General features: G+C 50.1%; 110 protein-coding genes, 7 tRNA genes, 1 other RNA gene and 6 pseudogenes (2 of these 124 running past the window's edge). 56 read left to right on the top strand and 68 right to left on the bottom strand.

Translation table 11 applies throughout. The features are described from left to right. From QUE34_RS14295 to QUE34_RS14335, 9 genes and pseudogenes are all read left to right on the top strand, one after another. On the top strand, nt 1-126 hold the end of the coding sequence (locus QUE34_RS14295; RefSeq protein ID WP_000610656.1) for a DUF551 domain-containing protein. 255 nt of this gene lie to the left of the window's left edge; the window shows 126 of its 381 coding nt (coding positions 256-381); its start codon lies off the left edge, out of view; it ends in the stop codon at nt 124-126. After that, a pseudogene (locus QUE34_RS14300) lies at nt 126-409 on the top strand (DUF4752 family protein). The gene QUE34_RS14295 and the pseudogene QUE34_RS14300 overlap by 1 nt, the downstream one beginning before the upstream one ends. Nucleotides 410-764: 355 nt before the next feature. Beyond that, nucleotides 765-1,031: pseudogene (locus QUE34_RS14305) on the top strand (antA/AntB antirepressor family protein); the annotation flags it as partial. Nucleotides 1,032-1,298: 267 nt separating this feature from the next. Then, nucleotides 1,299-1,928 (top strand): phage antirepressor Ant, encoded by a 630-nt coding sequence (locus QUE34_RS14310; protein WP_000211520.1) that lies wholly within the window; start codon nt 1,299-1,301, stop codon nt 1,926-1,928. Nucleotides 1,929-1,983: 55 nt separating this feature from the next. Beyond that, complete coding sequence (locus QUE34_RS14315; RefSeq protein WP_000809302.1) at nt 1,984-2,415, top strand: hypothetical protein; 432 nt, start codon at nt 1,984-1,986, stop codon at nt 2,413-2,415. Next, nucleotides 2,412-3,038 (top strand): MT-A70 family methyltransferase, encoded by a 627-nt coding sequence (locus QUE34_RS14320; protein ID WP_000163444.1) that lies wholly within the window; start codon nt 2,412-2,414, stop codon nt 3,036-3,038. The genes QUE34_RS14315 and QUE34_RS14320 overlap by 4 nt, the downstream gene beginning before the upstream one ends. Then, nucleotides 2,998-3,210: a DUF1382 family protein gene (locus tag QUE34_RS14325; protein ID WP_001291843.1), complete on the top strand. Its 213-nt coding sequence runs from the start codon at nt 2,998-3,000 to the stop codon at nt 3,208-3,210. The genes QUE34_RS14320 and QUE34_RS14325 overlap by 41 nt, the downstream gene beginning before the upstream one ends. A 35-nt stretch (nt 3,211-3,245) precedes the next feature. After that, on the top strand, nt 3,246-3,617 hold the full coding sequence (locus QUE34_RS14330; protein WP_001441720.1) for a DUF1627 domain-containing protein: 372 nt from the start codon (nt 3,246-3,248) through the stop codon (nt 3,615-3,617). Between the two features lie 78 nt (nt 3,618-3,695). Continuing rightward, on the top strand, nt 3,696-3,878 hold the full coding sequence (locus QUE34_RS14335; RefSeq protein WP_000453637.1) for a helix-turn-helix transcriptional regulator: 183 nt from the start codon (nt 3,696-3,698) through the stop codon (nt 3,876-3,878). Here QUE34_RS14335 and QUE34_RS14340 read toward each other — a convergent pair. Next, the gene (locus QUE34_RS14340) at nt 3,862-5,031 is read right to left on the bottom strand and encodes a tyrosine-type recombinase/integrase (RefSeq protein ID WP_001218308.1); all 1,170 of its coding nucleotides are present in this window, start codon (nt 5,029-5,031) and stop codon (nt 3,862-3,864) included. The genes QUE34_RS14335 and QUE34_RS14340 overlap by 17 nt on opposite strands. 195 nt (nt 5,032-5,226) lie before the next feature. Here QUE34_RS14340 and QUE34_RS14345 point away from each other — a divergent pair. Together QUE34_RS14345 and intS are read left to right on the top strand one after the other, a co-directional pair. Further along, nucleotides 5,227-5,301, top strand: a tRNA-Arg gene (locus QUE34_RS14345). A gap of 161 nt (nt 5,302-5,462) precedes the next feature. Continuing rightward, a pseudogene (gene intS / locus QUE34_RS14350) lies at nt 5,463-5,942 on the top strand (prophage integrase IntS); the annotation flags it as partial. A gap of 8 nt (nt 5,943-5,950) precedes the next feature. Here the strand turns inward: intS and QUE34_RS14355 are convergent. Further along, a protein-coding gene (locus QUE34_RS14355; RefSeq protein WP_103253411.1) for an IS3 family transposase occupies nt 5,951-7,119 on the bottom strand; the annotation gives its coding sequence in 2 pieces (ribosomal slippage) (nt 5,951-6,870 and nt 6,870-7,119; 1,170 coding nt in all). Between the two features lie 73 nt (nt 7,120-7,192). Here QUE34_RS14355 and QUE34_RS14360 point away from each other — a divergent pair. Next, nucleotides 7,193-7,489 (top strand): annotated as a pseudogene (locus QUE34_RS14360) (dATP/dGTP pyrophosphohydrolase domain-containing protein); the annotation flags it as partial. A 201-nt stretch (nt 7,490-7,690) separates the two neighbouring features. Here QUE34_RS14360 and QUE34_RS14365 read toward each other — a convergent pair. Next, nucleotides 7,691-8,575, bottom strand: coding sequence for a LysR family transcriptional regulator (locus QUE34_RS14365; protein WP_001374979.1), 885 nt, complete (start codon nt 8,573-8,575; stop codon nt 7,691-7,693). Between the two features lie 103 nt (nt 8,576-8,678). Between QUE34_RS14365 and QUE34_RS14370 the strand changes: the two genes are divergently transcribed. The 5 genes from QUE34_RS14370 (at nt 8,679) to QUE34_RS28615 (ending at nt 10,588) form a co-directional block, all read left to right on the top strand. Beyond that, entirely contained in the window at nt 8,679-9,137 is a 459-nt protein-coding gene (locus QUE34_RS14370; RefSeq protein WP_103253410.1) for a multidrug/biocide efflux PACE transporter, read from the top strand. A 142-nt stretch (nt 9,138-9,279) separates the two neighbouring features. Next, a complete protein-coding gene (locus QUE34_RS14375) occupies nt 9,280-9,447 on the top strand; it encodes a hypothetical protein (protein WP_000545725.1) in 168 nt (55 codons plus the stop codon). A 27-nt stretch (nt 9,448-9,474) separates the two neighbouring features. Beyond that, entirely contained in the window at nt 9,475-9,819 is a 345-nt protein-coding gene (locus QUE34_RS14380) for a hypothetical protein (RefSeq protein ID WP_001281200.1), read from the top strand. Nucleotides 9,820-9,943: 124 nt separating this feature from the next. Continuing rightward, the gene (torI, locus tag QUE34_RS14385) at nt 9,944-10,144 is read left to right on the top strand and encodes a response regulator inhibitor TorI (RefSeq protein ID WP_001163428.1); all 201 of its coding nucleotides are present in this window, start codon (nt 9,944-9,946) and stop codon (nt 10,142-10,144) included. 339 nt (nt 10,145-10,483) lie between these two features. Beyond that, nucleotides 10,484-10,588 carry a DUF4942 domain-containing protein gene (locus QUE34_RS28615; RefSeq protein WP_462828759.1) on the top strand — a complete coding sequence of 35 codons (105 nt, stop codon included), beginning with the start codon at nt 10,484-10,486 and terminating at the stop codon, nt 10,586-10,588. Between the two features lie 79 nt (nt 10,589-10,667). On the opposite strand, the gene cscB is transcribed toward QUE34_RS28615, so the two are convergent. Further along, on the bottom strand, nt 10,668-11,915 hold the full coding sequence (gene cscB / locus QUE34_RS14395) for a sucrose MFS transporter (protein ID WP_001197033.1): 1,248 nt from the start codon (nt 11,913-11,915) through the stop codon (nt 10,668-10,670). 71 nt (nt 11,916-11,986) lie between these two features. Further along, complete coding sequence (cscK, locus tag QUE34_RS14400; protein ID WP_001274873.1) at nt 11,987-12,901, bottom strand: fructokinase; 915 nt, start codon at nt 12,899-12,901, stop codon at nt 11,987-11,989. A gap of 215 nt (nt 12,902-13,116) precedes the next feature. Between cscK and cscA the strand changes: the two genes are divergently transcribed. Continuing rightward, a complete protein-coding gene (cscA, locus tag QUE34_RS14405; protein ID WP_032303472.1) occupies nt 13,117-14,550 on the top strand; it encodes a sucrose hydrolase in 1,434 nt (477 codons plus the stop codon). Between the two features lie 7 nt (nt 14,551-14,557). Here the strand turns inward: cscA and cscR are convergent, their stop codons facing one another. Then, nucleotides 14,558-15,553, bottom strand: coding sequence for a sucrose operon repressor CscR (gene cscR, locus QUE34_RS14410; RefSeq protein ID WP_032303473.1), 996 nt, complete (start codon nt 15,551-15,553; stop codon nt 14,558-14,560). A 256-nt stretch (nt 15,554-15,809) separates the two neighbouring features. Between cscR and QUE34_RS14415 the strand changes: the two are divergent. Both QUE34_RS14415 and dsdA read left to right on the top strand, forming a co-directional pair. After that, nucleotides 15,810-16,028, top strand: a pseudogene (locus tag QUE34_RS14415) (GntT/GntP/DsdX family permease); the annotation flags it as partial. Next, nucleotides 16,010-17,338 (top strand): D-serine ammonia-lyase, encoded by a 1,329-nt coding sequence (dsdA, locus tag QUE34_RS14420; RefSeq protein WP_032303475.1) that lies wholly within the window; start codon nt 16,010-16,012, stop codon nt 17,336-17,338. The pseudogene QUE34_RS14415 and the gene dsdA, both read left to right, overlap by 19 nt. Nucleotides 17,339-17,466: 128 nt before the next feature. On the opposite strand, the gene emrY is transcribed toward dsdA, so the two are convergent. Both emrY and emrK read right to left on the bottom strand, forming a co-directional pair. After that, nucleotides 17,467-19,005 (bottom strand): multidrug efflux MFS transporter permease subunit EmrY, encoded by a 1,539-nt coding sequence (gene emrY / locus QUE34_RS14425; protein WP_032184768.1) that lies wholly within the window; start codon nt 19,003-19,005, stop codon nt 17,467-17,469. Further along, on the bottom strand, nt 19,005-20,168 hold the full coding sequence (gene emrK, locus QUE34_RS14430) for a multidrug efflux MFS transporter periplasmic adaptor subunit EmrK (protein WP_000435154.1): 1,164 nt from the start codon (nt 20,166-20,168) through the stop codon (nt 19,005-19,007). Before emrK ends, emrY begins: the two co-directional genes overlap by 1 nt. Nucleotides 20,169-20,583: 415 nt before the next feature. Here emrK and evgA point away from each other — a divergent pair, with 415 nt between their 5' ends. Together evgA and evgS are read left to right on the top strand one after the other, a co-directional pair. Further along, on the top strand, nt 20,584-21,198 hold the full coding sequence (evgA, locus tag QUE34_RS14435) for an acid-sensing system DNA-binding response regulator EvgA (RefSeq protein WP_033885026.1): 615 nt from the start codon (nt 20,584-20,586) through the stop codon (nt 21,196-21,198). 4 nt (nt 21,199-21,202) lie between these two features. After that, nucleotides 21,203-24,796, top strand: a complete 3,594-nt coding sequence (gene evgS, locus QUE34_RS14440; protein ID WP_072000977.1) for an acid-sensing system histidine kinase EvgS — start codon at nt 21,203-21,205, stop codon at nt 24,794-24,796. Between the two features lie 55 nt (nt 24,797-24,851). On the opposite strand, the gene yfdE is transcribed toward evgS, so the two are convergent. The 5 genes from yfdE to QUE34_RS14465 all read right to left on the bottom strand — a co-directional run bounded on the left by yfdE (nt 24,852) and on the right by QUE34_RS14465 (nt 31,228). Then, entirely contained in the window at nt 24,852-25,997 is a 1,146-nt protein-coding gene (gene yfdE / locus QUE34_RS14445) for a CoA:oxalate CoA-transferase (RefSeq protein ID WP_032303476.1), read from the bottom strand. 73 nt (nt 25,998-26,070) lie between these two features. After that, on the bottom strand, nt 26,071-27,015 hold the full coding sequence (gene yfdV, locus QUE34_RS14450; RefSeq protein WP_000955028.1) for a transporter YfdV: 945 nt from the start codon (nt 27,013-27,015) through the stop codon (nt 26,071-26,073). Nucleotides 27,016-27,083: 68 nt separating this feature from the next. Beyond that, nucleotides 27,084-28,778, bottom strand: a complete 1,695-nt coding sequence (gene oxc / locus QUE34_RS14455) for an oxalyl-CoA decarboxylase (RefSeq protein ID WP_032303477.1) — start codon at nt 28,776-28,778, stop codon at nt 27,084-27,086. Between the two features lie 53 nt (nt 28,779-28,831). Beyond that, the gene (frc, locus tag QUE34_RS14460; RefSeq protein ID WP_000106772.1) at nt 28,832-30,082 is read right to left on the bottom strand and encodes a formyl-CoA transferase; all 1,251 of its coding nucleotides are present in this window, start codon (nt 30,080-30,082) and stop codon (nt 28,832-28,834) included. A 513-nt stretch (nt 30,083-30,595) separates the two neighbouring features. After that, a complete protein-coding gene (locus QUE34_RS14465; RefSeq protein ID WP_032303478.1) occupies nt 30,596-31,228 on the bottom strand; it encodes a YfdX family protein in 633 nt (210 codons plus the stop codon). A gap of 294 nt (nt 31,229-31,522) precedes the next feature. Between QUE34_RS14465 and ypdI the strand changes: the two genes are divergently transcribed. Then, nucleotides 31,523-31,798: a colanic acid biosynthesis lipoprotein YpdI gene (ypdI, locus tag QUE34_RS14470; RefSeq protein ID WP_032303479.1), complete on the top strand. Its 276-nt coding sequence runs from the start codon at nt 31,523-31,525 to the stop codon at nt 31,796-31,798. 76 nt (nt 31,799-31,874) lie between these two features. Here the strand turns inward: ypdI and QUE34_RS14475 are convergent, their stop codons facing one another. Beyond that, entirely contained in the window at nt 31,875-32,117 is a 243-nt protein-coding gene (locus QUE34_RS14475) for a YfdY family protein (RefSeq protein ID WP_000639883.1), read from the bottom strand. A 353-nt stretch (nt 32,118-32,470) separates the two neighbouring features. Here QUE34_RS14475 and lpxP point away from each other — a divergent pair, with 353 nt between their 5' ends. Together lpxP and ypdK are read left to right on the top strand one after the other, a co-directional pair. After that, complete coding sequence (gene lpxP / locus QUE34_RS14480; RefSeq protein ID WP_032303480.1) at nt 32,471-33,391, top strand: kdo(2)-lipid IV(A) palmitoleoyltransferase; 921 nt, start codon at nt 32,471-32,473, stop codon at nt 33,389-33,391. Nucleotides 33,392-33,745: 354 nt separating this feature from the next. Then, complete coding sequence (ypdK, locus tag QUE34_RS14485) at nt 33,746-33,817, top strand: membrane protein YpdK (protein ID WP_010723117.1); 72 nt, start codon at nt 33,746-33,748, stop codon at nt 33,815-33,817. Nucleotides 33,818-33,881: 64 nt separating this feature from the next. Here the strand turns inward: ypdK and alaC are convergent, their stop codons facing one another. Then, nucleotides 33,882-35,120, bottom strand: a complete 1,239-nt coding sequence (alaC, locus tag QUE34_RS14490; protein ID WP_000785914.1) for an alanine transaminase — start codon at nt 35,118-35,120, stop codon at nt 33,882-33,884. A gap of 376 nt (nt 35,121-35,496) precedes the next feature. Here alaC and ypdA point away from each other — a divergent pair, with 376 nt between their 5' ends. Genes ypdA through QUE34_RS14505 form a run of 3 tightly spaced genes read left to right on the top strand, consistent with a single transcriptional unit; the run spans nt 35,497 to nt 38,812 of the window. Next, nucleotides 35,497-37,194: a two-component system sensor histidine kinase YpdA gene (gene ypdA / locus QUE34_RS14495; RefSeq protein WP_000544359.1), complete on the top strand. Its 1,698-nt coding sequence runs from the start codon at nt 35,497-35,499 to the stop codon at nt 37,192-37,194. A 14-nt stretch (nt 37,195-37,208) separates the two neighbouring features. Continuing rightward, on the top strand, nt 37,209-37,943 hold the full coding sequence (gene ypdB / locus QUE34_RS14500; protein WP_047645922.1) for a two-component system response regulator YpdB: 735 nt from the start codon (nt 37,209-37,211) through the stop codon (nt 37,941-37,943). Between the two features lie 11 nt (nt 37,944-37,954). Beyond that, the gene (locus QUE34_RS14505) at nt 37,955-38,812 is read left to right on the top strand and encodes an AraC family transcriptional regulator (RefSeq protein WP_103253407.1); all 858 of its coding nucleotides are present in this window, start codon (nt 37,955-37,957) and stop codon (nt 38,810-38,812) included. 2 nt (nt 38,813-38,814) lie between these two features. Here QUE34_RS14505 and ptsP read toward each other — a convergent pair whose 3' ends face one another. The 6 genes from ptsP to glk form a co-directional block, all read right to left on the bottom strand. Continuing rightward, nucleotides 38,815-41,310, bottom strand: coding sequence for a phosphoenolpyruvate--protein phosphotransferase (gene ptsP, locus QUE34_RS14510; protein WP_032303484.1), 2,496 nt, complete (start codon nt 41,308-41,310; stop codon nt 38,815-38,817). 24 nt (nt 41,311-41,334) lie between these two features. Then, nucleotides 41,335-42,372: an aminopeptidase gene (ypdE, locus tag QUE34_RS14515; protein WP_000365996.1), complete on the bottom strand. Its 1,038-nt coding sequence runs from the start codon at nt 42,370-42,372 to the stop codon at nt 41,335-41,337. Next, nucleotides 42,372-43,457 carry an aminopeptidase gene (gene ypdF, locus QUE34_RS14520; RefSeq protein WP_000173271.1) on the bottom strand — a complete coding sequence of 362 codons (1,086 nt, stop codon included), beginning with the start codon at nt 43,455-43,457 and terminating at the stop codon, nt 42,372-42,374. The genes ypdE and ypdF overlap by 1 nt, the downstream gene beginning before the upstream one ends. A gap of 14 nt (nt 43,458-43,471) precedes the next feature. Continuing rightward, nucleotides 43,472-44,719: a PTS fructose transporter subunit IIC gene (locus QUE34_RS14525; protein ID WP_032184775.1), complete on the bottom strand. Its 1,248-nt coding sequence runs from the start codon at nt 44,717-44,719 to the stop codon at nt 43,472-43,474. Nucleotides 44,720-44,740: 21 nt separating this feature from the next. Beyond that, nucleotides 44,741-45,067, bottom strand: a complete 327-nt coding sequence (locus QUE34_RS14530) for a PTS fructose transporter subunit IIB (protein ID WP_000038455.1) — start codon at nt 45,065-45,067, stop codon at nt 44,741-44,743. A gap of 218 nt (nt 45,068-45,285) precedes the next feature. Further along, complete coding sequence (gene glk / locus QUE34_RS14535; protein WP_000170346.1) at nt 45,286-46,251, bottom strand: glucokinase; 966 nt, start codon at nt 46,249-46,251, stop codon at nt 45,286-45,288. Nucleotides 46,252-46,454: 203 nt separating this feature from the next. Here glk and QUE34_RS14540 point away from each other — a divergent pair, with 203 nt between their 5' ends. Further along, nucleotides 46,455-47,711 (top strand): ion channel protein, encoded by a 1,257-nt coding sequence (locus QUE34_RS14540; protein ID WP_032303487.1) that lies wholly within the window; start codon nt 46,455-46,457, stop codon nt 47,709-47,711. Between the two features lie 114 nt (nt 47,712-47,825). After that, a complete protein-coding gene (gene ypeC, locus QUE34_RS14545; RefSeq protein ID WP_000490072.1) occupies nt 47,826-48,152 on the top strand; it encodes a DUF2502 domain-containing protein YpeC in 327 nt (108 codons plus the stop codon). Between the two features lie 141 nt (nt 48,153-48,293). On the opposite strand, the gene QUE34_RS14550 is transcribed toward ypeC, so the two are convergent. Both QUE34_RS14550 and QUE34_RS28620 read right to left on the bottom strand, forming a co-directional pair. Beyond that, nucleotides 48,294-49,532, bottom strand: coding sequence for an Nramp family divalent metal transporter (locus QUE34_RS14550; RefSeq protein ID WP_047645924.1), 1,239 nt, complete (start codon nt 49,530-49,532; stop codon nt 48,294-48,296). Beyond that, nucleotides 49,525-49,569, bottom strand: a complete 45-nt coding sequence (locus QUE34_RS28620) for a hypothetical protein (RefSeq protein ID WP_418517219.1) — start codon at nt 49,567-49,569, stop codon at nt 49,525-49,527. The genes QUE34_RS14550 and QUE34_RS28620 overlap by 8 nt, the downstream gene beginning before the upstream one ends. A gap of 298 nt (nt 49,570-49,867) precedes the next feature. Here QUE34_RS28620 and nupC point away from each other — a divergent pair, with 298 nt between their 5' ends. Beyond that, nucleotides 49,868-51,070, top strand: coding sequence for a nucleoside permease NupC (nupC, locus tag QUE34_RS14555; protein WP_001317971.1), 1,203 nt, complete (start codon nt 49,868-49,870; stop codon nt 51,068-51,070). A gap of 142 nt (nt 51,071-51,212) precedes the next feature. Here the strand turns inward: nupC and QUE34_RS14560 are convergent, their stop codons facing one another. From QUE34_RS14560 to QUE34_RS14570, 3 genes are all read right to left on the bottom strand, one after another. Then, on the bottom strand, nt 51,213-53,402 hold the full coding sequence (locus QUE34_RS14560; protein WP_286338844.1) for a bifunctional diguanylate cyclase/phosphodiesterase: 2,190 nt from the start codon (nt 53,400-53,402) through the stop codon (nt 51,213-51,215). Nucleotides 53,403-53,609: 207 nt separating this feature from the next. Further along, nucleotides 53,610-53,685, bottom strand: a tRNA-Ala gene (locus tag QUE34_RS14565). A 39-nt stretch (nt 53,686-53,724) separates the two neighbouring features. After that, nucleotides 53,725-53,800, bottom strand: a tRNA-Ala gene (locus tag QUE34_RS14570). A gap of 220 nt (nt 53,801-54,020) precedes the next feature. Here QUE34_RS14570 and QUE34_RS14575 point away from each other — a divergent pair. Continuing rightward, a complete protein-coding gene (locus QUE34_RS14575; protein ID WP_000472021.1) occupies nt 54,021-54,380 on the top strand; it encodes a YfeC-like transcriptional regulator in 360 nt (119 codons plus the stop codon). A 1-nt stretch (nt 54,381) separates the two neighbouring features. Then, nucleotides 54,382-54,774 carry a MerR family transcriptional regulator gene (locus QUE34_RS14580; protein ID WP_000826498.1) on the top strand — a complete coding sequence of 131 codons (393 nt, stop codon included), beginning with the start codon at nt 54,382-54,384 and terminating at the stop codon, nt 54,772-54,774. A gap of 50 nt (nt 54,775-54,824) precedes the next feature. Here QUE34_RS14580 and gltX read toward each other — a convergent pair whose 3' ends face one another. Further along, entirely contained in the window at nt 54,825-56,240 is a 1,416-nt protein-coding gene (gene gltX / locus QUE34_RS14585) for a glutamate--tRNA ligase (RefSeq protein ID WP_000695643.1), read from the bottom strand. A 258-nt stretch (nt 56,241-56,498) separates the two neighbouring features. Between gltX and QUE34_RS14590 the strand changes: the two genes are divergently transcribed. The 5 genes from QUE34_RS14590 (at nt 56,499) to QUE34_RS14610 (ending at nt 57,052) form a co-directional block, all read left to right on the top strand. Then, a tRNA-Val gene (locus QUE34_RS14590) sits at nt 56,499-56,574 on the top strand. 44 nt (nt 56,575-56,618) lie between these two features. Then, nucleotides 56,619-56,694: transfer RNA gene (locus tag QUE34_RS14595), tRNA-Val, on the top strand. A 46-nt stretch (nt 56,695-56,740) separates the two neighbouring features. Further along, nucleotides 56,741-56,816, top strand: a tRNA-Val gene (locus QUE34_RS14600). Between the two features lie 4 nt (nt 56,817-56,820). Further along, a tRNA-Lys gene (locus QUE34_RS14605) sits at nt 56,821-56,896 on the top strand. Between the two features lie 30 nt (nt 56,897-56,926). Beyond that, nucleotides 56,927-57,052, top strand: a non-coding RNA gene (locus tag QUE34_RS14610) — RtT sRNA. 110 nt (nt 57,053-57,162) lie between these two features. Here QUE34_RS14610 and xapR read toward each other — a convergent pair. From xapR to xapA, 4 genes are read right to left on the bottom strand one after another with little or no spacing between them, the layout of a single operon-like run. Further along, nucleotides 57,163-58,047, bottom strand: coding sequence for a DNA-binding transcriptional regulator XapR (xapR, locus tag QUE34_RS14615; RefSeq protein WP_105268370.1), 885 nt, complete (start codon nt 58,045-58,047; stop codon nt 57,163-57,165). A gap of 40 nt (nt 58,048-58,087) precedes the next feature. Further along, nucleotides 58,088-58,246, bottom strand: coding sequence for a DUF1427 family protein (locus QUE34_RS14620; protein ID WP_000651752.1), 159 nt, complete (start codon nt 58,244-58,246; stop codon nt 58,088-58,090). Between the two features lie 52 nt (nt 58,247-58,298). Then, nucleotides 58,299-59,555 carry a xanthosine/proton symporter XapB gene (xapB, locus tag QUE34_RS14625; RefSeq protein ID WP_000020390.1) on the bottom strand — a complete coding sequence of 419 codons (1,257 nt, stop codon included), beginning with the start codon at nt 59,553-59,555 and terminating at the stop codon, nt 58,299-58,301. A gap of 60 nt (nt 59,556-59,615) precedes the next feature. Further along, nucleotides 59,616-60,449 carry a xanthosine phosphorylase gene (gene xapA / locus QUE34_RS14630; protein WP_032303492.1) on the bottom strand — a complete coding sequence of 278 codons (834 nt, stop codon included), beginning with the start codon at nt 60,447-60,449 and terminating at the stop codon, nt 59,616-59,618. 248 nt (nt 60,450-60,697) lie between these two features. On the opposite strand from xapA, the gene QUE34_RS14635 reads away from it, so the two are divergent. Further along, nucleotides 60,698-61,462: a nucleoside-specific channel-forming Tsx family protein gene (locus QUE34_RS14635; protein WP_047645728.1), complete on the top strand. Its 765-nt coding sequence runs from the start codon at nt 60,698-60,700 to the stop codon at nt 61,460-61,462. Between the two features lie 38 nt (nt 61,463-61,500). On the opposite strand, the gene QUE34_RS14640 is transcribed toward QUE34_RS14635, so the two are convergent. After that, the gene (locus tag QUE34_RS14640; protein ID WP_047645727.1) at nt 61,501-62,427 is read right to left on the bottom strand and encodes a LysR family transcriptional regulator; all 927 of its coding nucleotides are present in this window, start codon (nt 62,425-62,427) and stop codon (nt 61,501-61,503) included. 89 nt (nt 62,428-62,516) lie between these two features. Here QUE34_RS14640 and QUE34_RS14645 point away from each other — a divergent pair, with 89 nt between their 5' ends. Further along, nucleotides 62,517-63,515, top strand: coding sequence for a bile acid:sodium symporter family protein (locus tag QUE34_RS14645; protein WP_000765612.1), 999 nt, complete (start codon nt 62,517-62,519; stop codon nt 63,513-63,515). Here QUE34_RS14645 and QUE34_RS14650 read toward each other — a convergent pair. The 3 genes from QUE34_RS14650 to zipA all read right to left on the bottom strand — a co-directional run bounded on the left by QUE34_RS14650 (nt 63,512) and on the right by zipA (nt 66,816). Then, nucleotides 63,512-63,730 carry a DUF3820 family protein gene (locus QUE34_RS14650; RefSeq protein ID WP_000410201.1) on the bottom strand — a complete coding sequence of 73 codons (219 nt, stop codon included), beginning with the start codon at nt 63,728-63,730 and terminating at the stop codon, nt 63,512-63,514. The genes QUE34_RS14645 and QUE34_RS14650 overlap by 4 nt on opposite strands. Before the next feature lies 1 nt (nt 63,731). Continuing rightward, nucleotides 63,732-65,747: an NAD-dependent DNA ligase LigA gene (gene ligA, locus QUE34_RS14655; RefSeq protein ID WP_000443686.1), complete on the bottom strand. Its 2,016-nt coding sequence runs from the start codon at nt 65,745-65,747 to the stop codon at nt 63,732-63,734. Nucleotides 65,748-65,817: 70 nt separating this feature from the next. After that, a complete protein-coding gene (zipA, locus tag QUE34_RS14660) occupies nt 65,818-66,816 on the bottom strand; it encodes a cell division protein ZipA (RefSeq protein WP_001305210.1) in 999 nt (332 codons plus the stop codon). A 229-nt stretch (nt 66,817-67,045) separates the two neighbouring features. Between zipA and cysZ the strand changes: the two genes are divergently transcribed. The 5 genes from cysZ (at nt 67,046) to crr (ending at nt 71,926) form a co-directional block, all read left to right on the top strand. Beyond that, the gene (gene cysZ, locus QUE34_RS14665) at nt 67,046-67,807 is read left to right on the top strand and encodes a sulfate transporter CysZ (RefSeq protein ID WP_000254839.1); all 762 of its coding nucleotides are present in this window, start codon (nt 67,046-67,048) and stop codon (nt 67,805-67,807) included. 184 nt (nt 67,808-67,991) lie between these two features. Continuing rightward, the gene (gene cysK / locus QUE34_RS14670; protein WP_000034402.1) at nt 67,992-68,963 is read left to right on the top strand and encodes a cysteine synthase A; all 972 of its coding nucleotides are present in this window, start codon (nt 67,992-67,994) and stop codon (nt 68,961-68,963) included. 383 nt (nt 68,964-69,346) lie between these two features. Beyond that, a complete protein-coding gene (gene ptsH, locus QUE34_RS14675; RefSeq protein WP_000487600.1) occupies nt 69,347-69,604 on the top strand; it encodes a phosphocarrier protein Hpr in 258 nt (85 codons plus the stop codon). Between the two features lie 44 nt (nt 69,605-69,648). Beyond that, nucleotides 69,649-71,376, top strand: coding sequence for a phosphoenolpyruvate-protein phosphotransferase PtsI (gene ptsI / locus QUE34_RS14680; protein ID WP_000623136.1), 1,728 nt, complete (start codon nt 69,649-69,651; stop codon nt 71,374-71,376). 40 nt (nt 71,377-71,416) lie between these two features. Beyond that, nucleotides 71,417-71,926, top strand: coding sequence for a PTS glucose transporter subunit IIA (crr, locus tag QUE34_RS14685; RefSeq protein ID WP_000522247.1), 510 nt, complete (start codon nt 71,417-71,419; stop codon nt 71,924-71,926). A gap of 42 nt (nt 71,927-71,968) precedes the next feature. Here crr and pdxK read toward each other — a convergent pair whose 3' ends face one another. Then, on the bottom strand, nt 71,969-72,820 hold the full coding sequence (pdxK, locus tag QUE34_RS14690; protein ID WP_032303495.1) for a pyridoxine/pyridoxal/pyridoxamine kinase: 852 nt from the start codon (nt 72,818-72,820) through the stop codon (nt 71,969-71,971). 104 nt (nt 72,821-72,924) lie between these two features. On the opposite strand from pdxK, the gene QUE34_RS14695 reads away from it, so the two are divergent. Further along, entirely contained in the window at nt 72,925-73,299 is a 375-nt protein-coding gene (locus tag QUE34_RS14695; protein ID WP_000719944.1) for a YfeK family protein, read from the top strand. Nucleotides 73,300-73,331: 32 nt separating this feature from the next. Then, nucleotides 73,332-74,066: a WGR domain-containing protein gene (locus tag QUE34_RS14700; RefSeq protein WP_000710497.1), complete on the top strand. Its 735-nt coding sequence runs from the start codon at nt 73,332-73,334 to the stop codon at nt 74,064-74,066. A 204-nt stretch (nt 74,067-74,270) separates the two neighbouring features. Here the strand turns inward: QUE34_RS14700 and cysM are convergent, their stop codons facing one another. From cysM to murR, 7 genes are all read right to left on the bottom strand, one after another. Continuing rightward, nucleotides 74,271-75,182 carry a cysteine synthase B gene (gene cysM, locus QUE34_RS14705; protein WP_000105471.1) on the bottom strand — a complete coding sequence of 304 codons (912 nt, stop codon included), beginning with the start codon at nt 75,180-75,182 and terminating at the stop codon, nt 74,271-74,273. Between the two features lie 134 nt (nt 75,183-75,316). Next, nucleotides 75,317-76,414, bottom strand: a complete 1,098-nt coding sequence (cysA, locus tag QUE34_RS14710) for a sulfate/thiosulfate ABC transporter ATP-binding protein CysA (protein ID WP_000021028.1) — start codon at nt 76,412-76,414, stop codon at nt 75,317-75,319. Beyond that, a complete protein-coding gene (gene cysW, locus QUE34_RS14715; protein ID WP_032303497.1) occupies nt 76,404-77,279 on the bottom strand; it encodes a sulfate/thiosulfate ABC transporter permease CysW in 876 nt (291 codons plus the stop codon). Before cysW ends, cysA begins: the two co-directional genes overlap by 11 nt. After that, nucleotides 77,279-78,112, bottom strand: a complete 834-nt coding sequence (cysT, locus tag QUE34_RS14720; protein ID WP_000458406.1) for a sulfate/thiosulfate ABC transporter permease CysT — start codon at nt 78,110-78,112, stop codon at nt 77,279-77,281. The genes cysW and cysT overlap by 1 nt, the downstream gene beginning before the upstream one ends. Then, nucleotides 78,112-79,128, bottom strand: coding sequence for a thiosulfate/sulfate ABC transporter substrate-binding protein CysP (gene cysP, locus QUE34_RS14725; protein ID WP_000290253.1), 1,017 nt, complete (start codon nt 79,126-79,128; stop codon nt 78,112-78,114). The genes cysT and cysP overlap by 1 nt, the downstream gene beginning before the upstream one ends. A 303-nt stretch (nt 79,129-79,431) precedes the next feature. Further along, nucleotides 79,432-80,223, bottom strand: coding sequence for an SDR family oxidoreductase UcpA (ucpA, locus tag QUE34_RS14730; RefSeq protein ID WP_032303498.1), 792 nt, complete (start codon nt 80,221-80,223; stop codon nt 79,432-79,434). A gap of 128 nt (nt 80,224-80,351) precedes the next feature. Beyond that, a complete protein-coding gene (gene murR, locus QUE34_RS14735) occupies nt 80,352-81,209 on the bottom strand; it encodes an HTH-type transcriptional regulator MurR (RefSeq protein WP_000966432.1) in 858 nt (285 codons plus the stop codon). Between the two features lie 163 nt (nt 81,210-81,372). Here murR and murQ point away from each other — a divergent pair, with 163 nt between their 5' ends. The 3 genes and pseudogenes from murQ to pbp4b all read left to right on the top strand — a co-directional run bounded on the left by murQ (nt 81,373) and on the right by pbp4b (nt 85,000). Next, on the top strand, nt 81,373-82,269 hold the full coding sequence (gene murQ, locus QUE34_RS14740; RefSeq protein WP_032303499.1) for an N-acetylmuramic acid 6-phosphate etherase: 897 nt from the start codon (nt 81,373-81,375) through the stop codon (nt 82,267-82,269). A gap of 3 nt (nt 82,270-82,272) precedes the next feature. Further along, nucleotides 82,273-83,696: pseudogene (gene murP, locus QUE34_RS14745) on the top strand (PTS N-acetylmuramic acid transporter subunit IIBC). Nucleotides 83,697-83,698: 2 nt separating this feature from the next. Continuing rightward, the gene (gene pbp4b / locus QUE34_RS14750) at nt 83,699-85,000 is read left to right on the top strand and encodes a penicillin binding protein PBP4B (protein WP_032303502.1); all 1,302 of its coding nucleotides are present in this window, start codon (nt 83,699-83,701) and stop codon (nt 84,998-85,000) included. A 57-nt stretch (nt 85,001-85,057) separates the two neighbouring features. On the opposite strand, the gene yfeX is transcribed toward pbp4b, so the two are convergent. The 4 genes from yfeX to QUE34_RS14770 form a co-directional block, all read right to left on the bottom strand. Beyond that, nucleotides 85,058-85,957 (bottom strand): porphyrinogen peroxidase, encoded by a 900-nt coding sequence (gene yfeX, locus QUE34_RS14755; protein ID WP_000084590.1) that lies wholly within the window; start codon nt 85,955-85,957, stop codon nt 85,058-85,060. A gap of 95 nt (nt 85,958-86,052) precedes the next feature. Then, the gene (locus QUE34_RS14760) at nt 86,053-86,628 is read right to left on the bottom strand and encodes an RpoE-regulated lipoprotein (protein WP_000838945.1); all 576 of its coding nucleotides are present in this window, start codon (nt 86,626-86,628) and stop codon (nt 86,053-86,055) included. A gap of 60 nt (nt 86,629-86,688) precedes the next feature. Continuing rightward, on the bottom strand, nt 86,689-87,138 hold the full coding sequence (locus tag QUE34_RS14765) for a DUF2919 domain-containing protein (protein ID WP_001296281.1): 450 nt from the start codon (nt 87,136-87,138) through the stop codon (nt 86,689-86,691). Further along, nucleotides 87,125-87,550, bottom strand: a complete 426-nt coding sequence (locus QUE34_RS14770; protein ID WP_000406000.1) for a GNAT family acetyltransferase — start codon at nt 87,548-87,550, stop codon at nt 87,125-87,127. The genes QUE34_RS14765 and QUE34_RS14770 overlap by 14 nt, the downstream gene beginning before the upstream one ends. 213 nt (nt 87,551-87,763) lie before the next feature. On the opposite strand from QUE34_RS14770, the gene amiA reads away from it, so the two are divergent. The 4 genes from amiA (at nt 87,764) to QUE34_RS14790 (ending at nt 91,295) form a co-directional block, all read left to right on the top strand. Next, nucleotides 87,764-88,633 carry an N-acetylmuramoyl-L-alanine amidase AmiA gene (gene amiA / locus QUE34_RS14775; protein ID WP_000102905.1) on the top strand — a complete coding sequence of 290 codons (870 nt, stop codon included), beginning with the start codon at nt 87,764-87,766 and terminating at the stop codon, nt 88,631-88,633. Nucleotides 88,634-88,636: 3 nt separating this feature from the next. Further along, a complete protein-coding gene (gene hemF / locus QUE34_RS14780; RefSeq protein ID WP_032303503.1) occupies nt 88,637-89,536 on the top strand; it encodes an oxygen-dependent coproporphyrinogen oxidase in 900 nt (299 codons plus the stop codon). Nucleotides 89,537-89,674: 138 nt separating this feature from the next. Beyond that, complete coding sequence (locus QUE34_RS14785; protein ID WP_032303504.1) at nt 89,675-90,937, top strand: DUF1963 domain-containing protein; 1,263 nt, start codon at nt 89,675-89,677, stop codon at nt 90,935-90,937. A 40-nt stretch (nt 90,938-90,977) separates the two neighbouring features. After that, nucleotides 90,978-91,295 (top strand): hypothetical protein, encoded by a 318-nt coding sequence (locus QUE34_RS14790; protein WP_032184838.1) that lies wholly within the window; start codon nt 90,978-90,980, stop codon nt 91,293-91,295. Between the two features lie 76 nt (nt 91,296-91,371). On the opposite strand, the gene eutR is transcribed toward QUE34_RS14790, so the two are convergent. From eutR to maeB, 18 genes are all read right to left on the bottom strand, one after another. Continuing rightward, entirely contained in the window at nt 91,372-92,424 is a 1,053-nt protein-coding gene (eutR, locus tag QUE34_RS14795) for an HTH-type transcriptional regulator EutR (RefSeq protein ID WP_032303505.1), read from the bottom strand. Nucleotides 92,425-92,469: 45 nt separating this feature from the next. Next, nucleotides 92,470-92,970, bottom strand: a complete 501-nt coding sequence (gene eutK / locus QUE34_RS14800) for an ethanolamine utilization microcompartment protein EutK (protein ID WP_105268367.1) — start codon at nt 92,968-92,970, stop codon at nt 92,470-92,472. A gap of 12 nt (nt 92,971-92,982) precedes the next feature. Then, nucleotides 92,983-93,642, bottom strand: coding sequence for an ethanolamine utilization microcompartment protein EutL (gene eutL / locus QUE34_RS14805; protein ID WP_001111034.1), 660 nt, complete (start codon nt 93,640-93,642; stop codon nt 92,983-92,985). Nucleotides 93,643-93,651: 9 nt separating this feature from the next. Then, nucleotides 93,652-94,539 carry an ethanolamine ammonia-lyase subunit beta gene (gene eutC / locus QUE34_RS14810; RefSeq protein ID WP_032303506.1) on the bottom strand — a complete coding sequence of 296 codons (888 nt, stop codon included), beginning with the start codon at nt 94,537-94,539 and terminating at the stop codon, nt 93,652-93,654. A 20-nt stretch (nt 94,540-94,559) separates the two neighbouring features. Next, complete coding sequence (gene eutB, locus QUE34_RS14815) at nt 94,560-95,921, bottom strand: ethanolamine ammonia-lyase subunit alpha (protein WP_032303507.1); 1,362 nt, start codon at nt 95,919-95,921, stop codon at nt 94,560-94,562. 11 nt (nt 95,922-95,932) lie between these two features. Further along, nucleotides 95,933-97,336 (bottom strand): ethanolamine ammonia-lyase reactivating factor EutA, encoded by a 1,404-nt coding sequence (gene eutA / locus QUE34_RS14820; RefSeq protein ID WP_103253405.1) that lies wholly within the window; start codon nt 97,334-97,336, stop codon nt 95,933-95,935. Continuing rightward, nucleotides 97,333-98,559: an ethanolamine utilization protein EutH gene (gene eutH / locus QUE34_RS14825; protein WP_000512386.1), complete on the bottom strand. Its 1,227-nt coding sequence runs from the start codon at nt 98,557-98,559 to the stop codon at nt 97,333-97,335. The genes eutA and eutH overlap by 4 nt, the downstream gene beginning before the upstream one ends. A gap of 116 nt (nt 98,560-98,675) precedes the next feature. Beyond that, entirely contained in the window at nt 98,676-99,863 is a 1,188-nt protein-coding gene (gene eutG, locus QUE34_RS14830) for an ethanolamine utilization ethanol dehydrogenase EutG (protein WP_105268365.1), read from the bottom strand. Next, entirely contained in the window at nt 99,853-100,689 is an 837-nt protein-coding gene (eutJ, locus tag QUE34_RS14835; protein WP_032303510.1) for an ethanolamine utilization protein EutJ, read from the bottom strand. The genes eutG and eutJ overlap by 11 nt, the downstream gene beginning before the upstream one ends. Before the next feature lie 10 nt (nt 100,690-100,699). Continuing rightward, nucleotides 100,700-102,103, bottom strand: a complete 1,404-nt coding sequence (locus QUE34_RS14840) for an aldehyde dehydrogenase family protein (protein ID WP_032303511.1) — start codon at nt 102,101-102,103, stop codon at nt 100,700-100,702. 11 nt (nt 102,104-102,114) lie between these two features. Continuing rightward, nucleotides 102,115-102,402: an ethanolamine utilization microcompartment protein EutN gene (gene eutN, locus QUE34_RS14845; protein ID WP_000762196.1), complete on the bottom strand. Its 288-nt coding sequence runs from the start codon at nt 102,400-102,402 to the stop codon at nt 102,115-102,117. A gap of 105 nt (nt 102,403-102,507) precedes the next feature. Next, nucleotides 102,508-102,801: an ethanolamine utilization microcompartment protein EutM gene (gene eutM, locus QUE34_RS14850; protein WP_000387713.1), complete on the bottom strand. Its 294-nt coding sequence runs from the start codon at nt 102,799-102,801 to the stop codon at nt 102,508-102,510. Between the two features lie 38 nt (nt 102,802-102,839). After that, the gene (gene pta / locus QUE34_RS14855; protein ID WP_000582996.1) at nt 102,840-103,856 is read right to left on the bottom strand and encodes a phosphate acetyltransferase; all 1,017 of its coding nucleotides are present in this window, start codon (nt 103,854-103,856) and stop codon (nt 102,840-102,842) included. Continuing rightward, nucleotides 103,853-104,656 carry an ethanolamine utilization cob(I)yrinic acid a,c-diamide adenosyltransferase EutT gene (gene eutT / locus QUE34_RS14860; protein ID WP_032303513.1) on the bottom strand — a complete coding sequence of 268 codons (804 nt, stop codon included), beginning with the start codon at nt 104,654-104,656 and terminating at the stop codon, nt 103,853-103,855. The genes pta and eutT overlap by 4 nt, the downstream gene beginning before the upstream one ends. Then, nucleotides 104,653-105,354 carry an ethanolamine utilization acetate kinase EutQ gene (eutQ, locus tag QUE34_RS14865; protein WP_105268364.1) on the bottom strand — a complete coding sequence of 234 codons (702 nt, stop codon included), beginning with the start codon at nt 105,352-105,354 and terminating at the stop codon, nt 104,653-104,655. The genes eutT and eutQ overlap by 4 nt, the downstream gene beginning before the upstream one ends. Then, complete coding sequence (gene eutP, locus QUE34_RS14870) at nt 105,329-105,808, bottom strand: ethanolamine utilization acetate kinase EutP (RefSeq protein ID WP_032184851.1); 480 nt, start codon at nt 105,806-105,808, stop codon at nt 105,329-105,331. Before eutP ends, eutQ begins: the two co-directional genes overlap by 26 nt. A gap of 12 nt (nt 105,809-105,820) precedes the next feature. Next, nucleotides 105,821-106,156, bottom strand: coding sequence for an ethanolamine utilization microcompartment protein EutS (gene eutS, locus QUE34_RS14875; RefSeq protein WP_000356956.1), 336 nt, complete (start codon nt 106,154-106,156; stop codon nt 105,821-105,823). A 291-nt stretch (nt 106,157-106,447) separates the two neighbouring features. Continuing rightward, nucleotides 106,448-108,727 (bottom strand): NADP-dependent oxaloacetate-decarboxylating malate dehydrogenase, encoded by a 2,280-nt coding sequence (maeB, locus tag QUE34_RS14880; RefSeq protein WP_000342645.1) that lies wholly within the window; start codon nt 108,725-108,727, stop codon nt 106,448-106,450. 288 nt (nt 108,728-109,015) lie between these two features. Between maeB and tal the strand changes: the two genes are divergently transcribed. Beyond that, nucleotides 109,016-109,966: a transaldolase gene (gene tal, locus QUE34_RS14885; RefSeq protein ID WP_001003725.1), complete on the top strand. Its 951-nt coding sequence runs from the start codon at nt 109,016-109,018 to the stop codon at nt 109,964-109,966. 19 nt (nt 109,967-109,985) lie between these two features. After that, nucleotides 109,986-111,989, top strand: coding sequence for a transketolase (gene tkt, locus QUE34_RS14890; protein WP_032184853.1), 2,004 nt, complete (start codon nt 109,986-109,988; stop codon nt 111,987-111,989). A gap of 128 nt (nt 111,990-112,117) precedes the next feature. Here tkt and QUE34_RS14895 read toward each other — a convergent pair whose 3' ends face one another. The 3 genes from QUE34_RS14895 to aegA form a co-directional block, all read right to left on the bottom strand. Next, nucleotides 112,118-113,161 carry a DUF1176 domain-containing protein gene (locus QUE34_RS14895; RefSeq protein WP_032303516.1) on the bottom strand — a complete coding sequence of 348 codons (1,044 nt, stop codon included), beginning with the start codon at nt 113,159-113,161 and terminating at the stop codon, nt 112,118-112,120. Nucleotides 113,162-113,286: 125 nt separating this feature from the next. Continuing rightward, nucleotides 113,287-113,862, bottom strand: a complete 576-nt coding sequence (gene nudK / locus QUE34_RS14900) for a GDP-mannose pyrophosphatase NudK (RefSeq protein WP_032303517.1) — start codon at nt 113,860-113,862, stop codon at nt 113,287-113,289. A 67-nt stretch (nt 113,863-113,929) separates the two neighbouring features. Then, nucleotides 113,930-115,343, bottom strand: partial view of a formate-dependent uric acid utilization protein AegA gene (aegA, locus tag QUE34_RS14905; RefSeq protein ID WP_032303518.1) — the 3' portion only. It continues 566 nt past the right edge of the window; the window shows 1,414 of its 1,980 coding nt (coding positions 567-1,980); its start codon lies off the right edge, out of view; its stop codon occupies nt 113,930-113,932.

Raw genomic sequence — 115,343 nt, forward strand, 5'->3', positions numbered from 1 at the left:
TATACCGGAAGCACCTTTCGGCGTGGGCAGATAACGGTTGCGCCTGGTAATGGTATTGATGGTAATGGTATTGAACAGGCCACACACTGGATGCCGCTACCAGAACCGCCGCAGGAGGTTAATTGATGGACTCCTTCGCGAAATATACGATTATTGACTGGATTGCCTTCCTTCAGGTTTTGCTCATCTGGTTTATATGGCTTACAGGAGTGGACAGTGGATTGTCAGTGTAGCCTGTAGCAAGGGATGGCGTTGGTGGAACCGAAAGAATAAAAAAGCGCTGGCCTTGGATTCGTTTTACGAAGCATTCAATCTTAACAGCCTTCAGCCTGGTTCTATCATTGTAGTCACCACTCAAAGCGACATGACGATACAAATTCACAAGCCAAAGGAGGAAGGTCGTGGCTAACCTGCAACTTGCCGTCAAAGGTGAATACTTCGCAGATAGTTTCCCCCAAATCTGGGGAAAAGCCCGAATGGCGCGGCTTACAGCAAGATAAGGCCTACATGATTTGACAAATCCGCCAGAGCTATCGCATACTGACCGCACTAGAACTTCAAAGCGGTCATCCGCACCCGATAGCTTTGCGGCTTTTTTATGCCTGCAATTTGGCATAGTCACATCCGTACAAAGGTCGGGTGGAGAGGCGTAATACAATACCCGCAAGGGGAATATGCCCGGAGCATCTTTGAAGGCTCTAGTTGACACCCGATCACCAGCCACTAACTGGTGATTGCTAACTAAAACTTCAAAGGAGGTCATCATGACCAGTCAACTCATCCCCGTATTCAACGGCACTATCGACAACGAAACAATTCTTCTAGTTAACGCTCGTGAGCTACACTCTTTTCTTGGTGTGGGCAGAATGTTCGCGCACTGGGTTAAAGAGCGCATTGCTGAATATGGATTCGTTGAAAATCAAGATTTTGTTATTGCTTGCCAAAATTGGCAAGCAAAAGGTAGAGGCGGTCACAACCGCAAGGAATACCACCTCACCCTCGACACAGCCAAAGAGCTTGCGATGGTTGACGACTGCGTCCAATACTGACTATACTCCGCGCCGAGGCCTCGAAAACCTCCCAAAAGCGGATTAAACCAACCCCGTCAGTGTTGGATTTTTTATGCCTGTTATTCAGTGATAGCACAGTGTGCGGTCACATCCCCGATCAATGTCGGGAGGGCGACGAATACAACACCCGCAAGGGGAATAAGTCCGCGGTATCTTTTGGGCCGTTTCGAGCCTCCCGGCACCACATTTTGTGGTGGCATTTCTCGAAAAAAGCCAAAGGAGGTCATCATGACCACTCAACTCATCCCTGTGTTTGAAGGTACAATCTCAAATGAACCTACGCTTCTGGTGAACGCGCGTGATTTGCATGGATTTTTAGAGGTAGGTAAAGATTTTTCTAACTGGATACGGGCCAGGCTAAACGAGTATGGATTCGTAGAAAATTTAGACTACATTCTATTTTCGCCAAATTTGGCGAAAACTCCAGGCCGCCGCCGCAAGGATTACCACCTCACCCTCGACACAGCCAAAGAACTGGCGATGGTTGAGCGTAACGAAAAAGGCCGCCAGATCCGCCGATACTTCATCGAGTGCGAAAAGAAACTTCGCCAGAGCCTTTTACCTGCACCAATGAACATCAACTACCCTCTATCGTGGTTTTCAGAGCACCACCCCTACTCCATGATGAGCTATGTTGATCGAAAAACTCTTAACCTGGACGTTTCTGTGCTCTTCGACATGCCAAGCCCAACTATGCGCATCCTCAATGAGCTACACAGCAAAGGCTATAACGTTGACGCCGCTGTCGCCGAATTTAACGCCTTCAAGCATCTGACGGAAGAAATGCGCCGCACGCTACAGGATATTTCAAGATTGTCAGATCGAAATTCCCGAAAAGGCTTCTCGTTAAGCCTGTAACTTCCCCTACCATCCCCGACATCCCGTCGGGGTTTTCATATCTGGAGACAAAAATTTGAAACAGATCGCTTTCTACAGGCGTTCTGGAAGGCCCGGTGCCTTCCGTGGGTTAAAAGAACGCGTCACTTGGATGATTCAGTCTCGTGGTCGTCCTGTTACTGGCAGTGAAATAGCAGAGAAATTTGGTGTTTCACTTTGCGAGTTCAACAAGGTAGCTCGCGGCCTGACAAAGGGCAGTAAGGTTGTGAAAATAAAGGCTTCAGAACCATTCACCACAGACACCGGAATCGTTGATCGCTTTTTCTCCCTCGAATCAAATCCTCGTCGTGACACACCTCGCTCACGCAATGCCGTTCCTCCATTCAGTCGCAGAAGCCGTGAACACGCAGCAAAAAACTGTCGCGAGGAATACGTGCAAAAGGCCGAACGCCGTCGCCGACTGATTAAAGCAGGACTTTACATTGATGAGTTTGAAAACGCGCTATGACGAAAAAATACACCCTCATTTACGCAGATCCCCCCTGGACATTCCGCGACAAAGCAACCGATGGTCAACGCGGTGCAAGTTTTAAATATCCGGTCATGAGTCTTCTGGATATCTGCCGCCTCCCGGTGTGGGAACTGGCAGCCGATAATTGCCTGTTGGCTATGTGGTGGGTGCCTACACAACCACTTGAAGCATTGAAGGTTGTAGAAGCGTGGGGCTTTCGTCTGGTGACGATGAAAGGATTAACCTGGAACAAATGCGGGAAAAGACAGACCGACAAGCTGGTCATGGGTATGGGTAGCACCACTCGCGCTAACAGCGAAGACTGCCTTTTTGCAGTGAAAGGAAATCTGCCTGAACGCATTAACGCCGGAATAATCCAGTCATTCACTGCACCGCGCCTTGATCACTCCCGCAAGCCGGATATGGCGCGAGAAAAACTTGTGCAACTTCTTGGCGATGTTCCCCGGATAGAACTGTTCGCCCGTCACACCTCGCATGGATTTGATGTCTGGGGTAACCAATGCGGAACACCATCCATTGAGATGGTTCCGGGTATTGTTAAATTTCTGGAGAAAACCAATGAGCGAAAAAACGACGTTGACAAAGGCATCACCAGTTGAATTAAGGCAGTGTCTGGAAATCGCAAATCAACTTGCCAGAAGTGGAATACGATTTGTTCCAATCCCGATTACAGCAGATGCAGAACTTCATCTGTTTGGTGAAATTCTTTCCCGAAAGCTGGATGAACTGGAAAAGCTGGTAGAAGAAGCTGACACCTCACCAACCGTATAACAGCCCCACCGACATTAAAATATCAGGAGAAAAAAATGAACGCAGTGCTCACAGAATTGAACAAATTAGGAAAAGCATCAGCCGAAAGTATTTCTAAAGGTCTCAATATTGATTTGAATGACGTTATTGACACTCTATGGAAGTTAAAAAACCAGGGGGTAGTAACTGTAAAAAATGGCATCTGGCAGGCAGTTGCAAGGGAAGTGGACAAAAAACCAAATATCGCCTCAGTGCAGCCAGTGCAGCCAGTGCAGCCAGTGCAGCACAACATTATAGGCGACCTGCTACGTAAATCACGGAAAGAAGCGCGCCGCGCCGGGCGGAAACAGAAACGATGGGAGGGTGCATGTAAGGCGTTGCAAGAACTGAATAAATACCGTGACTTGATCAACGAATTGTCAGAGTGAACGTAGCGGGAATCCACGTCCTTTAGGGCGTGGATGATATCAGGCTGTTGAAATACATGTAGAAAAGGAGCGCATACTATGGAAGTCAACTTAATGACCGAAAAAGAGGTTTCTGATTTGTTACAAAAAAGGCGCACAGCTTTGTATAATTTGCGAAAAAAACACGGATTCCCGGAACCAGTACTTACTCATCCGGCGCGATATAGTCGTCAGGCCGTTGAACAATGGCTTAAAGCCGGAGGAATTAACCGAGCTGTTTAGCGTGCCAGAAAATTTTATCAGCATACAACTCATACGCATCTTTCTGTTCCGACAACCAGTCGTGTTTATTATACACGGCCATAACTCCCCCAAGTTCATGCCCCAGCATTTTTTCAGTGACGTGGGGCATAATTCCTTCCCCAGATAAATTCGTTACCAGAGAACGCCTAAAATCATGCGTTCTCCATTCAGGAATATCAATTTTCTCCCTTAACTTTTTCATGTACAAATTAGCCGACGAACGATCAATAGGTTTATCTATTTCCTGCCCGGGGAATAGCACATCAAAACCCGCATTAAGCAATCTCTCGATATAAGGTTTAACCTGAGTGAATACCGGACGCCGGATAATATTCCCCATTTTTGAATGCTCTTTTGGGGTTGTCCAGACCAAATCTTCCATGTTGAACTCACTGGCTGTCGCGAGACGTAGCTCAGAAAGTCTGGCCCCCCATAGCAATAGCAATTGATGTAACACCTTGTTGGAAGTAACTACTTTTGAGTTCTCCAGCGCCAGCCAAATTTTTGCCAGTTCCGTATAGGTAAGTACACGACTCCCTACATCTGGTTTTTTCCCAATATTCTTAACACTAAGCTTGAGTAATTCGCATGATGGGATTAACTGGCGGCTGATACACCAGTTAATAACTGAACGCAGTTGTAACAACAAAACACGAGCCTTTTTCTTGTTGAGGCTTTCTTGTTTGTCAAAGAAACGAGCCCATGCCGATACTGGGATACTGGCAACTGGCGAGCCTTCAAACTGTGTGTACATAGTGTTGTACACGACGGATCTGTAAAGCGTCTGTGTATTGGGTTTCAGATCAGTAACATACTTATCCCACCACTGATCCAGGCATTCTTTTAATGTCAGTTCGCCGTCACTGGGCGCAAAATAATTTTTAGGGTTAACTCCCTTCATGTACAATGCGCGCATCTCACCGACGATAACACGCGCGTCCTTCAGTGAAGTAGACGGATAGCGCCCGACAGTAAGACGTACTGGCTTACCATTCCAGCGATAACGGTACTGAAACGTGATAGTTCCTGCTGGAGTAATCCGCACACTTAACCCGTCACCATCGGTGATTTCAGCAGGGCCAGAGTAGGGTTTTCCGTAGAGGCCTCGTAGTTTGGTGTCGCTCAGTGCCAATGCTTTATATCCTGTACACAAGTTTATAATGTATTCTGTACTCAATATGTACGCATTAGCAAGTGAACAAAACACTTTTCAACGCAAAAGAAGATAATCAACCATGAACAAAAACAAACTTACACCTTGATTTTAAAACCATAAAGACGGTATTATCAGTCATATGGTGAACAACCAAAATCAATACGCAACAATGTCCTCTTAGTTAAATGGATATAACGAGCCCCTCCTAAGGGCTAATTGCAGGTTCGATTCCTGCAGGGGACACCATTTATCAGTTCGCCACCATCCGTACCAGTCCGCAAAATCCCCTGAATATCAAGCCTTCCGTGGATTCGCAGTTCGTCATAGTTCGCGTCTGAACGTTGACAGCCGCACTCTATGATGGGTAAAAAGTGGGTAAAATAATTTTACCCACCGGATTTTTACCCATGCTCACCGTTAAACAGATTGAAGCGGCAAAGCCGAAAGAGAAACCATACCGACTTGTTGATGGTAATGGTCTGTACCTTTATGTCCCTGTATCCGGAAAAAAGGTCTGGCAGCTTCGCTACAAGATTGACGGTAAGGAGAAAATCCTGACCGTCGGAAAATATCCGCTTATGACTTTGCAGGAGGCAAGGGATAAAGCATGGACTGCGAGGAAAGACATCTCGGTTGGCATCGATCCGGTAAAAGCGAAAAAGGCTTCGTCTAACAACAATTCCTTTAGTGCGATTTACAAGGAATGGTACGAGCACAAGAAGCAAGTCTGGTCAGTAGGATATGCAACTGAACTTGCAAAAATGTTTGATAACGACATTTTACCTATCATCGGCGGTCTTGAGATTCAGGATATTGAGCCGATGCAACTGCTGGAAGTAATCCGCAGATTTGAAGATCGCGGTGCAATGGAGCGAGCCAACAAAGCCTGTAGTGGTCAACAAAAACTGGCCACCGCTTTAGAGTTTTTCCAGTATCGGTTTTCCGATTCATTTGGTGGCAACCCACCGTTATATTCGTGCGGCCTGAGCGCGTTGTAATACCCAACGATATAGTCCGTTATTTCATGGGCAGCATCGCTGAAGTTCATGTAACCCGTCACCGGTATCCACTCGTTTTTCAGACTCCTGAAGAAGCGCTCCATCGGGCTGATATCCCAGCAATTTCCTCGTCGACTCAGACTCTGTTTGATCTGGTAACGCCACAGTAACTGCCGGAACTGCCTGCTTGTATAGTGGCTGCCCTGATCGCTGTGGAACATTACCCCGGCTGGTTTACTGCGGATTTCCCAGGCCATTTTCAGCGCTTTGATGGTCAGTCTGCTGTCCGGAGAGAACGACATTGCCCAACCTACCGGTTTCCTTGCAAACAGGTCGAGAACAACGGCAAGGTATGCCCAACGTTTCCCCGTCCAGATGTACGTCACGTCGCCGCACCATACCTGATTTGGCTCTGTCACTGCGAACTGCCGCCCAAGGTGATTCGGGATAGTGACATGTTCACGACCACCTCGTTTATAACGGTGCGCAGGCTGCTGGCAACTGACCAGTCCCAGTTCTTTCATGAGCCTGCCGGCAAGCCAGCGCCCCATTCTGAAGCCTCTCAGGGTTGCCATTGTGGCGATGCTTCTTGCCCCGGCAGAACCATGGCTGATGTTATGCAACTCAAGTACCTGACTGCGTAATACAGCCCGTCTGCCGTCTGGTTTTTCAGGACGGTTTTTCCAGTATCTGTAGCTGCTGCGATGAACCCCGAACACATGGCAGAGTGTGACCACAGGATAATGCGCTCTGAGTTTCCCGATTATCGAGAACTGTTCAGGGAGTCTGACATCAAGAGCGCGGTAGCCTTTTTTAATATTTCATTCTCCATTTCAATGCGTTGTAGCTTTTTCCTCAGCTCACGTATTTCGATTTGTTCTGGTGTTATCGGAGAGGCTTTTGGTGTTTTGCCCTGACGCTCATCACGCAGTTGTTTGACCCATCTTGTCATTGTGGAAAGGCCGATATCCATAGCTTTGGCGGCATCTGCCACCGTGTAGTTCTGGTCAACAACCAGTTGAGCGGATTCGCGTTTAAACTCTGCGCTGAAATTTCTTTTTTTCATTGGAGCACCTGTGTTGTTCTGAGGTGAGCATATCACCTCTGTTCAGGTGGCCAAATTCAGTGTGCCACTACAGGAAGATAAATTGAAGATCAACATGGAGCGCCAGTGGCCTGAACCAAAAGATGGTGAGCCTCGCTTGCACATTAAAGAACGCGGCAACTCTCCGGTAACTCCGGGTGGTTGGATAAGCTGTAGTGAGCGAATGCCCGCTCAAGATGATTGGATTTTAATTTATTCAAAGCACGGTGAGTATATGGCAGGACAGGTGCAAGGGGAATACGTGGAGTTGAGCGACGGCACTTTATCGTGGTTAGGGAACGCCTTGTTCTGGATACCACTACCAGAACCGCCGCAGGAGGTGAATCAATGAGCTGGCCTGAAGCATTCGCAACGGTAGGAATTGCAATGGCGGTAGCACTGGTTTTGTATTCAATTTGTCGCTGGGGATAACGATGATGCTCATGCGGAAATCATCAAAAAAATGGAACTGCTAACATGATTTAGGTGGGAGCCTGGAAGATGGCTCCACATATCAACATAGATTATTTCAGGATTCCATATTTTAACTAATCTAAGTTCGACTATTTGGGGCATTGATATGCTGTAAATGATGCTTAAGCCAATTTCCAGCCGCGCCTGGTGGCGATTTTTTATTCCAAAGCAGATCGATAGAAATTGCCTTTGGCCAGCCAGGTACGTCGAGCTGAACCAGCGGTTTTTCTGTTGCAAACTCCTCAACCAGAGCACAGGGCAGAGAGCACCAGCCAAATCCCTGTACGGCCATACTGAGTAACAACAAATAGTTAGGTGCAGACCAAACCGGTCCACGGGCAATCATCTCCCGGTTATCGATATAAGTATTAAGACGAAGTTCTCGCCATGAATGAAGTTGTTCCCGCTGGATTGTTTTTTCTGCAGACAGTGGATGTGACGCCGAAACATAAATGCCCATCCACGCTTGCATCGGTAAACGGGTTGAGCCAATATCGGTGGGGTAGTGTTCCCGAGACTCAATTAAGCCGATCTGCGCTCGTTCTTTTTGCAAAAGATCGATGACATCGACATCCTCACCAATTAAAACCTCTAACTCAGTATGTGGAAACTGACTATCAAACTGCACCATGATGTCTTCTAATAAGTCAGGGTGTAGGGTATCGGAAAGCACAAACGTCAGACGAGCTTCAGTCTCTCCGGCAAGCGAAACCGCCACCTCCTCAAGACGTTCACTGGCTGACAAAATCGCATGAACGTAACTCAATACTTTCTTTCCTTCCTCTGTCAGCACAGGTTCTCGCGAAGAGCGATCGAATAATGATATACCAAGATCGACCTCAAGATTGGCAATTGACGTACTGACTGCGGACTGACTTTTGCGTAATCTTCGTGCCGCAGCAGAAAAGGAGCCACAGGAAACCGCTTCAACAAATGTACTTAACGCTTCAAGTGAGTAACGCATAATCTATCAATTTTTTCGATGGTATCTATCTTTTATATATCACATAAATCGATAAAAATCTCACAACTCCATAACGCGGTCGAAACTGTAAGAAAGGTAAGTTATGCAACATAATGCGATTCAACACAGATCGTTACTTGAGCGTATTTTTCACGCTATTTGCTTTGAAGGAATTGCCACTGCGATTCTGGCCCCCACCACAGCATGGTTAATGCAGCGAACTATACTCGAAATGGGCGGGATGACTATCTTGTTGGCTTCAACTGCAATGATCTGGAATATCATCTATAACATGCTATTTGATCGCTACTGGCCTGCTCATCAGGTAAAACGAACTGCAAAAGTTCGTGCATTCCATGCTTTGGGCTTTGAAAGTGGATTTATCGCGATCGGCGTCATTATGGTGTCCTGGATTCTGAGCGTCAGTCTGTTACAGGCTTTTACACTAGAGATAGGATTCTTCCTTTTCTTTCTACCATATACCATGTTCTACAATTGGGCCTATGACAGCTTACGTTTACGTGTTGTGAAACAGCATCAACAACGTATGCTTGCCAGATAATGTTTTCCCAGGGGAGTAATGAGAATCGCGCAATAATTTTCGATATCCATACTGTACCCCCACCGACTTAACATCCCCGCCCTCGCGGGGATTTCTTTTATCTGAACTCGCTACGGCGAGTTTTGTTTTATGGAGATGATAAATGCACTTCCGAGTCACAGGAGAATGGAATGGAGAGCCATTCAACAGGGTTATCGAAGCAGAGAACATCAACGACTGCTATGACCACTGGATAATATGGGCGCAGATAGCACATGCAGACATAACCAATATTCGAATTGAAGAACTGAAAGAACACCAAGCCGCCTGATGGCGGTTTTTTTATTGGAGACAAGAAATGTCAGATTTGGCTATGAAGGTTTTGAAATGGCAATCGACTGGCGATGTTGGCATCAGTAGCGCAACTCTTGCCTCAATCGCATGTGGACTGAAAAAGAATATCTATGGTCATAGCTTCGGTGCTCCACATGACGCAGCCGATTTCCGACGATGCGTTGCGCTTGTCGAGCAGATTCCAGAAATCAGGGATTCATTCGACAAGGTTGCAAAGCGCGTTCCGGCATTCAAAGGCATCCTCAACGAATGGGATTCTCTCGTTGCTCTGTTGAAGTCTGAAATGAAGATACACGGAAACAAAGCACCAGAGACTTACAGAAGAATTAGCGAGTTACGCAAGGACTAACCACAGCCTCACACTCGATGAGGCCCGTTCATTTCTCAAGATATCCAGACCTACCATTGCCGCATCAATGCGGTTTTTTATTGCCTGATTTGCAGGTTCGATTCCCTATTCGGAGATAGCACTCATGCAACACGAACTACAACCTGATTCACTGGTTGATTTGAAATTCATCATGGCCGATACTGGCTTCGGTAAAACCTTCATCTATGACCGGATTAAGTCCGGCGACCTACCAAAAGCCAAAGTTATCCACGGGCGAGCAAGATGGTTATATCGTGACCATTGTGAATTCAAAAATAAGCTCTTAAGCCGCGCCAATGGGTAAAATAGCGGGTAAAATATTTCTCACATCTAAAAAACACCATTCCAATCAATCCCCTGCCGCCTCAAGTAGATGTCTGCAGGGGACACCATTTATCCTTCCAACGAAATCTACCTTCCCCGCGTAAAAGTTGGGTTTGGCAGCACACTTGCCCTAAATCTACTCATTTTCCCTGCAACAGGTTGAAATCTCAGCACTGTGCGGCGATGACTAAACAGCCCCGGGCCTGGCAATGTAATCATCACACAGAATCCTGATCGCGAAATCTGGCTTGACTCGATACTTCACTCCGCAATGCATTCCTTGATGGATTAGCAGGCCCGTGATACACGGGACAGGTCGCTGAATTACGACAATTTCCTGGAAATCAGCGAACCGCGTATCATGAGTACATTTGAGCGACTGTTCCAGAACATGAATGAGGCGTTTGGATTAGGCGATTATTAGCCGCGCTAAGCATTTGGGTATTATTATTTTCCGGTTGAGGGATATAGAGCTATCGACAACAACCGGAAAGAGTTTACGTCTATATTGCAGAAGGTACAGGCGTTTCCATCACCATTTGCTCACGTTTTTTACTCAGGAAGAAAATGCCAAATAACAACATCAGGCAGACAATACCCGAAATTACGAAGAAAACCGTCTGGTAACCTGCATGGTCAAAAAGTATTCCAGTCGGCGTTGAAAGCAACACAATCCCCAACGAACTGGCAATTTGAAAACCAATCAGAAAGATCGTCGACGACAGGCGCTTATCAAAGTTTGCCACGCTGTATTTGAAGACGGAAATGACACACAGTGGAACCTCAATGGCATGTAACAGCTTCACTAATGAAATAATCCAGGGATTAACGAACAGTGCGCAGGAAAGAATACGCAACGCCATAATCACAACACCGATAAGTAATGCATTTTTTGGCCCTACCCGATTAACAAAGAAAGGAATAATGGCCATGCACAGCGCTTCGAGTACAACCTGGAATGAGTTGAGATAACCATACAGGCGCGTTCCTACATCGTGTGATTCGAATAAACCTGCATAAAAAACAGGAAAGAGCTGTTGATCAAAAATGTTATAGAAAGACCACGTCCCCACAATAAATATGACGAAAATCCAGAAGTTTCGATCCTTGAAAACTGCAATAAAATCCTCTTTTTTTACCCCTCCCGCATCTGCCGCTACGCACTGCTGATCCTGATATTTAAAACGCATGTTGATCATCATAAATACAGCGCCAAATAGCGAAACCAACCAGAAGTTGATATGGGGACTGATACTGAAAAATATGCCAGCAAAGAACGCGCCAATCGCATAGCCAAAAGATCCCCAGGCGCGCGCTGTTCCATATTCGAAATGAAAATTTCGTGCCATTTTTTCGGTGAAGCTATCAAGCAGACCGCAGCCCGCCAGATACCCCAAGCCAAAAAAGAGCGCCCCCAAAATTAGACCTACAGAAAAATTGCTTTGCAGTAACGGTTCATAAACGTAAATCATAAACGGTCCGGTCAAGACCAGGATGAAACTCATACACCAGATAAGCGGTTTCTTCAGACCGAGTTTATCCTGGACGATGCCGTAGACCATCATAAATAGAATACTGGTAAACTGGTTGACCGAATAAAGTGTACCTAATTCCGTCCCAGTCAACCCTAGATGTCCTTTCAGCCAAATAGCGTATAACGACCACCACAGCGACCAGGAAATAAAAAAGAGAAATGAGTAACTGGATGCAAAACGATAGTACACATTTCTGAATGGTATATTCAGTGCCATAATTACCTGCCTGTCGTTAAAATATTCACGTCCTATTCAGAGACAAGAACGGCCTCGCCGTTTATTTCTCACTATTCCAGATCTTGTCGACATGGCAGCGCTGTCATTGCCCCTTTCGCCGTTACTGCAAGCGCTCCGCAACGTTGAGCGAGATCGATAATTCGTCGCATTTCTCTCTCATCGGTCTCTAATCCCGTAGAGGAAAGACCTGTGAGTAACCCGGCAACGAACGCATCTCCCGCCCCCGTGCTATCGACACAATTCACAGACATTCCAGCAAAATGGTGAACTTGTCCTCGATAACAGACCACCACCCCTTCTGCACCTTTAGTCACCAACAGCATGGCGATCTCATACTCTTTTGCCAGAGCACATATATCCCGATCGTTCTGTGTTTTTCCGCTGATAAGTCGCCATTCTTCTTCCGAGAGCTTGACGACATCCGCCAGTTGTAGCGCCTGTCGCAAACACAAGCGGAGCAAATGCTCGTCTTGCCACAGATCTTCACGAATATTGGGATCGAAGCTGACAAAACCTCCGGCATGCCGGATCGCCGTCATCGCAGTAAATGCGCTGGTACGCGAAGGTTCAGCAGACAACGCAATAGAACAGAGATGTAACCATTCGCCATGTCGCCAGAAGGGCAAGTCAGTCGTCTCTAAAAAAAGATCGGCACCAGGGCGGACCATAAACGTAAATGAACGTTCCCCCTGATCGTTCAGATCGACAAGCACCGTGGATGTTCGGTGCCATTCATCCTGCTTCAGATACGTGATATCGACTCCCTCAGTTAGCAGCGTTCTTTGCATTAACGCGCCAAAAGGATCATCACCCACCCGGCCTATAAACCCACTTATTCCGCCTAATCTGGCGATTCCCACCGCAACGTTAGCTGGCGCGCCGCCAGGACAAGGCAGTAGGCGCCCGTCTGATTCAGGCAAGAGATCGACAACCGCATCCCCTAAAACCCATACTTTGGCTGACATTTTTTTCCCTCAAATTCATCTGACTTACGCATAGTGATAAACCTCTTTTTCGCAAAATCGTCATGGATTTACTAAAACATGCACATTCGATCACAAAACGTCATAGTTAACGTTAACATTTGTGATATTAATCACATTTATAAAGATAAGGGGCTTTATTTTTATAAAAGTTAACGTTAACAATTCACCAAATTTGCTTAACCAGGATGATTAAAATGACGCAATCTCGATTGCATGCGGCGCAAAACGCACTAGCAAAACTTCACGAGCGCCGGGGGAATACTTTTTATCCCCATTTTCACCTCGCGCCTCCAGCCGGGTGGATGAACGATCCAAACGGCCTGATCTGGTTTAACAATCGTTATCACGCGTTTTATCAGCATCACCCGATGAGCGAACACTGGGGGCCAATGCACTGGGGACATGCCACCAGCGACGATATGATCCACTGGCAGCACGAGCCTATTGCGCTAGCGCCAGGAGACGAGAATGACAAAGACGGGTGTTTTTCAGGTAGTGCTGTTGATGACAATGGTGTCCTCTCACTTATCTACACCGGCCACGTCTGGCTCGATGGTGCAGGTAATGACGATGCAATTCGTGAAGTACAATGTCTGGCTACCAGCCGGGATGGTATTCATTTCGAGAAACAAGGTGTGATCCTCACTCCACCAGAAGGAATCATGCACTTCCGCGATCCTAAAGTGTGGCGTGAAGCCGACACCTGGTGGATGGTAGTCGGGGCGAAAGACCCAGGCAACACGGGACAGATCCTGCTTTATCGCGGCAGTTCATTGCGTGAATGGACTTTCGATCGCGTACTGGCCCACGCTGATGCGGGTGAAAGCTATATGTGGGAATGTCCGGACTTTTTCAGCCTTGGCGATCAACATTATCTGATGTTTTCCCCGCAGGGAATGAATGCCGAGGGATACAATTATCGAAATCGCTTTCAAAGTGGTGTAATACCCGGAATATGGTCGCCAGGACGACTTTTTGCACAATCCGGGCATTTTACTGAACTTGATAATGGGCATGACTTTTATGCACCACAAAGCTTTTTAGCGAAGGATGGTCGGCGTATTGTTATCGGCTGGATGGATATGTGGGAATCGCCAATGCCCTCAAAACGTGAAGGCTGGGCAGGCTGCATGACGCTGGCGCGCGAGCTATCAGAGAGCAATGGCAAACTCCTACAAAGCCCGGTACACGAAGCTGAGTCGTTACGCCAGCAGCATCAATCAATCTCTCCCCACACAATCAGCAACAAATATGTTTTGCAGGAAAACGCGCAAGCGGTTGAGATTCAGTTGCACTGGGCTCTGAAGAACAGCGATGCCGAACATTACGGATTACAGCTCGGCACGGGAATGCGGCTGTATATTGATAACCAATCTGAGCGACTTGTTTTGTGGCGGTATTACCCACACGAGAATTTAGATGGTTACCGTAGTATTCCCCTCCCGCAGCGTGACACGCTCGCCCTAAGGATATTTATCGATACATCATCCGTGGAAGTATTTATTAACGACGGGGAAGCAGTGATGAGTAGCCGAATCTATCCGCAGCCAGAAGAACGGGAACTGTCGCTCTATGCCGCCCACGGAGTGGCCGTGCTGAAACATGGAGCACTCTGGCAACTGGGGTAACATAATATCAGGTGGAACAACGGATCAACAGCGGGCAAGGGATCTGCGTTACCCTTCCCCCTTCACGACCTTCAATAATATGCAATGCAGCTTCCCGCCCGATAATGTCATGTGGAAGCTGAATTGTGGTCAGCGGCGGTAAAAACAGATGCCCGACGCCAACCAGATTATCAAAGCCCATTACGGCGACATCCTGCGGGATACGTACCCCCTTCGCCAGAAGAACCTGATAAGCCACAAAGGCTGCGCGATCGTTACCACAAATCAGAACATCAAAATCTGGTTTTCCAGACGGGAAGTGGGCATTGAGTATACTTGCGAGATCGGTGTAGTGATCATCACCTATGACCATGTGAAATTGTTTCACCTCAGCCAGATCTCGTCCAGCATCACGCCAGGCCTGCTCAAATCCCTGCCGACGATACCCTGTTGCCAACGCACCTTCCGGTAGCCAGAAGCATAACGGTTGACGATAGCCTGCCGCGAGCAAATGCTGTGTTGCTTCATATTGGGCAGTGTAATCATCAGGGATATAACTGGGTAACGCTGGGTCATCCGCCACACAGTTCGCCAATACAATATTTTCACCATGCAGAGACTCAGGCAGCGTGATATGCCTCAGTCCCATTGTAGAATAGATAATGCCATCCGGACGGAGGGCAAGCAGCTGACGTGCCGCGCGGGCAGCGTCATCTTCAGAAAAAATATTGATTAAAAAACTATTCCAGCCAAACTCGCTGGCGGTTTGTTCAATGGCAAGCAGAATATCAACAGAGAAAGGAGTGGTAGCAGTATCCTGCGCCAGCACGGCGAGAGTCGACGGCTTACGTCCCTGAGCGCGCATCTTACGAGCGGAAAGATCAGGAACATAATTCAGGGTTTGGATTGCCTGCAATACGCGGTCACGCGTTGCAGGACGCACAGATTCTGCATTATGCATCACCCGGGAGACAGTCATCATCGACACTCCCGCCAGGCGTGCGACATCCTTTAATGAAGCCATACCCAAGCCGTTTGCCGTAAAACGGGCACTGTAGCAGAAACAGACGTCACTGGCGAGATCCAGCGATATTCTTAACGTCCTATCACCCGACACGACAATACAGTAAAAAATAACAAGAATTCCCGGACAATTGTAACCAATTCCGCCTCTGTTCTCGCCAACGAGTCACCATGCAGACAAGTAGGTAAAACATGCCGACTGGCATCACCCACCCGGAGAAAAAATATAAATATGGATCATTGTGCTGTGGCTGTAACCAGACATCAGCCCGGAAATTATTGCGATTGGCTGCACGATCGTTACGGACTCGTTTTTCTGGCTGATGAAACAATTTTGCGGCGCTACGCTCAGTGAAACATATAAATACTATACGACAGCGACATTTATCGCTTCAGTCGTCGCTCTGGCGGGCACATTCCTGCTGTCATTTATCATCGAAGCGCAAAGAGACATACTATGGAAAACGCTAAAATGAACTCGCTCATCGCCCAGTATCCGTTGGTAAAGGATCTGGTTGCTCTTAAAGAAACCACCTGGTTCAATCCTGGCACGACCTCATTGGCTGAAGGTTTACCTTATGTTGGCCTGACCGAACAGGATGTTCAGGACGCCCATGCGCGCTTATCTCGTTTTGCCCCCTATCTGGCAAAAGCATTTCCTGAAACGGCTGCCTCTGGAGGGATTATTGAATCAGAACTGGTTGCCATTCCGGCTATGCAAAAACGGCTGGAAAAGGAATATCAGCAACCGATCAGCGGGCAACTGTTACTGAAAAAAGATAGCCATTTGCCTATTTCCGGCTCCATAAAAGCACGCGGCGGGATTTATGAAGTCCTGGCACATGCAGAAAAACTGGCTCTGGAAGCAGGGTTGCTGACGCTTGAAGATGACTACAGCAAACTGCTTTCTCCGGAGTTTAAACAGTTCTTTAGCCAATACAGCATTGCTGTGGGCTCAACCGGAAATCTGGGGTTATCAATCGGCATTATGAGCGCCCGCATTGGCTTTAAGGTGACAGTGCATATGTCTGCTGATGCCCGAGCATGGAAAAAAGAGAAACTGCGCAGCCATGGCGTTACGGTCGTGGAATATGAGCAAGATTATGGGGTTGCCGTCGAGGAAGGACGTAAAGCAGCGCAGTCTGACCCGAACTGTTTCTTTATTGATGACGAGAATTCCCGCACGTTGTTCCTTGGGTATTCCGTCGCAGGCCAGCGTCTTAAAGCGCAATTTGCCAAGCAAGGTCGTATCGTCGATGCTGGTAACCCTCTGTTTGTCTATCTGCCGTGTGGCGTTGGCGGTGGTCCTGGTGGCGTCGCATTCGGTCTTAAACTGGCGTTTGGCGATCATGTTCACTGCTTTTTTGCCGAACCCACGCACTCCCCTTGTATGCTGTTAGGCGTCCATACTGGATTACACGATCAGATTTCTGTTCAGGATATTGGTATCGACAACCTTACCGCAGCGGATGGCCTTGCTGTTGGTCGCGCATCAGGCTTTGTCGGGCGGGCAATGGAGCGTCTGCTGGATGGCTTCTATACCCTTAGCGATCAAACCATGTATGACATGCTTGGCTGGCTGGCGCAGGAAGAAGACATTCGTCTTGAGCCTTCAGCACTGGCGGGTATGGCCGGGCCTCAGCGCGTGTGCGCATCAGTAATTTACCAACAGATGCAAGGTTTCAGCACAGAACAACTGCGTAATGCCACTCATCTGGTGTGGGCGACAGGAGGTGGAATGGTGCCGGAAGAAGAGATGAAGCAATATCTGGCTAAAGGCCGTTAATAACGTTTCACCGCAGCATCGCCATCCTTTCCCTGGGTGAGCGATGCTGCCTGATAATATCCATATAAAATGATGGTACAGGTTCAAAATTCCGCGGACTTGCCTGCTCTAGCCTCCTCTTTTTACCATCACCCAACACCTTTCGCTGTAAACGGCGGTTTCGCAAACCAAACCAATACCGTAAGTAAGATAAAAGCAATAGCCGCCATACGGAAAATCTCATTTGCAGAAATTGAAAGTGACTGCTGAGTTATTTCATTATTAATTTCATTAAGAACCCCTGAAAGCGAACCATAGTATTTATCCATAATTTGTGATGATGAATTAAACACGGGGTTAAATTGATCGATGGTTGCTGTCAACTGACTATGGTGTAACGATTCGCGTCGTCCCCACAACGTCATTGTCAACGACGTACCAACTGATCCTGACAGGGTACGAAAAAAATTACTCATACTCGAGGCATTGGCAAATTTATTATCTGGCAACCCTGAAAACGAAATCGTTGTTAAGGGTAAAAAGAAACAGGCAACGGCGAATCCCTGGAAAAACTGTGGCAAAATGATGCCTGTGAAATCAATCGTTGGCATAAATGTCACAGAACGCCAGTAATAGCAAACCGCATACATCAAAAAACTAAATGTAACCAATGCACGCATATCAATTTTGTTGCCATAACGTCCTATTAAAGGCGATATTAATAGTGGCATTATGCCGATTGGCGCATAGGCAAGCCCGGCCCATATCGCATTATACCCCATAGTTTCCTGCAGCAACTGCGGCATAAGTACAATCGCCCCAGAGTAAAATAAATATGCGCATGTGATACACACAATACCAATGGTGAAATTACGCGACGTGAATAAACTGAGGTCAAGAATCGGGTTCTCTGAGGTCGACTCCCAAATGACTAGAGAGATCAGAGAAATAACTGACACTATTGTTAATATTATGATTGTACTCGAGTTAAACCAATCCAGATCGCGCCCTTTATCAAGCATAATTTGCAAGCCACCAACACCGAGCACTAACAGGGTCAACCCTGGTAAATTCATTTTGACCGGTGAAGTTTCAGTTTCTCTTCCTTTAAGTAAAGTTAAACATAATGTCAGGACGATAATCCCCATAGGGACATTGATTAAAAATATCCATCCCCAACTAAAGTTATCACAAATATAGCCACCCAATATCGGCCCACAAATCGGAGCGATAATTACGGTCATTGACCATAACGCCAAAGCAAATGTTCTTTTTTCTGGCGGATAATTCCTTAATAATAAACTCTGTGACAATGGAATTAACGGCCCCGCCATTAATCCCTGGACGACTCTAAAAAATATAAGAACATCAAGATTAGTCGAAAGACTACACATTAATGAAGACAGCGAAAAGAAGGTTACTGATAGTAAAAATAACCTTAATTCGCCTATTCTTTGTGCCAGCCTGCCGGTAACAGGGATCGCAATGGCATTTGCTACGCCAAACGATGTGATAACCCATGTGCCTTCGTCCGTTGATGCTCCGAGAAAGCCAGATATTGTGGGTATTGCGACGTTAGAAATAGTGGAGTCCAACATTTGCATAAACGTCGCTAATGACAATGCAATAGTGACGCACCATAACGTCCCACCGGTTAATGGTGCCGGAGTTGATTTAGTGATTGCCATTAAAGTTGTCCATTATGAGAAATAATGTTGTTAATCTCTTTTTCTATCGGACTGGTATCGATAACTAAGGCCTTACTGGTGTAAGCAGGCATTGACGTCACGGATGAAGCCAGATCAGGCATATCGGCAATGTCTTCGTTCCTGGTATCAATGGTTGCAGTCATCGATAAACCAATGCGCAAGGGATGTTCCATGAGTTCTTTTGGATCCAGAGACACCTCAACCGGTACACGCTGAACGATTTTGATCCAGTTCCCTGTCGCATTTTGTGCAGGTAATAAGGAGAACGCATTGCCGGTTCCCATATTGATCCCTGTCACCCGACCATGAAACACAACATTTTCACCATAAAGATCGCTGATTATATTAACCGATTGACCAATCCGTACATCCGTGAGTTGTGTTTCTTTAAAGTTGGCATTAACCCACATTTGACGTGCCGGTACGACAGCCATTAACGATTGTCCAGGACTCACTGTTTCGCCGACCTGAACACTTCTCTGGGCAATATAACCGGTAACCGGACTCTTAATATCCGTACGTTTAAGCGCCAACCAGGCTTCTTTGGTTGCATCCGCAGCTTCAACAACTTGTGGCTGGCGATTTAATGGTGTGTTCATTACTAAGGCTTTGTTCGCTTTATAAGCCTGAATAGCTGCATTCAATGCCGCTTTGCTACTTATTAACGTATCTTTGGTGTGCTCCAGCGTTTCTTTTGAAATAACCCCCTGCTTTGCTAGCGGCACACGACGATTATAATCTTCTAAAGATTGTTGATACTGGATACGTGCTGAAGCGACTTCGGCACTGTATTGTTTATCCTGTAAGTATAGTTTATTCGTTTGTCGCACAATATTTGCCAGATTATTTTTAGCTTTATTGAGTGCAATCGTAGCATCAGTTTTATCCAGTGAAACTAAAATGTCACCCTGTCGAACAAAGTTCGTATCTTTATGATTAACGACAGTGACACTGCCTGAGACTTGTGCAGAAATTGGATCAGCATTCCCCGTAACATAGGCGTCATCTGTACTAATCATGTCTTCTAATTCCAGTGACCAATAGGCATAGGCTCCTGAAAACGCAATAAATAAAACCACTGCTAATAAAGCAAAATATTTTCTTCTGTCAGAATGTTTTTTATTTGAATTAATCTGTTCCACTATTATCTCTCATTTCGCATAGATGAAATTTATGAATTGAATGAAAAGAGTATTCATTCTTCATATCAAACACAGTGCATGTGTTACACATTATCCCAGGAACGTTGGAGGCCTAATTTAAAGGAGTTGCAGAAGATACAACAGAGGACTAAACCGTGACTTTTGCAATACAATTCTTACGCCTGTAGGATTAATAAGAAGCCTTATAGTACTCATTTGAAACTATAAGTTAGCGGTATTATCCCTGATTTTATTGTTGACATTTCATTTATGCCGACTATTTATATGGTATACTTGTTGAATTATCTTAAAGGAAGCTCAAATTTTCTTATTTTGATTGAGAAAATGAGATGATGCCTTATGTCTGTATTACTACAGGGAGAAGGGAGATGCTTCATTGCAAAGGGAATAATCTATGAACGCAATAATTATTGATGACCATCCTCTTGCTATCGCAGCAATTCGTAATTTATTGTTCAAAAACGATATTGAAATCTTAGCGGAGTTGACTGAAGGGGGAAGTGCCGTTCAGCGGGTGGAAACACTTAAACCTGATATCGTCATCATTGATGTCGATATCCCCGGAGTTAACGGTATCCAGGTGTTAGAAACGCTGAGGAAGCGCCAATATAGCGGAATTATTATTATCGTCTCCGCTAAAAATGACCATTTTTACGGGAAACATTGTGCTGATGCAGGCGCTAATGGATTCGTGAGTAAAAAAGAAGGCATGAACAATATCATTGCGGCTATTGAAGCTGCAAAAAATGGCTACTGCTATTTCCCTTTCTCTCTCAACCGGTTTGTTGGAAGTTTAACGTCCGACCAGCAAAAACTCGACTCCTTATCGAAACAAGAAATTAGTGTCATGAGGTATATTCTTGATGGCAAGGACAATAATGACATTGCGGAAAAAATGTTCATCAGCAACAAAACTGTCAGCACGTATAAAAGTCGCCTGATGGAAAAATTAGAATGTAAATCACTGATGGATCTTTACACATTCGCGCAACGTAACAAAATCGGCTAATCACATGAAGTTTTTACCCTATTTTTTTCTTCTCTGTTGTGGTCTTTGGTCGACCATAAGTTTCGCAGACGAAGATTACATCGAATATCGTGGCATCAGTAGTAACAACCGTGTCACGCTTGATCCACTACGTCTGAGCAACAAGGAATTACGTTGGTTAGCGAGCAAAAAAAATCTTGTGATTGCAGTACACAAGTCCCAAACGGCTACGTTGTTGCATACCGATTCGCAGCAACGGGTTCGTGGTATTAATGCTGATTATTTAAATCTTTTAAAAAGAGCGTTAAATATCAAATTAACACTCCGGGAATACGCAGATCATCAAAAAGCAATGGACGCGCTTGCAGAAGGTGAAGTCGATATAGTGTTATCACATTTAGTTACTTCGCCGCCTCTTAATAATGACATTGCTGCAACCAAACCATTGATAATTACCTTTCCGGCGCTGGTAACCACCCTTCACGACTCAATGCGACCGCTTACCTCACCAAAACCAGTAAATATTGCTCGGGTAGCAAATTACCCCCCAGACAAGGTAATTCATCAATCATTTCCAAAAGCAACAATTATCTCTTTTACAAATTTATATCAGGCATTAGCATCCGTTTCTACCGGACATAATGATTACTTTATTGGTAGTAACATCATTACCAGCAGTATGATTTCCCGCTATTTCACTCACTCCTTAAATGTAGTGAAATATTATAACTCGCCGCGTCAATATAATTTTTTCTTGACCAGAAAAGAATCCGTCATTCTTAATGAAGTACTCAATCGGTTTGTTGATGCTTTAACAAATGAAGTTCGCTATGAAGTATCACAAAATTGGCTTGATACAGGAAACCTGGCCTTTCTGAACAAACCATTAGAACTCACTGAACATGAAAAACAGTGGATTAAGCAACATCCCGATTTAAAGGTGCTGGAAAATCCTTACTCCCCTCCCTATTCTATGACTGATGAAAATGGCTCGGTTCGGGGCGTTATGGGGGATATTCTTAATATTATTACATTGCAAACAGGTTTAAGATTTTCTCCGATCACCGTTTCACACAATATCCATGCCGGAACACAGCTTAATCCCGATGGATGGGATATCTTACCTGGCGCTATTTATAGTGAAGATCGAGAAAATAATGTTTTATTTGCTGAAGCATTCATAACAACGCCTTACGTTTTCGTCATGCAAAAAGCGCCTGATAGTGAACAAACTTTAAAAAAAGGAATGAAAGTTGCCATTCCATATTATTATGAGCTTCATTCGCAATTGAAAGAGATGTATCCGGAGGTTGAGTGGATACAAGTCGATAATGCTAGCGCTGCATTTCACAAGGTTAAGGAAGGTGAACTTGATGCCCTGGTCGCGACACAGCTAAATTCGCGTTACATGATCGACCATTACTATCCTAATGAGCTTTATCATTTTCTTATTCCCGGCGTTGAGAATGCATCGCTTTCGTTCGCTTTTCCTCGCGGAGAACCAGAACTTAAGGATATTATTAATAAAGCATTGAATGCAATTCCCCCAAGCGAAGTTCTGCGCCTGACGGAAAAATGGATCAAAATGCCCAATGTGACCATTGACACATGGGACCTCTATAGTGAGCAATTTTACATTGTTACGACTTTATCCGTTTTATTAGTTGGCAGTAGCCTTTTATGGGGATTCTACCTGTTACGCTCAGTTCGTCGTCGTAAGGTAATTCAGGGTGATTTAGAAAACCAAATATCATTCCGGAAAGCACTCTCGGATTCCTTACCGAATCCAACTTATGTTGTAAACTGGCAAGGTAATGTCATTAGTCACAATAGTGCATTTGAACATTATTTCACTGCTGATTACTACAAAAATGCAATGTTACCATTAGAAAACAGTGACTCCCCCTTTAAAGATGTTTTTTCTAATGTGCATGAAGTCACAGCAGAAACAAAAGAAAACAGAACAATATATAGCCAAGTTTTTGAAATTAATAATGGTACTGAAAAAAGATGCATTAATCATTGGCATACATTATGCAATTTACCTGCAAGTGACAATGCAGTATATATTTGTGGTTGGCAAGATATTACCGAGACGCGTGATTTAATTCATGCACTCGAAGTAGAAAGAAATAAAGCGATCAATGCAACTGTCGCAAAAAGCCAGTTCCTGGCAACAATGAGTCACGAAATAAGAACACCAATAAGCTCCATTATGGGCTTCCTGGAACTTCTGTCGGGTTCAGGTCTTAGCAAGGAGCAACGTGTGGAGGCGATTTCACTTGCTTACGCCACCGGACAGTCGCTCCTCGGCTTAATTGGTGAAATCCTTGATGTCGACAAAATTGAGTCGGGTAACTATCAACTTCAACCACAATGGGTCGATATCCCTACTTTAGTCCAGAACACTTGTCATTCTTTCGGTGCGATTGCTGCAAGCAAATCCATCGCATTAAATTGCAGCAGTACGCTTCCTGAACGCTACCTGGTTAAAATCGACCCTCAAGCATTTAAGCAGGTGCTGTCTAATTTACTGAGTAATGCCCTTAAATTTACCACCGAGGGGGCAGTAAAAATTACGACTTCCCTGGTTCATATTGATGACAACCACGCTGTTATCAAAATGACGATTATGGACACCGGAAGCGGATTATCGCAGGAAGAACAACAACAACTGTTTAAACGCTATAGCCAAACAACAGCAGGTCGTCAGCAAACAGGTTCTGGTTTAGGCTTAATGATCTGCAAAGAATTAATTAAAAACATGCAGGGCGATTTGTCATTAGAAAGTCATCCCGGCATAGGAACGACATTTACGATCACAATCCCGGTAGAAATTACCCAACAAGTGGCGACTGTCGAGGCAAAAGCAGAACAACCTATGACACTCCCTGAAAAGTTGAGCATATTAATCGCGGATGATCATCCGACCAACAGACTATTACTCAAACGCCAGCTAAACCTATTAGGATATGATGTTGATGAAGCCTCTGATGGTGTACAGGCGCTACACAAAGTCAGTATGCAGCATTATGATCTGCTTATTACTGACGTTAATATGCCGAATATGGATGGTTTTGAGTTGACTCGCAAACTCCGTGAGCAAAATTCTTCCTTACCCATCTGGGGGCTTACAGCCAACGCACAGGCTAACGAACGTGAAAAAGGGTTAAATTGCGGCATGAACTTATGTTTGTTCAAACCGTTAACCCTGGATGTACTGAAAACACATTTAAGTCAGTTACACCAGGTTGCACATATTGCACCTCAGTATCGCCACCTTGATATCGAGGCCCTGAAAAATAATACGGCGAACGATCTACAACTGATGCAGGAGATTCTCATGACTTTCCAGCATGAAACGCATAAAGATCTACCCGCTGCGTTTCATGCGTTAGAAGCTGGCGATAACAGAACTTTCCATCAGTGTATTCATCGCATCCACGGTGCGGCTAACATCCTGAATTTGCAAAAGTTGATTAATCTTAGCCACCAGTTAGAAATAACGCCAGTTTCAGATGACAGCAAGCCTGAAATTCTTAAGTTGCTGAACTCTGTTAAAGAACACATTGCAGAGTTAGACCAGGAGATTGCGGTTTTCTGTCAACAAAATGACTAAATAGCGGCTCCCACAATGTTCAAATGTGGGAGCTATTTACCAGCACATCTAACATTTACGATGAGAATTCCTGGCGAATTTGTTCCCCATGCTGGTCGAGCGTTGCCGCTCCCGGCATAACATGCGGGTCCGCGCAGCCGCTGATTTTTATCGGATTACCCGGCATCATTATTCCCCCGGCTTCAATCAACATATTTCTCGCCTGAGTTTGTGGCAAATTAATGGCCTCAGCCACACTTAATAACGGCGCTACGGGTACACCAACTTCATGTATTCTGGCTAACCAAACTTCAGCTGCCTGCGTTTTTAACGTCCGCTCAATATATTGTTTAAGAATAGCTTGATTTTGTACACGTAAAATATTGCTGTTAAATCGGGGATCATCAACAAGTTCCGTCAGATCCAGTGCCTGGCATAACGCAGAAAAAAGCTTGTCATTACCACAACAAATAGTAATTGGTTTATCCTGAGTATCGAAAACATCAAAAGGAGCCATGTAGGGATGGCGATTTCCCAGACGTTGTGGTGACTTCCCAGTCGCGATATATGCCATCAGTCCATGCTCCAGAAAACTCAGAGTGGCATCAAACATCGCGATATCGACATGCGCCCCTCGCTGGCTCTTTTCGCGGCCATAAAGCGCACTCACGATTCCACTGAATAAATAGACACCGCCACAGAGATCTGCAAGAGAGGTGCCAACACGCACTGGCGGAGCATCAGGATATCCCGTTTCCATCATTATTCCACTCATTGCCTGAATAATGGTATCGTAGGCCGGAGCATCTTTTAGCGGACCGGTATGTCCGAAACCTGACGATGAAGCATAGATGAGACGTGGGTTGATTTCTTGTAGCGTTTCCCACGAAAACCCCATTTTTTCCATTGTACCTGGGCGGAAATTCTCGGCTAATACATCAGCTTGTTTAAGCATATTTATAAATATACTTTTATCGTGGTCATTCTTTAAATCAAGAACCACGCTCTCTTTGCCATGATTAATAAAACTGTAATAGAGTGACTGCCCATCCACATAGGGACCAAATGTGCGGGTATCATCACCATGACCCGGCGGCTCAACTTTAATGACCCTTGCGCCCATATTACAAAGGAGTTGAGTTCCGAAAGGCCCATTAAGGACATGAGTCATATCAATAACTAATAACCCTTCAAATGGGCCTTTGCTTTCAGTATTTGTCATTTGCTTATGCCTTGAAAAAAAGCCGAAGGTGAAAAGACTCTTCGGCATTTATGAAAATTAATAACATGATTAATTATGAAACCAGTCGACTGACATAAATCCACAAGGGAGCCGTGACGACAAAACCCAGCACGCTAACAGCCAATGACGCTGTACCAGTGCGGGTGTAGACATTAAACCGGCTGGCAATAATGATTCCGGAGAATGCCGGCGGTAATGCGCCTGCCAGTACCATCATCTGCAGATGTTCGCTGTTCAAATGACATGCCATACCAACGAGAAGCAGTGCCAGTGGCATCAGAATCAGCTTCAGGAAGGTGTTATAAGCAATTTCAGCACTGAACTCGAATTTATGTGCAGCCAGAGTCAAACCCGCAGCGAATACCGCTACCCCTGAGTTGGCCTTCGCAATCAGATTAAAGGTTGGATCCCATGCTGCCGGAATTTTTACCCCAACCAACACCAGGATCGTTGCCAGAACAGGTGCCCATACGACTGGCTCCTTTGCCGCAGAGATTAACGCGCTCAGATTGCTATTCTTCTTACCATCCGCTCCTGAGGAGGGATTCAGCAAATACAGACCAATAGGAATAGTAATTGCGTTAACAATAATAGAAATAATTGCTACCACTAAACCTGTTGATACGGAATCACCATAAATAGGGTCGAGAACTGCAAACCCCAGGAATCCAATGGTAGGTGAACCTGCAATTAATGCACATACTGCTGCTTCTGCATGGGTACGTTTAAAAAATTTGTAGCAACCAAACCAGGAGAAAAAGAAACATCCGACAATAACCACAAGTGATACAAGGGTCAGGCGAGTGTCCGCAAAAATCATTTCCCTGTTTGCCCGGGTAATAGAAACAAATAGGGCCGCAGGAAGAGCGTAATTTAATACCAGTTTATTAAATGCCCGGGCTTGATCTTCTGAAAAAGTTTCTCGTCTGCCGCTAAAATAACCCAACAGCATGATTACGATAATAGGCAATAAATCGCCAATAAAAAATGTTAGCATAATAGTATTTCCGATAAGGGTCCCCTCACCATCGATAATGAGTTGGCAAGAGGAGACGATGTCAGTATTTAATTACCAGCGACTTGTTTTGGGTTAAGTTTGGTAATATGGCCACTTTCAGTTCCTGCTGCTGGGTCGATGACCACATTAATAATGGTCGGTTTGCGCGACTGAATACCGGTGGTTAAAGCATCACGAAGTTCATCTGTCGTGGTGACGTTATATCCAACGCCACGAAATGCATCCATTAATTTGTCATACCTTGCATGGTGCAATAGATCTGTTGGTGATGGTGCACCAGCGCCACTGAGATCAACACCGTCTCCTCTGTAGATGCCGCCATTATTAAAAATAACGATTGTCACCGGCAGGTTATATCGACAAATCGTTTCAATCTCCATCCCACTGAAACCAAAAGCACTATCACCTTCAATGGCAACAACTGGGGAACCAGAGGTTACACTCGCGCCGATAGCATAACCCATACCGATGCCCATAACCCCCCAGGTGCCACAATCCAGACGACGACGTGGTTTATACATATCAATAATATTTCGTGCATTATCCAGGGTATTTGCCCCTTCATTAACTAAATAAATATCCTGGTTCTCGCGCAATACATCGCGCACCGCACTCAATGCATTAAAGTAATTTAATGGTTGGGTATCTGTACTTAACTTTTCATGCATTTTTTGCGCATTTTGCTGCTTGTGGATATTTAAAATATCGCGCCACACCAGTGGAGTCGTAAATGTGTTTTGTTTCAGTTCTGCCAGCATACCTTGCATACTGGATGCAATATCGCCAACGACTGGCACAGTAATGGGTCGATTGCTGTCAATTTCCTGCGGTTCTATATCCAGTTGAATAAACTGTGTATCTGCCGCCCATCCTTTTTTACCGTGCGCCAGTAACCAATTCAGTCGCGCCCCAACAAGCATGACAACATCAGCATTTGCCAGCGCAAACGAACGCGCAGCCGCCGCAGAAAGTGGATGCGTATCTTCCAGGATCCCTTTCGCCATAGACATTGGCAGGAATGGAATCTGGGTACTTTCAATAAACTCACGAAGCTGCTCATCAGCTTGTGAATACGCCGCGCCTTTACCAAGGATAATTAATGGCCGTTCTGCTTTTGCTAACAGCGAAATTGCACTAGTGACTGACTTCGGGCATGGCAATAACGCTGGCGATGGGTTTTCAACTTTAACAATAGTGGCTAATGCTTCGTCTTTTTCCATCGTCGCAGCCAGGACATTTGCTGGCAAATCAAGATAAACACCACCAGGGCGACCCGAAACGGAGACCCGGATAGCGCGTGCCAACGCAATGCCAAGATCCTGCGGCTGGTTAACGCGGAATGCCGCTTTGGCATAGGGTTTTGCCGCATTCATTTGGTCCAGCTCTTCATAATCACCTTGCTGGAGATCAACGATCGCGCGATCGCTGGAGCCGCTGATCATGATCATCGGAAAACCATTTACTGTTGCGTTGGCCAATGCAGTCAAACCATTGAGGAATCCTGGCGCAGAAACGGTCAGGCAGATCCCTGGCTTTTGGGTAAGAAAACCGCTTGCCGCAGCCGCATAGCCTGCAGATTGCTCATGACGAAAACCAATATAACGAATGCCTTCCGCCTGGGCATGGCGCGCCATATCCGTCACAGGAATACCTACAACACCATAAATAGTGTCAATATTATTCTGTTTTAATGCTTCAACGATGATATGCATACCATCTGTCATTTGAAGTTGATCTGACATGATTAATAACCTCGAAATTTTTATAAATTGGGAGCCAGAAGCCCCCGTTAATATCAGATGGCGTGGTTTTGCTTCATTGCAGCAATTTCATCGTCGCTATAACCCAGCTCCTGCAATACAGCAGCGGTATGTTCACCTAATAGCGGCGCAGCTTTAATATCCGGCGTAAAGGCAGAGAATTTCATTGGACAACCAACTGTCAGATATTTTCCACGCAACGGTTGCTCTACTTCGACAACACTGCCACTTTGGCGCAAAGAGGGATCGAGTGAAATTTCTTTCATACTTAAAACCGGTGCACAAGGAATATCAAACTGAGTCAAATAGGCCACCGCTTCATGTTTATCAATAGTGACAGTGTATTTTTCGATTTCAGCAAAAATATCGAAAATATGTGGCTGTCGGGCATGAGCTGTACTGTATGCCGGATCGGTAATCCATTCTGGTTTGCCGATAGCTTTACAGGTGTTTTCCCAGTTTTGCTCCTGAATAGTGAAATAAATATAGGCGTTAGGATCGGTTTCCCAGCCTTTACATTTCAGGATCCAGCCAGGCTGACCGCCACCACCCGCATTACCACCGCGTGGTACTGCGTCGCCAAATGTGCCATTCGGATACTGCGGGTATTCTTCCAGATAACCCAGCTTATCGAGGCGCTGCTGGTCACGTAATTTCACGCGGCAAAGGTTCAACACGGCATCCTGCATTGACATGGTAACTCGTTGCCCACGCCCCGTTTTTTCGCGATGCAGCAAAGCAGCAAGTAAACCGATCAGCAAATGCATTCCGGTGTTGCTGTCACCCAACGCTGCAGCGCTTACCAGCGGCGGGCCGTCCCAAAAACCCGTAGTGGATGCCGCGCCACCCGCTGCCTGAGCAACGTTTTCATAGGCTTTTACATTCACATAAGGTGAACACTCATCAAACCCTTTGATCGAACCAAAAATCAGACGTGGGTTGATTTCCTGAATATGCTCCCAGGTGAAGCCCATGTGATCAATAGCCCCTGGATGAAAGTTCTCGACCAAGATATCAGCTTCGCGGATCAGCTTTTCCATTACCTCTTTGCCTTCCGCTGTTTTGGTATTTAATTCAATAGAACGTTTGTTGCTGTTAAGCATGGTGAAGTAAAGCGCATCGATATCAGGAATATCTCGCAGCTGGCGACGCGTTACGTCACCAACGCCGGGACGTTCAATTTTAATGACGTCAGCGCCAAACCACGCCAGCATCTGAGTACAAGATGGGCCAGATTGCACACCGGTGAAATCGAGAACTTTAATTCCTTGAAGTGGAGTTGACATAGCAATACCTATTAGTTAATTAAATATATGTTAATTTAGCGTTTACTTAAGGCATAACGCCCTCTATAAATAATCCGCAAAATATCGTCGTAGCTGCACTCGATATTTTTAAATTCCTGTATCAAGTGCGGAAAATCATTTCATCGCCACTTCCAATTCCTTTTTGCATGGTAAGTAGTGAGGACGAAAAGAAGAATATGATAAATATTGGTTTGCGGTAATCAGAGAGAGCCGCGACATTTGTGATGTTATTCTTACAACTGTAAGAAGCGATTGTGATTTACAGTTAGGGAAATGATTACGATTTTTAAATCGTACCATAAAACATAACATAAACAATGATTTCGTGATGACACGGGATTATTGATGTTTACTTTGAGGAATAGAAAATTCGTGTTAATAGAACCGCGAGCGCCAAATAATTTTATGACCACAATCGGTCGTATTGTGGTCATAAAAAATTGTCGCCAGGAGGGAGTAAAATCTTTTACTTCAATATGCTGCCTGTCAGCATTAGTTCACAAACAGTGCTTCGCTATCGACGATGATTCCATCTTCCGCACCTTTAAGCGCCAGGTTTGCCTCGTAGTATTGCTTTTTATCAAGCAGTTTCTGCGCATCAGCAAGTGCATTACGAGTCTGTTTAAGCGGCATCAGATATTGGTTTTCCATTACACCAACACCGGCCAGGCGAAGCTCTTCCATTGCGCCCTTTTTATCCCCTTTCGCCATTTTTTCGTTGGCAATTTTTATCGCGGCTTCTTTTTCGGGTGTCGCTACATAACTCTCAGAAATTCCGACAGATGCATTAATGACAATATATTGGTCATCATTGACATTGGTCTTTTTACCTGGCTTAGCGAACTTTGCCCATTCAGTACTGTCATCTGACAGCAAAGCGGAAGCTTCATTGGTCAGTTCTTTTGCCTTTTCCGGATCGCCATGAAACAGAGCCAGGCGCGCTACCTGCACGTCACGCATCGCATATAAACCCTGTTCAGAGATACGCTCTGCTGCTACCGTTTTCTGGGTTTGCTGAACTTGCTGAGTTTGCTGTTGTGCTGCTACCGGTGCATTATCAGCAGCCCATACAGTTGAAGATGCCAGAACTGCTGTGACCATCGTAGCCATAATTAAACGTTTCATACTTACCTCATTCTTTAACAGTTTTAGAAAACGCCGCCATCATATTGGGTGAGCATGAAATGAGAAATCAGAGAGCAACGGTCATTTTGAAAGGGTTATCTTACAGTTGTAGTTATTATCGCAAGAAGTATTTAGTCTTACAATTGTAGGAATATGCTTCCTGTCGCAGAGAACTATTCTTATATACCACAAAGAGATGTCATTTATTATATCGATGTAAATACTGATTAATTAAATGTAAATACAGCCATAACATCGTAGGTTCTCAGTGAGCCATTCTCAGGATAACTTTCTATGAAAGTAAACTTAATGCTTTTTAGCTTATTTTTATTGGTCTCTATTATGGCATGCAATGTTTTTGCATTTTCCATTTCTGGTGGTGGAAGTGAGACGAGCTATAAAGGGACAGAAAAAACGTCAGTGATGACGACAACTCATTCTACAAAACTTCAACCATCACAGGCGATTTTGTTTAAGATGAGAGAAGATGCGCCACCATTAAATCTCACAGAAGACATCACGCCCCCTTTTCCGACAAAGGCGAATTATCTTATTCATCCTGTGCGATAGCGTCTGTCACATGGCAGGTGAACAATCATATCTGTTGATGATGTGAGCACCTGCCCAAATGATCCATCCTGAACTACTACCGCCTGCCATACCCCACCATAAAGCGAATCATCAAGCCACAAGCCGGGGCAAGAAACATAAATATCCCCGTCACTAGTTCATTACCGCCAGTTAACCACATGGTGAAGTAGTAAATGAGTGCAGCGAGGATCACCATGCCGAAGAAAGAAGAGACCGCCGAGACCACGTTCAGTACCTGACCGATGTATCCGCTTACGCAGACAATACACAGGGCGAGAAACATCCATAAATAAATCATAGCTCAACCTCCTGCCGCGCTAAAAAACCTGTAACTTCAGTCACTTTAATAGTAAGACAATCCTTAACCTCTGGCAATTTTTGCTAAGTATTAATGAAAACAGCACGTTAAATGCAAGACTGTAATGTGCGAAAAAAATATTTACTTTGCACGATAAATAATCAGTAGCTGAAAGCAGTCAGCCAGTGATAAAGTAAAAGCACCGCATTCATGCTCCTCGTGGTTATGTCCTGACTAGTCTTTACACTCTTTACAGGAACCATTGTCGTACATGATGGCCCAACCAATTGAGTGTACCGCTGTCGACATGGAATCTTCTGCGATACAACAATTCGTATCTACAGAAGGTAACTATGTTTCCAAAATGCAAATTTTCCCGCGAGTTTCTACATCCTCGCTACTGGCTCACATGGTTTGGGCTTGGTGTACTCTGGCTTTGGGTACAGCTTCCTTACCCTGTTCTCTGTTTTCTCGGCACGCGTATCGGCACGATGGCGCGACCATTCCTGAAACGTCGTGAATCTATCGCCCGTAAGAACCTGGAACTTTGTTTCCCACAGCATTCTGCTGAAGAGCGCGAGAAGATGATTGCCGAAAACTTTCGTTCACTCGGCATGGCGCTGGTAGAAACCGGCATGGCATGGTTCTGGCCCGACAGTCGCGTACGTAAATGGTTTGATGTTGAAGGGCTGGATAACCTCAAACGCGCACAACTGCAAAATCGTGGCGTGATGGTTGTCGGCGTCCATTTTATGTCGCTGGAATTGGGCGGCCGCGTGATGGGACTATGTCAGCCAATGATGGCCACCTATCGTCCGCATAATAATCAGCTGATGGAATGGGTGCAGACCCGTGGTCGCATGCGCTCTAACAAAGCGATGATCGGCAGAAATAATCTGCGCGGTATTGTCGGTGCGCTGAAGAAAGGTGAAGCCGTATGGTTTGCTCCCGATCAGGATTATGGTCGTAAAGGCAGCTCCTTCGCACCGTTCTTTGCGGTAGAAAATGTTGCCACAACCAATGGCACCTATGTCCTCTCTCGTCTCTCTGGCGCAGCCATGTTGACCGTAACGATGGTCAGAAAAGCGGATTACAGCGGATATCGGTTGTTCATCACCCCTGAAATGGAAGGCTACCCGGCAGATGAAAATCAAGCCGCTGCCTATATGAACAAGATTATCGAGAAAGAGATTATGCGCGCACCTGAGCAGTACCTCTGGATCCACCGTCGCTTTAAAACGCGCCCGGTGGGAGAATCGTCGTTATACATTTAACAAATTGCTCTTACTCTTTCCCTCCTCAAATCAGCCATAATAACCTCATGTTTTTTATGGCTTTTTTCTTAAGGTTTTTTCCTTCGCTGAATCTCTAATTATTACCGTCAGAAATTAAACTGTCGCCGATATGAGACACCTGTAAGTTACTAAAAGTAAATAAGAAAATGCCTCTTGTCTCGTTTCAGTTTTAGGCGTACATTAGCGCCGTCTGGAGCAGTTTAGCTCAGAATTCTGGGGTGATGCCCACGGTAAAATACGGACTTTCAATGTCGTTTTGCCCGGTGTCAACTCACTGTATCAGGTGTAATGAAGTCATTCAGGCGTAACAGTAATTACGCGGAGAGATGTAAAGTGAAATATTTCTTTATGGGCATTTCTTTTATGGTCATCGTTTGGGCCGGTACTTTTGCCCTGATGATCTAAAAGCAAACTGTGCAATGAAAAACAGGAGCCATCTGGCTCCTGTTTGCATTTCTGGCGATGGTGTTTATTCCGCGTTTTCGTGAATATGTTTGCTGCTGGCGGGTAGTAAACCGTCGGCACGGAACATCGCTTTAATTCCACGAATCGCCTGGCGAATACGATCGCGGTTTTCAATCAGCGCAAAGCGAACATGGGTGTCGCCGTAGTCGCCAAAGCCAATCCCTGGAGAGACACAGACCTTCGCTTCGTTAAGCAGTTTCTTGGCAAATTCCAGTGAGCCCATGGCCGCATATGGTTCCGGGATTTTCGCCCAGACATACATCGAAGCCTTCGGCATTTCGACCATCCAGCCCGCTTCATGCAGCCCTTTAACCAGTACATCACGGCGGCGTTTGTACTGTTCGGCAATGTCGCGAACGCACTGTTGATCGCCCTCCAGTGCCGCAATCGCCGCCACCTGCAACGGCGTAAAGGTGCCGTAATCGTGATAGCTTTTAATACGTGCCAACGCGCTGACCAGCGTTTTGTTACCGACCATAAAGCCGATACGCCAGCCCGCCATGTTGTAGCTTTTCGACAGCGTAAAGAACTCGACCGCCACATCGCGTGCACCTGGCACCTGCATGATTGACGGCGCTTTCCAGCCATCGTAGACGATATCGGCATAGGCCAGGTCATGGACCACCAGCACATCGTAGCGTTTCGCCAGCGCTACAACCTTCTCAAAGAATTCCAGTTCCACGCATTGCGCGGTTGGGTTCGAGGGAAAGCCGAGGATCATCATCTTCGGTTTCGGATAACTTTCGCGAATGGCGCGTTCCAGTTCGTTGAAGAAATCGACACCGTCCACCAGCGGCACTGAGCGTACCTGCGCCCCGGCAATCACCGCGCCGTAAATATGAATCGGGTAGCTTGGATTAGGCACCAGTACAGTGTCACCGTGATCCAGCGTCGCCAGCATCAGATGCGCCAGCCCCTCTTTCGAGCCAATGGTGACGATAGCCTCTGATTCCGGGTCGATCTCGACGTCGTAACGATCCTGATACCAGCGGGAAATGGCGCGACGTAACCGCGGAATACCACGCGAGGTGGAATAACCATGCGTGTCCGGTCGCTGGGCCACCGTACATAATTTTTCGACGATATGCGGCGGGGTCGCACCGTCCGGGTTACCCATACTGAAATCGATAATATCTTCGCCGCGCCGACGCGCAGCCATTTTCAGTTCAGCGGTAATGTTAAAAACGTAGGGTGGGAGACGATCAATACGCGTAAAGCGACGTTCAGGGCGAGTGTCAGCCATAATTTCCTCAGATTAACGTGAGCGCCCGGACCGTCCGAGCGACGCTGCCACGATGGTGGCTGTTTTGAAAATAGCCTGATTAATTTCTGTCTGTCCAGCGTTTTAGAACATTTTTGTTAATAGCCTTAAATGAGGAACTCCGCTTTAAAAACAGGAAATTTATCTACGCTAACAAGAAAATTACCACCCAATCTATTAACATTATAATTTCAATAAATTTACCAAACAGATATGCATTATCAAGAGATGCATTGCTAATACACCATTTAACTTTCAATCCCCTTTTAAAGTTGTGGTCTTTCCTCAAAAACGGCCTGCTGGTCATCGGCCTTCAGGTTACCTATCATAGAGGTTTAATCCTTATTCAGAGTCACCCGTGCACGAAATATTCAATATGCTGCTGGCGGTCTTCGATCGGGCAGCGTTAATGCTTATCTGCCTGTTCTTTCTCATCCGTATCCGCCTGTTTCGCGAACTGTTGCACAAGTCGGCGCACTCCCCAAAAGAGCTGCTCGCCGTTACCGCCATTTTCTCGCTGTTCGCCCTGTTCAGCACCTGGTCCGGCGTGCCCGTAGAAGGCTCGCTGGTTAATGTGCGCATTATCGCGGTGATGTCAGGCGGAATTCTATTTGGCCCGTGGGTAGGCATCATTACCGGTGTGATTGCGGGTATTCACCGTTATTTAATTGACATCGGCGGCGTGACGGCAATTCCGTGCTTTATCACCAGTATTCTCGCGGGTTGCATATCAGGCTGGATCAACCTGAAAATCCCCAAAGCACAGCGCTGGCGCGTCGGTATTCTCGGTGGCATGTTATGTGAAACGTTGACGATGATTCTGGTGATTGTCTGGGCGCCCACCACTGCACTGGGGATTGATATCGTCTCCAAAATCGGGATTCCGATGATCCTCGGCAGCGTTTGTATCGGCTTTATTGTGTTGCTGGTACAAAGCGTTGAGGGCGAAAAAGAGGCCAGCGCCGCGCGGCAGGCCAAGTTGGCGCTGGATATCGCCAACAAAACGCTGCCGCTGTTTCGCCATGTCAATAGCGAGTCATTACGCAAAGTTTGTGAAATTATCCGCGATGATATTCACGCCGATGCGGTAGCGATTACCAACACCGATCATGTGCTGGCCTATGTTGGCGTAGGTGAACACAACTATCAGAATGGCGATGACTTCATTAGCCCAACAACGCGTCAGGCAATGAATTACGGAAAAATCATTATTAAAAATAATGATGAAGCCCACCGCACGCCAGAGATTCATTCGATGCTGGTGATCCCATTGTGGGAGAAAGGCGTGGTGACAGGAACACTGAAAATTTACTACTGCCACGCGCATCAGATCACCTCGTCATTACAGGAAATGGCTGTCGGTCTGTCGCAAATCATCTCCACCCAACTGGAGGTTTCACGCGCCGAGCAGCTACGTGAAATGGCAAATAAGGCAGAGCTTCGCGCTCTGCAAAGCAAAATTAATCCCCATTTCCTGTTTAATGCTCTGAATGCTATCTCATCGTCGATCCGTCTGAATCCGGATACCGCTCGCCAGTTAATCTTTAATCTGTCGCGTTATCTACGCTATAACATTGAATTAAAAGACGATGAGCAAATCGATATCAAAAAAGAGCTGTATCAAATTAAAGACTATATTGCCATTGAGCAGGCCCGCTTTGGCGACAAGCTGACGGTTATCTATGATATTGATGAAGAGGTCAATTGCTGCATTCCCAGCCTGCTGATCCAGCCGTTGGTGGAAAACGCCATTGTCCACGGTATTCAGCCTTGCAAAGGTAAAGGCGTTGTCACCATCAGCGTTGCAGAGTGCGGTAATCGGGTACGCATTGCGGTGCGAGATACCGGGCACGGCATCGATCCAAAAGTCATTGAGCGGGTCGAAGCGAACGAAATGCCGGGCAATAAAATTGGCCTGCTGAATGTCCATCATCGCGTGAAGTTATTGTATGGCGAGGGGCTGCATATCCGCCGCCTGGAACCAGGAACGGAAATTGCGTTTTACATTCCTAACCAACGCACCCCTGTCGCCTCACAGGCTACGTTATTGCTTTGAGCCGGAGTGATATTGTGAAAGTCATCATTGTTGAAGACGAATTCCTGGCACAACAGGAACTGAGCTGGCTGATTAAAGAGCACAGCCAGATGGAGATTGTCGGCACCTTTGACGATGGTCTGGACGTGTTGAAGTTTTTGCAGCATAACCGCGTCGACGCCATTTTTCTGGATATCAATATTCCGTCGCTGGATGGCGTGTTGCTGGCGCAAAACATCAGCCAGTTTGCTCATAAACCGTTTATTGTATTTATCACCGCCTGGAAAGAACATGCGGTAGAAGCGTTTGAACTGGAGGCGTTTGACTACATTCTCAAACCGTATCAGGAATCACGCATTACAGGAATGCTGCAAAAGCTGGAAGCGGCCTGGCAACAACAGCAGACCAGCAGTACGCCTGCCACGACGGTAATGCGTGAGAATGACACCATTAATCTGGTGAAAGATGAGCGCATCATCGTCACGCCAATTAACGATATCTATTACGCCGAAGCGCACGAGAAAATGACCTTTGTCTATACGCGGCGTGAATCCTACGTAATGCCGATGAACATTACCGAGTTTTGCAGCAAGCTGCCGCCGTCACATTTTTTCCGCTGCCATCGCTCATTTTGTGTCAATCTGAACAAAATCCGCGAAATCGAACCGTGGTTTAATAACACCTACATTCTGCGACTGAAAGATCTGGATTTTGAAGTACCGGTCAGCCGTAGCAAAGTAAAAGAATTCAGGCAGTTAATGCATCTGTAATCGGGATTTTCATGAAAGCAACAGGCTTGCCCGCCGATCAACAATTTTTCGCCGATCTGTTCAGCGGCCTGGTGCTTAACCCGCAACTACTGGGGCGCGTCTGGTTTGCCAGCCAGCCTGCCTCATTGCCGGTGGGCAGTTTATGTATTGATTTTCCCCGTCTGGATATCGTGCTACGCGGCGAATACGGCAACCTGCTGGAAGCAAAGCAGCAGCGTATGGTGGAAGGAGAAATGCTGTTTATTCCAGCGCGCGCGGCTAATTTACCGGTCAACAACAAACCGGTAATGCTGTTAAGCCTGGTATTCGCGCCGACCTGGCTTGGGTTATCGTTTTACGATAGCCGCACCACGTCGTTGTTGCATCCTGCTCGCCAGATCCAACTTCCCAGCCTGCAACGCGGCGAAGGTGAAGCAATGCTTACTGCCCTCACCCATCTTAGCCGTTCGCCGCTGGAGCAGAATATCATTCAGCCGCTGGTGTTAAGTTTGCTGCATCTTTGCCGCAACGTGGTGAATATGCCGCCGGGTAATTCGCAGCCGCGCGGCGATTTTCTCTATCACAGCATTTGTAACTGGGTTCAGGATAATTATGCCCAGCCGCTCACCCGTGAGAACGTGGCGCAGTTTTTTAATATCACGCCCAATCATCTGTCAAAACTGTTTGCGCAGCATGGAACAATGCGTTTTATCGAATATGTGCGTTGGGTGCGAATGGCGAAGGCGAGGATGATTTTGCAGAAATATCATCTGTCGATTCATGAAGTGGCGCAGCGTTGCGGCTTTCCGGACAGCGACTATTTTTGTCGCGTCTTCCGGCGTCAGTTTGGCCTGACGCCGGGAGAGTACAGCGCCCGTTTTCAGGGCTAACGTCAGAAGGTTAATTCCGTTTCCAGCAGCGTCAGGATGCTTTGTGCATCTTGCGCGGCAAACAACGACTGGCGGAAGTTTTTATTCACCAGTTTACGCGCCAGCTGCGAGAAGACTTTCACATGATTCATCCCTTCGTTAGCGCCCAGCGTCAGCATAATCACCAGTTCGACTTCGCCCATTTCTGACTGCCAGTCAACCGGTTTCACCAGCCGGGCAATGCTGATACTGGAATGACGGATCCACTGAGATTTGGTGTGCGGGATCGCCACGCCAAAACCAACGCCAGTAGTAACAATCTCTTCCCGCTGCCAGACATCTTCTTCCAGCTCAAACGGATGTTCAGTACGCCCGTTAACGCCAAGGTTGCCGCACAGGAACTGGATCGCCTGCTCTTTATTGCTAAATGACTGATCAACAAAGATATTCTCCAGCGCCAGCAGTGGGCGAACGTCTTCTTCCGGCGTAAAGGCGGTGAGTAACGCTTCAATTTCCTGCGCACTGCGGCATTCACATGCCTGACGAGCCAATTCCCGACACGCCTCGCTATCCAGTTGACGAAGCTGGCTTTTCACCGCCGGAATACGCGGGCTACTCATACTCAGCTCATCCAGGCCCAGTCCAAGCAGTAGCGGCAGATAACGACTTTCACCGCCCAGTTCACCGCAAATACCTACCCATTTACCCCGCTGATGCGCAGTGGTAACAATCTGCTGCAACATGCGCAGGAACGATGGCGTAATCGGGTTATACAGCGGCGATACGCGCGGGTTATTACGATCGACCGCATACAGATACTGGGTCATATCGTTAGAACCGATACTGAAGAAATCGACCTCATCGCAGAAGTGGTCGATGATGTAGCACACCGACGGTACTTCCACCATGATACCCAGCGTAATCGACTCTGCATGACGCAGGCCATCGCGCTTAAGCTCAACGATCGCTTTTTGGATCTCGCCCTTCACCCATAAGATCTGATCGAGGCTGTGGACCATTGGGATCATTAACTGGGCATTACCGAAACTGGCAGCGCGCAAAATAGCCCGCAATTGAGTGCGGAACAGACCAGCAAATTCCGGGTAAATACGTACCGCGCGATAGCCGAGGAACGGGTTCTCTTCCTGGGGAATGTTGAGGTAAGGAATGCTTTTATCGCCGCCGATGTCCATCGTGCGGAAAATAATCGGCTTGTCGCCCGCCGCCAGTAGCACCTGTTGGTATGCTTCAAACTGTTCCTGTTCGTCCGGCGCACTGTCGCGCTCCATATAGAGCATTTCGGTACGGAACAGTCCAACGCCTTCCGCGCCGTTGGCAAACGCGCCAGGCGCTTCAAGAGCGGTGCCAATATTCGCCGCGATATCAATGCGCTTGTTATCACGGGAATAGGCCTGCTGCGCGGCAGCTTGCGCCTGTTGTTGCTGACGTTTATCCGCCAGCGTCTGCGCAACCTGATAATAACCGCTCACCGCGTCATTCGGGTTAATCGCCAGCACGCCGCACTGGGCGTCAAGCACCGCCGGTTGCCCGGCATAACGCGCGATCGCATCCAGCGGCAGGCCGCTCAAAACCGGGATCGCCGAGGCACGGGCCAGAATCAGGGTATGCGAGGTGCGCCCGGTTTTCTCCAGAATCATGCCCGCAAGATTTTTTAAATCGAGGCTCAAAAACTGGCTTGGGGTTAAATCCTCGGCTACCAGAATAGTCGGTTTTTCCAGCACCAGATTGTTGCGCGGCTTCAGTTCCGGCCAGGTGATATGCAGTAACTGTTCGCTGATATCGCGAATGTCGCTAACACGTTCGCGCAGATAATCACTGGCAGAAGCAGAAAGTTTGGCGCAAACCTGCTCCATATTGCTGATGATCGCTGCACCCAACCCCTGATGTTGTTCTGTCATCAGGCGACGGATATTGCCCGCGAATTCATCATCCTGAATCAGCGACAAATGGGCGCTGAGAATGGTTTTGCTTTCGCCGTCACGCTCGCGCAATTGCTGGTTCAGTTGCTCGGCAAGCGTTGCCAGGCTGTGCTCCAGCCGGGTGGAATCTTGCGCACTGGCGGGGATCGCCCGGTAACTGTCGAGGCTGTCGCTTTGTAACAGGGTCAGCGTACCCACGCCGACGCCGCTTGCCAGCACATTGCCGTACAGTAAATCCGGGTTAAGGCGGCTTAATGAACGCGGCAGCGGATGCGCCGTCAGTTCTGCCTGCGTCGGCTGAACGCTGTCGCTGTCGATAAAGCGCACCTGGATATACTCTTCCAGCACGCGCCGCGCCTGCTCTTCATCGCTGCCGCTAATGTTCAAGCTGCAACTGTCATTAAATAAGGTGCTGGTGCCAATCAGCGCCAGCGAGCTTTTGGCATCAGCCCTGGCGTTCTGGCGATGATTAATAAAGGTGACTTCACTTTGCCACTGGCTGCACTGCTCTTTAAGTTCCCACGCCGGACGAGCATGCAGACCGTTTGGCAAAGGACAGAGAAATTGAATCGTTAACATAACCGCTCCGGGTTAATCAGGAGATCATCTGAAATCCGTCAGTTGAACAACCGTCTCACGGGTAAGACGTTGAATAAGGGCAGATAAAAGCTGCTGCATCTGCAAAATGTCGCGGCAGTCGGCAATCGATGCGGCGCAATGTCCGTGGCGGGTTGCTGGCCCCATCACCACTGTGGGTACGCCAGTGCCGGTTAAATGCACCGCCCCGCCGTCCGTTCCGCCGTTGCTGAACATATCGGCCTGCAACGGCACGCCAATTTCTGCCGCCACGGTTTCGATCCACGCGGTAAGTTTTGGCGGCGCAATCAGCGACTTGTCGCTTAACACCAGCATCGGGCCGTTACCAATCTGGCGATGGTTAGCCGCGCCATAATCAAAGTTTTTCGCCCAGCAGGCGGTATCAAGCACAATGGCGATGTCCGGCGACACCGCGCGGGTGGCGGTTTGCCCGCCGCGTAATCCCACCTCTTCGCTGGAACTTGCCACCAGCCACACTTCCGCAGGCAGCTCGGTGTTGTGCAGCTCACGTAGTAACGTCACCAGCAGGTAGCAACCGAGGCGGTCATCAAAGGCTTTACCCATCACTCGCTGGTGAGGGAGAACCTGAAAAGTGGTATCAAACGTGACACGATCGCCCGGACGAATACCTGCCTGCATCACTTCGTCATACGAGCGCGCACCAATGTCCACGCGCATGGCGCTGACGTCATTCCCCTGCCGCTCGCCATCGAGCAAACCGGGAATTTTGCACTCTTCACGAGTAGTGATCCGTACTGGCTGAAGCTGGCGGGCAGCCATGCGCACATTGCCAACTGGCAGGACATCAATCGCCCCTTCGCGGGAGATGCTACGCACCATAAATCCCACTTCGTCCATATGCGCACAGATCATCACCTTCGGACCTGTCGATTCATTGAGGCGGATCAGCACCGATCCCAGACCATCAAATCGCACCTCCTTTTGCAGGCGATCCGCTTCATCCAGCAGGATCTGCCGCACTTCCTGTTCCGAGGAGGCGATCGCATCTGCCTCGCTCAACGCTTTTAATAGCGATAAATCCATTATGCCTCTCCCGTGAGCAACACTGTTTTTGGCATGGCGTAGAGCACTTCCGCGCCTTGCGGGGTAACCAGCACGACATCTTCGATGCGCACGCCCCCTCGCCCTGGCAAATAAATCCCCGGCTCCACGGTCAGTAACATCCCTGGCTGTAGCGTCGTGGTGTCCCGCGGTGAAAAACGCGGATCTTCATGGACTTCAATGCCGATAGCATGACCGGTGTTATGACCGAAATAGTCGCCATAACCGGCTTCTGTAATGACCCGGCGCGCGGCGTCGTCAACCTGCTGGCAGCGCACGCCGGGGCGAATCGCGGAGATTGCCGCGAGCTGTGCCTGCAGGACAATGTTATACACATCAAACAGTGGGTGAGATTCGGCGCTCACCCCTTCGCCATTCACCAGCAAGGTGCGCGTCATATCAGAGCAGTAGCCCTGATACAGCGCACCGAAATCGAGAGTGACAAACTCGCCCGCTGCAACAATCTTGTCGCTGGCTTTGCCGTGCGGCAGCGCCCCACGCCAGCCGCTGGCGACAATGGTGTCAAAAGAGGCTTTTTCTGCGCCCTGCTGGCGCATAAACCACTCCAGTTCAGCAGCAATCTCGCATTCGCTCATCCCCGCCTGAATAAAGCGGCGAATATGCTCTGCACCGCGATCGGCAATCCCACAGGCGAGGCGGATTTTCTCCACCTCCTCTGGCGTTTTGATTTGCCGCAGCACATCCGGCGTGGCGCTTACCAGTTTCGCATTGAGTTCAGACTGCCAGCGGTGCGCGGTTTCCCAACTTACCTGCTGGCCTTCAAAACCGAGCGTTTGCAACTGCTCATCGGCAATGATTTGATTGACGATAGTGGTAAGCGTGTTCGTCGCGTCAAGCAAATGCAGCTGGTAGCCTTGCGTGCGGGCTTCTACATCCGCGTAATAGCGCGAATCCACCAGAATGTGCGCACTTTCACGGCTAATCACCACATAGCCTGATCCGGTGGAGATCCCCAGATGCGGTTGTTTGTTCTGCCGTGAGGAGAGAAGCACTGCATCCAGTTGTTGTGCCTTAAGCCAGTCGCGCAGCGAAGCGAGTAATGTCATCTGGATTTTCCTTCTTACAGGCTATCGATTAACAATTTGCCTTTACGGAACATCATCAGACGCAGGAATACCACCATCAGCGCAGTAATGATTGCTCCCAGCGCGATCCCCGCCATATAGACACCGAGGTTAGTGACCAGCGGCCATGCCCAGATAGCAGATTCCGGGAACCATTGAACTGCACCCAGCCAGACAGCGGCGGTTGAGCCGACAATCGCGCCAACCATATAGGACGGAATAGCGGTGATGGGGCTTTCCAGCGCAAACGGAATCGCACCTTCACTGATCCCCATAAAAGCAAGGAACATCGCGGTTTTACCCTGCGGATAAAGCTGAGCGTTGAACAGGCGTTTGCCAGTTAAACGACGGTCGATAATGGTCGCCAGACCCAGGCCTATCGGCGGAATAACGATAGCGATTGAACGCGCGGTAACCGGTAATACGTGGTCGGTGGTAAAGCTAAAGGCAACGAAACCTGCTGCTTTGTTGATTGGACCACCGAGGTCGATGGCGGTCGCTGCTGCGATACCCATCGCATACATCAGCGCGCCCTTCTCACCCGCGGCGGTCAGCACGGTACGGATACCACCGTTAATCCAGCCACCAAAGGGGGTGATGACGTAGTACATCGCCAGCATGACAAAAATGGCGGAAAGAATCGGTAGCAAAAATGTGGTTTTGAACGCTAACAGGAAATCCGGTAACTGGATTTTCTGGTTCATCCACTTCACAAGGTAACCCGCAACGATAGAAATAATCAGGGCACCAATGAAGGTGGACGGCACCGGCGAAGAGGTCGCCCATTGCATCGTGCTGGGATCGAAGTTCAGCAGTTGCGTAGGCTGGGTAGACATCAAGCCGCCGATAAAACCAGCCGGGAACGCCAGTTTGCCGCCGATGGAGTTCGCCACAAAAGCGGCAAACATCGGTATGGCAAAGCCAAACAGTACGCCACCAAAGGACTGTGACAGCCAGGCAAACTTCAGTAAGGAGAGGTCGAAACCGGAGAATTTCCCGCTATTAAGCGCATCCATGATGCCGATATCCGCAGGAATTTTAAGCCAGCTATAAGCAATCAGCTGGCTGAAAGCGAGGATCACACCGCCCATAATTAAGGTCGGCACCATGCGTGAAATCCCTGACATCACATGCTGCGGGAGTTCACCCCAGAAGCTGGTTTTAGAGGCCTGCGGATTCTTAATTGCCGCTGCCGCACCGGATGCGCCAGGCACAACGGTTGCACTGCGTTTTTTAATGGCCATAACAATTATCCCTGTCGAATATTACTGTTGTTCAGCGGCAATCATCTCTTCGATTTCTTTGATGATGCCCGCAGCGTTTTTAATTGCGTCCTGCAAAGTGATTTCATAAACGTCGCGTGATTCGAAACGTTCGTTATCTTCCGGGGTAACCGCCACGGAGTGGATGATGATGGTCGCTTCGGCGATATCCTGCGCGGTCAGACGATTCTGGATGCCGTCCGCACCCTGGGTTTCAATTTTCACTTCATAACCGGCTTCTACCGCCGCTTCTTCCAGCGCCTGAGCGGCCATAAAGGTGTGAGCCAGGCCCATTGGGCAGGCACATAAGGCAATCAGTTTCTTACTCATCGTTAATTCCTCGTTCGGTGATAGTTGACGAGTGAAATTATGAACGTGCAAAACAAATCGCCGTTACCAGACAAATAATGCATTTACTGGAGAATTAATCCCGCTGTACGGAAGTGTGACGCAGGTCGGCCTTGTGAGGGGACACAAAGAAAAATTGAATTAACTGTTTGATTTAAAAGATTATCGGGAGAGTTATCTCCCGATATAACAGGAAGGATTTACAGAATGTGACCTAAGGTCTGGCGTAAATGTGCACCGGAACCAAGAAGGCCCGGATTGTCATGGACGATGAGATACACCGGAATATCATGGACATATTCTTTAAAGCGCCCTTTATCTTCAAATGCGGCACGGAAACCAGAGGCTTTGAAGAACTCAAGGAAGCGCGGCACGATACCACCGGCAATAAACACGCCGCCAAATGTCCCGAGATTGAGCGCCAGATTGCCGCCAAAACGGCCCATAATGACGCAAAACAGCGACAACGCGCGGCGGCAATCGGTGCAGCTGTCAGCCAGCGCACGTTCGGTAATATCTTTTGGCTTGAGATTTTCTGGCAGGCGGTTGTCGGCTTTCACAATCGCGCGATACAAATTCACCAGCCCAGGACCAGAAAGCACGCGCTCTGCCGAAACATGACCAATTTCTGCACGCAGTATTTCGAGGATAATGGCCTCTTCTTCACTATTCGGCGCAAAATCAACGTGACCGCCTTCGCCTGGCAAGCTTACCCAACGCTTATCGACATGGACCAAATGCGCAACCCCAAGCCCCGTTCCGGCACCGTAAACCGCAATAGGCTTACCTTCGACCGGTTCTGCGCCACCAAACTGGATCAGATGCTCTTTTTTCAGCATCGGGATCGCCATCGATACAGCGGTAAAATCGTTAATAATTTCCAGATGGCTAAAACCGAGATTCTTTTTCATTTCGGCAATTGAGAACGCCCAGGTATGGTTGGTCATTGCCACCCAGTCACCGGTAATTGGGCAAGCGATGGCAATACAGCCGTCTTTCACCTCGACCTTATGTTCTTCAAGATAAACGCGAATGACCGCTTCGAGGCTGGGGTAATCAAGCCCTGAATAGGTCTTAGCCTGCGAGATTTCACCACTGGCAATATCACACAGAGCAAGACGTGCGTTGGTGCCGCCCACATCACCGACTAATGCATACTTTGTCATTCTTCAACTGCTCCGCTAAAGTCAAAATAATTCTTTCTCACACTGTAAATACCTGGGGGCATAACAACAACGCCGGAAAGGCAGGCTCCCTGTAAATATCGATCTGGGTCACACAATTACTTTATCGTTTCAGCACCAATTGCAGCGATGCCTTTTTGCAAGCTGGGCAAACTAAGTATCTGACCCCGCATAAGGAATAGACCATGCTCCATCCGCGAGCCAGAACCATGTTGTTATTATCACTCCCCGCCGTGGCAATTGGGATTGCGTCCAGTCTTATTCTGATTGTGGTGATGAAAATCGCCTCGGTATTACAGACTCTGCTCTGGCAACGACTGCCGGGAACTCTGGGAATAGCCCAGGATTCACCTTTCTGGATCATCGCCATATTAACGCTAACGGGTATTGCGGTGGGGTTGGTTATCCGTTTCAGCCAGGGGCATGCTGGACCAGACCCCGCCTGTGAACCGCTGATCGGCGCACCCGTTCCGCCCTCTGCGCTACCAGGACTTATCGTAGCATTAATTCTCGGTCTTGCTGGCGGCGTCAGCCTGGGGCCGGAACATCCGATCATGACCGTCAATATCGCCCTTGCCGTCGCCATTGGCGCTCGTCTGTTACCGCGCGTCAACCGAATGGAGTGGACTATTTTAGCCTCTGCCGGAACCATCGGCGCGCTGTTTGGCACACCTGTTGCGGCGGCGTTGATATTTTCGCAAACCTTAAATGGCAGTAATGAGGTTCCGCTATGGGACCGTCTCTTTGCGCCGTTAATGGCCGCAGCAGCTGGTGCACTTACTACCGGATTATTTTTCCATCCTCATTTTTCACTGCCCATTGCGCATTATGGGCAGATGGAGATGACCGATATTCTCAGCGGTGCAATTGTGGCGGCGATTGCCATCGCAGCAGGGATGGTTGCCGTATGGTGTCTGCCACGGTTGCACGCGATGATGCATCAGATTAAAAATCCGGTGCTAATGCTGGGAGTGGGCGGATTTATTCTCGGTATTCTGGGGGTTATTGCTGGACCGGTTTCGCTATTTAAAGGGCTGGATGAGATGCAGCAGATGGTGGCAAATCAGGCTTTCAGCACCAGCGATTACTTTTTGCTGGCAGTGATTAAACTTGCCGCTCTCGTGGTTGCTGCCGCCAGCGGCTTTCGCGGTGGGCGAATCTTCCCGGCAGTGTTTGTCGGCGTGGCATTAGGATTGATGCTACATGAGCACGTTCCCGCTGTCCCGGCGGCAATAACCGTTTCCTGCGCTATTCTCGGCATCGTGCTGGTGGTAACACGCGATGGCTGGTTAAGTCTATTTATGGCTGCGGTTGTTGTCCCTAACACCACATTGCTACCGCTGCTCTGTATCGTCATGCTTCCTGCATGGCTGTTATTAGCCGGTAAGCCGATGATGATGGTCAATCGTCCGAAGCAACAGCCACCCCACGATAACGTTTAGCAAAAAATGCTCTCCTTTATGATTTAAGAGTTATGGCGATGATACGGGGCTTTACCTCCCCGTAATATTGCGTTAACAGGCCGCTGACGGCTTCGATCGTGAAGGAGAATAACAATGTTCAGGTCACTGTTTCTGGCGGCCGCCCTGATGGCATTTACCCCGCTTGCGGCAAACGCAGGTGAAATCACCCTACTGCCATCAATCAAATTACAAATTGGCGATCGCGATCATTACGGTAATTACTGGGACGGTGGTCACTGGCGCGACCGTGACTACTGGCATCGCAATTATGAATGGCGTAAGAACCGCTGGTGGCGTCATGATAATGGCTACCACCGTGGCTGGGATAAGCGTAAAGCCTATGAGCGTGGCTATCGTGAAGGCTGGCGCGATCGTGATGATCATCGCGGAAAGGGCCGCGGACATGGGCATCGCCATTAAACACATTCGCCACTGGAGCACAATGCCTGATGCGACGCTAGCGCGTCTTATCAGGCCTACAAACCGGCTCTTTAACGCGTAGGGCGGATAAGGCGTTTTACGCCGCATCCGCCAGTGATGCCTGGTACGACGCCAGTTGAACTATAGCCCCAGCGCCGTACCCACTAACAACCAGATATTCAGCGCCACTACCAGCACCACAATCACCCAGCCTATCTGTTTTACGCGTTTGCTGTTCACCAGATCGCCCATCAACTTACTGTCGCTGGTAAAAATCAGTAGTGGAACCAGCGCCAGAGCGATACCAAAACTTAACAGCACCTGACTCATAACCAGAATCCGTGTCGGATCTAATCCCATCAGAATGACAATAAATGACGGCAACATGGTAACGGTGCGACGCACCCACAGCGGGATATGAAAACGAATGAAGCCCTGCATCACTACCTGCCCCGCCAGTGTCCCCACAACCGTTGAGGACAGTCCCGCAGCAACCAGGCTTAAACCAAAGACCGTTGCCGCAGCATGGCTTAACAACGGTTGCAGCGTCAGATAAGCCTCATCAAGATCGGCAACGCCAGTATGACCGGAAAAGTGGAACGCCGCCGCAGCCGTCGCCATCATCGCCAGATTGACAAAACCGGCAATAGTCATAGCGATAGCCACATCCCATTTGGTGGCAGAATAACGTTGTTGACGCGAACCACCATGTAAATGCTGAGTCAGCGAAGAGTGCAAATAAATCACGTGCGGCATAATCGTCGCTCCCAACACACCTGCCGCCAGGAAGACTGCCTCCGAGGTGGGTAAACTCGGGATTACCATTCCTTTACCCAGTTGCGCCAGGTTAGGCTGGGAGAAAATCAACTCGACAATGTAAGCCGCAGCAACAAACAGCAGTAACCCGCCAATCACTTTCTCCAGCGGTTTTTGCCCTCGACGTTGCAGCATTAAAATCAGGAAAGTCGCGATCCCCGTCAGCACCGCGCCCTGCAACAGCGAAACACCCAGAATGAGTTTAAAACCGATCGCCGCACCAATAAATTCTGCCAGGTCGGTTGCCATCGCAATGATTTCTGCCTGAACCCAATAGAACCACACTACGGGACGCGGATAGTGATCGCGAATCTGCTCCGCCAGGTTTTTACCGGTGGCAATCCCCAGTTTGGCAGACAGTATCTGAATCAGCATCGCCATCAGGTTGGCCCAAACGACAACCCACAGTAGCTGATAGCCGAAGCTGGCCCCGGCCTGAATATTGGTCGCAAAGTTACCAGGATCGATATAACCAATCGCCGCAATGAACGCAGGTCCCATTAATGCGAGCCTCATCTTGCGCGCCGCCCGTCCGCTGCTACTCTCAACGCGATAGTTAGTCATCTTGTGCCTCTAAAACATAGCCTTTGCTATGTTTCATGCTATGTCAAACGAGAATGATTATCAAATTCATTTAAATGGATTGTGATGATTTCTTTGAAAGACCAGAACTATGACGACGAAAAGATTGATGACTTGAATGTTGTGATTATGTTTAATGTTAGCACATTTACATAACTTTCAGCTTCCATACACAACATAGCAGAAATGTATGACAGCTCACTATTTTTGAAGCTTGTCACAGGACGTCATTATAGTGTGTGTCAGATCTCGTTTTCCTTAACCATGTTACATAGAATGTGCACGGAAATTTAACCTGCCTCATATTTGGAGCAAATATGGACCGCGTCCTTCATTTTGTACTGGCACTTGCCGTTGTTGCGATTCTCGCACTGCTGGTAAGCAGCGACCGCAAAAAAATTCGTATCCGTTATGTTATTCAACTGCTTGTTATCGAAGTGTTACTGGCGTGGTTCTTCCTGAACTCCGACGTTGGTTTGGGCTTCGTGAAAGGCTTCTCCGAAATGTTTGAGAAACTGCTCGGATTTGCCAACGAAGGGACTAACTTCGTCTTTGGTAGCATGAATGATCAAGGCCTGGCATTCTTCTTCCTGAAAGTGCTGTGCCCAATCGTCTTTATCTCTGCGCTGATTGGTATTCTCCAGCACATTCGCGTGTTGCCGGTGATTATCCGCGCAATTGGTTTCCTGCTCTCCAAAGTCAACGGTATGGGCAAACTGGAATCCTTCAACGCCGTCAGCTCTCTGATTCTGGGTCAGTCTGAAAACTTTATTGCCTATAAAGATATCCTCGGCAAAATCTCCCGCAATCGTATGTACACCATGGCAGCTACGGCGATGTCCACCGTGTCGATGTCCATCGTTGGTGCATACATGACGATGCTGGAGCCGAAATACGTCGTTGCGGCGCTGGTACTGAACATGTTCAGCACCTTTATCGTGCTGTCACTGATCAACCCTTACCGTGTTGATGCCAGTGAAGAAAACATTCAGATGTCCAACCTGCACGAAGGTCAGAGCTTCTTCGAAATGCTGGGTGAATACATTCTGGCAGGTTTCAAAGTTGCTATTATCGTTGCCGCGATGCTGATCGGCTTTATCGCCCTGATCGCTGCGCTGAACGCACTGTTTGCCACTGTGACTGGCTGGTTTGGCTACAGCATCTCCTTCCAGGGCATCCTGGGCTACATCTTCTATCCGGTTGCGTGGGTGATGGGTGTTCCTTCCAGTGAAGCACTGCAGGTGGGCAGTATTATGGCGACCAAACTGGTTTCCAACGAGTTCGTTGCAATGATGGATCTGCAGAAAATTGCTTCCACGCTCTCTCCGCGTGCTGAAGGCATCATCTCTGTGTTCCTGGTTTCCTTCGCTAACTTCTCTTCTATCGGGATTATCGCCGGTGCGGTTAAAGGCCTGAATGAAGAACAAGGTAACGTGGTTTCTCGCTTCGGTCTGAAACTGGTTTACGGCTCTACTCTGGTGAGTGTGCTGTCTGCGTCAATCGCAGCACTGGTGCTGTAAGTCCAATTCATTAATTAAAAAGCCGGGGATAATTCCCCGGCTTCAATTCCATGTAGGCCTGATAAGCGTAGCGCATCAGGCATTTTTCTGTTTGTCATCAGCCACAAAAGCCGGGGATAATTCCCTGCTTTTTTTACGCCTGTTAATCAGTTAATGGCTGAGGGCGACCAATCAAATACCCTTGCAGATATTGCACCCCGAGCTTATGCAATAGCGCCTGCTGCTGTGGCGTCTCGACAAACTCCGCGACCACACTCAATGACTTCGCTTTCGCCAGATCGGTAATTGATCTCACAATCATCGCATCCAGCGTGTTCGTGACGATATCTTTCACAAAGACGCCATCAATTTTGATGATATCAGCCTGCAAACGCTTTAGCCGTTCGTAGTTGGCATAGCCGGTGCCAAAATCATCAATCGCAATCCGGAAACCAAACTTATGCAGCTGCTCGATGTTGTACATACTGCTTTCTGCGTTAGAAAACGCCTGTTCCTCGGTGATCTCAAGAATGACCGCCTGCGGGGAGATGTGATAACGCTTAAACAGACGAATAATCCGCCCGGCGATATTTTTTTGCAGCAGCGTGAGCGGCATTAAATTGACTGAAAAGCGCGGACCTTTTTTGTCGCAAGGGTGTGTTGCCAGCCACTTCAACAAGGATTCCAGCACTTGCAAATCAAAACGCGCGCTAAGGTTAAACTGAGCAATAAGGGGCAGAAACTTATCCGGGGTCATAATGCCGCCGTCATACTTCAGTCGCGCGAGGATCTCATCATAACCTTCACCCTCTTTGTTGCGAATTGGCTGGGCGTAGAGCAGCAAATCACCCTGATCTAACGCCGTGCGAATGGTATTCAGCAATAGCACCTGTTTAGTGGTTTGCCCGGAAACCATCTCCTCTCTGCTATCCAGCGCCAGCACATGATGATGTGCGCAGGATTGCTCCGCCAGCCAGCTTAACTGCCCCAACAAGGGTTGCAGGGTTTCCTGATTTCCATCGAAATGCCCCCAGGCGGCACCATAGCCCATATCCAGCCCGGTATTGTTCCAGTGAATTTGCCGACTATTCAGGATGTTAACCATATGCTGGAGTCGCCCTTCCGTTTCCGGCCCGCTCAGTACTAATAGCAGTTCACTCCCCGGCAATTGATACAACTTTTCGTTTTCCTGCATCAGCGGCATTAACGTACGGTAAATTGAGCGGATACAGTGAACGCGCATCATTAACCCGTAATGACGACTCATAAACTCAAGGTTATCAATACGCAGGCAGCAAAAACTCTTGCCAGCCTCTTGCTCTGGTGCTTGTTCCAACGCGCGAAAGTTGGGTAAGAGCGTTAACGGATCGGTCAGCGCCTGCAAATGCCAGCGTCGGTTAAGCCATTCACTACGATGATAAATGCGCACCATATAGAGCAGGCAAACACTAAAGGAAATCAGCACCGCGAGAATAAATGCCAGCGAATATTCGGTTAGTACCCCTTGCAAAAAGTTCTGGTTGTAATTCAGAAGGCAAAGCGTTGAAACAGCCCAGGTGAGATTTAAAAACGGATAGCGAAGCTTACCGACCCCGAGGGTAAAGATGATAAAGAAAACAGGTACCAGGTAACCGGCAATGAAGTCATTTTCATACGGTGTACACATCAGAAGTAGCAGCACGCTAAGAGCTGCCAGCCAGCTTAAGGTAAATACGCGTTTCTCTTGGCTCAACGACGGAGCGATATCCCTGCGCCACAGTATCTGCGCAAAGTGGGGACTTACAATCATGCGGGTGAGATAGTAAAACAGCATGTTGTAAATCAGCACTGCGGTGAAAAGGCTTAGCAAATCAACGACCGTGAAAATGGCATCCGCATCGCCGAAAAAGGTAGATATCTTTAGCGGAAAATCAAAGAAATTCCCCACAAGATACATGCTGCATTTGATGCCAATCGGTGCCACCAAACCAAGCCAGAAGAGACGTTGCCAGACGTATCGGCTGGTCAAACCATAACGCCAACGCGTTCCCAATTGCCAGCGTAATATTGCACAGGCACACAGGACTGCAAACGTCTGGCTGCCGAGCATGACGGAGTTCTGTAAAAAAGAGAGATGAAAATTCCACAGATTGGTGCAAAACATCCCGCCTAAAACAGGAACGACACCGCGCCAGCCAAAGATAAACAAGATTGCCAGCATTACGCACAGTGGCATCCACGCCAAAAAGATATAACTGGAATGGATAACGGCAAGTGGCGAAATAAAACGGGATAGCTGAATAAGTACCACGGTGAGCGTAAACGCTAGTGTGAATATCTTGATATTTTTTATCAGGTTATGCTCCACAAACATGAGTACACTACTCTCACTGATCGGGGTTTTCAGGCACACAAATAATAAGTTTATTCGCATCGCGAAGCAAACAGAGGCCAGCCTGTTGCCGATTTTTCATCCAATGATGCTTTCACCAGGCGGCGCTGACCCGGACGTAGACTGTATTACAAAAGCGGCAAAAAGCAGAGACAAAAAACCCCCGCTTTACAGCGAGGGTTTGAAATTTGGTGGAGCTAAGCGGGATCGAACCGCTGACCTCTTGCATGCCATGCAAGCGCTCTCCCAGCTGAGCTATAGCCCCACGAGTCGTTTACGTACCAAATTTGCTGGGTGCAAAATTTGGTGGAGCTAAGCGGGATCGAACCGCTGACCTCTTGCATGCCATGCAAGCGCTCTCCCAGCTGAGCTATAGCCCCATCACGTAAAGCTTGTCGAGTTGACGGGCGGCATCATATGAATTCCGCCCGAATGTGTCAACGGCAAATTGCAGCGTGTAGTTTCAATCGCTGAAAAATCAGGCAAATGAACAATTTTGGAAAACCGCTCGCATTCAGTAGTTATTCATGTCACGGTTTCCTGTAAAGTGGTGTTATAAAATGAACCGCTAATAGACCTACATACATTCAGGGAATTGTTATGTTCAAGGAGAGGATGACGCCAGATGAACTTGCCAGACTGACCGGTTATAGCCGTCAGACCATTAATAAATGGGTACGCAAGGAAGGCTGGACGACATCACCAAAACCAGGCGTCCAGGGTGGCAAAGCTCGACTGGTTCACGTCAATGAACAGGTTCGTGAATATATTCGCAATGCTGAACGTCCAGAAGGTCAGGGAGAAGCGCCAGCCCTTTCTGGTGATGCGCCGCTTGAAGTGTTGCTTGTGACACTGGCGAAAGAGATGACGCCAGTTGAACAAAAACAGTTTACATCCTTGCTTCTGCGGGAAGGGATTATCGGGTTATTACAACGCTTAGGGATTCGCGATAGCAAATAATATGAAAAGATTACGCAATAAAATGACCACCGAAGAACTGGCGGAATGCCTCGGTGTGGCTAAACAAACTGTTAACCGTTGGATCAGAGAGAAAGGCTGGAAAACGGAAAAATTTCCCGGCGTGAAAGGCGGTCGTGCCAGACTTATTCTGGTCGATACGCAAGTTTGCGAGTTTATTCAGAACACGCCAGCCTTCCATAACACGCCGATGCTTCTGGAAGCCGAAGAACCGCTTGCCGAATATGCACCGGGGATTCGCACTCCCGCTTATCGGCAAATCATCAGCGCAATAGACAACATGACTCACAGTGAGCAGGAAAAAGTTGCGCAATTTTTGTCACGTGAAGGAATTCGTCATTTCCTTGCTCGTCTCGACATAGATGAATCAGAATAAATAAAAAACGGCAGGGGGCTCTCTCCTGCCGTTTATCTTTTATGCGCTAATTACTGCTGATTTTCGCGTTCAGCAATAAAAGCCAGCGCTTTGTTGATACGCTCGATACTGCGGGTCTTACCGATTGCGTGAACGGTAACATCCAGCGCCGGAGACTGCCCCGCACCGGTTACGGCGACACGCAGCGGCATACCAACTTTACCCATACCCACTTCCAGCTCATCCGCCGTCGCCTGAATAGCGTGATGAACGTTTTCAGCGGTCCAGTCAGTAATCGCAGTCAGTTTGTCACGAACCACTTCCAGCGGCTGACGCGCAACCGGACGCAGATGTTTTTTCGCGGCGTCAGCATCGAACTCAGCAAAATCTTCGTAGAAATAACGGCAGCTCTGTGCCATCTCTTTCAGCGTCTTGCAGCGTTCGCCCAGCAGTTTCACCAGATCAGCCAGCTGCGGGCCGTTACGGGTATCGATATTTTCCTGCTCAATGTGCCACTGTAAATGAGTAGCAACATACTCCGGCGGCAACGCGTTAATGTAGTGATGGTTCAGCCACAGCAGCTTGTCGGTGTTGAACGCACTGGCAGATTTGCTGACGGCATTCAGAGTGAAGTATTTGATCATCTCTTCACGAGTGAAGATTTCCTGATCGCCGTGGGACCAGCCCAGACGCACCAGATAGTTCAGCAATGCTTCTGGCAGATAACCGTCGTCACGATACTGCATGACGCTGACCGCCCCGTGTCGTTTGGACAGTTTTTTACCGTCATCGCCGTTGATCATAGAAACGTGCGCGTAAACCGGTACCGGTGCTTTCAGCGCTTTCAGAATGTTAATCTGGCGCGGTGTGTTGTTGATATGGTCTTCGCCACGTATAACGTGGGTGATTTCCATATCCCAGTCATCGACAACCACACAGAAGTTATAGGTTGGGGAACCATCGGTACGGCGGATAATCAGATCATCCAGCTCCTGGTTGCTGAACTCGATCGGACCACGGATCTGATCGTCAAAAACAACAGAACCTTCCTGCGGGTTAGCAAAACGTACGACACACGGCTCATCATCAGCGTGATGCTCATGACTGTGGCGGCAGCGACCGTCATAACGTGGTTTCTCACCTTTTGCCATTTGCTCTTCACGCAGCGCTTCCAGACGCTCTTTGGAGCAGTAGCATTTATAGGCAGTGCCCTCTTCCAGCATCTGATCGATCACCGCGTTGTAGCGATCAAAACGTTTGGTCTGGAAGTACGGACCTTCATCCCACTCCAGGCTCAGCCAGTTCATACCATCCATAATGGCTTCGATAGCTTCCGGCGTGGAACGCTCAAGATCGGTGTCTTCAATACGCAGCACGAACTCACCGCCGTGGTTACGTGCAAAAAGCCAGGAGTAAAGAGCAGTACGCGCGCCGCCAACGTGCAGATAGCCTGTTGGGCTTGGCGCGAAGCGAGTTTTGATTTTCATGAAATGGCCTTACGTTTAGAAAGATGCCGACAACCGGCAAATCCTGGAAAAATTGAGTGGGCGATATTCTATCACTCCCGCCTGATTCCTCAATGTAGTTCGGGTTGCAACCTTACGCATTATTGTTTTCGTTGACAAATTGCGCAACACGGTCTGTTTTGCGATCATCTTGCTTAAATTTACGACGAACGAACAATTTCTTTAGAAAATGCGTTGACTCATTTTGAACTCTCCCTATAATGCGACTCCACACAGCGGGGGTGATTAGCTCAGCTGGGAGAGCACCTCCCTTACAAGGAGGGGGTCGGCGGTTCGATCCCGTCATCACCCACCAACTACTTTATGTAGTCTCCGCCGTGTAGCAAGAAATTGAGAAGTGGGTGATTAGCTCAGCTGGGAGAGCACCTCCCTTACAAGGAGGGGGTCGGCGGTTCGATCCCGTCATCACCCACCACTTTCTCGCCAGCTAGATTTCTTGTAAAAATGTGAAGTACCGAAGTGGGTGATTAGCTCAGCTGGGAGAGCACCTCCCTTACAAGGAGGGGGTCGGCGGTTCGATCCCGTCATCACCCACCACTTCGGGTCGTTAGCTCAGTTGGTAGAGCAGTTGACTTTTAATCAATTGGTCGCAGGTTCGAATCCTGCACGACCCACCAATGTAAAAAAGCGCCCTAAAGGCGCTTTTTTGCTATCTGCGATACTCAAAGATTCGAACCTGCAGCAGGTTCGAGTTGAGCGCAGCGAAACAACGGAGCCGCTCGCGGCGACGGCCCGAAGGGCGAGCGAAGCGAGTCATCCTGCACGACCCACCAATGTAAAAAAGCGCCCTAAAGGCGCTTTTTTGCTATCTGCAATTTGCGAAATTGCCTGATGCGCTTCGCTTATCAGACCAACTATGTCCGGCAGTTCCCGTGCCTCTCATCTACTGCGCCAACGCCGCCAGCAGTTTAACCAGCGCGGGCGTCACCTGCTGCGTTTCATAAACAATATATAAGTCTGCCGGGATGCGTTCTTTGAGCGGACGGAATATGACACCGGGCCAGTTCATCTGCGCGTAGCTGTCCGCTATCAATGTGATACCAATACCCATACTGACCATGGCGAGTACCGTTTGCGGTTCATTAACTTCGCGAATAACAACCGGTGAAAATCCCACCTGCTGGCAAACTCGCTGCAAAAAATCCCAGTCAGTGTACACGGGCGGCATTGTAACGAAATACTCGTCACGTAGCGCTTCCAGCCGGACGGTGGAAAATGATGAGAGATGATGCTCTTCAGGCATCGCCACCAGAAACGCCGATTCATGCAACCGTAAGCTGGTAAAACCAGTCGGTGGTTCTGTCGCCATTCGCCAGATCCCGGCATCAAGTTCGCGGCGTTCCAGCAAGGCCATTTGCATCGCGGGCATCTTTTCGCGAAACAGAACTTCAACGTTAGGATTTTCTCTAAGGAATCGCCGCATAACCGGGCGCATCCGTCCCCACATTGCCGTTCCCACAACCCCGAGTTCAATCCGCCCTGCTTCTCCCCGACCTATTTGTTCAACCCGAGCCAATATATTATTTGCATTCACCAGCAATCGACGCGATTCTTCCATCAAGATTTTGCCCGCGTGTGTCAGTACGACGCTGCGCGAATGGCGAATAAAAAGCTGCGTGCCGAGTTGATTTTCCAGCTCTTTAATATGAATACTGAGCGGAGGCTGAGACATATTTAAACGCGCTGCTGCGCGACCAAAATGCAACTCTTCCGCTACGGCAAGAAAATAACGGAGCAACTTAAGATCTGTTCTATATACGCGTTCCATAATTAAGTGCTCCATATAAAAAATACATCATATTAAATTATCATGGCATAAAGTATTTCACCACCAGATATCCGACATACATAAACACGATGGATAATATACCCGGCAATACATTTGGAACAGGAATAGGTAATCGCACGATTGTAAACAAAGCACCAATGCCAAAACCAACGCCAGAAGAAAATAAAATATCTTTCACTAATTAACCTTTATCATAAAAGCAGCCCCAAGGAACAGAGCTGCGAATCCTTTTAATGTGTAACTGAACGATGCGTTATCTTTTCAGGGTCATGGTTATATTTAAACCCAAAGAAAAATATCACTGCGAGGAAAAGAGCATACCCTGCAAACATCAGCCAAATGGTATGCCAATCTTTTACGCCATCCACCGAGAAGTAATCCACTGCCATACCGCTCAGAATCGAGCCAACCCATGCGCCGACGCCATTTACCATCGTCATAAAAAGGCCCTGGGCGCTGGCACGAATGCTGGAATCAACTTCCTGTTCGACAAAGACCGAACCAGAAATATTGAAGAAATCGAATGCACAACCGTAAACAATCATCGACAGCAACAGCAAAATAAACCCGGTTGGTGATGGATCGCCATAGGCAAAGAAGCCAAAGCGCAGCGTCCACGCCACCATACTCATCAGCATGACGGTTTTAATACCGAAACGCTTCAAAAAGAACGGTATCGTCAGAATGAAACCGACTTCAGCCATCTGTGAAACTGACAGTAAAATGGACGGATATTTCACCACGAAGCTATCAGCAAACTCAGGATTACGGGCGAAATCATGCAGGAACGGGTTGCCAAAAACGTTGGTAATTTGCAGCACCGCACCCAGCATCATGGCGAAGAGGAAAAAGATAGCCATGCGTGGATTTTTAAACAGCACGAAGGCATCCAGACCCAGCTTGCTGGCAAGCGATGTAGTCGCTTTTTTCTCCGCAACCGGAATCTTCGGCAAAGTCAGCGCATAAGCCGACAGCAGCAATGACGCACCGGACGCGATATACAGTTGCAGACTACTCAATTCCAGATGCAGCAGGCTTACTGCCCACATGGCGACAATGAACCCCACCGTACCAAAAACGCGAATGGGCGGGAAAGCGGTCACCGGGTCAAGCCCTGCCTGGGCAAGACAGGAATAAGAGACGCTGTTCGATAACGCAATAGTCGGCATAAACGCCATCGCATTGACTAACATCACCCAAAACATCATATCCGGATCAGTTACGGATGCCGCATAAAAAAGTACGCCCGCACACACCAGGTGACACAGCATGTATGCACGTTCTGCACGCAGCCATTTGTCTGCGATGATCCCCATTATACCAGGCATAATAATCGCGGCGATCCCTTTGGAACTGTAAACCATGCCAACATTAGCGCCGGTGAAATGAAGGGTATTAATCATGTAAGAACCGAGGGTAACCAGCCAGCTCCCCCAGATAAAATATTGCAAAAAGGACATTACCTTTAAGCGCAAAGCGATGCTCATAATCGTTTCCTTGTCGCATCATATGGCCTCACTCAGTGAGGCCGTTTATTGTTGTTTTACTCAGGCAATTTTGCGCAGAAAGCCGCAAATAAGATTAATAAAGTTTTGCTTTGAGAGTTCCGCTGCTGCCAGCGTTTGGGCATGAGAAAGCTTCACGTCACTCAGACCTTCCGCCATGTTGGTAATCGCAGAGACCGCAACGACTTTAAGTTCGCAATGGCGAGCTGAAATAACCTCAGGCACCACAGACATACCAACAACATCCCCACCAATAATTTGCATCATGCGAATTTCCGCCGCAGTCTCGAAATTCGGCCCCGGATACGAGACGAACACGCCCTCCGTCAGAGGGAACCCCTCTTCTTTCGCCACTTTTTGTAACAGTGCGCGGTATTCCGCATCGTAGGCATTCGCCAGCGAGAAGAAGCGCTCACCAAAACGTTCATCATTAAGACCCACCATCGGCGTTCCCGGCATGGTGTTGATGTGATCTTTCAATGCGACCAGACTGCCGGCCCCCACTTCAGGATGCAGTGAGCCAGCCGCATTGGTGCAGAACAGCAACTCGCAGCCCAGCAACTTAAAGGTACGGATTGCATCCGTCATGATGGTCATCCCACGACCTTCGTAGAAATGTCCGCGACCTTTCATGCACGCCACTGGCACCCCCTGGAGATAACCCAGCACCAGCTCACCCGCATGACCGTGTACGGTACTTACCGGGAACCCAGGCAGCTTTTCGTAGGAAATTGCGACCGCGTTCTCAATCTGATCGGCCAGCGCGCCCAGCCCGGAACCTAAAATAAAGGCCACTCGTGGCGTGAAATCAGGTTTATAAGTCTTGATAATATCTACGCAATACAGTGGGTTATGAGAAAACTGAGCCTGATACATATATATCCTTTTTTTGTAGGGTGGAATCTAACGCCTTTTTATAACGAGATTGCCCTACCTCATACCAATACACTTTTTTCATGTATCCGATAGTTATTCGATATCGATATATTTATATTTTTTCACTATTAATAGGCTGAAAAAACTGTATTGGTACTCTCCTTTCCCTTGCATTAACAATATGCCGCTTTTAATCAACCTTTTTATTAAGCAATCAACTAATAACGATCGGCATAGGGAATTATGCTATGAAAAAACATCTTTTTACTCTGACACTCTCTTTTGTATTGGCGATACCAGCAGTATCCCATGCAGAATTTAAAGGCGGTTTTGCTGATATAGGTATTCATTATCTTGACTGGACTAGCAGAACCACTGAGAAATCGTCGACCAAATCACACAAAGATGATTTTGGATATCTGGAACTGGAAGGCGGCGCTAACTTTAGTTGGGGAGAAATGTACGGGTTCTTCGACTGGGAAAACTTTTATAATGATCGTCATGATAAACAGGGTAGCGAGCAGCGTTATACATTTAAAAATACCAACCGTATTTACCTGGGTGACACCGGATTTAATCTCTACTTGCATGCGTATGGCACCTACGGTTCTGCGAATCGTGTGAATTTCCATGACGATATGTTCCTTTACGGGATCGGCTACAATTTCACCGGCAGCGGTTGGTGGTTCAAACCGTTCTTTGCAAAACGCTATACAGACCAAACCTATTATACCGGCGATAACGGTTATGTCGCCGGTTGGGTTGCAGGTTACAGCTTTATGCTGGGCAGTGAGAAATTCACCCTCACCAACTGGAACGAGTACGAGTTTGATCGTGATGCCACCTACGCGGCAGGTAATGGCGGCAAAGAAGGTCTGAACGGTGCCGTCGCACTTTGGTGGAATGCAACTTCACACATCACCACAGGGATTCAGTATCGTTATGCGGATGACAAACTGGGCGAAGATTTTTACCAGGATGCGATAATCTACTCCATCAAATTTAATTTCTGATTGATTACTGCCGGAGCTCCCGGCAGTATGAATTCACTCTATATCTGATACAACGGATCCCCTTCCCGCCCAGCCATTAGCGCATTGCCCTGGTCTCGTACTACGTCCCATAACGCTTCAGCGGCGGTGGAAAGTGAACGGTTCTTCCTGCGCACCAGCATCAACTGGCGTTCAACCACCGGCGTAATGCGCTTTACCACCAGTGGGCTACCTTCAGGCAATGGTAGCGCCAGTGCGGGAAGAATACTGATGCCGATGCCTGCGGCTACCATCGGGAACAGCGTCGCCGGATGACCAATCTCCTGCACAATATTCGCCTGAATACCATTGCGCGTCAGCGCTGCGTCAATCAGCGGTCGGCTGCCTGACGCGTAATCCTGCAACACCAATTTCGCTCCCTGTAATGCCTGCCAGGGTACATAATCTTCCACGGCCAAAGCGCTATCGCGATGGCAAAGCAGAAAGAAAGGCTCGGAAAGAATCGCTTCACATTGCAGATCGCCCACTGGGCCTGGATCGATGACGATGCCAAAATCGACATCTCCCTGGCGAATACTTTCCATCACCCACTGCTGCGGACGATCGTGCAGGACAAACTGAATATCTGGATAGCGGCGATGGCTTTCAGCAATGCATTGCGGAATAAGATGCGCGGAAATGGTCTGGCTGGCAGCGACCCGAACTTTTCCGCTCAGTTGTTGCCCCATACGCCCGGTATCGCGCAACGTGCTGTTAAGTTCATCCAGCAGTCGCTCAAGACGCAAAGCCAACTGCTGCCCTGCATCTGTAAGCACCACTTCACGCGTGGTTCTGTCCAGCAGGCGAACACCAGTATGATTTTCCAGCTCCTTCACACTGTGACTCACTGCCGACTGGCTCAGGCCGATACGCTCTCCTGCACGACTAAAACTTTTCTCCTGCGCTACTGTGACGAAAACCTTTAATTGCTTTAAAGAATAATTCATCTGTTTTCTTCATGAATGGATGCAATAAATCGATTTTATTTCTCAAACTGGAAGAAGCACAATAGAACCATCGATCATCTGGAGTCTTTATGAAACTTTTTCGTATCCTCGATCCTTTTACCTTAACCCTGATCACGGTGGTGTTGCTGGCCTCTTTCTTTCCGGCCAGGGGCGATTTCGTTCCCTTCTTTGAAAATCTGACTACCGCAGCTATTGCCCTGCTGTTCTTTATGCACGGTGCGAAGTTATCGCGAGAGGCCATTATTGCAGGCGGTGGTCATTGGCGACTGCATTTATGGGTGATGTGTAGCACCTTCGTGCTGTTCCCAATTTTGGGCGTGCTGTTTGCCTGGTGGAAACCGGTAAATGTCGACCCGATGCTCTATTCCGGTTTTCTCTACTTGTGCATTCTTCCTGCTACCGTGCAGTCTGCAATCGCCTTCACGTCAATGGCGGGCGGTAACGTCGCGGCGGCGGTTTGTTCTGCGTCGGCATCCAGCCTACTGGGGATTTTCCTTTCACCATTGCTGGTTGGTCTGGTGATGAATGTTCACGGTGCAGGGGGCAGCCTTGAGCAGGTCGGTAAAATTATGCTGCAACTGTTGCTGCCATTTGTGTTGGGGCATCTTTCCCGCCCTTGGATTGGCAACTGGGTGTCGCGTAATAAAAAATGGATTGCGAAAACTGACCAGACGTCCATTCTGTTGGTGGTTTATACGGCATTCAGCGAAGCCGTCGTTAACGGCATCTGGCATAAAGTTGGCTGGGGATCATTGCTGTTTATCGTGGTGGTCAGCTGCGTTCTTCTGGCTATCGTGATTGTAGTTAACGTCTTTATGGCACGCCGACTGGGCTTCAATAAGGCAGATGAAATTACTATCGTCTTTTGTGGTTCGAAAAAGAGTCTGGCAAATGGCATCCCGATGGCAAACATTCTGTTCCCCACATCGGTGATCGGTATGATGGTGCTGCCTCTGATGATTTTCCATCAGATCCAATTGATGGTCTGTGCGGTGCTGGCGCGTCGATACAAACGCCAGACCGAACAGTTACAGGCGCAGCAGGAAAGCAGCGCCGATAAAGCTTAAAGTGGGCGTTTCAGGGGCTGGACCAGTTGCGTCAGCCCCTCGGTTTTAATCAGCAGCGTGATTTGCATTAGCTCACCGAGCTTCCCTGCCGGGAACTCATCTTTGCGGGCAAACCACAGAAGATACTCCTCCGGCAGGTCGATTAAGCGACGCCCTTTGTATTTGCCAAACGGCATTATCGTATTGGCTATTTCAATCAGCTGCTCTTTTTCCATCTCAGCTACCCAGCAAACGCAGCATTTCCGTTTCGTCGATGACTTCAATGCCCAGTTCCTGCGCCTTCGCCAGTTTAGATCCTGCAGCTTCACCCGCTATCACCAGATCGGTTTTCTTCGACACGCTGCCCGCGACTTTCGCGCCCAGTTCGACCAGTCGAGCTTTAGCGTCATCACGCGACATCTGGCTTAAGCTGCCCGTAAGCACCACGGTTTTACCAGCAAACGGGCTGTCAATCTCTTCCGCGTTAATCACCACCGGCGCAGGCCAGTGAACGCCTTCCGCCAACAGCTCGCTGATGACATTGCGGTTGCTTTCTTCGGCAAAGAAGTTGTGAACGTGGGAGGCAACGACAATGCCAACATCAGGCACCTTTTGCAGCTCTTCAATCGAAGCGGCTTCCAGCGCTTCCAGCGTGCCGAAATATGCCGCCAGACCTGCTGCGGTGGCCTCGCCGACTTCACGGATGCCAAGTGCATAGAGGAAGCGGGCAAAGGTGGTTTCTTTCGCTTTTTCCAGCGCGTTAACCACATTTTGTGCCGATTTCGGCCCCATGCGCTCCAGTCCGGTCAGTTTGCCTGCGGTGAGTTTGAACAGATCCGCCGGGGTATGGACATATTCTTTTTCAACCAGTTGATCGATGATTTTGTCGCCCATACCGTCAACGTCCATCGCACGGCGGGAAACAAAGTGTTTCAGCGACTCTTTACGCTGAGCACCGCAAATCAGGCCACCGGTACAGCGGGCAACCGCTTCACCTTCCACACGCTCGACGTCAGAACCACATACCGGACAATGCGTCGGGAATACAACCTCACGGGTATCTTCCGGGCGTTCAGAAAGCACGACGTTAACCACCTGCGGGATCACGTCGCCAGCGCGGCGAATCACCACTTTATCGCCAATGCGTAAACCAAGACGTTCGATTTCGTCAGCATTATGCAGTGTAGCGTTACTCACCAGCACACCAGCAACATGGACTGGTTCAAGACGCGCAACAGGCGTAATCGCGCCAGTACGCCCAACCTGAAACTCGACGTCACGCACAAAGGTCATCTGTTCCTGCGCCGGGAATTTAAACGCTACCGCCCAGCGCGGGGCTCGCGCGACAAAGCCAAGCTGCTCCTGCTGTGCCAGAGAGTTGACCTTAATTACCACGCCGTCGATATCAAAGCCCAGCGTCGGGCGGTCTTCTTCCACTTTGTGGTAGAACGCCAGCACTTCTTCCGCCGATTCACAAAGCGTTACTCGATCGCTGACCGGCAAACCCCACTTTTTAAATTGCAGTAAACGGCCAAGATGAGTATCCGGCAGCTCGCCACCTTCCAGAACACCGACGCCATAGCAGAAAAAAGTGAGCGGTCGCTTCGCTGTAATACGCGGATCAAGCTGACGCAGTGAACCTGCAGCCGCATTACGCGGGTTAGCAAACACTTTCCCGCCTGTGCGTCGCGCATCTTCGTTGATCTTTTCGAAGCCGGCCTGCGGCAGGAACACTTCACCACGAACTTCCAGACGCGCCGGGATATTCTCGCCGTGAAGCTTCAGCGGAATGGCGCGAATAGTACGCACGTTTGATGTAATGTCTTCGCCGGTAGTGCCATCGCCACGGGTCGCTGCACTGACTAAAACGCCATTTTCATACAGAATGCTGACGGCAAGACCATCCAGTTTCAGCTCACAGCACCAGGTCACTTTTTCGTTGCTTTTCAGACGATCCTGTACGCGTTTGTTGAAAGCAAGAAAGCTTTCTTCATCAAAGACGTTATCCAGCGACAACATGGGCACTTCATGGCGGATCTGGCTGAAAGCCGCCAGCGGCGCAGCACCTACACGTTGGGTAGGTGAATCAGGTGTAATCAGCTCTGGATGTTTGGTTTCCAGCTCGCGCAGTTCACGCATCAGCCTGTCATATTCAGCGTCGGGAATTTCCGGCGCATCCATCACATGATAAAGATATTCATGATGGCGAAGCGTCGTTCGCAGTTCTGTCAGTTGTTGTTCGATTGATTCCATATCGCACCATCAATGCTAAAAACCCCCGACAAGCGGGGGTTCGAAGATAAGTTAATTTGCCTTAAGTGTATCAGGCGTTGGCGTCTTTGACTTCGCGGATGATGTCCTGGTACTCGCGCAATTTCTGCGGAGTCATCATACGGCGCTGATCGTCAAGCACTACACCGCCCACTTCATCGGCAATATGCTGCGCAGATTGCAGCATCAGCTTAAAGTTCTGCAGCTCGTCACCGTAAGACGGTACCTGCATAAAGATAGTGACACCCGGAGTAGTGAAATCCTTCATTTCAGGATCGAAGGTTCCCGGTTTCACCATATTCGCCAGGCTGAATAACGCCGGGCCGCTGCCATCCGGGCTAAGATGACGATGGTAAATGTTCATATCGCCAAAAATAAAGCCCGCTTGTTGAATGCTGTTAAGAAGCAGTTCACCGTTTAACTCGCTACCATGATGCGCCGCGACGTTCATGATAATCACCGCTTCTTTGCGCTTCGGTTTATCCATAACTGGAGCCGGTTCCGCTACAGGCTCAGGCTGTGGTGCCGCTACAGGTTCTGCAGGCTGGAAAGCCTGTTGTGCCGGTTGCGGTGCTGAATGCACTGGCTGCGGCGCTGACGCGACCTGTGGCGAAACTGGCTGCTGCAACGGCTGTTCAGGCTGAGGCTGATAGGCAGGCTGCTGCACGGGTTGCTGCACCGGCTGCGTTGGACGCGGAGCATGTTGCGGCGGTACCTGCGCTTCAGGCGGCTGCTGGACCGGTTGACGCGGCTGCGCAGACGCATAAGGCGGTTGGTACTGGTGTTGCGGCGACGGACGAGCAGCCTCATGCTCCTGGGCGTTAGCCGGGGCATGATTCACGCGGTGAACACGAACCTCACCAACGCCCTCATCATCTTCGACATCCTCGTCATAAGAATCGTCGTCACGTTTTGACTTCATTCGTTTTAATGGCCGATCGCGGAACATAGAAGATCGTTCTTTACGGCTGGTCCAGAAACCATGTACCAGTAAAGCGATTATGGCGATCGCGCCAACAATGATTAATATCAGACGCAAATCCTGCATCATTATATTCTCTGTTGTTCTAACACCTTGCCACCACGGCAAACATTTACTCACTAAGAGTATTTGCCGATTACCTCAAGTGCAAGTGCACTATTAACTTTCACAGCACAAAGATAGATGAAATCGTGCTTTTTGCTGTTTTTTCGAACATATCCTAACTGTCCATTGCGCAATTACCCGGTAAAATACGCAGAATTTTCCTGGGATTGGTCAAAAGGAGCTCATCCTGATTATGGTTTCATCATTCACATCTGCCCCACGCAGCGGTTTTTACTATTTTGCGCAAGGCTGGAAGCTCGTCTCGCAACCTGGGATTCGGCGTTTTGTTATTTTACCGCTGTTGGTCAATATTTTGTTGATGGGGGGCGCATTCTGGTGGCTCTTTACGCAACTCGATGTCTGGATCCCGACTCTCATGAGTTATGTTCCGGACTGGTTACAATGGCTGAGCTATCTGTTGTGGCCCCTGGCTGTCATCTCTGTGCTGTTAGTGTTTGGCTATTTCTTCTCAACGATTGCTAACTGGATTGCTGCTCCGTTCAACGGTTTATTGGCTGAACAACTGGAAGCAAGACTGACTGGCGCTACACCGCCAGATACCGGAATTTTCGGTATCATGAAAGATGTGCCGCGAATCATGAAACGCGAATGGCAAAAATTTGCCTGGTATCTGCCGCGCGCAATTGTATTGCTAATTCTTTACTTCATCCCTGGCATTGGGCAAACCGTCGCACCGGTACTGTGGTTCCTGTTTAGCGCCTGGATGTTAGCCATCCAGTATTGCGATTACCCCTTCGATAACCACAAAGTGCCGTTTAAAGAGATGCGCACCGCCCTGCGCACACGCAAAATCACCAATATGCAGTTTGGTGCTTTAACCAGCCTGTTTACGATGATCCCGCTGCTTAATCTGTTCATTATGCCCGTTGCCGTTTGTGGCGCGACGGCGATGTGGGTCGATTGCTATCGCGATAAACACGCGATGTGGCGGTAACAATCTACCGGTTATTTTGTAAACCGTTTGTGTGAAACAGGGGTGGCTTATGCCACCCCTTATTCCATCTTGCATGTCATTATTTCCCTTCTGTATATAGATATGCTAAATCCTTACTTCCGCATATTCTCTGAGCGGGTATGCTACCTGTTGTATCCCAATTTCATACAGTTAAGGACAGGCCATGAGTAAGATTTTTGAAGATAACTCGCTGACTATCGGTCACACACCGCTGGTTCGCCTGAATCGCATCGGTAACGGACGCATTCTGGCGAAGGTGGAATCTCGTAACCCCAGCTTCAGCGTTAAGTGCCGTATCGGTGCCAATATGATTTGGGATGCCGAAAAGCGCGGCGTGCTGAAACCAGGCGTTGAACTGGTTGAACCAACCAGCGGTAATACCGGGATTGCACTGGCCTATGTGGCTGCCGCTCGCGGTTACAAACTCACCCTGACCATGCCAGAAACCATGAGTATTGAACGCCGCAAGCTGCTGAAAGCGTTAGGTGCAAACCTGGTGCTGACCGAAGGTGCTAAAGGCATGAAAGGCGCAATCCAAAAAGCAGAAGAAATTGTCGCCAGCAATCCAGAGAAATACCTACTGCTGCAACAATTCAGCAATCCGGCAAACCCTGAAATTCACGAAAAAACCACCGGTCCGGAGATCTGGGAAGATACCGACGGTCAGGTTGATGTATTTATTGCTGGTGTTGGGACTGGCGGTACGCTGACCGGCGTCAGCCGCTACATTAAAGGCACTAAAGGCAAGACTGATCTCATCTCTGTCGCCGTGGAGCCAACCGATTCTCCGGTTATCGCCCAGGCGCTGGCAGGTGAAGAGATTAAACCTGGCCCGCATAAAATTCAGGGGATTGGCGCTGGTTTTATCCCGGCTAATCTTGATCTCAAGCTGGTCGATAAAGTCATTGGCATCACCAATGAAGAAGCTATTTCTACCGCGCGTCGTCTGATGGAAGAGGAAGGTATTCTTGCAGGTATCTCTTCTGGAGCGGCTGTTGCTGCAGCGTTGAAACTACAAGAAGATGAAAGCTTTACCAACAAGAATATTGTGGTTATTCTACCGTCATCGGGTGAGCGTTATTTAAGCACCGCATTGTTTGCCGATCTCTTCACTGAGAAAGAATTGCAACAGTAATGCCAGCTTGTTAAAAATGCGTAAAAAAGCACCTTTTCAGGTGCTTTTTTGTGGCCTGCTTCAAACTTTCGCCCCTCCTGGCATTGATTCAGCCTGTCGGAACTGGTATTTAACCAGACTAATTATTTTGATGCGCGAAATTAATCGTTACAGGAAAAGCCATAGCTGAATCGATTTTATGATTTGGTTCAATTCTTCCTTTAGCGGCATAATGTTTAATGACGTACGAAACGTCAGCGGTCAACACCCGCCAGCAAAGGACTGTATTGCGCTCTTCGTGCGTCGCGTCTGTTAAAAACTGGCGCTAACAATACAGGCTAAAGTCGAACCGCCAGGCTAGACTTTAGTTCCACAACACTAAACCTATAAGTTGGGGAAATACAATGTTCCAGCAAGAAGTTACCATTACCGCTCCGAACGGTCTGCACACCCGCCCTGCTGCCCAGTTTGTAAAAGAAGCTAAGGGCTTCACTTCTGAAATTACTGTGACTTCCAACGGCAAAAGCGCCAGCGCGAAAAGCCTGTTTAAACTGCAGACTCTGGGCCTGACTCAAGGTACCGTTGTGACTATCTCCGCAGAAGGCGAAGACGAACAGAAAGCGGTTGAACATCTGGTTAAACTGATGGCGGAACTCGAGTAATTTCCCGGGTTCTTTTAAAAATCAGTCACAAGTAAGGTAGGGTTATGATTTCAGGCATTTTAGCATCCCCGGGTATCGCTTTCGGTAAAGCTCTGCTTCTGAAAGAAGACGAAATTGTCATTGACCGGAAAAAAATTTCTGCCGACCAGGTTGATCAGGAAGTTGAACGTTTTCTGAGCGGTCGTGCCAAGGCATCAGCCCAGCTGGAAACGATCAAAACGAAAGCTGGTGAAACGTTCGGTGAAGAAAAAGAAGCCATCTTTGAAGGGCATATTATGCTACTCGAAGATGAGGAGCTGGAGCAGGAAATCATAGCCCTGATTAAAGATAAGCACATGACAGCTGACGCAGCTGCTCATGAAGTTATCGAAGGTCAGGCTTCTGCCCTGGAAGAGCTGGATGATGAATACCTGAAAGAGCGTGCGGCTGACGTACGTGATATCGGTAAGCGCCTGCTGCGCAACATCCTGGGCCTGAAGATTATCGACCTGAGCGCCATTCAGGATGAAGTCATTCTGGTTGCCGCTGATCTGACGCCGTCCGAAACCGCACAGCTGAACCTGAAGAAGGTGCTGGGTTTCATCACCGACGCGGGTGGCCGTACTTCCCACACCTCTATCATGGCGCGTTCTCTGGAACTGCCTGCTATCGTGGGTACCGGTAGCGTCACCTCTCAGGTGAAAAATGACGACTATCTGATTCTGGATGCCGTAAATAATCAGGTTTACGTCAATCCAACCAACGAAGTTATTGATAAAATGCGCGCTGTTCAGGAGCAAGTGGCTTCTGAAAAAGCAGAGCTTGCTAAACTGAAAGATCTGCCAGCTATTACGCTGGACGGTCACCAGGTAGAAGTGTGCGCTAACATCGGTACGGTTCGTGACGTTGAAGGTGCAGAGCGTAACGGCGCTGAAGGCGTTGGTCTGTATCGTACTGAGTTCCTGTTCATGGACCGCGACGCGCTGCCCACTGAAGAAGAACAGTTTGCTGCTTACAAAGCAGTAGCTGAAGCGTGTGGCTCACAAGCGGTTATCGTTCGTACCATGGACATCGGCGGCGACAAAGAGCTGCCATACATGAACTTCCCGAAAGAAGAGAACCCGTTCCTCGGCTGGCGCGCTATCCGTATCGCGATGGATCGTAAAGAGATCCTGCGCGATCAGCTCCGCGCTATCCTGCGTGCCTCTGCTTTCGGTAAATTGCGCATCATGTTCCCGATGATCATCTCTGTTGAAGAAGTGCGTGCACTGCGCAAAGAGATCGAAATCTACAAACAGGAACTGCGCGACGAAGGTAAAGCGTTTGACGAGTCAATTGAAATCGGCGTAATGGTGGAAACACCAGCGGCCGCAACAATTGCACGTCATTTAGCCAAAGAAGTTGATTTCTTTAGTATCGGCACCAATGATTTAACGCAGTACACTCTGGCAGTTGACCGTGGTAATGATATGATTTCACACCTTTACCAGCCAATGTCACCGTCCGTGCTGAACTTGATCAAGCAAGTTATTGATGCTTCTCATGCTGAAGGCAAATGGACTGGCATGTGTGGTGAGCTTGCTGGCGATGAACGTGCTACACTTCTGTTGCTGGGGATGGGTCTGGACGAATTCTCTATGAGCGCCATTTCTATCCCGCGCATTAAGAAGATTATCCGTAACACGAACTTCGAAGATGCGAAGGTGTTAGCAGAGCAGGCTCTTGCTCAACCGACAACGGACGAGTTAATGACGCTGGTTAACAAGTTCATTGAAGAAAAAACAATCTGCTAATCCACGAGATGCGGCCCAATTTACTGCTTAGGAGAAGATCATGGGTTTGTTCGATAAACTGAAATCTCTGGTTTCCGACGACAAGAAGGATACCGGAACTATTGAGATCATTGCTCCGCTCTCTGGCGAGATCGTCAATATCGAAGACGTGCCGGATGTCGTTTTTGCGGAAAAAATCGTTGGTGATGGTATTGCTATCAAACCAACTGGTAACAAAATGGTCGCGCCTGTAGACGGCACCATTGGTAAAATCTTTGAAACCAACCACGCGTTCTCTATCGAATCTGATAGCGGCGTTGAGTTGTTCGTTCACTTCGGTATCGACACTGTTGAACTGAAAGGCGAAGGCTTCAAGCGTATTGCTGAAGAAGGTCAGCGCGTGAAAGTTGGCGATACTGTGATTGAATTCGATCTGCCGCTGCTGGAAGAGAAAGCCAAGTCTACCCTGACTCCGGTTGTTATCTCCAACATGGACGAAATCAAAGAACTGATCAAACTGTCCGGTAGCGTGACTGTGGGTGAAACTCCGGTTATTCGCATCAAGAAATAATTCTTGCCGCAGTGAAAAATGGCGCCGATGGGCGCCATTTTTTTATGCTTCCGTCAGGGGCGGCAAAATCAATTCATCACTACCATGCTGCTGGGTATAGCGCATCACCTGCAGCACGCGTAATCCCGCGCTATGTACCGCGTCAGTTAATTCCTTACCTTTCAACAAGCCACTGATAAGCTGGGCGCAAAACAGATCGCCTGTTCCTTTAAGATCCGTCTTTACCCGAGAATGGGAAATGACATTCACGCTGTCGGCACTGACCACCACCACCTGCATCTCCTGATTTTCTTCGTTACCGGAGGCGCTGGTAATGACCACCCATTTTAAGGTGTCTGAAAGCAGACTTTTTGCTGCGGCAATGGCACTGTCGAGATCGCGGCAATCTTTACCGGTCAGGATTTCCAGCTCAAAGATATTAGGCGTAATACCCTGCGCCAGAGGCAGTAAATATTGTCGGTATGCCTCAGGAAGGTCAGGTTTGACATAAATTCCGCTATCAATATCGCCAATCACCGGATCGACCATAATCAATAAGTCAGGATGGTCTTTGCGTAGCGCAGTCAGCCACTCGGCAAGGATTTTGATTTGCGATGCCGTTCCCATATAGCCCGTGGTGACAGCGCGCAGCTGGCGCAGCGCATCACGCTCCTGAAGCGCACGCAAATAACCGCTAAACCATTCGTCCGGAATCGCACCACCGTAGAAAGTGTCATAATGCGGCGTATTGCTCAGCAATACCGTCGGCACGGCAAAGACATTCAGGCCGTTCTGTTTGATAGCAGGCACGGCAATGCTGTTGCCTACGCTGCCGTACACTACCTGCGACTGCACGGCGACGATATCCGCCTGCAATGCCCTGCTCTTATCGTTAAACAACAACAAACTACTCATTTAATTTTTTCTCCTTGCCGATGATCCTCATCGTATTCCAACCGAAACTTTACCTGATTCTGGCAGTCAAATCGGCTATCACAAAACAAGGATAAGGTAATTCAATGAAGAAAATCATTTGTCTGGTCATTACGCTGCTAATGACACTCCCCGCTTACGCGAAGTTAACCGCCCACGAAGAAGCCCGCATCAACGCCATGCTGGAGGGATTAGCACAGAAAAAGGATTTGATATTTGTGCGCAACGGCGATGAACATACCTGCGATGAAGCGGTTTCCCATTTGCGTCTGAAGCTGGGCAATACCCGTAATCGCATTGATACTGCTGAGCAATTTATTGATAAGGTTGCTTCGTCATCATCGATTACCGGGAAGCCGTATATCGTGAAGATGCCCGGTAAGAGCGATGAAAACGCGCAACCTTTTTTACATGCGTTAATTGCGCAGACGGATAAAACGGTGCCTGCGGAAGGGAATTAATCCGCTTTGGCAAGGCATTTACAGGAGGTAACATGAAAAAATGCTTTATTTATAACGATGAAAAATCGAATAAATTTTGGTGGATAGATTACGAAGGGGATAGTTTAGCTATCAACTATGGCAAGGTAGGTAGTATTGGTAAATTCCAGACAAAAGAGTTCGATAATGAAGAACAGTGTCTGAAAGAAGCCAGTAAATTGATTGCCGCAAAAATGAAGAAAGGCTATCAAGAAGATCCAAACTTTAACTACATGGATCGCTACTATTTTGATGATGAAGAAATTGGGTTACATGTTAAAACGTCACACCCAAACTTCCAGTGCCATTTTACTGATCCACTTTATGTGTGTTGCTGGGATGAAGAATCTCCTTTTGGCAGCGATGAAGGTGCTGATGCTCTAAACGTTCTTGAAAATAGCCTGCGTAAAGAGCCGGATCTAGATTGTGCTGATTTCCCTCAAATGTTAATTGAAACTATCTGGGGTATGAAATATATCGCTATGGAAAGTATTCTTGAAGAGGATATTCGTGCGCAATTACTAGCCGATGAAATGAGCACTATCCAGAGCAATATGATTACCTACGCAACTGCATTCGGTCAGATTAAAGTCATGGGTAAAATCTCCCATAAACTTAAAAAGATGGGACTCAATGCACTAGCCCGTCATCAGCTTACCGCAAAAATTCTTCAATGGGGTGATGGTCAGGACTCACCAATACTTCAAAAAATGATTGATGACCTTACTACGTTTCCACACGAAAATTAAAAACTGCATTTGTCGGCAGCAACAACTGCCGACAAAGCAGATTATTGACAAAGTGCACTTTGTTTATGCCAGATGCAGCGTAAACGCCTTATTCGGCCTACAAAATATTGCTAATTCAATATATTACAGGAACCTTGTAGGCCTGATAAGCGTAGCGCATCAGGCAGTTTTGCGTTTGTCATCAGCCTCCAATGCTATTAATCCTTAAATCCCCGCCCCCTGACTAAAGTGCTCTTCCCCAAACACCCCGGTAGAAAGGTAGCGATCGCCGCGATCGCAGATGATCGCCACCACTACAGCGCCGGGGTTGGCTTTTGCCACCCGCAGTGCTCCGGCAACCGCGCCACCGGAACTTACACCGCAGAAAATCCCTTCCCGCACTGCCAGTTCGCGCATGGTGTTTTCCGCATCACGCTGATGAATATCCAGCACCTCATCCACCAGCGAAGCGTTGAAGATGCCTGGCAGATATTCCTCAGGCCAGCGACGAATGCCGGGAATGCTGCTGCCCTCTTCCGGCTGCAGACCAACAATCGCCACCGGTTTGGATTGCTCGCGCATAAAGCGCGACACGCCGGTAATCGTACCGGTCGTCCCCATGCTGGAGACAAAATGGGTAATGCGACCGCCGGTTTGCTGCCAGATTTCCGGCCCGGTGGTGGTGTAATGCGCATAAGGATTATCGGGATTATTAAACTGATCGAGCAGCTTGCCTTCGCCACGATTCGCCATCTCCAGCGCCAGATCGCGCGCACCTTCCATGCCCTGCTCTTTGGTGACCAGAATCAGCTCCGCACCGTAGGCACGCATCGCCGCGCGACGCTCCTGGCTCATGTTATCGGGCATCAGCAATTTCATGCGATAGCCTTTTAGCGCAGCGATCATTGCCAGCGCAATCCCGGTGTTACCACTGGTGGCTTCGATTAACACATCACCCGGTTTAATTTCCCCGCGCTTTTCCGCCTCGACGATCATCGAAAGCGCCGCACGATCTTTCACCGAACCGGCCGGATTATTGCCTTCCAGCTTTAACCACACTTCACTGCCGTTATCCGGCCCCATTCGTTGTAATTTCACCAGAGGCGTATTGCCTATTGTTTGTTCTAATGTACTCACGATTTCTGTCCATACGTGGTGTTGCCTGATGCGACGTTTACGCGTCTTATCAGGCCTACAGGTTACAAAACCTTGCCATTAAAAAGCCCGGATCGCGGGAAGCGCCTCCGGGCGTTTAACATTCACTCAACCTATCAGGCGCTTTGTGCGAGAGCAAGTTCCTCATCGCGGGTTTCAATACGCTCGTCGCCGTTATACAGCCGCGCATGTTGCAGCCCGACGAACAAACGATCGCCGCGCACCGGCGCATCATCACCACGCATTACCACGGTGAGCGGATCTTCATACCACCCCAGCGGCTGCACGACTAATTGGGTGTAGTGACCTTTCGGGCTGGCTTCCAGCACCTGCACCGGCAGCGGCGAATCGAGGCTGGTGCGGCGGCTGATATCCACTTCCCACGGGCGCAGGAAGAGATCCACCGGCCCCTGATACGCAGGGGTGTATCCCAGCGGCCAGCGGTGCGCACCAACGTGGAACTGCCCACCGCGAATCGTTCCCTGCAAGCGGTTCACTTCGCCCATAAACTCCAGCACAAAACGGGTCGCCGGCTCGCGCCAGACCTGATCCGGTTCATCGGCCTGTTCGATATTGCCCTGGCTCATGACCACCACGCGGTTGGCGACTTCCATCGCTTCTTCCTGGTCGTGGGTCACGAACACGCTGGTGAATTTCAGCTCTTCATGCAACTGACGCAGCCAACGACGCAGCTCTTTACGCACCTGCGCATCCAGCGCGCCAAACGGTTCATCAAGCAGCAGAATTTGCGGTTCGACAGCCAGCGCCCGCGCCAGCGCCACACGCTGTTTCTGGCCGCCGGAAAGCTGGGCCGGATAACGATCCGCCAGATGCGCAAGCTGCACCATTTCCAGCAATTTTGTCACTTTCGCTTTGATGGCTGCGGCATTCGGGCGCTCGCGACGCGGCAGCACCGTCAGGCCGAAGGCGATATTGTCGAACACCGTCATATGGCGGAACAGGGCGTAATGCTGAAACACGAAACCGACTTTACGATCGCGCGCGTGAAGGCGGCTGACGTCGGTGCCGTGGAAACGAATATGCCCGCTGGTTTGATGCTCCAGCCCGGCGATAATCCGCAGCAGCGTGGTTTTCCCGGAACCGGACGGCCCCAGCAATGCGACCATCTGACCAGAAGGAATATCCAGTGAGATATCGTTCAGCACCTGGGTGCGACCAAACGACTTCTTAATATTGGCAATCTCAATGCTCATGATGTTCCTCCTGTTGCGCGCGTTTTTCCTGATTCTCCAGGCGCCACTGCAACATACTCTTTAAAAACAGGGTGATAATCGCCATCAGCGTCAACAGCGCCGCGGCGGTAAAGGAGCCGACGGTGTTGTAGTCCTGCTCCAGCAATTCAATCTGTAACGGCAGCGAAAGTGTTTCACCGCGAATCGAGCCGGAAACCACCGACACCGCGCCAAACTCGCCAATCGCACGGGCGTTGGTCAGCACCACGCCATAAAGCAGAGCCCAGCGGATGTTCGGCAGCGTGACGCGGCGGAACATCTGCCAGCCAGACGCGCCAAGCAAAATCGCCGCTTCGTCTTCCTGGCTGCCCTGGCTTAACATCACCGGCACCAGCTCGCGCACCACAAACGGACAGGTCACGAAGATGGTGACCAGCACCATTCCCGGCCAGGAGAACATAATTTGCAGATTATGTTCATCCAGCCAGCCGCCGAGCGGGCCGTTAGAGCCGTAGAAAAGCAGATAGACCAGACCGGCAACCACCGGCGACACGGCAAACGGAATGTCCAGCAGCGTCAGCAGCAACTGGCGTCCGGGGAAGTTAAAGCGCGTCACCAGCCAGGCCAGCAGAATCCCGAACACCAGGTTTACCGGTACGGCAATCAGCGCGATCATCACCGTCAGCCAGATGGCGTGCAGCATGTCCGGATCGGCCAGATTCTGTAACACCGGCATCAGCCCTTTGCTGAATGCCTGCACGAAAATGTAAATCATCGGCACCAGCAGGATGAACGCCGAAACCAGCATTCCGGTGCCAATCAGAAACCATTTGCCCCAGTTAATTGGGCGCGTGTCATAACGCTTCAATTGGGTAACTTCCGCCATTAATGACCTACCACACGCCGACCAAAGCGACTTTGCAGAGTGTTAATTGAGAACAGCAGCAGCAGGGATGCCGCGAGGATCACCGAAGCAATTGCGCTCGCCGCCGGGTAATCAAACTCCTGTAAGCGAACAAAAATCATCAGCGACGTCACTTCCGTCTTCCAGGCGATGTTCCCGGCGATAAAAATCACCGCACCAAACTCACCGAGACTACGGGTAAACGACAGCGCCACGCCCGCCACCAGCGCCGGAGAAAGCTCCGGCAGCACCACTTTGCAGAAACTCTGCCAGCGCGTTGCGCCGAGCGTTTCTGCCGCTTCTTCATATTCCGGGCCTAACTCTTCCAGCACCGGCTGCACGGTTCGCACCACAAACGGAATGCTGGTAAAGGCCATCGCCACCGCAATACCAAGCCAGGTGTAGGTGACTTTGATATCAAATTTCGCCAGCCACTCGCCGTAAAAACCGTTCACGGAAAAGAGCGAGGCCAGCGTCAAACCTGCGACCGCCGTCGGCAGCGCAAAGGGTAAATCCATCAACGCATCGAGCAGCGTGCGACCCGGAAAGCGGTAGCGGGTTAAAATCCACGCCATAAGCAGGCCGAAAACGCCGTTAAAAATCGATGCCACAAACGCCGACAGCAGCGTCACTTTATAGGCCGCGACCACCTGCGGGTTGGTGATCACCTCCCAGTACTGCGCCCAGCTCATCTGAGCCAGTTGCATCACCAGTGCGGAGAGCGGCAGCAGCAAAATCAGGCACACAAACAGCAGACTGGTGCCGAGGCTTAAGGTAAAGCCCGGCAGCACGCGTCTGGAAGAAACTGCAAACATTAGTTACGCCCCGCCGCTAACAGCTTGTCTAACTCGCCGCCGCTGTTGAAGTGGGTTTTCATCACTTCCGGCCAGGAGCCAAATTTATCTTCCACGCGAAACAGCTCGGTCTGCGGGAATTTGTCTTTCAGTTTGTCCATGACTTCCGGGTTGTTTACGCGGTAGTAATAGTCGGTAATGATCGTTTGCGCCTGTGGGCTGTAGAGCCAGTTCAGGTAAGCTTTTGCCGCTTTTTCCGTGCCGTTGGCCTGCACGTTTTTATCGACCCACGCTACCGGGAATTCCGCCAGAATGTTGGTTTTCGGAATCACCACTTCAAAGCCCTGCGCTTCATACTGCTTGCGGATGTTGTTCACTTCCGATTCGAAGCTAATCAGCACATCGCCCAGCCCGCGCTCGGCAAAGGTGGTAGTTGCGCCACGACCGCCGGTATCGAACACTTCCACGTTTTTCAGGAACTGAGTCATAAACTGTTCGGTTTTGGCTTTATCGCCACCGTCAGCTTTATCCGCTGCACCCCATGCCGCCAGATAGGTATAACGCGCGTTACCGGAGGTTTTTGGGTTCGGGAAGATCAGCTTCACGTCGGAGCGCACCAGGTCGTTCCAGTCATGGATATTCTTCGGGTTGCCCTTACGCACCAGGAAGCCCATGGTGGAGTAAAATGGCGAGCTGTTATTCGGCAGACGCGACTGCCAGTCAGCCGGGATCAGCTTGCCTTTATCATGCAGGATCTGCACGTCGGTCACCTGGTTATAAGTGACAACGTCTGCTTTTAAGCCCTGCAAAATCGCCAGCGCCTGTTTTGATGACCCGGCATGAGATTGTTTAATCGTTAGCTTGTCGCCACCGTTATCTTTCGCCCATTGTTGCTCAAACGGGGTATTCAGGGCGGCAAAGAGCTCGCGGGAGACGTCATAAGAACTGTTCAGCAGTTCCGTTGCCTGTACATGGCCCGCCAGCAGCAGAGAAGCGACCAGCGCGAGTGAGTTCTTTTTCAGTAAGTTAACGGCCATTGCGCACCCTTATTAATTAAATGACTTTCTATTAGTCATCATATTTATAACGGACGTGAAAGGAGTAACGGTTTTATATACCGTTTGGTGATTTGGAAGTTGAAAAGGGAATAAGAACTTGGTTCAACAGGCGTAATTGTTGCAGTCAGTTTGGACACGAACAGCGCGGAGAAACCGGAGCGTACACATAGTACGTGAGGATTTCGAGCACTGCCCGGGGCCAAAATGACAAATAAAATAGCCTGGTGAACTTAGTTCAAGACGAAATCCTCCCCACAAATACAGGGAGGAAACAGAGGTGAATCAGATGCCGACGCTAACCGTCTCCGGCAGTGTGCTGCCGCCATCAATCACATTCTGTGTACCGGTTAAATAGCTGGATTCATCGGATGCGAGGAAGGCCGCCAGTTCGCCAACTTCCAGCGGATCGGCGAGGCGACGCAGCGGGATTGCTTTCGCCATTTCAGTCAGCACCGATTCCGGATCCTCCGGGTTTGACTGACGCGCGATGCTTTCCGCCATTGGCGTGCGAACGTATCCAGGGCAGATGGCGTTAACGCGAATACCAGACTGCGCGTACTCCACCGCCAGCGATTTAGTCAGGCCAACAATCGCCGCTTTCGTTAAGGCATACGCCGTTTCGCCCGGATCGGCCACCATATCGCCAGTGACCGAAGACATCATCACAATGCGACCATCTTTGCGGGCAATCATCTCCGGCAGCACCGCCTTCGTGACGTTCCATACGCCTTTTATATTGATATCAATATGGAAATCGCGATCTTCATCGCTCATATCGAGGAAACTGCCCAGACGACAAACGCCTGCGTTATTCACCAGGATATCAATGCGCCCTTCTTTTTCCTTTGCGCGCTTGATAGCTGCGGCTACCGACGCCGGGTCACGCACATCGGCGACAACCGCCATACAGCGATGACCACGACCACACAGTTCGTCCGCCAGCTTTTCGATCTCAGGGGAGATATCCAGCAAGATTAGGTTTGCGCCATGACGCGCAAAAGTTCTGGCAATTCCTTCGCCAATTCCCTGCAATGCGCCCGTAATCAGTGCTGTCTTGCCCGTGAGTTTACCCATTTTAATGCTCTCCTTGTTAATACAGAGCGTTACACTCCATTCCCTCTGAAAATACAGGATAAACAAAATATTGCTGCGGATCAGCTCACTAATTCAGGAAAATCTCAATCCAGTCGCTGCTTTATGCATCATTTCAGGCGTTGTGTTAGCTCACTGCTGCGCTCAATCATTTTCAATGACTCGACATCATTAAGTTGTACCAGCCCAACAAACAGTAAATCGGTAACCGAATTTTGCGCCGTGCGGGTGGACATCGACGAGCTACGCCATTCGGTTTCACCAGAAACGGTATCGAGGGTGAAATGTGCCAACCGCCGCAGCGGAGAGTCAGTCAGTGAAGTAATGGCAATCACCGTTGCCCCCTGCTTTCGCGCTGCCTCGGCGCATAGCAAAATCTCTTTTTTACTGCCGCTGTAAGAGATAGCGATTTGTACATCACCTTTTTTCAACGCCTGGGAAACGGTAGCTTGTACGTGCGTGTCGGCTTCACAGGCCACGCGATAACCAATTTTCATCAGTTTGAATGAAAGATCGCGCCCCACCAGCGCCGACCCGCCCAGGCCTGTTATCTGGATAAACGGCGCTTTACTGATGACCTCAATGATTTTTTGCAGCCGCGCGTAATCGAGTAAGGCGCAGGTTTGCTCCAGTGCCAGCTCTTTTTCGCGATTCAGTTTGCGGGCAATCACTTCCAGCGAATCATCACTGGTAATCGAACTGTGCAAGTGCAGCGCCGTGGCATTCGTTTTCTCCCGGCTGGCACTGTATTCGCCAATTAACGCCATACGCAATTCAGTAAATCCTTGCGCGCCGAGCTTCTGGGCAAACTTCACAATACTCGACTGGCTGATGCCGAGCTGTTTCGCCATCTTGCGCGAAGAGACGGATTTCAGCTCACTCACTTTAGCCTGCAGAAAGTCAGCTATTTTTTGCTCGTTCTCGGTAAATTCACTTTCTGCATTGCGTATTTTCGTCAGGTACAACATCTTCCACTCTCCTGGGCTGGCAGCAAAAATTCCGCTTAAGTTCTTATGACGCTCTTCACACTCTGCGAGTGTAGACTCAATGATTCCTTTAAGTCTGTCAATTCGGGATATATGATTCCATCCATCTGCAATTATTTGATCGTAAATAGTAAGGTCACCACCGATGCAACTTGAAAAGATGATTACCGAAGGCTCGAATGCCGCTTCGGCTGAAATTGACCGCGTATCAACGCTGGAAATGTGCCGGATTATCAACGATGAAGATAAAACCGTACCACTTGCCGTTGAGCGTGTACTGCCGGATATCGCCGCAGCGATCGATGTTATCCACGCCCAGGTAAGCGGCGGCGGTCGACTGATTTACATCGGTGCGGGGACTTCCGGTCGTCTGGGTATTCTTGATGCCAGCGAATGTCCGCCGACCTACGGCGTCAAACCGGGCCTGGTGGTTGGTTTGATTGCTGGCGGTGAATATGCCATTCAGCACGCGGTGGAAGGCGCAGAAGATAGCCAGGAAGGTGGTGTTAACGATCTAAAAAATATCGGCTTAACCGCACAGGATGTGGTGGTTGGTATTGCTGCCAGCGGTCGCACACCGTATGTGATTGCCGGGCTGGAATACGCACGCCAACTCGGTTGCCGCACAGTGGGCATTTCCTGTAATCCGGGGAGCGCCGTTTCAACCACCGCTGAGTTTGCTATTACTCCGGTGGTTGGTGCCGAAGTGGTTACCGGTTCTTCGCGAATGAAAGCAGGCACAGCGCAGAAACTGGTGCTCAATATGCTTTCTACCGGGCTGATGATTAAATCCGGCAAAGTGTTTGGCAACCTGATGGTCGATGTGGTCGCCACCAACGAAAAATTGCATGTGCGCCAGGTCAATATCGTTAAAAACGCCACCGGATGTAACGCCGAACAAGCGGAAGCGGCGTTAATTGCTTGCGAGCGCAACTGCAAAACGGCCATTGTGATGGTGCTGAAAAATCTCGATGCCGCAGAAGCTAAAAAACGCCTGGATCAACACGGCGGCTTTATTCGTCAGGTTTTAGACAAGGAATAACCCATGGCCAAAGAGATCAGCAGTGAACTTCTGAACACCATCCTTACCCGTGTCGGCGGACCGGGGAATATCGCCAGTTGTGGTAACTGTATGACGCGCCTGCGTCTGGGTGTACATGACAGTTCACTGGTTGATCCCGATATCAAAACGCTGGAAGGCGTGAAGGGCGTCATTTTGACCAGCGATCAGGTACAGGTCGTTTTTGGACCAGGTAAAGCGCATCGTGCCGCCAAAGCGATGAGCGAACTGCTGGGCGAAGCCCCGGTACAGGATGCCGCAGAAATCGCCGCTCAGAATAAACGCCAGTTAAAAGCCAAACAGACCTCCGGCGTGCAACAGTTTCTTGCCAAATTCGCCACTATCTTCACGCCGCTGATCCCCGGTTTTATTGCTGCGGGTCTGTTGCTGGGGATAGCGACGTTAATTGCCACCGTGATGCACGTTCCGGCAGATGCTCAGGGAACGCTACCCGATGCGCTGAATTTTATGAAAGTGTTCAGCAAAGGTTTGTTCACTTTCCTGGTGATTCTGGTGGGCTATAACGCCGCCCAGGCATTTGGCGGCACGGGCGTCAATGGCGCAATTATCGCCGCGCTCTTTTTGCTCGGTTATAACCCTGCTGCCACCACCGGTTACTACGCCGGTTTTCACGATTTCTTCGGTCTGCCCATCGATCCACGAGGCAATATTATCGGCGTGTTGATTGCCGCCTGGGCCTGCGCCCGCATCGAAGGCATGGTGCGCCGCTTTATGCCGGACGATCTCGACATGCTGTTGACCTCGTTAATCACTCTGCTGATCACCGCCACACTGGCGTATTTGATCATTATGCCGCTGGGTGGCTGGTTATTCGAAGGCATGTCGTGGCTGTTTATGCACCTGAACAGTAATCCGCTCGGTTGTGCAGTTTTAGCAGGGCTATTTCTGATCGCCGTGGTGTTTGGCGTGCATCAGGGCTTTATTCCTGTTTACCTGGCCTTAATGGACAGCCAGGGATTCAACAGCCTGTTCCCCATCCTTTCAATGGCAGGCGCGGGCCAGGTGGGTGCGGCGCTGGCGCTCTACTGGCGGGCGCAACCGCACAGTGCATTACGCAGTCAGGTCCGCGGGGCAATTATTCCCGGCCTGCTGGGCGTTGGCGAACCGTTAATTTACGGCGTTACCCTACCCCGCATGAAACCGTTTGTTACTGCCTGTTTAGGTGGCGCGGCGGGCGGTTTGTTTATCGGCCTGATAGCCTGGTGGGGCCTGCCGATGGGCTTAAACAGCGCCTTGGGCCGTCTGGCCTGGTGGCGCTGCCGCTGATGACATCCGCGCAAGGCATCCTTCCGGCAATGGCGGTTTATGCAGGTGGGATTCTGGTGGCATGGGTTTGTGGGTTTATTTTCACCACACTCTTTGGCTGCCGTAACGTCAATCTGGACTGATTATGAAACGGACAATGCTCTATTTTTCTCTGCTGGCTGTCAGCTGTAGCGTCAGCGCCGCAAAATACCCTGTTCTGACAGAAAGTTCGCCAGAGAAAGCAGGGTTCAATGTGGAACGGCTTAACCAGATGGATCGCTGGATAAGCCAGCAAGTTGATGATGGTTATCCCGGCGTAAACCTGCTGATTATAAAAGATAATCAGATTGTGTATCGCAAAGCCTGGGGCGCGGCGAAAAAGTACGATGGCAGCGTGTTAATGAAGCAGCCAGTAAAAGCAACCACCGAGACGCTGTATGACCTGGCCTCAAACACAAAAATGTACGCCACTAACTTCGCCCTACAAAAGCTAATGAGCGAAGGCAAACTACATCCTGACGATCTGATTGCGAAATATATTCCGGGATTTGCCGACAGTCCAAATGACACCATCAAAGGCAAAAACACGCTGCGGATTTCTGATCTGCTGCATCACAGCGGCGGTTTCCCGGCGGACCCGCAATACCCAAATAAAGCCGTCGCGGGCGCGTTATATTCCCAGGATAAAGGCCAGACGCTGGAAATGATCAAGCGCACGCCGCTGGAATATCAGCCCGGCAGCAAACATATCTACAGCGATGTCGATTATATGCTGCTTGGATTTATCGTCGAGTCAGTTACTGGTCAGCCGCTTGACCGCTATGTTGAAGAGTCGATTTATCGCCCGCTCGGCCTGACGCATACGGTGTTTAATCCGCTGCTGAAAGGCTTTAAACCACAGCAAATTGCCGCCACGGAACTGAACGGCAATACCCGCGATGGCGTGATTCACTTCCCGAATATCCGCACCTCCACTCTCTGGGGTCAGGTGCACGATGAAAAAGCATTCTATTCGATGGGCGGCGTTTCCGGGCACGCAGGTTTGTTTTCCAATACCGGTGATATTGCGGTGTTAATGCAAACGATGCTGAACGGCGGCGGCTATGGTGATGTGACGCTGTTCAGTGCGGAAACGGTTAAGATGTTCACCACCAGCTCAAAGGAAGACGCCACTTTTGGCCTCGGCTGGCGCGTGAATGGTAATGCCACCATGACGCCGACGTTTGGTACGCTGGCAAGCCCGCAAACCTACGGTCACACGGGCTGGACCGGGACGGTGACCGTTATCGATCCTATCAATCATATGGCGATTGTGATGTTAAGCAACAAGCCACATTCGCCAGTTGCCGATCCACAAAAAAATCCCAATATGTTCGAAAGCGGTCAGTTACCGATTGCAACTTATGGTTGGGTGGTGGATCAGGTGTATGCGGCGTTAAAGCAGTAATAAAAAGGCCAGTCAGTTGTGATACTGGCTGGCCTTTAATCATCGAATCAGAAGCGCTTACAGCGCCATCAGTTTGTCCAGCGACGGCGCGAAATAATAGCCGCCAGTGACCGGTTTGGTGAAACGCAACATCGCATCACGTTTGCCATCGGTATCGCCAAACATGCTCAGCAGTTGCTGCTCAATGTTATGCAGACGCGCGCAGTAGGCGCAGAAGTACAGACCGTGAGTGCCGCTGGCAGTGCCGTATGGCAGGCTCTGGCGAACAATCTTCAGTCCTTTGCCATCTTCTTTCAGATCAACACGGGTCAGGTGAGAAGTTTCCGGACGCTCATCGCCGTCAATCTCTTCGTTAGCCTCTTTGGTACGCCCGATCATCATCTCCTGATCGTGAACGCTCATCCGGTTGAGCTGCTTCAGGTTGTGCTCCCAACGCTGCACAAATACATAGCTGCCGCCCGCATCCACGCCGTCTTTGATAACCGCCACTTCGCGGCGCGTCTCTTCACCCGCCGGGTTTTCAGTACCGTCAACGAAGCCGCTCAGGTCACGCTCTTCAACCCAACGGAAGCCGTGAATCTCTTCTTTCACTTCAATGCAGTCACCAAAGGCTTCCATCGCCGCCTGAGCGACAGAGAAGTTTACGTCGTGACGCAGAGAAAGAATGTGGATCAACACATCGAACTGGGTGGTCGGCGCAAGGCCTTTACCGTAGCCCGGAAAATCTTTCAGCTCTTCGGCCCCAACGCCGCCGCTCAGAGCGCGCCAGGTGTTGTTACCAAAGGCAACCACCGCACCAAGATGCGCGTCCGGGAATTTCGCTTCAAAAGTTGCCAGTTTGTCGGCAAATGTTTTACTGGCCGCACGCAGGGCGTCAACTTCCCCTTTCACGTTGGCTTCGATCCAAATCGCCGCGCGGCAATGTTCTGGCAAAATGCCACTCTGAACCTGAGACATTGTTCCTCCTGAAAATAAGAATGCCACGCAATCCGTGGCATTGTTGGGCGCTATTTTACGTGTTTTTTCGCGGCGGCGGTTTGTTCAGACGCAAATTAACGCCGCCAGATAATTTTACTGACTTTCCAGTTTTTCAGGGTATCGTCCGAAGGCATTAACCCTTCAGGACCACTCCATTCCCCGCTGAACTGGTAGCTAATATGTTGACTGCCTTCGGCTTTACATTCGACGGCACGATTATCATCACCATCAGCTTTTTGGCAATTGCCAAATGCTTTGCTGTAAAGGTCGCTAAACGGTGTACCGATTTTAACACCGGTGTCAGCAGGAATATCGCTATCCAGCACATCAATGCGGCTGATCGTGCCCTGATCGCCGTTAATTACCATCGCCACGTTGTCGCCTTTCATCACTTCAAAAAAGCGCACCACGTTGCCGTTCGCGGTTTTCATTCCGCTGCGCAGGCGATAATCGCCATCAAGCGCATCGGCAATGGCTTGTTCTTGCAGTGGTGTGGACGCCGTTAATTCACCAACGCCCTGCTCGCTCACTTTGGTGGACGACCCAAACCAGTTCCACGGGTTAGCGGCAGACCAGTTAACTGACGACATCGTGGAACAGCCGGTCAGCATCAACGGCATAGCGCATAACATTAAACGCAGCGATTTCATGTCACTTCCTTTGGTTATTCAATAACGTTGCTTGGAGTGCAAATTCACCAAAAAGTGCCGTTATTCTTTTTCTTCATTAAAACAAGCGCGTAAACGTCGATTGGTCAGCAGCCAGATTAACGCCACAATATCCGCCACCACCAGCGCCAGACCGATACCGCTAACGGATTCACCGTTCAGCCACAGCCACGGTTGCCAGCAAAGTAAAACCACCTGCGCCAACAGCAACAGAAAATAGAGCACATGCCAGATACGGGGAAATGAAGCCCGCCGACCACTCAACAAAAACGCCAGCACCGCCGGAATACCGGGAATCAACCCCAGCCAGAAATTATCGTGATCGGGATAAAACAGATTTAGCAGCGCAGTACCCTGCTCGCGCGACGCACCGGCAATGACAAACAGCACCCAGGTTCGCGCCTGAAGCAATAGCACAAGCCAGAAGAGCAAGGGTAAACGCAGGCGACCGTGCGCATCATAATGGACAGGATGAAACTCAGTACTCTTCATCTTCAATCAAACGCTTACCCAGACTCAGCACGTCGGCGTGTTCATATCCCAGGCGTTCATACATTCCGAGCACCATGTCGTTATCTTCCGGCACGTTGATCTGAATTTTCGGGCAGCCGCGAGCAATCAGCTTTTTCTCCAACCGATTAAGCAACGCATTAGCAATCCCACGCCCACGAAACTCTGGATGCACGCCAAGATAATAAGCAGACCCGCGATGCCCGTCATAACCGCCCATCACCGTTCCGACCACTTCACCGTTTACCTCAGCGACCAGAAACAAACTGACGTCATGGTTCATCTTACGCTCGATGTCCATTTCCGGATCGTTCCACGGACGCAGCAAGTCGCAACGCTCCCAAAGGGTGATGACCTCTTCGAAATCTTCCTGGCGAAATACGCGTATCTCCATGGTATTCGTTACCTTTTTGCGGGTTAAAAGGCTGATTATGGCGTGAACGGTCGAATTAGCCAATATCTGACGAAAATCGGTTGAAAAAGTGGCATAATGGGGAGTTGTCAACTATTGAAATGAAAAGTAAAACAATTCTCAACAGCAAACGGTCGTAACGGATTACGCGATACGATATAACATCTGGAACTTTATTATTACAACTCAGGCCGTATGAGCACTTTTAAACCACTAAAAACACTCACTTCGCGCCGCCAGGTGCTGAAAGCCGGATTGGCTGCCCTGACGTTGTCAGGAATGTCGCAAGCCATCGCCAAAGAAGAACCTTTAAAAACCAGCAACGGACACAGCAAGCCGAAAGCAAAAAAAAACGGCGGCAAACGTGTCGTTGTTCTCGATCCAGGCCACGGCGGGATTGATACCGGGGCGATTGGTCGCAACGGTTCGAAAGAAAAACATGTGGTGCTGGCAATTGCCAAAAACGTCCGTTCCATTTTGCGTAATCATGGCATTGATGCGCGTTTAACGCGTTCTGGCGATACGTTTATCCCACTTTACGATCGCGTTGAAATCGCCCATAAACATGGCGCAGATCTGTTTATGTCAATTCATGCCGATGGCTTTACCAACCCGAAAGCTGCCGGTGCTTCGGTATTTGCTCTCTCTAACCGTGGGGCAAGTAGCGCAATGGCGAAATACCTGTCTGAACGCGAAAACCGCGCTGATGAAGTTGCCGGTAAAAAAGCGACTGACAAGGATCACCTATTGCAACAAGTGCTGTTTGATCTGGTACAAACCGATACTATTAAAAACAGCCTGACGCTCGGCTCACATATTCTGAAGAAGATTAAGCCGGTGCATAAGCTGCACAGCCGCAATACCGAACAAGCCGCGTTTGTAGTGTTGAAATCGCCATCTGTTCCTTCGGTGCTGGTGGAAACTTCTTTTATCACCAACCCGGAAGAAGAGCGGCTGTTAGGCACGGCGGCATTTCGCCAGAAAATCGCCACAGCCATTGCCGAAGGCGTGATCAGTTATTTCCACTGGTTTGACAACCAGAAAGCACACTCGAGAAAGCGGTAAGAGATGAAACCCAACGCACACCAGGTTAAACAGTTTCTGCTCAACCTTCAGGATACAATTTGTCAGCAGTTGAGCGCCGTCGATGGCGCAGAATTTGTCGAAGATAGCTGGCAGCGCGAAGCTGGCGGCGGCGGACGTAGCCGGGTGTTACGTAATGGTGGTGTTTTCGAACAGGCGGGCGTCAACTTTTCACATGTCCACGGTGAGGCGATGCCTGCTTCCGCCACTGCTCATCGCCCGGAACTTGCCGGACGCAGTTTCGAAGCGATGGGCGTTTCGCTGGTAGTGCATCCGCATAATCCGTACGTTCCCACCAGCCACGCGAATGTGCGCTTTTTTATTGCCGAAAAACCGGGTGCCGATCCCGTCTGGTGGTTTGGCGGTGGATTCGACTTAACCCCTTTCTATGGCTTTGAAGAAGACGCTATTCACTGGCACCGCACCGCCCGTGATCTGTGCCTGCCATTTGGCGAAGACGTTTATCCGCGTTACAAAAAGTGGTGCGACGAATACTTCTACCTCAAACATCGTAACGAACAACGCGGCATTGGTGGCCTGTTCTTTGATGACCTGAACACGCCAGACTTTGACCACTGTTTCGCCTTTATGCAAGCGGTAGGTCAAGGCTACACCGACGCTTATTTACCGATTGTTGAACGACGCAAAGCGATGGAATACGGCGAGCGCGAGCGCAATTTCCAGCTCTACCGTCGCGGTCGCTATGTCGAGTTCAACCTGGTCTGGGATCGCGGAACGCTGTTTGGCCTGCAAACTGGCGGGCGCACCGAGTCTATCCTGATGTCAATGCCGCCACTGGTACGCTGGGAGTATGATTATCAACCGGAAGAAGGCAGCCCGGAAGCGGCGTTGAGTGAGTTTATTAAGGTCAGGGATTGGGTTTAATATCATGAAAATAAAAGAAAAATAACCCTCGGTTGGTGGCATAAAATTAATGCTGTTTTAATTTGTGTGCCATAGTGACACCCTAATATCTAATAATAATCTCTTTCGACTTAATATCCTCAGGCAAGGAGCGCCTCTATGACTCACCGTATTCCCTGTAAAAGCCCCGCTTGTATATCAACCATTCTTCCGGAAACCGCAGCGCGTACTAACGGATACTGCATGCCCTGCGAGCAGGCCCAACAGCAACGTGAGCACGACGAATATATCAAGAAAAACAAAAAGATCGTGAATGCGTTTGCAGGGTTAAGCGATCCGGTTGTCATGCTGAAATTAATTCACCAACCGCGGAAATTCGATGCGTTAATCGACTGGACTCCCTGCCCCGTTCCCACAGATGCCCTGTATCAACAACTGACCACCGATCAAGCGCAGCTGATGGCTGATTACGCCACAGAACGCTTTGCATCTGGTGAATATAAGCTCGCTCAGGAGATTTGCCTTTGTCTGGCGGCATTTACCCAGGCGAATCTGAATGCCTATTTCAGAGAATGGATCTCTTACGATGATTTGGACAATGATTCTTATATGCCTTTCCACCGCGCCCCCACAGATGTACGCGACAGGCTGTTAGAACGGGTTGAGGATGATGCAGAAAACAGAAATTGTATTCTGCAATGTCTGGCATGGATTGGGGATGACGTTGTCGTTGAACGTTTTGCCCACTGGCGCAATAGCCCACCGCCGTGGCGCAGCTCCCTTTACATCGAGCCTGAAGAATATGCGCATGAGGCCGGTTGGGAGTTAACCGCTGAAGATCAAAGGCGTAATCTCTATTTTCCTCAATGTTTTCATCTGGAGATGAAAAGCACCGGGTCTTGCGAAGCTTTGCGTGTTGTTGATGAACGCAACGATACCTGTCCAAATTGCGCATTGCCACTAACAAATCTTTTCGACGTTGACCTGAAGGCAACGGGTCTTAGCGATAACGGCAGTTTTCGCGTCGTGACTTGCGAATGTTGCACCGCCTACAGCACCATTTTCGGCTACATGGACTCAAAGGGTAACGCTCATTTGTCTGCAAAAAATATCCCGCCTGCCTGGCTGCCGGATGATGTATCGGAATGGCGTCGACTCCCTGTAAACAGCATGAGACAGGGAAACCTTAGGTCACCGTTATTTGCCGCAGACCCATTTTTACCTGTCTCTTTCTCGCAACTTGGCGGGCATCCAACCTGGATTCAGGACGCGGAATATCCTCTCTGTCCGCAATGTTCCCACACAATGATGTTTCTTGCGCAACTGGATTATGCCGATATTGAACAATACGGCGAAGGGATAATTTACGCGTTTATCTGCCCGGAGTGCCGGACAACAGCGACGTCTTATCAGCAATCTTAGAAATTATTTTGCGCCAGTTTGCTCACGGGAGCATTTAAGAATGTCAGACACATCACATAAAGAAAGTAAATGGCACCCTCATCTGGATATGAGTTTTCTGGGATGTGTGCTGGCATTTGCTATAGAAGTTTATTTTGAAGAACACATTTTTATTCCCCACGGTGGAGGAGCAAGTTTTGGATTGATAGCACTCATCGTTATTAATTTTATGACTATCCCGGTAGTGATCGTGGTAACAACACTATTTTGCTATTTATTTAAAATTTCGCGAAAGCGCGTAAATTGTATGTTGGTATTCCTGCTGGCGTGTATTTTGACAATTGTCGGTTTGTTTATCGCCTATCCCGTTGGGCAATAAAATACATAGCAATTCAACGTAATTTGTAACTTCACTATGGACCGGATCAAACACCATCCTCATCCGGCCCTCACCCTCACTCCAGTTCCTGCATCCGCTGATGCAGCGTCAGTGAAGGCTTTTCTGCAAACAATTGCTGATAATCCGTGGCAAACTGCCCAAGATGCCAGAATCCCCACTGCATGGCGGCGTCTTTTACCGTCATACTTTGCGACCACGGGCTAATCAGTTCACGGCGCACGGCGTTCAGGCGAATGCGTTTCAGCCACGCATTCGGGCCAATGCCCAAAATAGCGTGAAATGCGTTTTGCAAGGTGCGGCGACTGACGTGCAGTTGATTACACAAGTCCAGCACCGTCACCGGTTCGGACATGTTTTCCAGCACATATTCACGGGCGCGGGAAAGCAACCGACGGTAACTCTGATGACTGATGCTTTCCACCGTCACCATTGGCTGCGCTTCTTCCAGCATCGCCCCCATCGCCATTAGCAAATTATCCCCCAGCACTTTTCGCACTGCAGGCTGATGGAGATTTTCCGGGTTCTCGCAAAATGTCGCCAGAGCCTGTTGGACAAAGCCCCACAGCGCGGCTTTATGCTGCTCTTTCACTTCCAGCGCCGACTGGTTACGTAACATATGCAGCACCCTTTCCGGGTTATGCAAAAAGTTAGCCTGCCGGGTGATGACATCTTCAGAAAGCACCACGCCAAGGATCGTGTAATCGTCCGGCGTACTTAATTCAAACTCGGTTCCACCAGGGCGCGTCGCTATTTCTGCGCTTCCCAGACATTGCGAACCGATAAATCCCTGCTCACCGCGCGTCGCCGGAATGCCAAACCAGAACGAATTCGGCCAGACCAGGCACGACTGACGCAGCGCCAGCCCCGTGTATTCACGGAAAACCTGAATATCATCGAGCAGAATTTCCGTAAATTCACCATGAAATTTGCCCGGATGCAGCTGATCGTAAATCTGCTGCCAGGCGGTAATCGTCAAAGCATGTTCATAGACATCCGTTGTTTGCCGTTGATGAACATTATCCACTTCGACCTTCGGCGTTAGCTTCAGGTTTTCGGGTAAGGGTTCATGATAAAGATGGTGCAAATTAGCTGTACGGGTCTTTTTCATGATGTTAATGCCGGGTGTTGTAGGACACCCGGCACCTCCGACAGGTTAATGGGGCTTGAGACGATAACGACTACTGCGTTTACGTAACGTCCCGGCAGAAAAGAGCTGTTCGAGCGCATTTCTGGCTTTTTCCAGCGGCCAGCCAAAGTGGGCAGCCACTTCTCCTGCCGTCATTCCCTGACGTACTGATGTTAACAGCGCCAACAACTCGTCAGCAGATTCCGCGACGATAACTGGCGCGTCGGGTTCCTTTACGGGTTGCTTCGGCTGGCGGTTAAAGCCAGTAACCAGCCACTGGGTGTCATCGTCTGGCCGACCGACCTCCTTACGGCTGATGACACGCCCGGTACGCATCGCGGCAGCACAACCTGCGTCCAGCGCCGCACGACACGCCGCCAGATCGCCTTCCACCACCAGCGTTAGGCGACCAGGGTCAAGCACTTCGTGACTGAGCAGACGAACGTTAGCTGCTTTGAGCATGGCATCAGCTGCATCTATCGCGGCGACCATGCCGTCCACTTCCAGCAATCCCAGTGCATTGATCATCGGCAACCTCCGTTACGCACGCTGGATTGGATTACGCGCGATTTCCAGCACTGCATCGGTAAAGGCGTTACAGGCTGCTTTACACGCGGCCTGGCTACCGGTTAAAAATGCTGCCGAGTAGTTGGTTTCAGACGGTGGCGGGACATAGGTCACCAGCTGCACGTCGGCAGATTTCAACGCTGCATCAATGCCGTAGGTCGCTTCCAGCGGCGGTGCCACCAGATACGCCAGCGGATCGCCAAGCGTGATCCCGGCGGTTGATGAGAGATAAGAGCCGGTACGCGAAACGACATGCGCCAGGAAGGCTGTGTTTTCTGCATCATTAGCCCACTGGAAAGCAGCGCCATTTTCAATATGCGCAACCATCGCATCCAGACCAGCACGCACTTCCGCCGGGTTTGGCCCACCAAGCATAATCAGCACCTCACCGGCAGTCGGTGACGGCCCGTGTGCAGCTCCCGCATACAGCGAGCGACCATACACGACTTCAACCATCGCCTGCTTGGTCGCTTCGTCAGCCGCAATGTAGGTGACGTCATCGGAATCAGCAGAAATCAGCCCGAGGCTACGAATATGCGGCGGCAATTTCAGTTCACGCGCAAATTCGGCGTTGACAGAGGCAATCACCCGCATGGCGGTTACCGACGGTCGAATCAAATCTAAAGCTGGCATGATGCCTCCTTATCGGGTCATGTTGATGCCGGATGCTTTCTGCTCCAGCATACGTTTCGCCAAATCCACAATGACGGCTGCGGCTTCAACCGGCGGCGTGCCGCCCTGGTGAATGTTAGAGATACAGGTGCGATCGGCCTCAACGGTGGTTGCCATACGCGGCGAGTAAACGGCGTAGCAGGAGAGGCTTTCTGACTGCCCTAATCCTGGGCGTTCCCCCACCAGCAGGATCACCACTTTCGCGCCAAGAAGTTCGCCAATCTGATCTTCAATCTTCACGCGACCGTAACGCACAAAGAACGGTGTGCCGACTTTCAACCCGGCCTGTTTCAGGCCCGCCATCAGCGGTGGCAGGATCTCTTCGTAGTTCACGGTGATCGCATCAGTTGACAGGCCATCAGAAATAACGACCTGTACGTCCGGATTGGCAACACACTGCGCTTTCAGCGCTTCAACAGCCTCTGCACACAAGCGGCGGCCCATATCCGGGCGAGTCAGATAGAGATTTTTGTCGCTAATTTCAGAGCGGACCTCCAGCAAGCCCTGCGCTTTCACCCACTCTTCCGGCACTTCTTTCAGTACGGTGTCTTTCGAACGAGAGTGATCGGCCAGGAAACGCAGCAACGCCTGGGTACGCGGACGCGGACCGGCACGACCGGTACAGACGCGAGCCACGGTGCTGCGGCGCAGTTCAGTTAATACGTCTGCGCGATGTGGGTTTTCAACGCCAATCCACGCTTTTGCTTCTGCGGAACCTAAATCCAGCGCGCAGCTTTCCGAGGTCATCGGTGCTGCACAGGTGGTAGTGGCGCATTTTGCTTCTGACGGCGCGGGGGCCGCTTGTCCCATTGACGCCATCACGCTGCGTACAATTTCTTCAATCTGTTTTTGATCCATGATGTGTTATCTCCGCGTCATCAGAAGAACAGTGACGGATCGCCCGCCCGTTTGGTCAGGCGACCGTTTGCCATAATGCCCATGCTTTCCAGCCAGCGTTCAAACTCCGGTGACGGGCGCAGGTTGAGTAACTGACGCACAGTGGCGGTATCGTGGAATGCGGTGGTCTGGTAGTTGAGCATGATGTCATCACCCAGCGGCATCCCCATGATGTAGTTGCAGCCTGCGGTGGCGAGCAGGATCATCAGGTTTTCGTTGAGGTTCTGGTCAGCGTCAGCGTGGTTGGTGTAGCAGCAGTCACAGCCCATAGAAATGCCGCTCAGTTTGCCCATAAAGTGATCTTCTAAGCCCGCACGGATAATCTGCCGGTCGTTGTAGAGATACTCTGGCCCAATAAAGCCCACTACGGTGTTGACGATAAACGGATCGTAATGACGTGCCAGCCCGTAGTTACGCGCTTCCATCGTTACCTGATCTGCGCCGAAGTTAGCGCCCGCCGATAGCGCAGAACCTTGCCCGGTTTCGAAGTAGAGGCAGTTTTCCCCGGCGATACGGTTAAACTCTGCGCCCACTGCGCGTGCTTCATCGAGCATCGCCAGCTCCACGCCAAATTCTTTCAGCCCTTTTTCGCTGCCGCAGATGCTCTGGAAAATCAGCCCGCCCGGCGCGCCGCGACGGATCGCTTCAATCTGGGTAGTAACGTGCGCCAGCACGCAGCCCTGGGTCGGAATGTTGAATTTGTCGATCACGCCATAGATGGTATCCAGCACGCGGCTTAAGTTTTCCACGTCGTCAGTCACCGGGTTAACGCCGATCACCGCATCGCCTACCCCGAAGGAAAGCCCTTCGTAGATTTGCGCGGCGATACTCTGCACGTCGTCACGGGTATCGTTCGGCTGCAAACGGGCGCTAAAGGTGCCCGGAATACCGATGGTAGTATTGGCCTTTTTGATAATCGGCATTTTCTTCGCGCCGTAGATCAGGTCCGCGTTGGAGCAAATCTTCGCTACCGCCGCGACCACTTCCGAGGTCAGCCCTTTGCGGGTAAAGGCAATGTCGTCCACGCTGGTTTCATCACTCAGCACATACTCACGCAGTTCGCTGATGCTCCAGTTTTTAATCTGGTTGTAGGCCGTTTCGTTAACGTCGTCCTGAATCAGCCGCGTCACGCAGTCATCTTCATAGGCAATCACCGGATTATTGCGGATGTCCGCTACGGTCATTTCCGACAACACCTGCTTTGCCGCCACGCGCTCCTGTGAACTTGCCGCTGCAACGCCCGCCAGCACATCCCCCGAACGCAGTTCGTTGGCTTTAGCCAGCACCTCTTTTACATCCTTAAACTGATATACATTGCCGAACAATGTGGTCTTTAGTTTCATAAGTCGTTCCCTCAGGAAGGAAATGCGAGTGATTTCACCGTCACCGGCACAACCGATCCGCCAAAAAGAGGCGTACCAATGTCGATATAGTCCCCCGCGCGGACAATCACTTCGTCAATGACTGCCAACGGGAGTTGTTGTAGCTGTGGGCGCAACAACATGCCCAGAGCTTTACCAAAATCCTGCCCGGCCACCACCAGCAGGGGATGCGGATTCGGAAAACGCGCGACGAAATCGACCAGCGCGTTGATGACCGTCAGTACCGCGGCGTAACGCACAGGCAGCGAGGCGGGAAGCGCCAGCACGTACGCGTCAGTTTTGGGGCAAAGATCCAGCTGAATTAGCGCTTGTTGCCAGGCACTCACCAGATCCGTTTCATCAATTGGGATCGCCACCGGCAAATTGCGCAGCGGCAGTTGTACCCCCTCCAGCCAGATTGTGCTGCCAGAGAGCGAAAGGGTATGTGCGCCCGCGCCAATCACCGTGGCGCGTACGGTTTGCGCCGGAAACTGCACGTTCATCTCACGCAGGCGCGGATGGTCATGCAGCGCCGTTGCCAGAAGCGGGCCAATATCGGCAAAACAGAACGGGTCAGCGGGCTGGTGGCGATAACATTCGCCCACGCCGCCAGAAAGCGTAATGATTTCTGGCGTAACACCTGCGGGCAGCAAACCGGTTTGCATCAATGCCTGCGCGAGCGGCGAGAGCGTTCCGTCAATCACTTCGACAATCAGTTCCGCCATCCGCCGGGTAACCTGCACCAGCTGCGCGCCAGTCAGCGAACGGGCGTCAGTGCCTGCACCGAAGCACTCATCCACTATCATCTGCCCCGGTTTATGAGCGTAAACCACGCGCCCCTGGCTGTCGGTTTCCAGCAGGCGACCGCCGACGTTGAGGCAAGCGGTGCCGCTGATTTTTCCGGCATCGAACAAAGCGTAGTTCGCGGTGCCACCGCCAATATCGATATTCAGTACCCGACACAGCCGTTGTTCAGAAAGGGTTTGCGCCCCGGCACCGTGACCGGCGATCACGGATTCGAGATGCGGCCCGGCGCTGGCGACGACAAAATCGCCAAGCGACTGGGAGAGCGTCATCACCGCCGGGCGAGCATTGCGGGTTTTCGCGCTTTCACCGGTGATGATGATGGCACCAGAATCAACGCTTTCCGGCGCAATGCCCGCAGCCTGATATTGCTCGAGGATTAAGGTTTTCAGTTCCGCTTCTTTTAAACCGCCCAGTTTATCGACAGGGGTAAAGAACACCGGGCTTTGCCAGCTAATTTCGCGTTTGATGAATTCGTAGCGCGGCACCTGCGACACCGCCGCACGGTTAACCAGCTCCAGGTGGGAGAAGATCACCTGGGTGGTGGTAGTGCCGATATCGATACCGACGCTCAGTAGCTGGCGAGTGTTCACGATTGTGCCTCCGCTTCGGTTTTAGCCGCGGTCGCGTCTTCTTTTGGCACCAGCATCATCGCCACGCCAATCGCCGTTACGCCGCCGATCAACTTGCCGACAATCATCGGGAAGATCATGGCGTTCATGTTGGCAGCGGCGAAGCCTAAGTGGTCACCCAGGGCGAAAGCAGCGGAAACGGCGAAGGCACAGTTGATGACTTTGCCGCGGGTATCCATCTGCTTCATCATGCCAAACATCGGGATGTTGTTGGCAAGCGTTGCCACCATGCCGGCTGCCGCGATGTTGTTCATATTCAGCACTTTACCGACGCTCATCAGCGGTTTTTCAAACCAGCGGGTCAGCAGCAGCACCATCGGATACGCCCCTAACAGCACGCAGGAGATAGAACCGATAACTTCAATGGCGCGCATCACTTCACCGGGTTTATCGCCAGGGGCCATAAAGATCGGATCAAGACCGGGGATCAGTTCCCAGCCAAGGAGGAATTTCACTACCGCGGCAGCAAGACCGAGGGTGATCAATGCAACGAGGAACTTGGCGAAGATCTGGAAGCCGTTGATCATTTTTTCCGGGATGAATTTCAGCCCCAGCGCCACCAGTACCGCGACGATAAGTACCGGGATCATATTCATCAGGATAAGCGCAAAGGTGAATTCCACCGGCTGCCCGTTGATCTGCACACCGGAATACATAGCTACCAGACCTCCAGCGATACAGCCAATTGGAATGGTCACAATGCCCGCCAGCACGCCGAGCGCCAGATAACGACGGTCAGAAGGTTCGATAATGCCGAGCGCCACCGGAATGGAAAACACAATCGTTGGCCCCATCATCGATCCGAGAATTAACCCAGAGTATAGCCACGCTGCCACATCGCCGCCCGCCAGCTCTTTCGCGAGGAAGAAGCCGCCCATGTCGCACGCCAGCAGTGTTCCGGCGAACATCGATGGGTTAGCACCGAGCATTTCGTAAACCGGGATAATCACCGGCCCAAGTACGTGGGCCAGAACTGGTGCCAGTGCGGTCATACCGACCATCGCCAGGCCCAGTGCGCCCATTGCCATAAAGCCTTCTTCGAACTGGCCGCCGGATCCTTCGATACTTTTACCGAACTTACCGAGGAAACGAGCAGAACCGCCGAACTGCGACAGGATCCTGTCCACGGCAGCTATCAGCATAAAGAACATCATGATGTACATGATGATTTCGTTAATTCCCATCGCCTTTACTCCCTGTTAGTTGTTATTTATTGGCGGATGCGGCGTGAACGCCTTATCCGCCCTACATGTGCAATCCTGTAGGCCGGATAAGACGCGACAAGCGTCGCATCCGGCATTTATTGCGCCGCTGCGTACAAGCCGACAATCTGCTCCAGGCTGGCGGTACGCGGGTTGCTGCGCAGACAAATATCTTCCAGCGCGGCCTGCGCCCATGCGCCGTAATGCGCAGATGCCGCACCAACATCGCCCAGTCGTTTACCAATCCCGACTTCCGCAATCAGCTCACTTACCGCGTTAATAGCATCACGATCGTCGGATTTTTTAGTTCGCAGCGCCCGACCAATCTGACTAAAGCGTTCGCGACAGACCATCCGGTTAAACTCCATCACCGTGGGCAGCAGCATGGCGTTCGCCAGTCCGTGCGGAATATGCAGCGCCGCCCCCGGCTGATGCGCCATCGCGTGACATAACCCAAGTCCGGCACTGGAAAATGCCATTCCCGCCATGCATGAAGCCAGCAACATACTCTCGCGCGCGGCAAGGTCGTGACCGTAGCCCACTGCTTTCGGCAGTGATTTGCCAATCATCGCAATGGCACCAATCGCCAGACTGTCGGTAAACGGTGTAGCGTTCAGCGCGCTGTACGCTTCAATGGCATGAGTTAACGCGTCGATACCGGTCATTGCCGTGACATGCGACGGCACACCTTCGGTCAGCGCGGCATCGAGAATCGCCACATCCGGCATCAACGAGGCATGTGCTAACACCTGCTTGCGCCCGCTCACCGCGTCGATAATCACCGTTACATTGGTGGTTTCAGAGCCGGTTCCGGCGGTAGTTGGAATGGCAATCAGCGGCAGACGCGGTTGCAGAATGCTGGTTTCTGACATTTCTGCCAGCGTGCTGTCGGGGTTCGTCACCAGCAACGCAACGGCTTTTGCCGCATCCAGCACCGAGCCACCGCCAAACGCGATCACCCCGTCACAGCCTGATTCGCGCAGTTGCGCCACGGCGGCACACACGTCAGTGATGCACGGTTCGCCCACCGGACATGGCCAGAGCGTCATGGCGATGCCTTTAACGGCCAGACTGCGCGTCAGCCCGGCGGTCATCCCCGCCTGATGCAAAAAGCTGTCTGCCATCACGAACAGATGTTTCAGCCCACGCGTTTGTGCTTGCTGTCCGCAACTGCTCACCGCGCCCGGGCCGCAAAGCGTCACCGGTGGAACGCTAAATGTTTTTACCCGTTGCAGATTCAGGGTATCGAACGCCTGAAAGAGCGCGGTCTGCAATTCATTTTGCATAGATCCCCTCCGCTTTCTCTCGCCCGCTACTGGCGATCGCCAGCGGGGTCATAAACAAACTGTGCTGCGGTAGATGCACCTGTAACGCCGGGAATTGTTTGCAAAACAGTTCCGCCACGCCCGGTTGCATACAGGAGCCGCCCGCCAGCCATAAATCAGTAATGCCCTGCCCTTCAATATGTCGGGCAACAATGTCCGCCATTTTTTCGTACACCGGCTTCACCGCAGGCCAAATCTCGTCACCGTGACCGCGCTTGTACTGCTCTGCCTCTCCCAGCGAAATACGGCGATTTCCGGCGAGAGTCAGAGAAATGTGATGTCCGCCGGTCGCTTCATCCGCTGAATAAGTCACCTTGCCCTTTTTCACGATGGCAATTCCGGTAGTGCCGCCGCCAATATCCACTACGCCTGCGTTATCCAGTTGCAGTAGATCCGCGACTGCGGTTGGCTCATCCAGCACATGGCTCACTTCCAGCCCGGCAGACTCCAGCACGTTGATGGAAATACGCGGGTCCGTACCAGGAGGAAATGAGGTCGCCGCATGGCTAAAACGGCGACCAAATTGCTGCTCAAGGGTATCGAGATGGCGACGAACAATGGTGACAGCACCGAAGAAATCCCAGACGATGCCGTCGCGGACCACATCGGCCCAGTCGAGGCATACCGCCACCGGCTGACCGTCGCCGTCGACAACCATCGACACCACATCGCAGGTGCCCAGATCCACCCCCAGCCACAGCGGAGATTCCGACGCGGCGGGCGTCTGGTTACACAGCGTTGCCGCCGTTTGCAGCCGCGGGGTAAGCCATTGTTCGTCGTGCGCCATCGGTTACTCCTTAAACAATGCGAAACGCATCGACTAATACACAGCGACGCAGACGGACAAACGTACGCGCGCTGGTTACCCCTTCACCGGTTGGCGTAGTGATGGTCATCGTGGTCCAGCCTTCCCCGCCCAGCCCCAGCCCGGCAATGCACGGTCCGTTCTTAACGAAAATACTGGTATCAATGGCGTTCGCCATTTGGTTCATGTTCTCGATATTGCGCGAGTGCATTGCCGCCGTGTGGTGGCAACCGCCTTCCAGTTTCACCGCCAGCGCAATGGCATCCTCCACGTTGGCGACGCGCACGACCGGCAGCACCGGCATCATCAATTCGGTTACGGCAAACGGATGTTCTTCGGTGGTTTCTACAAACAGCAAGCGCGTTTCTTGCGGCACGTTCAGGCCGATTGCCGCCGCGATTTTCGCCGCATCGCGCCCCACCCAGTCACGGCTGACGGTGCCTTTTCCGCGCTCGTCGATATTTTTCAGCAACACCGGTTGCAGTCGCTGCGCCTGTTCTGCGGTCAGTTTCACCGCGTGCTGGCCTTCCATCAGACGCATCAGTTCATCGGCTACGCTATCAACAACAATCAGTACCTTTTCATCGGCACAAATGATGTTGTTATCGAAAGAAGCGCCTTTGACGATAGACTGAGCGGCACGGGCGAGGTCGGCGGTTTCATCCACCACCACCGGCGGGTTGCCAGCACCTGCGGCAATCAGACGTTTATTGGTGTGTTTGCGCGCCGCTTCCACCACCGCTTCGCCGCCGGTCACCACCAACAGACCGATGCCCGGAAACTTGAATAAGCGTTGCGCGGTTTCGATATCTGGATTTGCCACAGTAACCAGTAAGTTTTCCGGCCCGCCTGCGGCAACAATCGCCTGGTTGAGCAACGTAATAGCCCGTTGAGAGACTTTTTTCGCCGCCGGATGCGGGGCAAAAATGACGCTGTTGCCCGCGGCAATCAGGCTGATGGCGTTATTAATTACGGTTGCCGCCGGGTTAGTGGAAGGCGTCACCGAAGCCACCACGCCCCAGGGCGCGTTTTCAATTAAAGTCAGGCCGTTGTCACCGGTCAGCACCTGTGGAGAGAGGCACTCAACGCCTGGCGTACCGCGTGCCTGAGCGACGTTTTTGGCAAATTTATCTTCTACGCGGCCCATACCCGTTTCACTGACGGCAAGTTCCGCTAAATCTCTGGCGTGTTTTTCGCCTGCTTCACGAATAGCAGCAATGGCTAACTGGCGCATTGCCACGCTTTTTAACCCTTGCTGGGCAATTTTGGCCGCCGCAACGGCGTCATCCAGGGAAGCAAAAACGCCCATCTCATGAACGGCGGCGGGCGACGTGTCACTGCTTTGCATTTTCAGCAGTACCGCTTTCACCACCTGTTCAATATCCTGTTGATTCATGATGTTCTGCCTTATTTGTGGAAAATTACCTGACCGCCAGAGACCACCTCATCGACAATGCCAATTACGCACAGATCGACCGGTGACGTTTCGCTTTTATGCGCCTGGCGGGCGGAACTGCCACTCACCAGCAACACCCACTCCCCGGTTCCCGCGCCAATATTGTCGATGGCGACAGCACATTGCCCATCAGGATTACCTTGTGGATCAATCATTTCCACCATCAGCAATTTGTCATGCGCCAGTCCGTGATGGCGTACGGTACAAACAATTTGTCCTGTGACGACTGCCAGTTTCATACCCGCCTCCGTGGCGTATTTCAGGTAAAAGCTCTCCTTACCCTCCGCGGAAGGTAAAAGAAAACGGAGAGAGCGTGACGCCCGGATCGACGTCACACAGGGTGATTACAGGTTGCTGCTATCGCCTTTCAGGCCGATCGGGAAGACCTCTTCCAGATCGCCGTGCGGACGCGGAATAACATGTACGGATACCAGTTCACCGATACGCTGTGCCGCTGCGGCACCGGCATCGGTCGCGGCTTTACAGGCTGCAACATCACCGCGAACCATGGCAGTACACAGGCCGCCACCAATCTGCTTAACACCAACCAGTTTGACGCGCGCAGCTTTCACCATCGCATCAGAAGCCTCAATCAGTGCAACCAGGCCCCGGGTTTCGATCATTCCTAATGCTTCCATTGTGCTTTCCTCTTTATCAGGGTCCAGAACGGGACCGTTCATTCAACCAGTGTTTGTAAACTGCTTTCGCGGTTCACTTCTGTCTGACGCGGCACAGCTGCCACCAGCGCCAGCTCGATAATTTCCTGCACGCTACAACCACGAGAGAGATCGTGCATCGGCGCGGCAAGTCCTTGTATCAATGGCCCGACGGCACGATATCCGCCAAGTCGTTGTGCGATTTTGTAGCCAATATTTCCCGCCTCCAGCGACGGAAAAACCATCACATTGGCTTTGCCCTGTAGCGGGCTGGCTGGCGCTTTTTGCGCCGCCACTTCTGGCACAAAGGCGGCGTCAAACTGCAACTCGCCATCGACGACCAGCTGCGGTGCGCGCTCACGGACGATTTCTGTCGCTTGCTGCACGTTGGCAACGCAGGGGTGACGGGCGCTGCCGTTACTGGAGAACGACAACATCGCCACGCGCGGCTCTTCTCCGGTGATGGCTCGCCAGGTTTCGGCGCTGGCAAGCGCGATATCCGCCAGTTGTGCCGCCGTCGGCTGTGGCACTACGCTGCAATCGGCAAAGCCCAACGCGGGGCCACTGTACTGTGGCAGCATCAGGAAAATGGAGGAGAGCGTTTTACAGCCTGGCTGTAAGCCAATAATGCGTAATCCGGCACGCAGCACATTTGCCGTGGAAGAGAGATTGCCCGCGATACAGACATCCGCTGTCCCGGCGCTGACCATTGCGGCAGCGAACATCAGCGGATCGGTGAGTTTTTCCAGCGCATCCGGCGGCGTTTTTTCGCCCGCACGGGCCAGCCAGCGGAGAGCAAATTCTTCCCGCATTGCGAGGTTGCCATGCGGATCTATCACCTGTAGCCCGTCCATCGCCACGCCGTGACTGAGCGCAAACTGACGAAGTTCAAACGGATTGGCGACCAGAATGGGCGTTGCCAGACCTTGTTGATGTAAATATTGCGCAGCTTTCAGCACGCGTTGGTCTAACGCATCAGGAAAAACCACTCTGGCGGGCGCTCGCAACGCCAGTTCACGACAACGTTCAATAATCATTGCGTTTCCCCCAGTCGTTGTTGGATCTGCTTCACCGTTAGCGGCTGCTTCGTTACGCTCAAAATCATCATCACGTAAACCGTGCTGGAAAGGCGGTTCAGCGCCTGCAAGATGTCCGGGCGTAATACTTCAAAACTACGGGTAATAAACACCTGCGCCGCGACGGTTTCGGTTTCCCGCACTTTGGTGCGTAGCAGATTCAGCAACGCCGCATCGCGTCCGTGGCTGGCTTCCGGCACCAGATGATCGTGGTCGAGATAACGCAGTGGCTGGTGAGAAAGTCGATGCAGATCTTCGTCAGAAAACCCGACAATCGCCTGGCAGCCCATCGGTTCGCCCAACACATCGGCACGCATAATGTTGCCAAGACGCGAACGGATATCCGCCAGCCACGGCTGCCACGGTTCTGTCAGCTCAATTTGCAGCCACACTACCAGCGCAATGGTGCTGTCGAGAACAGCGCGAAAACCCAGGCGCGGATCGCTTTTGGCGACCATTTTTTCCGCCGACAGGTGAGTCAGCGTGTCCGGCTTTTTCGCCACTGGCTGGTGACACAGTTCGCAGCACGCCTGCGGATGTTCATCACTACTGGTCAGCACGTGAACGGGCTGTAGCTGCTGCTGTTCATCGTCAACAAACAGGCGGCCCTGCTCGTCAATAAACTTGATGCGCAGATGGCGGCTTTCCAGTAACTCCCGGGCAGAGGGCGTCAGGCGACTGTCCGCAGGGAGATGGATCTCTGCGCCTTCGCTGAGCGTATGGTTCGCTCTTAGCCATGCTTCGGTGATGAAATCTTTCATAGGGATTGCCAGTTAGCCGGCCAGGCGACATACAGGAATTTCACACTGGATGTCGTACCAAATTCGATGCTGGAACCTTTCGGGATAAACATCATGTCGCCTGCTTTAGCGATCATGGTTTCGCCTTCATGGCGAACATGAAGCTCCCCTTCCAGTACCATGTCGATTTCGTCGTAGTTCAGGGTCCACGGGAAGAAGGCGTTCTCCCACTGCATAAAACCGGCGGCCATGCTGCTGCCGTCGTCTCCGGTCACGAGATCAGTCAAGCCTACGCAGTGCGGTTCCGCGCCATCGAAACGACCAAACTTCACGCTGCTGCCATCAATAACTTTGATGCCGCCTTTGCCGGTCACCGATTTAAAACTCGGCTGCATTGCCCCCTGCTCCAGCGACTGTTTTTCCTTCATCACTTTTTCCATCAGCTGCGCGACCAGGCTTTCGGTAAACTGGCCTTCCGGCAGCTGGGCGATGATGGTTTCGCGGATACGCTGGCTTTCAGTTTTATCGGCAGGCACGCTGACGGGAACAGATGCCGCTACTGGCGTCGATTCAGTGCATTCGGTGATGGTAAACCCCAACAAGTCCGCCACTTCGCGGGCTTCCGGGGTAATAATGCTGGCGCGCAGAACCACAGACATTGCCTGTTCGCCGCGCGCATGTGCTTCACGAATATCATTCGCTGTGATGAGTTTTTTCACCTGCTTCCTCCTGTTCGGTGAGAGATGCCAGATAATTCACCAGTTGCTGCACGCTTTGCGGGTCGTGGCTGTTTAGCTCGAAAATCGGCTCTTCAAAACCAGTTTCAAGCAATAACTTTCGCGTTGCTGCGACGTCAGCATCCGGCATGTCCGTTTTACTGATGACGGCGATTTGCCGTTTGCTGGCACCAATATCCAGCAACCCGGCAGGCAATCGGCTTTCCGGGTCATTCGCGCCGTGGACATAAATCAGCATGTCCACATCCTGTAGCGTGGTAATTAAGGCGTGATACCAGCGGGGATGGCTAAAATATTCACCCGGCGTATCAATATCGCCCTTATCATTAAATTCCACGGCCTGTGTTTTTCTGGCGAGGGTATAATTCCCCTGCAACGCATTAAATAACGTTGTTTTTCCTGCCCCGACGGTACCCACAAACGCAATTCGTTTCATGAATGCCTCGTATTAACTTTTGGTCATTTCACACAGCGTATAATTTAATAAGCGACCTAAACCACTGACGGTTTGTGATAACGCTTCTTCTACTGCACCCACCGAGCCATAAATCACCAGCGCGCCGCTAAAACGGTCGAGAAAACCGATATGCACATCGGCGGCTTTCAGCGCTAAATCACCGGCGATCATCGCCGTTTCGCCGGGTGTTAGCGTCATAATGCCGATTGCGCCCGCATCCGGAACGCCGATTTTCTTCGCCAGTTCCTCGCCGGGATGCGCGATGAGATGCGCCAGTGTGACCTGTTTGCCGGGCACAAATTCCTGAATGATGCGTTCTTTATCCATGAGTCGCCGCCTGTGAAAAACTTGCGTGTATCGTGACAATTTTTCGTCAGAGTAAATAACAAAATTCGGCAAGCGCGTTTAAAAGGTGAGGTAGATCACTAAGAATGGAGAGATATTTACTGTGATGCATAAACTTTCATATGCAACGCATGAATATAAATAAAATAATATCGAGATAGTTTATATGCTGCTTTTTTATTACTCGAAAACTTAGTAATAAGCTTTACTAATATATTGCAGTAAAACCGCTTACCCTGAATATTCAGGGTAAGCGTGAGAGTTAAGAATGAATTACAGCGGTTGGGTTTGCGCTTCAACCACGGCCAGCGCCACCATGTTGACGATACGACGTACGGATGCGATTGGTGTTAACACGTGAACCGGTTTCGCCACACCCATCAGCACCGGACCGACAGTCACACCTTCCGAGCTGGAAACGCGCAGTAAGTTGTAACTAATACGGGCAGCTTCCATGTTCGGCATCACCAGAATATTGGCGGAACCTTTCAAAGGGCTGTCCGGCATACGATCGCTGCGAATCGCTTCCACCAGCGCTGCATCGCCGTGCATTTCACCATCAATCATCAGTTCTGGCGCACGCTCCCTGACCAGTTCCAGCGCTTGACGCATTTTGCTCGACGACGGGCAGTCAGAAGAACCAAAGTTGGAGTGTGACAACAGAGCCACACGCGGCTCAATACCAAAACGACGAACAGTTTCTGCCGCCATCAAGGTGATCTCCGCCAACTCTTCTGCGTCTGGCTCGTCATTGACGTAGGTATCGGCAATAAAAGTGTTACCACTCGGCAATAGCAGCGCGTTCATTGCGCCTGCGGTGTGAACGCCATCGCGATAACCAAAGACATTTTTCACCACGCTGAAGTGTTCATGATAATCGCCCACCGTACCGCAAATCATTGCATCGGCTTCGCCACGCTGAACCATGATCGCGCCGATCACTGTCGGGTTACTGATCAGTGCCCGCTGTGCCTGCTCCTGAGTTACACCACGGCGCTTCATGATCTGGAAGTATTCGGTCCAGTATTCTTTAAAACGCGGATCGGATTCGTTATTGACGATCTCAAAATCAACGCCCGCTTTGATCTGCAAGCCCAGTTTTTGAATGCGCATTTCGATCACGTTCGGACGACCGATAAGGATCGGTTTCGCCAGTCCCAGCGTCACCAGTTCCTGAGTAGCATGCAGAACGCGTGCCTCTTCCCCTTCCGGTAAAACAACGCGCTTCGGCGCTTTGCGGGCCTGGGAGAAAATCGGCTTCATAAACAGGTTGGTTTTGTAAACGAACTCAGTCAGCTTGTCGATGTAGACGTCGAAATCAGCAATCGGACGCGTCGCCACGCCCGACTCCATCGCCGCTTTAGCGACCGCAGGAGCGATCTTAACGATCAAACGCGGATCAAACGGTTTTGGAATGATGTATTCCGGGCCGAAGCTCAGATCTTGATCGCCATACGCCGAAGCAACGACTTCGCTCTGTTCCGCATGGGCCAGTTCTGCAATCGCGCGTACCGCCGCCAGTTTCATTTCCTCGTTGATGGCTGTTGCACCAACGTCCAACGCGCCACGGAAGATGAATGGGAAGCAAAGCACGTTATTAACCTGGTTCGGGTAGTCGGAACGGCCGGTACAGATGATGGCATCCGGACGCACTTCTTTCGCCAGCGGCGGCAGAATTTCTGGTTCCGGGTTCGCAAGCGCCAGGATCATCGGCGCACGAGCCATTTTCTTAACCATTTCCTGGGTCAGCACTTTCGGGCCGGAACAGCCCAGGAAAATATCCGCGCCTTCAATTACATCATCGAGGGTACGTTTGCCGTCATCTACCACCGCATATGCGGCTTTGGTTTCCGCCATATTTGGCTCACGGCCCTGATAGATAACGCCTTTTGAATCACAAACCACGATGTTATGTTTTTGCAGCCCCAGCGCCACCAGCAGGTTCATACAGGCAATTGCTGCTGCACCCGCGCCGGAAACCACCATCCGCACGTCGGAGATGTTTTTCTCCACCACGCGCAATCCGTTGAGGATGGCTGCAGTGCTGATAATTGCCGTGCCGTGCTGATCGTCGTGGAATACTGGAATATTCATCCGCTCGCGCAGTTTCTGTTCAATATAGAAACATTCTGGCGCTTTAATGTCTTCGAGGTTGATGCCGCCGAAGGTCGGTTCGAGCGCAGCGACAACTTCAATAAATTTGTCCGGGTCAAGTTCATCAACTTCAATGTCAAATACATCAATCCCGGCGAATTTCTTAAACAGAACGCCCTTGCCTTCCATCACCGGTTTGCCTGCCAGCGCGCCAATGTTGCCTAACCCCAGCACCGCCGTACCGTTAGAGATCACCGCCACCAGGTTACCACGAGCGGTATATTTGTAGGCTTTTAACGGGTCTTTTTCGATTTCTAGACAAGGTGCGGCAACGCCTGGTGAGTAGGCCAGCGCCAGATCGCGCTGCGTTGCCAGAGGCTTGGTTGGAGAAACCTGGATTTTCCCTGGAACTGGAAATTCATGGAAATCAAGTGCACTTTGTTTTAACTGGTCATCCATTTGGTTGTTCCTTTCACGTAACGTTCACAAATAAAGTGTGTGGGCAACAGCCCCTGCCCACAACGTGGCGCACATTATTACCTTGCCGGAGTCTACAGACTTTGAGCAAGTCCAAACTCTCACCATTAATATAATGTTTTGGTAATAATCCTATAACACTGATGTTACCTGCTTAATCCAGCAATACCATGCCTGTCTGCTATGCTTTTTTGATGCGTTTAGCGAAATTTCTCAGAAGTGTGAATTAACGCACTCATCTAACACTTTACTTTTCAAGGAGTATTTCCTATGAACGAGTTAGACGGCATCAAACAGTTCACCACTGTCGTGGCAGACAGCGGCGATATTGAGTCCATTCGCCATTATCATCCCCAGGATGCCACCACCAATCCTTCGCTGTTACTCAAGGCTGCCGGATTATCACAATATGAGCATTTAATAGACGATGCTATCGCCTGGGGTAAAAAAAATGGCAAGACCCAGGAACAACAGGTGGTCGCTGCATGTGACAAACTGGCGGTCAATTTCGGTACTGAAATTCTCAAAATCGTACCCGGTCGCGTGTCAACAGAAGTTGATGCACGCCTCTCTTTTGATAAAGAAAAAAGTATTGAGAAGGCGCGCCATTTGGTGGACTTGTATCAGCAACAAGGCGTTGAGAAATCACGTATTCTGATCAAGCTGGCTTCAACCTGGGAAGGAATTCGCGCGGCAGAAGAACTGGAAAAAGAAGGTATTAACTGCAACCTGACGCTACTGTTTTCTTTTGCTCAGGCGCGGGCCTGTGCAGAAGCAGGCGTTTTTCTGATTTCGCCGTTTGTCGGGCGTATTTATGACTGGTATCAGGCGCGTAAGCCGATGGACCCGTATGTGGTGGAAGAAGATCCGGGCGTTAAGTCAGTGCGCAATATCTACGACTACTATAAGCAACACCACTACGAAACCATTGTAATGGGCGCGAGCTTCCGTCGCACCGAACAAATCCTCGCCTTAACCGGCTGCGATCGACTGACTATTGCGCCGAATTTGCTGAAGGAGCTGCAGGAAAAAGTTTCTCCAGTAGTGCGTAAATTAATCCCGCCTTCTCAGACGTTCCCACGCCCAGCCCCGATGAGCGAAGCGGAGTTCCGTTGGGAGCACAATCAGGATGCAATGGCGGTAGAAAAACTCTCTGAAGGCATCCGCCTGTTCGCCGTTGATCAACGCAAACTGGAAGATCTTCTTGCCGTCAAACTATAAACCAGCCACGGAGTGTTATATGTCCCGAAAAGACCTTGCCAATGCGATTCGCGCGCTCAGTATGGATGCGGTACAAAAAGCCAATTCTGGTCATCCCGGCGCGCCGATGGGCATGGCTGATATTGCCGAAGTGCTGTGGAACGATTTTCTTAAACATAACCCCACCGATCCAACCTGGTATGATCGCGACCGCTTTATTCTCTCCAACGGTCACGCGTCGATGCTGCTCTACAGTTTGCTTCATCTGACCGGTTACGACCTGCCGCTGGAAGAGCTGAAGAACTTCCGTCAGTTGCATTCGAAAACCCCTGGTCACCCGGAGATTGGCTATACGCCTGGTGTTGAAACCACCACCGGTCCACTTGGACAAGGTTTGGCGAACGCGGTCGGACTGGCGATAGCAGAACGTACACTAGCGGCGCAGTTTAACCAGCCGGATCATGAAATTATCGATCACTTCACCTATGTGTTTATGGGCGACGGCTGCCTGATGGAAGGTATTTCTCACGAAGTCTGTTCGCTGGCGGGCACGCTGGGGCTGGGCAAGCTGATTGGTTTTTACGATCACAATGGTATTTCCATCGACGGTGAAACCGAAGGCTGGTTTACCGACGATACGGCAAAACGTTTTGAAGCCTATCACTGGCATGTGATCCATGAAATCGACGGTCACGATCCGCAGGCGGTGAAGGAAGCGATTCTTGAAGCGCAAAGCGTAAAAGATAAGCCGTCGTTGATTATCTGCCGTACGGTGATTGGCTTTGGTTCGCCGAATAAAGCAGGTAAGGAAGAGGCGCATGGCGCACCACTGGGGGAAGAAGAAGTGGCATTGGCACGGCAAAAACTGGGCTGGCATCATCCGCCATTTGAGATCCCCAAAGAGATTTATCACGCCTGGGACGCTCGCGAAAAAGGCGAAAAAGCACAGCAGAGCTGGAATGAGAAGTTTGCCGCGTATAAAAAGGCTCATCCGCAACTGGCAGAAGAGTTTACTCGCCGGATGAGCGGTGGTTTACCAAAAGACTGGGAAAAAACGACGCAGAAATATATCAATGAGTTGCAGGCGAATCCGGCGAAAATCGCTACTCGTAAGGCTTCGCAAAATACGCTTAACGCTTACGGGCCCATGCTGCCTGAACTGCTTGGCGGTTCGGCGGATCTGGCTCCCAGCAACCTCACCATCTGGAAAGGTTCTGTGTCGCTGAAGGAAGATCCAGCGGGGAATTATATTCACTACGGGGTACGTGAATTTGGCATGACCGCCATCGCCAACGGCATCGCGCACCACGGCGGCTTTGTGCCGTATACCGCGACGTTCCTGATGTTTGTTGAATACGCCCGTAACGCCGCGCGGATGGCGGCACTGATGAAAGCGCGGCAAATTATGGTTTATACCCACGACTCAATTGGTCTGGGGGAGGATGGTCCGACGCACCAGGCGGTTGAACAACTTGCAAGTCTGCGCTTAACGCCGAATTTCAGCACCTGGCGACCGTGTGATCAGGTGGAAGCTGCGGTGGGCTGGAAGCTGGCGGTCGAGCGTCACAACGGGCCGACGGCGCTGATCCTCTCAAGACAGAATCTGGCCCAGGTGGAACGTACGCCAGATCAGGTAAAAGAGATTGCCCGCGGTGGTTATGTGTTGAAAGACAGCGGCGGCAAGCCGGATATTATTTTGATTGCCACTGGTTCAGAGATGGAAATCACCTTGCAAGCAGCGGAGAAATTAGCGGGAGAAGGTCGCAATGTACGCGTAGTTTCCCTGCCCTCGACCGATATTTTCGACGCCCAGGATGAGGAATATCGGGAGTCTGTGTTGCCTTCTAACGTTGCGGCTCGCGTGGCGGTGGAAGCAGGCATCGCCGATTACTGGTACAAATATGTTGGTCTGAAAGGGGCAATTGTCGGGATGACGGGTTATGGGGAATCTGCTCCTGCGGATAAGCTGTTCCCGTTCTTTGGCTTTACCGCCGAGAATATTGTGGCAAAAGCGCATAAGGTACTGGGAGTGAAAGGTGCCTGATGGTGATCGCCGGATGCTGATTGCCGGATGCTGATTGCCGGATGCGACGCTGACGCGTCTTATCCGGCCTACCGCGTCTTATCCGGCCTGACGCGTCTTATCAGGCTGACATGTTCCCGCTATTATGTTTAACGGGTGATCCACAACGTGGGCCAGGCGTCTGGTCCATGCCAGTTATCGCAGGTGGGTTCTGCAGCGTAACGCACCAGGCGAAAACGCTGACCGTCAAAGCGCCAGCGCGCCTGAATGCCACAATCGCTTAATCCGCGCCCTTTCGCTAAGGTCACCAGTTCACGCGATTTTTCATCGAATGTTGCGTTCATCAGTTCCAGTTCATTGGTCTCCTGACCGTTGTTGAACGGTAAACGCAACCGTACCGGGCGCGAGGCCAGTGGCTTTTTACGCGACACAATCCACGCAAGATCAATGGTGTTATACGCGCCTGCTTCACAGCTAATCATCATTAATGCTTTATCGTCGGTCAGCGCAGTCACATTCACTTCACGACGCAACGGATCAAGCGAACAGCGCAGACCATTCATCCGCCAGTTACCGTAATCCAGCAAATCGTTACGTTCTTCACGAGAAAGTGGGGTCGGCGTCGGGTTCACTACCGCGACCTCTTTTAGCGCAGGCGCTGGCGGTACGCTGAGCGGCGGTTCGTCCCCTTTCTTGATCCACGCAGTTTCACTGCCGAGGCGCTTTTGCTGGGCATCAATAAACAACAACGCTGCTTTTAAGCCACTCAGTGAAATGGTCTGATCGCCGTCGCGTAAGGTGATCGCTTTCCCTTCCTGAATCATCTGCAAAAACGCGGTGATGGTTGTCGTATCATCGGTTACTAATAACCATGGTGAAATCCGCCACTTGTCACCACTTAACGCCAACGGCTCGCCATCTAACAGCAGCCGTGGCGCTATCTCCCCTTCTGACGCATCCGGCGACTTCAACCCGCCGCGCTCAATACGTAAAACGGCATCGGTACGCGCCCCGGCGCTGCGGCTCAGGGTCATCACCAGTCCGTTATGATTGCCCGTATTGCGCGCCACACAGAAATTTTGATTATTACAGGTGACCTGCCAGTCGGAAAATGCCCGTTGCGCTGGTGCCGCCCACACCAAAGACGTCGGCAATAAAGCGAAAAAAAAGAGAAGAAAAATGCGATAGCGCATGGACGGTACGACCCCAGAAGTTCAAACAAACAGCACAAGTCGTATCTTCGTTGCGCAGGTAGCGCGGCTCAATCGGATTTATCGGATTGAGCCAATAATAAACAACGAAATATTATTGTTATTTTTCAGTCCATTAAATGTGACATTTGCAAATAGTTAAGCAATAACACCGTCTTACCGTCACGTATCTCGCCGGTTTTGATCATCTCCAGCGCCTGGCTGAACGGCAGCTCGAGTACTTCAATATCTTCATCTTCGACACCACCGCCCGCATTAGCGCGCTGGCTGTCACTGTATTCGGCGATAAAAAAGTGGATTAGCTCAGTCACACCGCCTGGCGACATATACAGTTCAAATAATTTGCGGACTTCGCCAACTTCATACCCCGTCTCTTCAATCGCTTCTTTGCGAATACACACTTCCGGTTCGTCGTTATCCAGCAGCCCGGCGCAGGTTTCAATCAACTGCCCGCTGTCATTGCCATTAACCCAGGTAGCGACGCGGAACTGACGAATCAGAACGACGGTCTTTTTCTTCGCGTTGTACAGGAGGATCGTCGCACCATTACCGCGATCATAAACTTCACGTTTATGGCGGATAACTTCGCCATCTTTTCGCGTGAGATCGTAAGTAATGTTGTGCAGGGTGAAATAGTTATCGGAGAGAATTTTGTCTTTAATGAGGGTGATTTGTTGCGTCATACCGACTCCACAGCGCGAAATGAACAATTATCTTACGCTGTGAAGTCAGTTTTGTCTGCGCAGGCTATCAGTGAGATTTGACTGATTTTACCCCCAGCCAGTCAATAATCCCCTGTGCCGCATGACGTCCTTCTGCCATTGCGGTAACCACCAGATCCGCACCACGCACGGCATCGCCACCTGCGAAGATTTTCGGATTCGTGGTCTGATAACGGTACTGGCTTTCCACATCCGCGATGATGCGGCCCCATTTGTCTACCGTTACACCGTGCGACTCCAGCCACGGCATCCCGTGCGGATTGAAGCCAAACGCCATAATCACCGCGTCTGCTGGCATCACAAACTCACTGCCTTCCACCGGCACCGGACGCCGACGCCCCTGGGCATCCGGCTCGCCAAGACGCGTACGCAGGAAACGAATTCCGCAAACATGACCTTGCTCATTCAGCTCAAGCGCCACCGGCTGGACGTTAAATTCGAAGTTTGCCCCCTCTTCGCGGGCGTTCTTCACCTCCTTCTTCGAGCCAGGCATGTTAGCTTCATCACGACGATAGGCACAGGTGACGTTACTCGCGCCATGGCGCAGCGCGGTACGCACACAGTCCATCGCGGTGTCGCCACCGCCCAGTACCACGACATTGAGTCCGGCGGTATTGATAAACGGCTCTTCAGGTAACTCTTCAAGTCCCATCACCTGTTTAGTATTGGCGATGAGGAATGGCAGCGCGTCATAAACGCCCGGCGCATCTTCATTAGGTAAACCCGCTTTCATGGAACGGTAAGTGCCTACGCCAACGAAGACCGCGTCGTATTGTTCCAAAAGCGAATCCAAAGAGACATCTTTACCCACTTCACAATTGAGTTCGAAGTGAATCCCCATCGCGCTGAAGATTTCCCGGCGACGCGCCAGCAGGGACTTATCCAGTTTGAAAGAAGGAATGCCGAAGGTGAGCAGGCCACCGATTTCTGGATGGCGATCGTACACCGTCACCTCCACGCCATTGCGGATCAGAACATCCGCACAGGCTAGCCCTGCCGGACCTGCACCGATAATCGCCACCCGCTTATCCACTTTGGTGACATGGCTTAAGTCAGGACGCCAACCTTTCGCCAACGCCTGATCCGAAATGTAGCGTTCGATGTTGCCGATAGTTACCGCTCCGTGCTCATCGCGAATGGTGCAGGCTCCTTCGCACAGACGGTCTTGCGGACAAACGCGTCCGGTAATTTCTGGCAGGGTGTTGGTCTGGTGAGAAAGCTCGACGGCGGCGTCGATATTTCCGGCTTTCACCAGCTCTATCCACTGTGGAATGTGGTTATGCAGAGGGCAGGTCCATTCACAAACGCTGTGCTCGCCGCACTTCAGGCAACGCGAGGCTTCCCGTTGTGCCTGGTCGGCGCGAAATGGCAGATAAATTTCATCAAAACCAGTTTTGCGCGCTTCAATCGCCAGTTTATCCGGCTCGCCTCGTGCGGGGGTT

The organism is Escherichia sp. KS167_9B (assembly GCF_030295215.1).
Lineage (GTDB): Bacteria > Pseudomonadota > Gammaproteobacteria > Enterobacterales > Enterobacteriaceae > Escherichia > Escherichia coli_F.

What these genes read in the sequence shown, in the direction of transcription:
- QUE34_RS14310 (WP_000211520.1), top strand. Translation starts at nt 1,299, where the DNA reads ATGACCACTCAACTCATCCCTGTGTTTGAAGGTACAATCTCAAATGAA.
- QUE34_RS14320 (WP_000163444.1), top strand. Translation starts at nt 2,412, where the DNA reads ATGACGAAAAAATACACCCTCATTTACGCAGATCCCCCCTGGACATTC.
- QUE34_RS14325 (WP_001291843.1), top strand. Translation starts at nt 2,998, where the DNA reads ATGAGCGAAAAAACGACGTTGACAAAGGCATCACCAGTTGAATTAAGG.
- QUE34_RS14330 (WP_001441720.1), top strand. Translation starts at nt 3,246, where the DNA reads ATGAACGCAGTGCTCACAGAATTGAACAAATTAGGAAAAGCATCAGCC.
- QUE34_RS14335 (WP_000453637.1), top strand. Translation starts at nt 3,696, where the DNA reads ATGGAAGTCAACTTAATGACCGAAAAAGAGGTTTCTGATTTGTTACAA.
- QUE34_RS14365 (WP_001374979.1), bottom strand. Translation starts at nt 8,575, where the DNA reads ATGCGTTACTCACTTGAAGCGTTAAGTACATTTGTTGAAGCGGTTTCC.
- QUE34_RS14370 (WP_103253410.1), top strand. Translation starts at nt 8,679, where the DNA reads ATGCAACATAATGCGATTCAACACAGATCGTTACTTGAGCGTATTTTT.
- QUE34_RS14375 (WP_000545725.1), top strand. Translation starts at nt 9,280, where the DNA reads ATGCACTTCCGAGTCACAGGAGAATGGAATGGAGAGCCATTCAACAGG.
- QUE34_RS14380 (WP_001281200.1), top strand. Translation starts at nt 9,475, where the DNA reads ATGTCAGATTTGGCTATGAAGGTTTTGAAATGGCAATCGACTGGCGAT.
- torI (WP_001163428.1), top strand. Translation starts at nt 9,944, where the DNA reads ATGCAACACGAACTACAACCTGATTCACTGGTTGATTTGAAATTCATC.
- cscB (WP_001197033.1), bottom strand. Translation starts at nt 11,915, where the DNA reads ATGGCACTGAATATACCATTCAGAAATGTGTACTATCGTTTTGCATCC.
- cscK (WP_001274873.1), bottom strand. Translation starts at nt 12,901, where the DNA reads ATGTCAGCCAAAGTATGGGTTTTAGGGGATGCGGTTGTCGATCTCTTG.
- cscA (WP_032303472.1), top strand. Translation starts at nt 13,117, where the DNA reads ATGACGCAATCTCGATTGCATGCGGCGCAAAACGCACTAGCAAAACTT.
- cscR (WP_032303473.1), bottom strand. Translation starts at nt 15,553, where the DNA reads ATGGCTTCATTAAAGGATGTCGCACGCCTGGCGGGAGTGTCGATGATG.
- dsdA (WP_032303475.1), top strand. Translation starts at nt 16,010, where the DNA reads ATGGAAAACGCTAAAATGAACTCGCTCATCGCCCAGTATCCGTTGGTA.
- emrY (WP_032184768.1), bottom strand. Translation starts at nt 19,005, where the DNA reads ATGGCAATCACTAAATCAACTCCGGCACCATTAACCGGTGGGACGTTA.
- evgA (WP_033885026.1), top strand. Translation starts at nt 20,584, where the DNA reads ATGAACGCAATAATTATTGATGACCATCCTCTTGCTATCGCAGCAATT.
- evgS (WP_072000977.1), top strand. Translation starts at nt 21,203, where the DNA reads ATGAAGTTTTTACCCTATTTTTTTCTTCTCTGTTGTGGTCTTTGGTCG.
- yfdE (WP_032303476.1), bottom strand. Translation starts at nt 25,997, where the DNA reads ATGACAAATACTGAAAGCAAAGGCCCATTTGAAGGGTTATTAGTTATT.
- yfdV (WP_000955028.1), bottom strand. Translation starts at nt 27,015, where the DNA reads ATGCTAACATTTTTTATTGGCGATTTATTGCCTATTATCGTAATCATG.
- oxc (WP_032303477.1), bottom strand. Translation starts at nt 28,778, where the DNA reads ATGTCAGATCAACTTCAAATGACAGATGGTATGCATATCATCGTTGAA.
- frc (WP_000106772.1), bottom strand. Translation starts at nt 30,082, where the DNA reads ATGTCAACTCCACTTCAAGGAATTAAAGTTCTCGATTTCACCGGTGTG.
- QUE34_RS14465 (WP_032303478.1), bottom strand. Translation starts at nt 31,228, where the DNA reads ATGAAACGTTTAATTATGGCTACGATGGTCACAGCAGTTCTGGCATCT.
- ypdI (WP_032303479.1), top strand. Translation starts at nt 31,523, where the DNA reads ATGAAAGTAAACTTAATGCTTTTTAGCTTATTTTTATTGGTCTCTATT.
- QUE34_RS14475 (WP_000639883.1), bottom strand. Translation starts at nt 32,117, where the DNA reads ATGATTTATTTATGGATGTTTCTCGCCCTGTGTATTGTCTGCGTAAGC.
- lpxP (WP_032303480.1), top strand. Translation starts at nt 32,471, where the DNA reads ATGTTTCCAAAATGCAAATTTTCCCGCGAGTTTCTACATCCTCGCTAC.
- alaC (WP_000785914.1), bottom strand. Translation starts at nt 35,120, where the DNA reads ATGGCTGACACTCGCCCTGAACGTCGCTTTACGCGTATTGATCGTCTC.
- QUE34_RS14505 (WP_103253407.1), top strand. Translation starts at nt 37,955, where the DNA reads ATGAAAGCAACAGGCTTGCCCGCCGATCAACAATTTTTCGCCGATCTG.
- ptsP (WP_032303484.1), bottom strand. Translation starts at nt 41,310, where the DNA reads ATGTTAACGATTCAATTTCTCTGTCCTTTGCCAAACGGTCTGCATGCT.
- ypdE (WP_000365996.1), bottom strand. Translation starts at nt 42,372, where the DNA reads ATGGATTTATCGCTATTAAAAGCGTTGAGCGAGGCAGATGCGATCGCC.
- ypdF (WP_000173271.1), bottom strand. Translation starts at nt 43,457, where the DNA reads ATGACATTACTCGCTTCGCTGCGCGACTGGCTTAAGGCACAACAACTG.
- QUE34_RS14525 (WP_032184775.1), bottom strand. Translation starts at nt 44,719, where the DNA reads ATGGCCATTAAAAAACGCAGTGCAACCGTTGTGCCTGGCGCATCCGGT.
- QUE34_RS14530 (WP_000038455.1), bottom strand. Translation starts at nt 45,067, where the DNA reads ATGAGTAAGAAACTGATTGCCTTATGTGCCTGCCCAATGGGCCTGGCT.
- glk (WP_000170346.1), bottom strand. Translation starts at nt 46,251, where the DNA reads ATGACAAAGTATGCATTAGTCGGTGATGTGGGCGGCACCAACGCACGT.
- QUE34_RS14540 (WP_032303487.1), top strand. Translation starts at nt 46,455, where the DNA reads ATGCTCCATCCGCGAGCCAGAACCATGTTGTTATTATCACTCCCCGCC.
- ypeC (WP_000490072.1), top strand. Translation starts at nt 47,826, where the DNA reads ATGTTCAGGTCACTGTTTCTGGCGGCCGCCCTGATGGCATTTACCCCG.
- QUE34_RS14550 (WP_047645924.1), bottom strand. Translation starts at nt 49,532, where the DNA reads ATGACTAACTATCGCGTTGAGAGTAGCAGCGGACGGGCGGCGCGCAAG.
- nupC (WP_001317971.1), top strand. Translation starts at nt 49,868, where the DNA reads ATGGACCGCGTCCTTCATTTTGTACTGGCACTTGCCGTTGTTGCGATT.
- QUE34_RS14560 (WP_286338844.1), bottom strand. Translation starts at nt 53,402, where the DNA reads ATGTTTGTGGAGCATAACCTGATAAAAAATATCAAGATATTCACACTA.
- QUE34_RS14575 (WP_000472021.1), top strand. Translation starts at nt 54,021, where the DNA reads ATGTTCAAGGAGAGGATGACGCCAGATGAACTTGCCAGACTGACCGGT.
- QUE34_RS14580 (WP_000826498.1), top strand. Translation starts at nt 54,382, where the DNA reads ATGAAAAGATTACGCAATAAAATGACCACCGAAGAACTGGCGGAATGC.
- gltX (WP_000695643.1), bottom strand. Translation starts at nt 56,240, where the DNA reads ATGAAAATCAAAACTCGCTTCGCGCCAAGCCCAACAGGCTATCTGCAC.
- xapR (WP_105268370.1), bottom strand. Translation starts at nt 58,047, where the DNA reads ATGGAACGCGTATATAGAACAGATCTTAAGTTGCTCCGTTATTTTCTT.
- xapB (WP_000020390.1), bottom strand. Translation starts at nt 59,555, where the DNA reads ATGAGCATCGCTTTGCGCTTAAAGGTAATGTCCTTTTTGCAATATTTT.
- xapA (WP_032303492.1), bottom strand. Translation starts at nt 60,449, where the DNA reads ATGTATCAGGCTCAGTTTTCTCATAACCCACTGTATTGCGTAGATATT.
- QUE34_RS14635 (WP_047645728.1), top strand. Translation starts at nt 60,698, where the DNA reads ATGAAAAAACATCTTTTTACTCTGACACTCTCTTTTGTATTGGCGATA.
- QUE34_RS14640 (WP_047645727.1), bottom strand. Translation starts at nt 62,427, where the DNA reads ATGAATTATTCTTTAAAGCAATTAAAGGTTTTCGTCACAGTAGCGCAG.
- QUE34_RS14645 (WP_000765612.1), top strand. Translation starts at nt 62,517, where the DNA reads ATGAAACTTTTTCGTATCCTCGATCCTTTTACCTTAACCCTGATCACG.
- QUE34_RS14650 (WP_000410201.1), bottom strand. Translation starts at nt 63,730, where the DNA reads ATGGAAAAAGAGCAGCTGATTGAAATAGCCAATACGATAATGCCGTTT.
- ligA (WP_000443686.1), bottom strand. Translation starts at nt 65,747, where the DNA reads ATGGAATCAATCGAACAACAACTGACAGAACTGCGAACGACGCTTCGC.
- zipA (WP_001305210.1), bottom strand. Translation starts at nt 66,816, where the DNA reads ATGATGCAGGATTTGCGTCTGATATTAATCATTGTTGGCGCGATCGCC.
- cysZ (WP_000254839.1), top strand. Translation starts at nt 67,046, where the DNA reads ATGGTTTCATCATTCACATCTGCCCCACGCAGCGGTTTTTACTATTTT.
- cysK (WP_000034402.1), top strand. Translation starts at nt 67,992, where the DNA reads ATGAGTAAGATTTTTGAAGATAACTCGCTGACTATCGGTCACACACCG.
- ptsH (WP_000487600.1), top strand. Translation starts at nt 69,347, where the DNA reads ATGTTCCAGCAAGAAGTTACCATTACCGCTCCGAACGGTCTGCACACC.
- ptsI (WP_000623136.1), top strand. Translation starts at nt 69,649, where the DNA reads ATGATTTCAGGCATTTTAGCATCCCCGGGTATCGCTTTCGGTAAAGCT.
- crr (WP_000522247.1), top strand. Translation starts at nt 71,417, where the DNA reads ATGGGTTTGTTCGATAAACTGAAATCTCTGGTTTCCGACGACAAGAAG.
- pdxK (WP_032303495.1), bottom strand. Translation starts at nt 72,820, where the DNA reads ATGAGTAGTTTGTTGTTGTTTAACGATAAGAGCAGGGCATTGCAGGCG.
- QUE34_RS14695 (WP_000719944.1), top strand. Translation starts at nt 72,925, where the DNA reads ATGAAGAAAATCATTTGTCTGGTCATTACGCTGCTAATGACACTCCCC.
- QUE34_RS14700 (WP_000710497.1), top strand. Translation starts at nt 73,332, where the DNA reads ATGAAAAAATGCTTTATTTATAACGATGAAAAATCGAATAAATTTTGG.
- cysA (WP_000021028.1), bottom strand. Translation starts at nt 76,414, where the DNA reads ATGAGCATTGAGATTGCCAATATTAAGAAGTCGTTTGGTCGCACCCAG.
- cysW (WP_032303497.1), bottom strand. Translation starts at nt 77,279, where the DNA reads ATGGCGGAAGTTACCCAATTGAAGCGTTATGACACGCGCCCAATTAAC.
- cysT (WP_000458406.1), bottom strand. Translation starts at nt 78,112, where the DNA reads ATGTTTGCAGTTTCTTCCAGACGCGTGCTGCCGGGCTTTACCTTAAGC.
- cysP (WP_000290253.1), bottom strand. Translation starts at nt 79,128, where the DNA reads ATGGCCGTTAACTTACTGAAAAAGAACTCACTCGCGCTGGTCGCTTCT.
- ucpA (WP_032303498.1), bottom strand. Translation starts at nt 80,223, where the DNA reads ATGGGTAAACTCACGGGCAAGACAGCACTGATTACGGGCGCATTGCAG.
- murR (WP_000966432.1), bottom strand. Translation starts at nt 81,209, where the DNA reads ATGTTGTACCTGACGAAAATACGCAATGCAGAAAGTGAATTTACCGAG.
- murQ (WP_032303499.1), top strand. Translation starts at nt 81,373, where the DNA reads ATGCAACTTGAAAAGATGATTACCGAAGGCTCGAATGCCGCTTCGGCT.
- pbp4b (WP_032303502.1), top strand. Translation starts at nt 83,699, where the DNA reads ATGAAACGGACAATGCTCTATTTTTCTCTGCTGGCTGTCAGCTGTAGC.
- yfeX (WP_000084590.1), bottom strand. Translation starts at nt 85,957, where the DNA reads ATGTCTCAGGTTCAGAGTGGCATTTTGCCAGAACATTGCCGCGCGGCG.
- QUE34_RS14760 (WP_000838945.1), bottom strand. Translation starts at nt 86,628, where the DNA reads ATGAAATCGCTGCGTTTAATGTTATGCGCTATGCCGTTGATGCTGACC.
- QUE34_RS14765 (WP_001296281.1), bottom strand. Translation starts at nt 87,138, where the DNA reads ATGAAGAGTACTGAGTTTCATCCTGTCCATTATGATGCGCACGGTCGC.
- QUE34_RS14770 (WP_000406000.1), bottom strand. Translation starts at nt 87,550, where the DNA reads ATGGAGATACGCGTATTTCGCCAGGAAGATTTCGAAGAGGTCATCACC.
- amiA (WP_000102905.1), top strand. Translation starts at nt 87,764, where the DNA reads ATGAGCACTTTTAAACCACTAAAAACACTCACTTCGCGCCGCCAGGTG.
- hemF (WP_032303503.1), top strand. Translation starts at nt 88,637, where the DNA reads ATGAAACCCAACGCACACCAGGTTAAACAGTTTCTGCTCAACCTTCAG.
- QUE34_RS14785 (WP_032303504.1), top strand. Translation starts at nt 89,675, where the DNA reads ATGACTCACCGTATTCCCTGTAAAAGCCCCGCTTGTATATCAACCATT.
- QUE34_RS14790 (WP_032184838.1), top strand. Translation starts at nt 90,978, where the DNA reads ATGTCAGACACATCACATAAAGAAAGTAAATGGCACCCTCATCTGGAT.
- eutR (WP_032303505.1), bottom strand. Translation starts at nt 92,424, where the DNA reads ATGAAAAAGACCCGTACAGCTAATTTGCACCATCTTTATCATGAACCC.
- eutK (WP_105268367.1), bottom strand. Translation starts at nt 92,970, where the DNA reads ATGATCAATGCACTGGGATTGCTGGAAGTGGACGGCATGGTCGCCGCG.
- eutL (WP_001111034.1), bottom strand. Translation starts at nt 93,642, where the DNA reads ATGCCAGCTTTAGATTTGATTCGACCGTCGGTAACCGCCATGCGGGTG.
- eutC (WP_032303506.1), bottom strand. Translation starts at nt 94,539, where the DNA reads ATGGATCAAAAACAGATTGAAGAAATTGTACGCAGCGTGATGGCGTCA.
- eutB (WP_032303507.1), bottom strand. Translation starts at nt 95,921, where the DNA reads ATGAAACTAAAGACCACATTGTTCGGCAATGTATATCAGTTTAAGGAT.
- eutH (WP_000512386.1), bottom strand. Translation starts at nt 98,559, where the DNA reads ATGGGAATTAACGAAATCATCATGTACATCATGATGTTCTTTATGCTG.
- eutG (WP_105268365.1), bottom strand. Translation starts at nt 99,863, where the DNA reads ATGCAAAATGAATTGCAGACCGCGCTCTTTCAGGCGTTCGATACCCTG.
- eutJ (WP_032303510.1), bottom strand. Translation starts at nt 100,689, where the DNA reads ATGGCGCACGACGAACAATGGCTTACCCCGCGGCTGCAAACGGCGGCA.
- QUE34_RS14840 (WP_032303511.1), bottom strand. Translation starts at nt 102,103, where the DNA reads ATGAATCAACAGGATATTGAACAGGTGGTGAAAGCGGTACTGCTGAAA.
- eutN (WP_000762196.1), bottom strand. Translation starts at nt 102,402, where the DNA reads ATGAAACTGGCAGTCGTCACAGGACAAATTGTTTGTACCGTACGCCAT.
- eutM (WP_000387713.1), bottom strand. Translation starts at nt 102,801, where the DNA reads ATGGAAGCATTAGGAATGATCGAAACCCGGGGCCTGGTTGCACTGATT.
- pta (WP_000582996.1), bottom strand. Translation starts at nt 103,856, where the DNA reads ATGATTATTGAACGTTGTCGTGAACTGGCGTTGCGAGCGCCCGCCAGA.
- eutT (WP_032303513.1), bottom strand. Translation starts at nt 104,656, where the DNA reads ATGAAAGATTTCATCACCGAAGCATGGCTAAGAGCGAACCATACGCTC.
- eutP (WP_032184851.1), bottom strand. Translation starts at nt 105,808, where the DNA reads ATGAAACGAATTGCGTTTGTGGGTACCGTCGGGGCAGGAAAAACAACG.
- eutS (WP_000356956.1), bottom strand. Translation starts at nt 106,156, where the DNA reads ATGGATAAAGAACGCATCATTCAGGAATTTGTGCCCGGCAAACAGGTC.
- maeB (WP_000342645.1), bottom strand. Translation starts at nt 108,727, where the DNA reads ATGGATGACCAGTTAAAACAAAGTGCACTTGATTTCCATGAATTTCCA.
- tal (WP_001003725.1), top strand. Translation starts at nt 109,016, where the DNA reads ATGAACGAGTTAGACGGCATCAAACAGTTCACCACTGTCGTGGCAGAC.
- tkt (WP_032184853.1), top strand. Translation starts at nt 109,986, where the DNA reads ATGTCCCGAAAAGACCTTGCCAATGCGATTCGCGCGCTCAGTATGGAT.
- QUE34_RS14895 (WP_032303516.1), bottom strand. Translation starts at nt 113,161, where the DNA reads ATGCGCTATCGCATTTTTCTTCTCTTTTTTTTCGCTTTATTGCCGACG.
- nudK (WP_032303517.1), bottom strand. Translation starts at nt 113,862, where the DNA reads ATGACGCAACAAATCACCCTCATTAAAGACAAAATTCTCTCCGATAAC.